Raw genomic sequence first — 112,644 nt, forward strand, 5'->3', positions numbered from 1 at the left:
GGGTTGGGGGTGACGGTGAGGATCATACGAGCGCAACTTCCGTACCGGCGGCCTCGATCGCCGCCTTGTGAGCGGGGGCGAGCCCCGCGTCCGTGTGACCACGATGGCGCCGCTGTGATGTCCGCGTCCAGTAGCCGGCCGGACAAAGATGAAAACCGAACGGGTTGGGCCTTCGACGGTGCGCCTTCCGGCTGCGCCTTCGGGGTGCGCCTTCGGGTGAGCCCCGAAGGCCGGACGCCTCAGGCGCGGCCCATGGCCCGGTCGAGGGTGATCTCCATGACCACCCGGTCGGGATTGGGCGACGGCGTCCGCCCGTACCGCTCCGCGTAGCGCGCCACCGCGTCGGCGACCGACGCCTCGTCCGTACGGATCACCGCGCGGCCCTCCAGGGTGGCCCAGCGGCGCCCTTCCATCTGGCAGACCGCGACCCGCGCCCCGCCGGGCTCCACGGCCTGGGCCGCCAGGATGTTGCGGATCTTCTTGCTGTGCTTGTTGCTGATCACCCGGGCGAGGCCGGCCTGCGGGTCGTAGGTCACGCCCACCGGCACCACGTGGGGCGTGCCGTCGGGGCGCGGGGTGGTCAGCGTGCAGACGTGCCGCTCCCGCCAGAAGGCGAGGTACTCGGGCGTCGGGTTGAGTACGTCATGGGACATGGCCCGAAGGGTACGGCCAGAGGGGTACAGGCTCGCCCTTGAGTGGAATAGACTCAACTTTGCATAGGTTGTCTGTGTCAGAGTTCAGATTTCTGCTCTGCTCTGTTCTGTCCGACCCTCCGGAGAGGAGAAGCCCCCCGTGGACGCCGAGCTGACCAACAAGAGCCGGGACGCGCTGAACGCAGCCACCAGCAGGGCCGTCAAGGACGGCCACGCGGACCTGACCCCCGCGCACCTGCTGCTCGCCCTGCTCGCCGGTGAGGACAACGAGAACATCACCGACCTCCTCGCCGCCGCCGAAGCCGATCAGGCCGCCGTACGGAGTGGCGCGGAGCGGCTGCTCGCCGCCCTGCCCAGCGTCACCGGCTCCACGGTCGCGCCCCCGCAGCCGACCCGCGACCTGCTCGTCGTACTCGCCGAGGCCGACGCGCAGGCCGGCCGGCTCGGCGATGAATACCTGTCCACCGAACACCTGCTCATCGCCATCGCCGCCAAGGGCGGCCCGGCCGGTGAGCTCCTTTCCGCACAGGGCGCGACCGCCGAGAGGCTGTTGGCCGCCTTCGAGCACGCACGAGGAGGACGGCGGGTGACCACCCCCGATCCGGAGGGCCAGTACAAGGCCCTGGAGAAGTTCGGCACCGATTTCACGGCCGCCGCCCGCGAGGGCAAGCTCGACCCGGTGATCGGCCGCGACCACGAGATCCGGCGCGTCGTCCAGGTCCTCTCACGCCGCACGAAGAACAACCCGGTGCTCATCGGCGAGCCCGGCGTCGGCAAGACGGCCGTCGTCGAGGGACTGGCCCAGCGCATCGTCAAGGGCGACGTCCCCGAGTCCCTGAAGAACAAGCGCCTGGTCTCCCTGGACCTCGGCGCGATGGTCGCCGGTGCCAAGTACCGCGGCGAGTTCGAGGAGCGGCTGAAGACCGTCCTCGCCGAGATCAAGTCGAGCGACGGCCAGATCATCACCTTCATCGACGAGCTGCACACGGTCGTCGGCGCGGGCGCCGGCGGCGACTCCTCCATGGACGCCGGCAACATGCTCAAGCCCATGCTGGCCCGCGGCGAGCTGCGCATGGTCGGCGCGACCACCCTCGACGAGTACCGCGAGCGGATCGAGAAGGACGCGGCGCTGGAGCGGCGCTTCCAGCAGGTGCTGGTCGCCGAGCCGAGCGTCGAGGACACCATCGCGATCCTGCGCGGTCTCAAGGGCCGCTACGAGGCCCACCACAAGGTGCAGATCAACGACAGCGCGCTGGTCGCGGCCGCCACCCTCTCCGACCGGTACATCACCTCCCGCTTCCTGCCCGACAAGGCCATCGACCTCGTCGACGAGGCCGCGTCCCGGCTGCGCATGGAGATCGACTCCTCCCCGCTGGAGATCGATGAGCTCCAGCGCTCGGTGGACCGCCTGCGGATGGAGGAGCTGGCGCTGAAGAACGAGTCCGACCCTGCCTCGCGCGAGCGTCTGGACAAGCTCCGCAAGGACCTGGCGGACAAGGAGGAGGACCTGCGGGGCCTGACCGCCCGCTGGGAGAAGGAGAAGCAGTCCCTCAACCGGGTGGGTGAACTCAAGGAGCGTCTGGACGACCTGCGCGGCCAGGCCGAGCGGGCCCAGCGCGACGGCGACTTCGACTCCGCCTCCAAGCTGCTCTACGGGGAGATCCCGGCGCTGGAGCGCGAGCTCGCGGAGGCCACGGAGGCCGAGGCGGAGGTCGCCAAGGACACCATGGTCAAGGACGAGGTCGGCCCGGACGACATCGCGGACGTGGTCGGTGCCTGGACCGGCATCCCGGCGGGCCGCCTCCTCGAAGGGGAGACCCAGAAGCTGCTGCGGATGGAGGCCGAGCTGGGTCGCCGCCTGATCGGCCAGGAGCAGGCCGTACGGGCCGTCTCGGACGCCGTACGCCGCACCCGCGCCGGTATCGCCGACCCGGACCGCCCGACCGGCTCCTTCCTCTTCCTCGGCCCGACGGGCGTCGGCAAGACGGAGCTCGCCAAGGCGCTCGCGGACTTCCTCTTCGACGACGAGCGGGCCATGGTCCGCATCGACATGTCGGAGTACGGCGAGAAGCACACCGTGGCCCGCCTGGTGGGCGCCCCGCCCGGGTACGTGGGCTACGAGGAGGGCGGCCAGCTGACCGAGGCGGTCCGCCGGCGCCCGTACAGCGTGGTCCTGCTGGACGAGGTCGAGAAGGCCCACCCGGAGGTCTTCGACATCCTGCTCCAGGTCCTGGACGACGGCCGCCTCACGGACGGACAGGGCCGGACCGTGGACTTCCGCAACGCCATCCTGGTCCTGACCTCGAACCTGGGCAGCCACTTCCTGGTGGACCCGGTGACCCCGCCCGAGCGCAAGCGGCAGCAGGTCCTCGACCTGGTCAGGAGCTCCTTCAAGCCGGAGTTCCTCAACCGCCTCGACGACCTGGTGGTCTTCTCCGCACTGACCGGCGAAAAGCTGGCGCACATCGCGGAGCTCCAGATCGGCCGCCTGGCCAAGCGCCTGGCCGACCGGCGCCTGACCCTGGACGTCACGCCCGAGGCCCTGGCCTGGCTGGCGGACAAGGGCAACGACCCGGCGTACGGGGCCCGGCCGCTGCGCCGCCTGATCCAGACGGCGATCGGCGACCGCCTGGCCAAGGAGATCCTTTCGGGCGAGGTCAAGGACGGCGACACCGTACGGGTCGAGGTGGTGGGCGAGGACCTGCTGGTCGGCCGGGCCGTGTGAGCTACTCCGGACGCACCCCCTGTCCGCCCGGAGCGGATCGTACCGGCCAGGGGTGGACACGGGACGGGCGCCATGGGGGAGGATGAAGGTATCCGCACGAAGGGAATATCACGGTGAGCATCGACCCGGCCTCGATTCCGAACTTCGGAGGGCAGCAGCCCGAGCCGCAGGGGGCCACAGGACCGGCGGGCCCCGTCGTCCCCGACCAGGATCTGGTCAAGCAGCTGCTGGAGCAGATGGAGCTCAAGTACGTCGTCGACGACGAGGGTGACCTCGCGGCGCCGTGGGAGGAGTTCCGCACGTACTTCATGTTCCGCGGCGAGGACGAGCAGCAGGTCTTCTCCGTGCGGACCTTCTACGATCGTCCGCACAAGATCGACGAGAAGCCCCAGCTCCTCGAGTCGATCGACGACTGGAACCGCCGCACCCTGTGGCCGAAGGTCTACAGCCACACCCACGACGACGGATCCGTCCGTCTGATCGGTGAGGCGCAGATGCTGATCGGCACCGGCGTCAGCCTGGAGCACTTCGTGTCCTCCACGGTCAGCTGGGTCCGCGCCTCCATCGAGTTCGACAAGTGGCTCGTCGAGCAGCTCGGCCTGGAGAAGGACATCGACTCCACCGAGGGCGACGACGACTCCAACTGAGCGTCCCGGCCGTCCCGGCGAGGCGTCATATCGGTGTGCGCGCTATGAGCAGCAGGTACAGCCCGTAGCCGTACGAGAGCCCGGCCAGCACCGCGGTCACCACGACCACGGCGTTCGGCCGGGCTTTCGCGATGACCGCGCGGCCGGCGGCAGCAGCAGCGGGAAGGCCGGGACGAGGAAGCGCGGCTTCGCCGACGACGGTGTGCAGAGCGTCACGGCGCAGACGGCGGCGGCGACGGCGGCGGCGACGGCGGCGTCCGAGACCAGGCGATCAACCGCCGCCCTCGCCCGGTCAGAGCCGCCGCAGGCGGGCCGCGGCCTCCTGGAGGACGTCGGTCTTCTTGCAGAAGGCCCAGCGGACCTGGGTGGCGCCGGCGGCCTTGTCGTCGTAGAAGACCTGGTTGGGGATGGCGACGACGCCGCAGCGCTCGGGCAGGGCGCGGCAGAAGGCGAGGCCGTCCTTCTCGCCGAGCGGGGTGATGCCCGTGGTGATGAAGTACGTGCCCTGCGGGCGGTAGACCTCGAAGCCGGCCGCCGTGAGGCCGTCGGCGAGGATGTCGCGCTTGGCGGCGTGGTCGGCGCGGAAGGCCTCGTAGTACGTATCGGGGAGGGCGAGGGCCTCGGCGATCGCGTACTGGAAGGGGCCGGAGGCGACGTAGGTGAGGAACTGTTTCGCCGAGCGGACCGCCGCGACCAGCTCCGGGGGCGCGGTGACCCAGCCGACCTTCCAGCCGGTGAAGGAAAAGGTCTTGCCCGCCGACGAGCAGGTGACCGTGCGCTCGCGCATGCCCGGCAGGCCCGCCAGGGGGAGGTGCGCGCCCTCGAAGACGAGGTGTTCGTACACCTCGTCGGTGACGACCAGGAGGTCGCGCTCCACAGCGAGGGAGGCGATGGCGGTCAGCTCCTCGCGGGTCAGGACGGTGCCCGTCGGGTTGTGCGGGGTGTTCAGCAGGAGCAGCCGTGTGCGGGGGGTGACCGCGGCGCGCAGTTCGTCCAGGTCGAGGACGAAGGCCCCGGCGTGCGGGCGCAGGGTGACGGGGACGCGGACCGCGCCGGCCATCGCGATGCAGGCCGCGTACGAGTCGTAGAACGGTTCGAGGGCGATCACCTCGTCACCCGGTTCGAGGAGGGCGAGCAGACTGGCGGCGATGGCTTCCGTGGCGCCCGCCGTGACCAGCACCTCGGTGTCGGGGTCGTAGGACAGGCCGTAGAAGCGCTGCTGGTGTTCGGCGATCGCGGTGCGGAGCTCCGGGATGCCGGGGCCGGGCGGGTACTGGTTGCCGAGGCCCGTGAGGACCGCGCGGGAGGCCGCCTCGGCGATCTGCGCGGGGCCGTCCGTGTCGGGGAAGCCCTGGCCGAGGTTGATCGATCCGGTGCGCGCGGCCAGCGCCGACATCTCCGCGAAGATCGTGGTGCCGAAGGCCGCCAGACGGCGGTTCAAGAAGGGGCGGTTACTGCTCGCGGGTGCACTCATGGGCGCCATCCTGCGGGCAACCTCTGGAGTTGCTCAAGTGCGCTTTGGCTCGTGTGGCCGACGGGCATCCCCCCTTCACGCGGGACGCGGGGATCCCGCTCCCCGGGAAGACCGGGGTGTGAGAGAGGGGGCGGACATGCTGTTCGTCTTCATCGTGATCGGGCTGTTCTGCATGGCCTACGTCGTGACCGTGGCGGTCCGTTCGTACAGCGGCGGGTCGTCATCCGGCTCCAGCAGCTGGTGGGCGGGGGGCGGCGACTCGTCCGGGGGTTCGTGTTCGAGTGGCTCCTCGTCCTCCTGCGGGGGCGGCGGGGGGTGCGGCGGTTCCAGCTGACACGGGGCAGCGGGCACCGCGGCAGAGGAGGGCGCCCGGCGGTTTACCTTCCGTCGGGCGTCCTCTCGTTCAACGATGCATGGCGACGCGCGGGACGCAACTTGTTGAACACGTGAACTGCGTAGCCCCCGGGGGGATGTAAACCACTTCAAGTTGGGTAAAAACGATGTGAGTGCCGTGCCTTTCATGATTCCCTCGGTTGAGTAGACCAGTCCTCGGACCTCCCTGGACTTCCTGTGGACCCGTGCCGGAGCCCCCCCACCCGTTGACTACCGCTGGCGGGCCCCGGCCCATCTCCCTCGCGCGTTTGCGGAGCCGACTCATGCTCACGACCCTCCAGACCTCTTACACCGACACGCGTGCCGCCGACCTCGCCTGGGCTCTGGGGCGGGACCGGCTGCCCGCCTTGGCCGTACTGAACCTCGAACTGATGCACGCGAAGGTGGAGTTGCGCCTGCTCGGGGCCTCCCATCAGGTGATCCTGGAGGAGGGCGACGTGCTCTGCTCGGAGACCGTCGCCTGCATGCCCGGCAGCAGCACGCCGCTGCCGCTCGGTGTGGCCAAGCGGGTCGGCGACTGGGAGTACGAGTTCGCCGCGCGGGTCGAGACCCTCTCCCAGGGCTCCTTCGCGGGGCGGGCGCAGGAACTGCTCGCACTGGTGGCCGATCACCCGAACGGCCTCGCCGGTACCTTCCCGGGCAGTCCGCACGCCTTCACCGCCCTGCTCGCGCAGCGCTACGAGGGGCAGGTGCGCTGGCGGACCTGGCACGCGTACCCGCAGGAAGGACGGCTGGTGGCCACCCGTACGCGGGTCGGCGTACGGATGGGCTCCCCCGCCGCGGCGGCCGCGGAATCGGCCGTGCTGCGGTAGCGGGGAGGAGGGGCGGAGCCCGTACCGGCGCGGCCGGTGCCGGGCCTGTCCGGGGCGCCGCCGCAGTGCGGCCGTTACGCCAACTGGCTGGCACCAGAGGCGACTTGCACCCATGTGGGTGACCGGGTGCGGGTGGGCGGTGACGTACGGTTCGCTGCATGATCGACCGTTCCGTCCCCCGCCGGGTGCTTCCGGCTCCGGAGCCGCGGGGCAGGGCGACCGCCCCGGACGCCTTGCCCGTAAGGCCCCGGACCGGCCGACTCCTCGTCCTGGCCACCGTATTCGTCTGCGCCGCCTGCGGGCTCGTATACGAACTGGAGCTGCTCGCCCTCGGCTCCTACCTCATCGGCGATTCCGTCACCCAGGCGTCGGTCGTGCTGTCCGTCATGGTCTTCGCCATGGGCGTCGGCTCCCTGCTCGCGAAACGGCTGCGGCGACGGCCCGCCTTCGGCTTCGGCGCCATCGAGGCCGGGCTGGCGCTGCTCGGCGGCCTCTCGGCCATGGCGCTGTACGCGAGTTTCGCCTGGCTGGGTGAGTCCCGGCTCGCGCTCGTCGCCTTCTCCTTCGCCATCGGGGTGCTCATCGGCGCCGAGATCCCGCTGCTGATGGTCCTCATCCAGCGCATCCGCAGACAGGACCCGGGCGGGGCCGTCGCGGACCTCTTCGCCGCGGACTACGTGGGGGCCCTGGTCGGGGGTCTCGCCTTCCCGTTCCTGCTGCTGCCGGTGCTGGGCCAGCTCTCCGGAGCCCTGCTCACCGGCACCGTCAACGCGGTGGTCGGCGGCGGGCTGGTGCTGTGGCTGTTCCGCCGAGACCTGAGCCGGCGGAGCCGATGGCTGCTGATCGCCGCGAACGCGACCGTACTGGCGGTGCTCGGCTCCGCGACCGTCCTCGCCGACGACTTCGAGCGGATGGCCCGGCGCGCCGTCTACGGTGCGGAAGTGCGGGTCGCCGTCCGGACCGGGGTGCAGGAGCTGGTGCTCACCGGGCCTCCGACCGGCTCGCCGCGTTCCCTGGACCTGTACCTCGACGGGCGGCTGCGGGTCAGCGGGTACGACGAGTACCGCTACCACGAGGCGCTCGTCCACCCGGCGATGACCGGCCCGCACACCCGGGTCCTGGTCCTCGGCGGCGGTGACGGGCTCGCCGCCCGGGAGGTGCTGCGCTACCCGGACGTCGCCTCCGTCACCGTCGTGGAGCTCGATCCCGGCGTGATCCGCCTGGCCCGTACCGATCCGATGCTCTCCGCGCTCAACGCCGGGGTGTACGGGGATCCGCGCCTGGGCGTCGTCGCGCAGGACGCCTTCGCCTGGCTGCGCGGACCGGCCGCGCGGGAACGGTTCGACGTCATCCTCTCCGACCTCCCCGACCCGGGCATCACCCCCAGCACGAAGCTGTACTCGCAGGAGTTCTACGGGCTGGCCGCGCGGGCCCTGCGCCCCGGTGGCCGGATGGCGGTGCACGCCGGGCCCCTGGCCACGCGCCCGCGGACGTACTGGACGGTCGAGTCCACCCTTCGCGCGGCCGGGCTGCGTACCGCCCCCTACAGCGCGGGCGGCCGGCTGTCGGGCTTCGCCGCCGGTCCCGACCGCACCCAGGGCCGGACCGGCGCACCGCCGCAGGACTGGGGCTTCGTCCTGGCGGCCCGCGAACAGGTTCCCCCGCTGCACGTGGACCACGACACGCCGGGGCTGCGCTCGCTGTCGACCCCCTCCCTACAGGACGCCGCGCAGGACGCGGAACGGACCCGGATGCCCGGACTGCCGCCCTCGACCCTGCCGCACCCGCGGTATTCCTGACGGGTGTCCGCGCCGGACCGGGTGCGAAGGGGGTGCGAAGGGGGCTCTCCTCGGTAGGCTCGGCCGCATGGAGCATCAGGTGTTCGTTCCGGTACCGGCAGACGACCTCCGCGCCGTGCTGCGCGATCCCGCCCGGGTGGCCCGGTGTGTGCCGGGGCTCCAGCAGGACGCCGACACCGAGTCGGGGCCGCTCTCGGGCCGGCTGAAGATCCGGGTGGGCGGGCACACCGTGACCTACCGCGGGGCGCTGGCCCTCGCCGAGCGGGGCCCCGATCACTTCACCGTCGACGGTGAGGGCGCGGAGGTGCGGGGCACGGGCACCGTCACCCTCGCGCTCGCGCTGCGGCTGTCCCCGGAGGAAGACGGCACCCGGCTCGACTTCACCGCCGGGGCCACCGCCGACGGGCGGGCCGCCGCCTTCGCTCCCGAGGCCGTCGCCACCTCGGTGCACCGGCTCCTCGACCGGGCCGCCGAGCAGCTCGCCGCGCTGGCCGCCGCCCCGGAGCCGACGGCGGGCGCCGCGGTCGCGCAGGAGCCCGTGACCGACGCGGTCGCGGAGGCCGAGGAAGCCGAGGAGGCCGAGGGCGACGGCGAGGAGGACCTCGACATCGACGAGGTCACCGCGTCCGTGTTCGAGAGCGAGGTGCCGCCCTCGTCCCCGGACCCCTTCCTGGAAGGCGGGTTCGACGACCTCGACGACCTCGGTGGTCTTCCGCGCCCGCCGGCCGAGGCCGCCCACGCCCGCCGCACCATGATCGGCCGCAGCGCCGAGGAGGTGGACCACGCGCCTCCGCGCGGCCGGTACGCCCCGGTGCCCGCGCCCACGTACGGCAGCGCCGGTGACCATCTGCGCTGGATCGCCCCGGTCGCCGCCCTCGCCCTGGCCTCGGCGGTCGTGCTGGGCAGGGCCCTGCGCCGCCGCCGCTGAGCTGCGACCGCCACACCGGGACCGGTGACCCGCATTAGGGTCGACCGTATGAGTACGCAACTGAGCGCCGGCGGCGCCGAGGTGACCGTCGACCAGGAGAACGGCTGCCGGATCAGCAGTCTGCGCATCGACGGGACGGAGCTGCTGCGCGAGGGCCCCACGTACGGGTCCTTCCCCATGGTCCCGTGGTGCGGTCGTATCGCGAACGGCCGGTTCCACGACGGCGCGACCGTCCACCAGCTGCCGGTCGACCACCCGCCGCACGCCCTCCACGGGCTGGGTCGCGACGCGGCCTGGCGTCCGGCCCGTGCCACCGCCACCGAGGCGGCCTTCACCTATGACCTCACCGACCCGTGGCCGTATCCGGGCCGGGTCACCCAGATCGTGGAGCTGGCGGAGAACGCGCTGACCCTGACCCTGGGCATCGAGACGTACGGCGACTCCTTCCCGGCCCAGGCGGGCTGGCACCCGTGGTTCCGGCGCAGTCTCGGGGTCGGCGGCGAGGACGTGAAGATCTCCTTCGACGCCGCCTGGCAGGAGGAGCGCGGCGCCGACCACCTCCCCACCGGCAACCGCGTCGAGCCCCGGCCCGGCCCGTGGGACGACTGCTTCGGCATGCCCGACGGTGTCGACGTCACCCTGACCTGGCCCGGCGCGCTGGAGCTGAGGCTCACCAGCCGCTCGGAGTGGGTGGTCGTCTACGACGAGCAGCCCGAGGCCGTCTGCGTGGAGCCGCAGTCGGGCCCGCCGAACGGACTGAACACCCTGCCGCGTCTGGTCACGCCGGTGGATCCGCTGGAGATCTCCACGACGTGGACCTGGCGGCGGCTCTCCTAGGCCGTCTCTTTCGGATCTTGCCGGGCCCGCGCTGCCCGGCACCGCACCTCGCTGCACTGCGTTCGCTGCGCTCACTGCGTCTCGGCTCCTCTTCGAGGACCTTGGAGGCCGAGCTGTCGGAAGCGCCCGTACGTCCAGTACAAAGACGCTCCTCCGCCTTGCGATGCACGGCACCGGTCAACGCGGGCTCGGCCGACAAGATCCGAAAGAGACGACCTAGCCCGCCCAGGCCGCCTTGAGGGGGTGTCCGACGGACACCCCCTAAGCTCGGGGGCATGAGTGACGTACGCGATGCGCTTCTGCAGCAGATCAAGGACAAGGCCGTCGTGCACGGCAAGGTGATCCTCTCCTCCGGCCGGGAGGCCGACTACTACATCGACCTCCGGCGGATCACCCTCGACGGGGAGGCGGCCCCGCTGGTCGGTCAGGTCATGCTCGACCTCACCGCCGAGCTCGACTTCGACTGCGTCGGCGGCCTGACCCTGGGCGCCGACCCGGTGGCGACCTCCATGCTGCACGCGTCCGCCGCGCGCGGTCAGCGCCTGGACGCCTTCGTCGTCCGCAAGGCGCAGAAGGCGCACGGGATGCAGCGCCGCATCGAGGGCACCGACGTGAAGGGCAAACGCTGTCTGGTGGTCGAGGACACCTCGACCACCGGCGGGTCCCCGCTCACCGCCGTCGAGGCGGTCCGCGAGGCCGGCGGCGAAGTCGTCGCCGTCGCGACGATCGTGGACCGCGGGGCGGCCGACGCCATCGCCGAGGCGGGCCTTCCGTACCTCACCGGCTACCGCCTCGAGGACCTCGGCCTCTCCTGACCGCGACCCGGCCTGACCCCTCGGCCTCTCCTGACCGCGACCTGACGGTGTCCCGACCGGGCCCCGACCGGACCCGACCGGGCTCCGGTCGGGGCCCGACCGCGACCTGTTCGCGGCCTTGACGTGGCCGGGATCCGACCCGGCCCCGCCGCCGGGCAGGCGCCGGACCAAGTCGTGACCAAGGCCCTCGGGAGTCGCTCCGCAGGCGCTGACCTGCTCTTTTCCTAGAGGCCGGGATGTTTCACGTGAAACATCCCGGCCTGTTCGCCCCGCACCCGCCGACCACGGGGTGGAGTGTTGGGCGGAGTCTGGAAAGATAGGCGCGACGGTGACGTCGCCCCCAGGTCAGGGCCCGCAATAAGCACACTCCCCGCACATCCAAGGAGCGGACAGATGCCCATCGCAACCCCCGAGGTCTACAACGAGATGCTCGACCGGGCGAAGGCAGGCAAGTTCGCCTACCCGGCCATCAACGTGACCTCGTCCCAGACCCTGCACGCTGCCCTGCGCGGCTTCGCGGAGGCCGAGAGCGACGGCATCATCCAGATCTCCACCGGTGGTGCGGAGTTCCTGGGTGGCCAGCACAACAAGGACATGGTCACGGGCGCGGTCGCCCTGGCCGAGTTCGCGCACGTCGTGGCCGCCAAGTACGGCATCACGGTCGCGCTGCACACGGACCACTGCCCCAAGGACAAGCTGGACGGCTACGTACGTCCGCTCCTGGACATCTCCGCCGAGCGCGTGGCCCGCGGTCTGAACCCGCTCTTCCAGTCGCACATGTGGGACGGCTCCGCCGAGACCCTGGCCGACAACCTGGCCATCGGCCAGGAGCTGCTCGCCAAGGCCGCCGCCGCGAAGATCATCCTTGAGGTCGAGATCACCCCGACCGGCGGCGAGGAGGACGGCGTCAGCCACGAGATCAACGACGAGCTGTACACCACCGTCGACGACGCGCTGCGCACCGCCGAGGCCCTGGGCCTGGGGGAGAAGGGCCGCTACCTGCTGGCCGCGTCCTTCGGGAACGTCCACGGCGTCTACAAGCCGGGCAACGTCGTCCTGCGCCCCGAGCTCCTCAAGGACCTCCAGGCCGGTGTCGCCGAGAAGTACGGCAAGGCCTCGCCGTTCGACTTCGTCTTCCACGGTGGCTCGGGCTCCTCGGCCGAGGAGATCGCCACCGCGCTGGAGAACGGCGTCGTGAAGATGAACCTCGACACCGACACCCAGTACGCCTTCACCCGCCCGGTCGCGGACCACATGTTCCGCAACTACGACGGGGTCCTGAAGGTCGACGGGGAGGTCGGCACGAAGTCCAAGTACGACCCCCGCACCTGGGGCAAGGCGGCCGAGGCCGGCATGGCGGCGCGTGTCACCGAGGCGTGCGCGAACCTGCGCTCGACCGGCACGAAGCTCAAGTAGGGCTGTTGCGTTAAGCGTGTGAGCGTCTGAGCGCGAGCGGGCAAGAACGTTCGCGCTGCGCCGAAGGGCCCGGTCCACCGTCTCATGACGGTGGACCGGGCCCTTCGGCCGTTCCCGCCCCCTGGTCCCGTCCGTCTCGACGGGACCAGGGGACCCGAGGCGCCCCCCGACGCCCCGGTGTCCCGCGAACCGCACCTGTGGCCCGGCCGCGGGCTTCGTCAGGCCGTCATCCCGTACGGCATCGGCTCGACCAGTTCGGTACCGACGCCGGCCTCGAAGACCTCTTCGCCGTTCTGTACGCCGGTGACCTTGACCGCGGCCGGGCCGGTACGTTCCGCGTGGATCCAGATCGGAGAACCGAACTCCGCGTACCGCTGGTACGTACTCGACACGGACGCGGGCAGTACGGCGGGGGCTGCGGTCAGCGCCACGGCGGCCTGGCGGGCGGCCTCCAGCAGGACCATGCCGGGGAGGTGGTCCCCGAGGTGGTCGAAGAGGACCGGGTGGCGGGTGTCGTACCGCAGCTGCCACGTGGCGGTGGTGCCCGTCTGCTGCGGGGCGGCGGCGAGCACCACGTCGAAGGGCGAGTAGCGGCCGACCTGGGCGGGCTGGAGGGGCGCCGAGGGCAGTGAGGGAGTCGGCCGCCGGGTCAGCTGCTCGGCGCGCAGCCGGCGGTAGACGGCGGGGGAGGCCACGTTGTAGCCCGCGTCCCCGGTGGCCACCACGGCGTCACCGTGGCGCATCGTCACCTGGTAGCGCAGCGCCTGGAGCTGGGAGCCGCGCCGGCGTATCTCGGTGCACACGACGTCGAGGTCCAGGTTGGCGGGGGTGTCGCCGATGACCAGGTTCTCGGGGATGGTGGTGTAGTCGAGGCCCCACAGCAGGAACTGGTGGCCGAGCGGCACGTCGAAGGCCTGGTGGGCGATGTAGGAGCCGACCTGGCGGATGGTCTCGCAGATCAGCATCGGGTCGTAGTGCGTGCCGGCGATGGGCGCGAAGAAGCTGTGCCCGCGCGGGAGTTGGGCGGTCACGTGGAACCTGTCCTCGGCCGGTCGGCACATACCGGTCAGGAAGACCTCGGCGAGGGCGGCACGGTGCACGAGCTGGCGGGGCACGGTGGTGGTCAGCTGCCGCTGCGTCCCCTCGGGACATCCGCAGTCCACGGCGGTAGAGGTCTGCTGGGCAAGGACGTTCGTCGGTTCCAAAGTCGTGATCATAAGTTCCCCGAGATCATGGCCGGAGGTCCAGACCTCGCTTTATGTCGCGAAGTACGTACTCCCGGGTTTGGTTGACCCCTAGAGAAATACCCGATGGCGCCTCGGTCCTGGCTTGAGAGTGACGTAAACCACACCGATAGGTCTAGCGGAGTGACCGCTTCCAATGAATGAACTCCTGGTCGGTACAGCAGGAGGAAATTTTCGTCACGCTGTGTTCATTTTCGGCCCGTTGGCTGCATCTTCGGGGAAGTCGGGTATCTTTTCCTCAGCGTCAACCGCGTACCTGGAAGTATTTTTTGGGGGCTCTTCCAGGTGTCCTGCGGATGTCCCGGCACGTATTCGCCGCACGCCCGTACGCCACGCACGCCCGCTCGGCCGGGGCGCACCGCGCGGCCCGTCACCGTCTCGGCCCCCGCCGATTGGAGACCGATGCACGCCCTCCGGCACGTCAGTCCGCTGGGGCACCTGCGCCTCGCCGCTGTGAACATCGACGGGGTCCTGCTCAACGACACCTTCAGCCCGGTGATCCACCACTTCGTCACCAGCCGCGGCGGGGTCTACGACGCGGACGTCGAGCGCTCGGTCTTCTCTCAGTCCCAGACCGTCGCCGCCCGGGCGCTCGGCGCCGCGGCCGGCGTGGACTGGAGCCCGCGGAAGGTGCTGGACGTCTACTTCGAGGAGCGCGCCGCGTATCTCGCGGACCACCCGCTCCAGGTGATGCCCGGCGCGGAGGAACTGCTGCACCGGCTGCGGGGCCTGGGTCTGCGCACCATCTGTTACGGCGGCCTGGACAAGAGGCACTTCGACACCTACCTCGGCCGCTACGCGCACCTCTTCGACGGGCCGGGCTACATCTGCACGAACGACTTCCGGCCGGGCATCCACGAGATCGCGGCGGACACCTTCGGTCTCGACTACGACCGCGCGCTGTTCATCGACGATGTCGCCAGGGTCTCCGAAGCCGCGCGTGACCTGCGGGTCCCCTTCATCGGGCACCCGAGCGACTTCGAACACGGCTTCCAGGCGCGCCTGATGCGCGACGCCGGCGTGCGGCACGTGGTCGGCTCGCTCGGCGAGATCGACGAGGAGCTGCTGCGCAGGCTCGACGCGGAGGCGGCCGTGGGCCGCGCGTGGGCCGCCGCCTGACGCGGGCTGCCCGTACCGCGTCACCCCGTACCGCAGACCTCGTACGGCACCACCTCGTACGGCACCACCTCGTACCGAACCACCTGGTACCGACTCGGCCCGTGCCGGTTCACCAGGTCGTCCCGAACCTCTTACTCCAACAAGGAGAGTCATGGCAGCGGAGCGCATACTCGACGGCAAGGTCGCGCTGATCACCGGCGCGAGCAGTGGGATAGGGGCCGCCGCAGGGCGGGTCTTCGCCCGTGAAGGTGCCAAACTCGTGCTCGTCGCGCGCCGGGAGGACCGGCTCAAGGAGCTGGCCGCGGAGTTGCGGGCCGGGGGCGCGGAAGTCGAGTACGCCGTGGGGGACGTGACCCGCCGCGCGGACACGACGGCCGCCGTCGAGGTGGCCCTCGGCCGTTTCGGCCGGCTGGACTGCGCCTTCAACAACGCGGGCTGGGGGGCGGGCCGTACCCCGCTGCACGAGATGACCGACGAGCTGTACGACCGGATCATGGACGTGAACCTGCGCGGGGTGTGGAACTGCCTGCGCGACGAGATCGCGGCGATGCTGGCGACCGGTGGCGGCACCATCGTCAACAACAGCAGCGTCGCGGGGATCCTGGCGACGCCCGTGGCCTCGCCGTACATCGCCGCCAAGCACGCGGTGATCGGCCTGACCAAGGCCGCGGCCGCCGAGTACGCGGCTCACGGCATCCGGGTCAACGCGGTTGCTCCGGGCACGACGCGCACCGAAGTGGTCGAGGAATGGTTCGCGGCCGTGCCGGGGATGGAGGAACGGCTGCATGCCGCGACGCCGCAGCCGCGCACCGCGGAGCCGGAGGAGATCGCGGAAGCGGCGGCCTGGCTGTGCAGTTCGCGTGCGTCGTTCGTCACCGGCGCCACGATGCCTGTGGACGGAGGCTTCACCATGGTGTGAAACTGTACTCAGAGGTACGTACCCGGGGGCATGTATTGCCGACCGATCGGGGGCACGGAGAGGGACAGATACGTATGAGGACTGAACGACCCCAGGTCAAGCAGGACCGCGCGGTGCGCACCCGCCAGGCCATCCTGGAAGCGGCAGCCGTGGTGTTCGAGGACCGCGGCTACGACGCGGCGAAGCTGACCGACATCGTCCGGTTGGCCAACGTCACGAAGGGCGCCCTCTACTTCCACTTCGATTCGAAGGAAGACCTGGCGCAGGCGGTCATCGACGCGCAGGTGGGCATGGACCCGGCCTTCACTGCCCAGGAGTTCAAGGCGCAGGAGTTCGTAGACATCGGCATGATCTTCTCGCACCGCCTCCAGCACGACGTGCTCATGCGCGGCAGCGCCCGGCTGACCCTGGAGCAGAACGGCAGGGCGCTGGACCGCGCCGCGCCGTACCAGGGCTGGATCGAGCTGCACACGACGCTGCTGGCGGAGGCGAAGGCGCGCGGCGAGCTGCTCTCGCACGTCGATCCGGCCGGTCCGTCGCGGCTGGTCGTGGGCGCCTTCGCGGGGCTCAACGTCATGTCGCAGACCCTGGGGCTCGACCTGGACCAGGAGGTCTCAGCCCTCTACACGAGCGTGATGCCGAGCCTGGTGGTCTCGGCCGTGGCGATCCGGCTCGACACCGCACCGGGCCGTGGCGGGCGTGCGTTGCACGGGCCGAACGGCGCTCACCTCTGCGATTGCGCGGGTGCGCAGCCGTGGACTGCCGAGGCGGTGCCGGTCGTGCCGGCCGCCGGCTGACCGCCGTGCCCGGCTGAGCACAGCTGCGCCACGCTCACCTCTCTCCCTCGTACAGACGCGATCCCCCGCCCCCTGAGGGCGGGGGATCGCGTGCTTTCCCGCGTCGTGGCGCCAAGCCGCTAGCCAGAAACAAAATCCCGGGTATTATTTTATGAGCGAGGTTCGCGCATGCCGAGCCATGCCCTGCCCTGGGAGAAGACTGTGGACATTGACGTGCTCGGAGGACTCGACGTCCTTGAGAACGGCGTGCCCGTCGCGCCCGCCGCACCGCCCGCGCGACAGGTCCTGGCCGTAATGGCGGGGCACGCTGACCAGATGGTGCCGGTCGCCGTGCTCGCCGAGGAGCTGGAGGCGTACGCACCGCCGGAGCACACCCGGGCGGTGCTGCACTCCTGCGTACGTCAGCTGCGCGAGCGGCTGCTTGCCGCGGTCGGTTCGAGCGGGCCGCGCAACGCTGCCACGATCCTCGTCCAGACCCCCGGCGGATACCTGCTCGACACCGGCGGCGGACGCTCCGACCTGCGTGAATTCGCTCGTGAGGCCGGTGCGGGCTACCGCGCCATGGCGCGTGGCGACTACGAGACCGCCGCCCGCAGGCTGCGTGGGGCGCTGCGGCTGTGGAAGGGCCCGGCCTTCGACGGCGTGAATCCGGGGCCACGGCTCGCCGAGCTGATCGCGGACCTCGAAGCCACCCGGAAGTCGGTCGTGGAGCAGTGGGTGGAAGCCGAGCTGGGCCTCGGCCGTCACCGCGAGCTGCGCTCGGGACTCGCCGAGCTGTCGCGCGCGCGGAGCGGTGCCGGGGACAGCGGCTGGGGGCGTGTTGGGCCGGCTGTCCGGTCGGCGGGATCCGCGGCGCCCTTCCCCTCCTCGGGAACCGGGTCGGATTTCCGGCCTTTCGAGTTCGCCGGTACACAAGAAACATACCGAGCGCTCGCCGATGTGCTGCGAGCGGACTTCGGTGCTGGTTCCGGTGCCGGTTCGGATGCGGGTCCGGATGCCGGTTCCGCGGCCGCCACGACCAGTGCTGTGCGGCGCACCCTGCTGCGCGGAACGCCCTTGCCCTCCATGGCCTGACCTGGCCCGGATCTGACGTGGCCTGGACCTGGCCTGGACCTGACCTGGCCCGGCTCTCCCGATCCCGTGCCGCCCCCTGTGGTCCGGCGCCGCGTCGACCAGCCCGGCCCGTCCCTCCGAACCGACCCCCCGGGAGTCCCCCGCCCCGGGGGGTCTTGCCGTGCCGAGGCGGCCGCAGCAGCTCCCGGGACCACGGCCGCCGTGACCCGTAGTCTCCCCATGCCCGCTTGACCGTGGCCGGACCGGAACCTAGGTTCGGATGGCTTGAAGCCGCCGCCACGGGGAATGGCGCCGGCCACGGGGGGATGAGGGGTTATGGCCTGGGACCACGGGACCGGTGCGCTCGCCGTGCTGGAACTCCTCGCCCAGGAGGCGCCGCCGGCCCGCATCGACGAACTGCTGCACGACGCCCTCCGGTCGGGCGTCGGCGAGGCCGAACTGGCCCAGATGGCCAAGGCGGCCGTCCTGGCCCGTAGGGTCCTGGCCAGCGCCGGCCGCAGCCGTGCCCGGGAGGCTGCCCTCTCCGCGCTCGTGGACACTGCACACGACTTGACCTCGCCCTACGACCTCGACAGCCTGCTGCGCGTCATCACCCGGCGAGCGCGCCGGCTGCTCAACTTCGACATGGCGTACGTGAGTCTCCAGCGCCCGGACGGCACCTCCTACGTGCGTACCTCCGAGGGAGACACCACCGCACTGGGCGTCGGGTTCGAACTGGGCACCGGCCAGAGCCTCGGCAGTCTCGCCCAGGAGCGCCGCGCTCCCGTGTGGAGCGCCGACTACCCCCATGACGACACGGTTCCGCACGGTCCGGCCGTCGACGCGCTGGTGCGCGCCGAGGGCCTGCACGCGGTCATCGCGGTCCCGCTGCGCCACGGTGACTCCACCCTGGGCGCGCTGTACTGCGCCGACCGCAAGGTCCGCTACTTCACCCCGGACGAGATCGGGGTGCTGCTCTCCCTCGCCGACCTGGCGGCGCTCGCCATTCAGAAGGCCAGCCTGCTGGAGCGCACCCGCGACGAGGTCACCGAGCTGGAGCACTTCAGCTCCGCCACCAACACGGCCCTGACCCGGGTCCGCTATCTGTGGGAGTGCCACGCGCGCCTCGTCCGGCTGGTACTCGACGGGGCCCGGCTGTCCACGCTCGCGCGGGCGACCGCGGACGCGCTGGACGGCGTACTCCAGGTACGGGATCCGGGCGGGCGCCCGCTGACCGCCGCCGAGGAACTGCCCGGCCTGGACGAGGAGGCCGTCACCCGTGCCGCGCTCCAGGCGCACACCGGGCGGGCCCCCGTCGCGCTTCCGGGCGAGGTGTGGGTGGCGCCGGTGACGGCCGGGGCCGAGGACCTCGGGGTGCTGGTGCTGCGCGCGTCGGCGCCGCTGACGGACGAGGACGTGCGGTTACTGGAACTGGCGGCGCAGGCGATGGCCGCACTGCTGCTGATCCAGCGGGGCACGGCGGCAGCCGAGGGCCCCGTCCACGACGAGCTGCTGCAGGACCTGCTGGACCGGCCGCACCGCGCCGACCTGGACCTGCGGGAACGGACCCGCCGGCTCGGGCTCGACCTCGACGCGCCGCACGTGGTGGTGGTGGCCCGCCCCGAGGGCGGGGAGCTGGGCAAGGCGGTCGCCTGGGCGAGTTCGTACGCGTACCGCCGCAGCGGCCTCAAAGGGGTGCGCCGGGGCTGCATCGTGCTCCTGCTGCCGGGGGACGATGCCTCGCTGGCGGCCCGCCAGGTGTCGACCGAGCTGTCGCCGTTGCTCGGCCACCCCGTCTCCACGGGCGCGGCCGGCCCCACCGAGGGCGCCTCGGGCGTGGCCGCCGTGTACGAGGAGGCCTCGCGCTGCCTGGACGCCCTGACCGCCCTCGACGGAGTCGGCGGCACGGCCTCCCTGCGCGAACTGGGCTTCCTCGGACTGCTGCTCTCGGCCGACCACGACGTGGACGCCTTCATCGCCTCCACGATCGGGCCGGTCCTGGAGTACGACGAAACCCGGCTCACCGAGCTGACGCGCACCCTGGACGCGTACTACGAATCCGGCGGCAGCCCCACGCACGCCGCCGAAGCGCTCCACGTGCACCCGAACACGGTGTCGCGCCGCCTGGAGCGCATCGCGGAACTCCTGGGCGAGGGCTGGCAGAAACCGGCCCAGGCCCTGGAGATCCAGATGGCTCTGCGCCTGCGCAAGGCGCGCGTGGTCCTTCAGGACCGCCGCGCGTCGCCGGACCGGTCTCCCTAGCGGGAGGCGGGAGGCCTTGAGAGGGCGCTCCCCCCCCCGGGGCCCCGCCGCCAAGGGGACGGCCCTGGCGACGGGGAGTTCAACGGGTCAATGTGTTCGACGGGGTTCAACGGGGGTGCAACGGGGGTTCGGCCGTCGGTCCACGGCCGGTGCCCCCACGGGTCCCGCCTGGCTCAGCGGCCTGCCAGGGCCGCGTGGGCGCGGACCGCCGACGCCGCCGGCCGCCGCACGCCGTGTCCCGCCGCCGCGGCCACCGGCACGCCGAGGTGCGGGGCCGCCACGGGACGGGCCACCGGCGCGGGCGCCGCCGCCGGGAGCTGAAGGCCCCCGCCCAGGGCGAGGGCCGCGTGGGCGATCGACGCGAGCGTGACATGCCGGTGCCAACCGGGCAGCGACCGCCCCGAGAAGTCGCGCAGCCCGACCTCCCGCACGCTCTCCCCGGCCGCCATCGCCACCCGCCGCGCCTGCTTCGTCATTCGCACCAGCGCACCGGGCTGTGTCCGCGTCATGTCCGTCACCCACAGCTGGGTCGGGAGCCTGCGCGCGTCCGGCCACTCCCCGAACAGCAGCACCTCCCGCCGCCGCCCCGGTGCGGGGTCGGGCACCATCACCCGCACCGCCGCCACCAGCGAGCTGCGCCGGACGCCCGGTCGGTCCGGGTCGGCCCATTCGACCGGCATGCGCAGGCCGCGTACGTTCTGCAGGATGTCCCGCGCGGAGAGCGTGCCGGCGCCGAATCCCGGCAGTGCGGGATCCGTCACCAGCAGCCGGGCGGCGGAGCTGACGCGTGCCACCACGGGCACCCGGGCCTCGGCGAATCGGTTCAGCGTGGACCGGGTGGCGATGTCGCGGATGTCGAGGACCACCGGCCGTACGGACATCTGTCCGTCGCGTACGGATTCCAGCACTCCGGTGACGGCGCAGGCCTCGTACGACTCCTCCGGGCGTCGCAGGGACTGCTGCTCGGACTCCGGAGCCGTCGGGTCCTGTCTCTGTTCCCGTTCCTTTTCGTGTTCCCGTGCGAGTTCCCGTTCGTGTTCCCTCAGTCCTCCTCGGAGCCGCTCCGCCTGTTCCCGCTCCCCGCCGCAGCCCTCGGACTCGTCGTCCGGCAGGAACAGCCGCCACCCCACCGGCGTGGTCACACCGGCCGAGGTGAACCAGGTCCCGAAGGCCTGCTGCCCCCGGAACATCTGGCCCTGGTGCGGATCGAAGCGGTGGCCGACGCCCACCGAGTGGTCCCCGCCCTTCGGGATGGCCATCGGCTGCGCGACCCACGCGTTGAGCGGGGTGGTCTGCCCCAGGTACTGCGTGAGCGCGCTCCGGATCGGCTGCCAGTCCCAGGTGGAACCGGCGATGAAGTGGTGCAGGGCCTGTTCGGCGGCCGGACCGCCGGGCCCGATCTGCTGGGCGATGTTGCGGATCGACTTGCGGCCCTGGGCGGCGAGCAGTCCCCGTACGTACTGGCGCCCCCGCTCCCGCTGATCCCGGCGCCGCAGTGACGTGAACACCGCCGCGCACAGTTCCTCGACCGCATCATCCACCGCATCACGCCGGAGCCCGGCGGCCGAACCGCGCCCCGGCTGCTGTCGATCCGAGCCGGGTCTGGTGCTGGTGCTGGTGGTCATGGTGGTGCCGGTAGTGCTGTTGGTGTTCACGACATTCCCCCTTCGTCGATGGCACCTCTACCGTCGTTCCGGGTGACCCCTCGCGGGGAGGTGTGCCGGGCACACGCCTGGGGCGCGGGGTGGTGGGGAGCCCACCACCGCCTCGCGTCCGGGGGTCAGAGCAGCAGGGGTGCGACGAGGGCCGGCCCTACGGCGCCGCCGAGCTGGTAGCAGGTAATGAACAGCCGTATTCCGGTTGATGATTGGGGATCGTCCGGTCCGCCGGTGGCGAACCGCGTCAGCAGTACCCGCCCCACCGGAGCCGCCAGGAGCGCGACGGCGCCGGACGCGAGCGGGAGCACCACCCCGGGGGCCGGACCACCACCGGTCAGGGCGGCCCCGGCGAACGGCAGGGTGAACTGCGCGGCGGCCAGCAGGAAGGCGAGCCCGAGCGCGCTGACCAGCGGGAACGTACGGCACCGTACGGCGGGCGCCGGGCCGCGCCCGCCCGGCCGTACCTGGAGCCAGCCCACCAGCAGCATGCCCGCCACCAGCAACACGGCCCCGGCCACGACCGGCGCCTGCGGCACGCACAGCAGGGAGGTGACCAGGACGGCCAGCAGCCCGGCCCCGAAGCCGTCGAAGGCGTCGAAGCCCGCGTGGGGCCGCCGTCGACGCGGTGGCCGGGTGGCGGGTGCTCCGGTGGCGGGCACTCCGGTGGTCCGTGCTCGGGTGGTCCCTGCTCGGGTGGTGTGGGCTCGGGCGGTCCGTGCTCGGGTGGTGGCGGGCGACCACCCCGCCACCACCGGCACGGCCACGAGACCCACGGCGGTCAGCATCAGCACCAGCCGCCACGGAGCCACCGCCACCAGCAGCCACCCGGCCGTCGGCCCCAGCGCCCCGGCGGCGGCGATCCCGGAGACCAGCACGCCCGTCCGGCGGGGCGTCACGGCCAGGGTGATCGCCACGGCGGTCAGCCCGCCGCCGCCGATGCCTTGCAGGGCGCGCCCCGCGACGGTGGGCGCCAGCACGGGCCAGATGGCCAGGAGGACGGTTCCGGCCAGCATCAGCACCGCGCTCACCACCACGGTGACCCGCGCACCGCGGCGGCTGATCAGCCCCGCCAGCAGCGGCGTCCCGACGGCCACGCCCCACGCGAAGCCCGTGCTGAGCCAGGTGGTGGCCCGGACCGGGACCGCGAGCCCGGCGGCGAGGTCCGCCGTGAGCAGCGCCGGGACGGTCATCCCGAGGCCGAGGGGCGCCACGAGCAGCAGGAGCCATCCGACGGGCACCCGCCGGACGCCTGCGGGCGCGGGCGCCGACGATCCCGATCCCGGTCCCGGTCCCGATCCCGGTCTCGGCCCTGGTTCTGGCCCTGGTCCCGGCCTTGGTCCTGGTCCTGGTCCTGGTCCTGGTTCGGGGGCCGCGCCGCCCAGCGCTTCGTACGCCAAGGCCGTCACCGGGCGGCCAGCAAGCCCCGTATGACCCGGGAGAGTTGGTCGGAGAACAGCTCGCCGCCGTCCTCCTCGGCGGCCGGGCCGCGGCCCTCGTCCCGTTCGTCGCCGAGCGACTCGCACGTCGGTCGGGCGCTGCTTTCGGTGTTTCCGACGGTCACATGTGACATGGGAACGAGGCCCTTCTGCTGGGGTCAGGGAGACGGAGTGGTGACACCGAGTCATATTGCGTATACGGAAGGAGCGGTGTCAGTCGCCCCGGCCCCAGTCCGTCAAACCCCTGGAGCCGAGTCCGCGGAGTTGACGCACTCGCGCTCGTCGGGTGTCGCCCGGTCCGTCGCCGCCATACCCCAGACTGGGCGCATGTCCATTCACCAGAACCTGCTCGGGGGCCCCGCCCCCACCCACCTCCCCGACGAGCCGGGCCGTGCGGCCCTCGCCGCCGGTACGCCCGCCGTCGAGGTGGCGGCCGCGCACCCCACCTCCTCACTCGCCTGGGCGCTGCTCGCCGACGAGGCGTTCGCCGCCGGCAGCACGGTCGAGTCGTACGCCTACGCCCGTACCGGCTACCACCGCGGTCTCGACGCGCTGCGCCGCGCCGGCTGGAAGGGCCACGGCCCGGTGCCGTGGGAGCACGAGCCGAACCGTGGCTTCCTGCGCGCCCTGCACGCCCTGGCCCGCGCGGCCGAGGCGATCGGCGAGAAGGAGGAGTACGAGCGCTGCTCGACCTTCCTGCGCGACTCCTCCCCGACGGCGGCGGACACGCTGAACGCCTGATCCGGGCCTCTCGGCGGGGGGTGGCGCTGTGTCCTGCGTCACTCCCCGCTGGAGCTGCACCGGGGCGGCGTCCTATGATGCGGGCAGGGGACCGGGGCTCCACTCACCTCACGGAAGGAGCGGACCGCTACCCGGAAGCACGTGTCGAGGAGACAGCGATGTCGAACACCCTTGATGCCTCCGGAGCCGGTTCGGACACCCCGAACCTCGACTTCGACGGCACGACCCCCTACGAGGACTACGTCCAGGCGGACGTCCTCACCCACCTCCAGCACCTGCGCTCGGACGACCCGGGCGAGATGGTCTTCCTGGTCACCACCCAGGTCATGGAGCTGTGGTTCACGGTCATCGTCCACGAGTGGGAGACGGCGGCCCGCGCGCTGCGCGAGGACCGGATCCCCGTCGCGATGGACGCGCTGAAACGATCCCTCCGTGAACTGGAGGCGCTCAACGCCTCCTGGCGCCCGCTCGCTCAGCTGACCCCGGGCCAGTTCAACGCGTACCGTGCCGCCCTCGGTGAGGGTTCCGGTTTCCAGTCGGCGATGTACCGCCGGATGGAGTTCCTGCTCGGCGAGAAGTCGGCCTCCATGCTGGTCCCGCACCGGGGCGCCCCGCGCGTCCACGCGGAGCTGGAGAAGGCCCTCCACGAGCCCAGCCTCTACGACGAGGTCCTGCGCCTGCTGGCCCGCCGTGACCTTCCGGTCCCGGCCGCCGTCCTGAACCGCGACCTCTCGCAGCGCTACGAGCCTTCGGCCGAGGTCGAGGCCGTCTGGACGCAGCTCTACACGTCCCCGGACCAGCACCCGGACCTCCACCGCCTGGGCGAGGTCCTCACGGATGTCGCCGAGCTCGTCTGGCGCTGGCGCAACGACCACCTGGTGGCCACCCGCCGTGCGATGGGCGCCAAGACCGGCACGGGCGGCTCGGCCGGGGTGACCTGGCTGGAGAAGCGCGCCCAGAAGAACGTCTTCCCGGAACTGTGGACGGCCCGCAGCTATGTCTGACCCGACCAACCCGATACCGGCCGCCCACCCGGCGCCCCCGCCCTCACCGGCGCAGCCGGTCCCGGCAAAATCAGCCTCGCCGGCGATTGAGGCGCGGGGGTCTGGGGGCAGCGCCCCCAGCAGCTCCCGCCCGGCGGATCACGAGGCGTCGGCCGAAGCCCCGGCCGAAGCCCCGGCCGAAGCCCCGGCCGAAGCCCCCGCCGAAGCCCCCGCCGAAGCCCCCGCCGGGACCCCGCCGACCCCGGGCGGAGCCCACCTCGCGGCCCGCGCCGCACGGCTCGACGCCGCCGACGACCTCGGCAAGCTCCGCGAGCGGTTCACCCTCCCCGACGGAGTCGTCTACCTGGACGGCAACTCCCTCGGCGCCCTCCCGGCGGGCGTCCCCGCCACCACCGCCGACGTCGTCACCCGGCAGTGGGGCGAGCTCCTCATCCGGTCCTGGGACGAGAGCGACTGGTGGACCGCCCCCGAGCGGATCGGCGACAAGATCGCCCCCCTCATCGGCGCGGGCCCTGGCCAGGTCGTGGTCGGCGACTCCACCAGCGTCAACCTGTTCAAGGCCCTGGTCGGCGCTGCCCGGCTCGCCGGGCCGGGCCGTACCCGGATGCTGGTCGACGCCGCCACCTTCCCCACCGACGGCTACATCGCCGAGTCGGCGGCCCGCATGACCGGCCTCACCGTCACCCCGGTGGAGCCCGCGCAGGCCGCGCGAGCGATCGACGCGGACACGGCCGTCGTCCTGCTCAACCACGTCGACTACCGCACCGGCCGCCTCCACGACCTCCCCGCCGTCACCGCGGCCGCGCGCGCCGCCGGGGCGATCACCGTCTGGGACCTGTGCCATTCCGCGGGGGCCCTCCCCGTCGGCCTGGACGCGCACGGCGTCGACCTCGCGGTCGGCTGCACGTACAAGTACCTGAACGGCGGCCCCGGCGCCCCCGCGTACCTCTACATCGCCGACCGCCACCAGGCCGCCTTCGATTCCCCCCTCCCCGGCTGGAACAGCCACGCCGAGCCTTTCGCCATGACCCCGGGCTACCGCCCGGCCGACGGTGCGGCGCGCGGCCGGGTCGGTACGCCGGACATCCTGTCCATGCTGGCCCTGGAGGCGGCGCTCGACGCCTGGGACGGGGTATCGGTCGAGGCCGTACGGGCCAAGTCGCTCGCCCTGACCGATTTCTTCCTCGCATGCGTGGCGGCGTACGTCCCGCCGGGCCGGGTCGAGTCGGTCACCCCGGCCGAGCACGGTCACCGCGGCAGCCAGGTCTCCCTGCGTACGGAGAACGCCCGCGAGGTCATGCGGGAGCTCATCTTCCGGGGCGTCATCGGCGACTTCCGCGCCCCCGACGTCCTGCGCTTCGGCTTCACCCCGCTCTACGTCGGTTTCGCCGACGCGGAGCGTGCCGCACGCACACTGGGTCACATTTTCGGGTGACCCGGTAGCGAAACGTCACCTCTCAGAGCGGGCGGGGCTATGGCTCCGCCCGCTCTGCCACATCCCGGACCCCGCACGGAACGTTCCGTTCCAGACTGATACGGTCCCGCTCTGCCGGTACACCGGAACATCTGTCCCTGCTGTCCCACGCGTTACCGAGAGGTTGAGCCGATGACGGACCCCGCCGCAGTGGAACGGGACGCCGCCGAGGCCGCCTCGGCCTTCTCCCATCCGGCCGTGGCACCGGACGCGAGCGCCGCGTACGGGCAACACCCCGACCACGTCATCGACTTCTACGCCCCGCGCGGCCAGACCCGGACCCCGGCCCCGCTGGTGGTGGTCCTGCACGGCGGCGCCTGGCGCGCCCCGTACGACCGGCAGCACGTCACGCCCTTCGCGGATTTCCTGGCCCGGCAGGGTTTCGCCGTCGCCAATGTCGAGTACCGGCGCGGCAGTTCCCTCCCGCACCAGAACGCCGAGGGTCCCGTGGCCGGACGCTGGCCCGAGACGTTCGACGACGTCGCCGCCGCGATGGACGCCCTCCCGGAGCTGGCCGCCGCAGCTCTCCCGCAGGCCGACGTCCGCCGGACCGTCGTCACCGGCCACTCGGCCGGCGGCCAGCTCGCGCTGTGGGCCGCGGCCCGGCACGTGCTTCCGTCCGGGGCCCCGTGGAGGCTGCCTTCCCCGCCGCTGCTGCGCGGCGTGGTGGCGCTGGCCCCCATCGCGGACTTCACGGTGGCGCAGGAGCTGGAGGTGTGCGGCGGCGCGAGCGCGCAGCTACTGGGCGGTGCGGAGCACTGGTCCGAGCGCCTCCCGTACGCGGATCCGGCCGCCCTGCTCCCGACGAGCATCGCCACGGCGGTGGTGCACGGCCGCGAGGACATCGTGGTCCCGGCGGGGGTGTCCGAGGCGTATGTGGCGGCGGCCGCGCAGGCGGGGGAGATGGTCGGTCTGACGCTGCTGGACGGGGTCGGTCATTTCCCGCTCATCGACCCGGCGGCGGACGCCTGCGCGGTGGTGGCGGAGGAGATCTCGCAGCTGGCCTGGTAGAGCCCGGCGGCGCGGTGCAGGAGCAGGGCGTGCACGAAGCGGTCCTCGCCGGTGGGCGGACACCGCCAGGCGAGCGGCCAGCAGCCGTCGAGCTCCGGGACGGGGATGTAGGTGGCCCGGCGGGGCCCCGAGGTGAGCCGCGTGAATCCGGCCGGCCAGACGCGGTACGCGGCGCTGCCGACCGGGATCAGGAAGTACACCGGGCGGCGGCCGTTGCTCTGTGTGAAGATCGGCCCGGGGTCACCGCCTGTGAGCGTCACCAGCAGGTCGGCGAGGTCCCGTCCCGTGTCACCGTCCACACGTAGCGCGTCAAATAGCACTCCGGCCTTGCGGATTCCGACCCCGGAGGCGGGAACCCAGCTGGGCGTACGGGAGTTGACCCCGTCACTTTCAGTGTTCATGCCTCAACCTTGACGGCTCAGGTCTACCGTTTTCTATGGCTCCGACTGGAGGGGCCAAAACGGTAGGAACTCGGCCTGCGCTGGTTGAGCCTGGTTGAGTCCGGTTGAGTGTGGGGGTGCTCTCCATGGCCAAGGCAGCGAACAAGGAGACGGCGGGCGGGGCGACCCGTCTGGTATCCCATCTGGCGCGCGCGTTGCGAGAGAAGGAGAAGCTGACGCAGAAGGAGCTGGGCAAGAGGCTCGGCTACTCGGCCGCCGCGATCAGCGCGCTGGAGACCTGTGCGCAGCCTGCGAGTGACGAGATGCTGGTCGGGCTGGAGACTGAGATCGGGGGCGGGCTCGGCGTCTTCGAGGCGGCGCGGGAACTGGTCCGGCTGGACAAGTACCCCGCACAGTTCCAGGATTTCATTGCGCTGGAGCAGCGGTGCCTAACTCTGTCTGTGTTCGAGACCCATGTGGTCAACGGACTGTTCCAGACGGAGCCCTATGCCCGTGCTTTGATCGCGGGAGGCTTTCCGGTTCTTTCAGAGCAGCGGGTCAATGAGCTGGTGGAGGCGCGGATGGAACGAACGGTGCTCTTCGACCGGGACCCGGTCGCGCTCATCGAGTTCATCCTGGACGAGTCCGTGCTGAGGCGGGGCATCGGCAGCCCGGCGACCATGCATGCCCAGTACCGACACCTTGCCGAACTGGGTAAGCGTCGTAACGTCACGGTGCAGGTGCTGCCCCTCGACTGCGGCTTCGGGGGTGAACACGGCGGCGTGCGCGGAGGCATGACTCTTGTCGAAACTCCTGGTCATGAACGGCTCGTCTACATGGAGGCGCAGGATGAAAGCCTGTTGATCAGCGATCCGGCCAAGGTGAGTATGTACTCACAGCGGTATGCGAAGATCCGCGCACAGGCCCTTGGTCCACGTGAATCGCTGGGCCTCATCGAGCGGTTGGCGGGAGAGCAGCAATGAGCACCACCCTGCGGTGGTTCAAGTCCAGCTACAGCAACCCGAGCGGCGGAGACTGCGTCGAGGTGGCCTACAACTGGCACAAGTCCAGCTACAGCGACGGCGGCGGCGGTAACTGCGTTGAGGTGGCCTACGACTGGCACAAGTCGAGCTACAGCAGCGACGCGGGCGGACAGTGCGTCGAGGTGGCCACCTGCCCGCACGCCATTCACGTCCGGGACTCCAAGAACCCCGGCCCCACCCTCACTCTGGCCGGCCAGGCCTGGGCCGACTTCGCGGGCTGGGCGGCGAGCGCCTAGGACGTCACAGCTCAGGACAGATACGTGCCAACCCTCCCGGGCCGAGGAGAAACCCGCCTGACCAGCCCCGCGAGGCTGTGTACCCTGAGCGGGATTTGAATCCTGAGCGCGTTCAAAAACAAAAATGGGGGCCGGTGCGCAATCGCCGACTCATAGTTTCCGCTGCCGTCATCGCGGCCGGCGTTGGTCTCACACCCGGCATGGCCCAGGCGGCCGATCCGGCCAATCCGGTCGCGCCCGTCGCGCAGGGGGTGGCCGCGCCCGCCGTGGACCTGGCCAAGGCCGGGGCGTCCAACTTCAAGACCTTCACCAGCCCTGCCGACCGTACGGTCCGCAAGGCTCTGCCGACGGCCAAGGACAAGGCCGCCGCATCCCCGCAGGCGCAGGCGCAGGTCGCCGCCGGGAACCCGGACCTGGCGGTCGTCCTCAACGCCAAGGCCACGTCCGCGCACGGCTTCGAGCTGGACACCACGATCAACAGCGCGGATGCCTCGCTCAACGTCACCATCGACTGGGGCGACGGGACCTTCGACCTGGCCGACCCCTACGGCGCCGCCGTGCTGAAGCACACGCACATCTACCCGGAGCTCGGCGACTACACCGTCAGGGTCACCGTGGCCGACGTCCCGAACCAGACCCACGTCAGCAACGAGCTCACGATCACGACCGCCGGCTCGGACTTCACCCCGTACGGGCCCACCCGCCTGCTGGACACCCGTAACGGCACGGGCGCCACGAAGGGCAAGGTCCCCGGATACGGCACGACCCGTCTGAAGGCCGGCGGAAACGGCAAGATCCCCGCCGGGGTCACCGCCGTGGCCCTCAACGTGACCGCCCCCAACGCCACCAGCGGTGGCCACGTGACCGTCTACGGCTCGGGCGGTGAGCGGCCGACCACGTCGAACGTCAACTTCGAGCCCGGTCAAACCGTCCCGAACCTGGTCATCGTGCCGGTCGGCCAGGACGGGTGCGTGAACCTGTACAACGGCGGCTGGGAGCCGGTCGACCTGATCGCCGACGTCACCGGCTACTTCGGCCGGACGGCGTCCAGCGGCTACACCCCGAGGACCCCGGAGCGCATCGTCGACACCCGGGAGGGCAACGGCCCCCAGCGGGGCCAGGTCGCCGGGCAGGGATCCTTCACCGTCCGGGTGACCGCCGGTGGCCCCCGCACGGCCGTCGCGCTCAACATCACCGTCACCAACCCGCGCGAGGCCGGTCACCTGACCGCCTACCCGGGCGACCAGGCGGCGCCGACCACGTCCAACGTGAACTTCACCGCCGGCCAGACCGTCGCCAACTCGGTGATCGTCCCGGTCGCCGCCGACGGTTCGGTCACGATCCGCAACGGCGCCTGGGCCCCGACCGACGTCATCGTCGAGCTCGTCGGCATGTACAGCAAGGACAGCACGGGTTCCTATATGCCGGTGCAGCCGACCCGGAGTTTCGACACCCGTGACCCGCGCTGGCCGCACGGTCCGTCACCGGCCCGCGGATACACGTACTCGGCCTTCTCTCCCGGGGAGTCGGGCATCGCGGGCTACGTGCTGAACACCACGGTCACCAACACGCGCGGCCCCGGCTTCCTGTCGGTCGCCCCGGACCCGAACACGTGGGAGCAGTACAAGAACAAGACGGCGGTCTTCCCGGACCGGCCCGTCTCCTCGACCCTGAACTGGACGGCGGGCAAGACCGTCCCGAACCTGGTCCAGGCGAGCTCCGGCTACAACGGCATCGTCGACTTCTGGAACCAGGGCTGGGAGGGCGTCGACCTGATCGTCGACATCTTCGGCTACTACGAGACCCAGTGATCTGCGGGTACCCCGGAAACCGTCCCCCCTCTCGCATACGTGAGTATGCTTGACCTGTGTCAGGGACTACACGCATCACCGTGACGCTCCCCACCGAGCAGGTGGAGGAGCTCCGGAAGATGACGGACAACATCTCCGGGTACGTTGCCGAGGCGGTCGCGCGCCGAATTCGCAACGAGCTCCTCGGCCAGTACCTCGACCGCTACGAAGAGGAGCACGGCGCCTTCACCGAGGCTGAGCTCGCCGAGGCCGACGCCAGACTCTTCGGCCCTGATGAGGACAAGGAGCAGACGGTCGCCGCATGAAGCGATACGTGACGGCGGTTCTGGACTCCGAGGGCCTGTCCGCTCTCATTACGCAGGACCGTAAGACGTTTTCGCTGTTCCGTCGGCTCCAGTCGGCAGGCACCGAGCTCGTCGTCTGCGCCAACACCATCGTGGAGGTCAGCCACGCACGCGTGAACCAGTCCAAGCTGAACTGGGCCCTGTCGACCGTGAAGGTGGAGCCCGTGACGGAGGAGGCGGCGAAGGCCGCTGCCCGGCTCCTCAAGGCGGTGGGGCTGCACGGGCACAAGTACGCGATCGACGCGACGGTCGCCGAGATGGCGCTGCGCCAGCCCGGCCCGGTGGTCGTGCTGACCTTGGACGTCGAGGACATGACGGCGCTCTGCGGTGATCGGGTCAGGATCATCGGGCTCTGACGGACACGTCGTGCGTCGTGCCGTAACGGCTCCACACATACGCGCAGGGCCCGGCACGGGTGTGCCGGGCCCTGCGTGCGTGTGGAGCGCGGCGGGGTCAGGCGCCGGTGGTGCCGCTGCGGCGGCGGGCGCCGAACCAGGCGGCCGCGCCGCCGAGGGCGATCAGGGCCGCCGCCAGGGCGGAGTACAGGCCGGTCCGGGAGTCGGCGCCGGTGTTCGCCAGGGAGCCGCCGGCCGAGGTGGTGGTGTGGTTGGTGTCGCCCGAGGCCGCCGGGGTCGCGGAGGCGGACGGGGTGGCGGACGCGGTGGCCGACGGGCTCGCGGACGGCGTCGCGGAGGGCGAGGGGGACTTGCCGGGGGTGGGCCCGGTGGTCCCGGGGGCGGGGGTGGCCGGCTTGGCCGGGGAGAGGCTGAAGGCCGTCTCGGCGCCCGCGAACGCGTAGGTGTTGCCCGTCGCCAGACCGACATCGGCGCGCAGAGCGACCCGCGTGAGCTTCTTGACGTCCGTCTTCGGGCCGAGCCGCACCTGGAGCCGCACCACGCGCTCGCCCGAGGCGGAGCCGAAGCCCTTCGCGATGTCCGGCAGGCGGTAGTTGCCGGGGTCGTCGGTCTTCAGGTCCTTCCAGTGGCCGTCGGCCAGGATGCGCATCTGGAGGTCCGGGGCAGCCTCGCGGCTCCGGCCGCCCTCGGGGGACGCGTTCAGGTAGGTGGCGAGGGCGGAGTTGAACGCGCCGTCACCCGTCTGCTGGTACGCGAGCTTCACTTCCCGGCACTGGGTCGCGTCGCCGCCGGCCTCGCACGGGCCGACGGCCTCCATACGGGTGTTCAGCTTGCCGGGCGTCATCGACGGGTCCGTCTTGAAGGTGAGCGAAGGCTGCGCGTCCTGCGCCACCTCGTTCGCGTAGCTGGTGGCCCGCAGCGAGAAGTCGCCGTCGTTGGTCGGGTAGCTCTTGCCGAGGCCGATCGTCACCTTCCACGACATCTTGCCGCCCGCCGGGACCTCGAATCCGGCGTTGGACCGGCCCGCCGGGTGGAACATGCCCTGCCACTCGCCGTCCTGCTGCCCGATGAAGGACTCGGTCGCCGGCGCGTCCACCGCTTCGACCTTGTAGACCACGTCCTCCTGCTGGAGCGGGCTCGCGCCGAGGGCCCGGCCGATCAGCCACGGGTGGAAGGAGGCCACCTGCGCCGAGGGGTTCTTCACCGTCAGCTCGAACGTCTCCGTGTCACCACCGCGGGTCAGCGGCCCGCTCGGCACCGCCGCGCCCATCTCCAGCTTCAGCACGGGCTGCTTGCGCTCGGCCGGAGCGGCGTACGCCGACAGCGGCATGACGACGGTGCCGGCGACGGCGGCGGCGACAACGGTGGCGGCCGCGGTGCGGAGGTGGTGGCGGCCGGGACCGGTGGTGCGAGTGGACATGGTGGACTCCCCCCAAGGAATCAGAAAGGGCGTACTGCGCGGCGGCAGCGGGCCGGGAACACGGAGAAGAAGGCGGAGGAGAAGAGCGGGCGGGTGCCGGCAGAGCGCGGGTCCCGTGGTGGTGCGAAGTGGGCGGTCCCGGCCGGTTGGCCGATCTTCCCGGTAGCTGCGGTGTGCTTATCCTCGCGCCTGGCCGATCTTGGAACAATCGCTTCCGTGTCACCGCTCTGCAACAGCCGCCATCGGCGGCCACCGGCGGCCATCCACCGCTGTGACCTGCACGGACGCCGGATACGCGCGGAGGCCGGATACGCCGAAGGGGCGGGACGCATCGCGCGTCCCGCCCCCTCGGGTGGCGCCAAGTGGTGCCAGGTGGCGCCGGGTGGCCTCAGGGGCCCTGAACCGCCTAGAGGAACGAGTTGATCTGGATCGTCTCGGTGCGGCCGGGGCCGACGCCGATCGCGGAGATCGGGGCGCCCGACATCTCCTCCAGGGCCCTGACGTACGCCTGGGCGTTCGCCGGGAGGTCGTCGAAGGTCTGGGCCTTGGTGATGTCCTCGGACCAGCCGGGGAGGTATTCGTAGATCGGCTTCGCGTGGTGGAAGTCCGTCTGCGAGTACGGGAGCTCCTCGACGCGCTTGCCGTCGATCTCGTACGCGACGCAGACCGGGATCTGCTCCCAGCCGGTCAGCACGTCCAGCTTGGTGAGGAAGAAGTCGGTCAGGCCGTTCACGCGAGTGGCGTAGCGCGCGATCGGCGCGTCGAACCAGCCGCAGCGTCGGTCACGGCCGGTGGTCACACCGCGCTCGCCACCGATGCGGCGCAGGTCCTCGCCGTCCTTGTCGAACAGCTCGGTGGGGAACGGGCCCGCACCCACACGCGTGGTGTAGGCCTTCAGGATGCCGATCACGCGGCTGATCTTCGTCGGGCCGACACCCGTACCGGTGCAGGCGCCGCCCGCGGTCGGGTTCGAGGAGGTGACGAAGGGGTACGTGCCGTGGTCGACGTCGAGCAGGGTGCCCTGGCCGCCCTCGAAGAGCACGACCTTGTCCTCGTCCAGCGCGTTGTTGAGGATCAGGGTGGTGTCGGCGACGTACGGCTTGATCTGCTCCGCGTACTGGAGCATCTCTTCGACGATCTGCGCCGAGTCGATCGCGCGGCGGTTGTACAGCTTCGCGAGGAGCTGGTTCTTCCCCTCCAGGGCCGCTTCGACCTTCTGGGTGAGGATCGACTCGTCGTAGAGGTCCTGGACGCGGATACCGATGCGGTTGATCTTGTCCGCGTACGTCGGGCCGATGCCGCGACCGGTCGTACCGATCTTGCGCTTGCCGAGGAATCGCTCGCCGACCTTGTCGAGAGTGACGTTGTACGGCGTAATGAGGTGCGCGTTGCCGCTGATGAGCAACTTGGAGGTGTCGATTCCGCGGTCGTTCAGGCCGCGCAGCTCAGAGAGCAGGACGGCCGGGTCGACGACGACGCCGTTACCGATGACCGGGGTGCATCCGGGGGAGAGGATGCCGGAAGGGAGAAGGTGCAGTGCGTACTTCTGGTCGCCTACGACGACCGTGTGGCCGGCGTTGTTGCCGCCCTGGTAGCGCACTACGTAGTCAACTGATCCACCGAGCAGGTCGGTGGCCTTTCCCTTGCCCTCGTCACCCCACTGAGCTCCGAGCAGCACAAGAGCGGGCACAGGCGTACACCTCTTCCGGATGGGGCATGTCCAAGGTCAGGGGGCGTACGACGATGTACACCGCAGGCTGAGCCGTCGGACCGGTACCCCGGAATAGACGAAGGCCCTGGCGCAATAGCGCAAGGGCCTCTTGCACAAAGATGCTACCCGAGGAAGGACCGAGGTGTCGGCTCCAGAGCCCACCATGAGCCATGCGGGCGCGCCGGTAGGCGGCCTCCTTGTGCTCGTCGACCCGGTCGCCCGCCGTCTTGACGGCGAGTCCGTGCGGATCGCGAAGGATGTGTTGTCAGCGGGAGCGGCGGCGAAAATCTGCCTCCCGGATTCGCAGGAGGAATTTGCGCGGGCTCTCGCCCGCCGGGGTCATCGACGGCTGGTGATCGTGGGCGACGACCGGGCCCTGGTGCGGACCGTGGGGCTGCTGCACCGGGAGCGGGGGCTGGGCGAGGGCGCCCTGTCGCTGGTGCCGGTGGGGCATGCGGGGTCCCTGGGGCTGGCGCGCTCGCTCGGCGTGCCGCTGTCGGCGGTGTCGGCGGCGCGGGCCGTGCTCGACGGGTCGGTCCGGACGTGTGACCTGCTGGTCGACGACAGCGACGGGGTGGTGCTGGGCGCGCTGCGGATTCCGCCGGTGCGGACGGTTCCGCGGGCGGCCGGGCCGTCCGTGTGGAGCGCGTACCGCTCGCTGGTGCGGACCCTGGTGGGGCCGGTGACCACGGGCGGTGGCGCGGGGCGCCACCGGCTGCGGGTCGAGGCCGACGGGGTGGTGCTGGCGGATGTGGACCGGGCGGTGGAGGACGTCTCGGTGGCGACGCGGGACGACGGAGGCTTGGCGGAGGTCGTGGTCCGGATCGGCGGTGGCGGCGGTGGTGGTGCCGCTGGTGGTGGTGGCGGTGATGGGTCGGCCGTGCGGGTGCGGGCGAAGACGGTGACGGTGTCGGGCGCGGACTTCCGCTACCGGGCCGACGCGGCGATGACCGGGCCGGTCCGGCGGCGTACGTGGACCCTGCTCGCGGGGGCCTGGGCGCTCACGCTGCCGCGGTGACCGGGCGGCCGTGCGGGCCGCCCGCCGAGGTCGCGGTTCGCGGTGCGCTGGGCGACTGGCGGCGCGACGGGCTGCTGCTGTGCCTGCTGCCGGTGTTCTGCTGGCCGGCGGTGGTGGCGAGCCTGCTCACCCGGCCGCTGCTGCTGGTGGTGCTGCTGAGCCCGGTGGTGCTCGGGGTGCGGGAGCTGTACGCCGTCCGGCGCGCGCGCCGCGCCCTGCGGGACCCGGCGGTGCGCTGGACCTCGTACGAGGCGGTGGTGGTCCGCGCCGGGTGGCTTCCGCCGGTGGTGGTGCTGGACGGGGGGCCCGTACTGACCCTGGGCCTGCTGGGCCGGCGAGCGCTGCCCCCGCGGCCGTGGCCGCGTAGGGCCGTTGTTGCCGGGTCTGCCGGGTCTGCCGGGTCTGCCGGGCCTGCCGGACCTGCTGGGTCTGCCGGACCTGCTGGGTCTGCCGCGCCTGCCGGGCGTGCCGCGCCTGTCGGGCGCGGCCTGCCCGGGACGGGTCCTCGCCGCACTGCGTGGCATGCGCTCGCTGCGTGTCGGCTCGTCTTCAGAAGGAGGCTGGGAGGTCGGGCTGTCGAAGCGCACACGTACGGCAGGCCGCGAGCGGCCTTTCCCGGGCGGCCGGACCCGATCGACGAGACGGGCCGCCCCGGGGTGGTGGCCGCGGGTGCGTGTGACAGGATCGAGATCCGCCTGTCAGCCGCCCCGGCGACGGCCGCGATCCTCTGGTCCCCCTCGACCGGCCGCCTGGGCGCGGCCCGCCCCCTACGCCGAGCCCGGCTCGACCGCCGCGCCTCCCGCCGGTGAGCCACACCCCGCTGCCCGGCGGTCTTCGCGGCCTGGCGTGCTCTGGCCCGCGCCGACGGCGCCGGTGTAACGCGCGGCGTCCGGCACGCAGGCCTGCTGCGGTGGCGCCGACCGCCCGAAGGGCTGGCGTTTCGCGGACACTCCCCAGACCTAGAACGTCACGAGCAGCTCCTCCAGGCCCCGGATGACATACCCGTCCCGCCACCGAGGCTCCGCCACGAGCCGCATGGGCGGGACTCCCTCCGCGAGCAGCGCCCCGAACGAGGCCTCCAGCTCCCGCCGCGCCAGCGGCGCGCCCAGGCAGTAGTGGATCCCGGCACCGAAGCTCAGGTGCGGATTGTCGGCCCGTACGAGGTCCAGTACGTCGGGTCGCTCGAACCGCGCGGGATCCCGGTTCGCGGACCCGAAGAGCAGCGCGACCTCGGCTCCGCGCGGGATGGTGGTGTCCCCGATCCGGATGTCGTCGAGCACCCAGCGCTCGAACATCTGGAGGGGTGTGTCGTACCGCATGAGTTCATCCACAGCTGTGGACAAGTTTTTGGATGTCGCGGCCGCGGGCTGGGCGCGGAGGGCCGCGAGCTGTCCGGGATTGCGGAACAGCGCCCACCATCCGTTGACCGTGGTGTTGACGGTGGCCTCGTGTCCGGCGTTCAGCAGGAGCACGCAGGTGGAGATCATCTCCTGCTCGCTGAGACGGCCGTCCTCATCGTGAGCGGCGATCAGCCCGGAGATCAAATCCTCCCCGGGGCGGGAGCGCCGCTCGGCGATCAGCCCGCGCAGGTAGGCGCTGAACTCGACGCTCGCCCGCACCGCGCGCCGAGCCGTGTCCTGATCCGGCCGGAGCTCGTACATCGCGCACATGTCCGCCGACCAGGGCCGCAGCAGTCCCCGGTCCGCCTCCGGCACCCCCAGCAGCTCGGCGATCACGGCCACCGGCAGCGGCTCGGCGACCGCCGTCAGCAGGTCCCCGCCCCCGTCCGCGAGCAGTTGCCCGACGAGTTTTCGGGCTAGCCGCTCCACGGCGGGCACGAGCCGCTCCACGGTCCGCGGGGTGAACGCCTTCGCCACGAGCCTGCGCACGCGCGCGTGCGCGGGGTCCTCCAGGTCCAACAGGCCGTTGCCGTTGAGCACATGGAAGGGCTCCTGCTCCGGTGGCGGGGCCTCGCGCCCAAACTCCTCGTGCGTGAACCGGTGGAGGTAGGTCCGCCCGAGCCGCCGGTCCCGCAGCAGCGCGCTCACATCCGCGTAGTGCGGCACGAGCCACTGACCGGTGTCCTGCGACCACACGGCCCGCCCCTGCTCGCGCAACTCCCCGTAGGCGGGGTACGGATCGGCGACGAACGCGGCATCCCACGGATCAAATCCCATCCCCGCACCCTAGGTCGCGTCACTCCTCCCACCGGGAGCCGCGGATCACCTCCACGAAATCCCCCGGTACGAACCCGGGCACGAAGTGCCGCAGTACATCCGCCTTCACATTGCCGAAGGCCGTCTCCGGCTTGCCCTCGATCCCCTCGGTGAAGGCCGCGAGGATGCGCCGCTTGAAGTCCGGCCGCGGGTGCAGCGCGGTGATCTCGGCGCGGGCGGCCGCGTCGATGTCGTCGAAGCCGAGGCCCAGGACGTCGTACTCCACCCCCGCCGTCACCAGCGCCACCTCCGGTTCCATGAACTCCGGAATCCCGGGGGTGGTGTGCAGCGCGATCGCCGTCCACACCCGGCGGATGCCGTCCTGCGGCACCCCGTGGCGCTCCAGGAAGCGCCGGGCCTCGTCCGCGCCGTCGACCTCGAACCGCCTCCCGCTGCCGCGGAACCGCTCCCCGAGGCCCAGATCGTGGAACATCGCCCCGATGTAGAGCAGTTCCGGATCGAAAGCGAGCTTCCGGCGCTGCCCCTGAAGGCTCCCGAACCAGTACACCCGCCGCGAGTGGTGGTAGATCAACTCGCTCATGGTGTCCCGTACCAGCTCGGTCGCCTCCGCGGCGAGTTTGCCGTCCGGCACCGCCACTCCGGCGGCGCTGTTCCCCTGCCCGCCCCCGTGCTCGCTCATCCTGTGCTCCTCTCGACGTGTCCCCAGCCTCCTCCGTGCCGCACTCCGCTCGCCATGTCCGTACAGCCACGGACCTCACACATTCGGACACGCCCCGCGCGGCTACCGTGCACGCATGGGCACCCACACGATCACGGTTCTGGCCTTCGACGGCGTCCGGCTCTTGGACGTCGCAGCCCCGTTGGAGGTCTTCACCACCGCCGGCCGCCCCTACGCCGTGCGGGTCTGCACCCCGGACGGCGCTCCCGTCCGCACCTCCACCGGCCTGCGGATCGACGCCGACCTCCCGGCGGACGCGGTCGTCCGCACCGCCACCTTGGTGGTCCCCGGGCCCGCCGACCTGGCCACCCTGCACCGCGACCCGTCCCTGGTCGAGCTCGTCGGCCGGCTGGCCGCCCGGGCCGACCGGGTCGCCGCCGTCTGCACCGGCGCCTTCGCTCTGGCCGCGGCCGGGCTGCTGGACGGCCGCCGGGCCACCACCCACTGGGAGCACGCCGCCGACCTGGCCCGCGCCTACCCCCGCACCACCGTCACCCCGGACGCGATCTACGTCCAGGACGGGCCCGTCCTGACCTCCGCCGGAGTCACCGCCGGCATCGACGTCTGCCTGGCCCTCGTCGAACAGGACCTCGGCCCCGACACCGCCCGCCGGGTCGCCCGCGACCTGGTGGTCTTCCTTCAACGCCCGGGCGGTCAGTCACAGTTCTCCGCGGCCTCCCGCACCTCGCCCACCCGCGACCCGGTGCTGCGCCCGCTCCTGGACGCCATGGCCGCCGACCCGGCGGCCGATCACCGGCTCCCGGCTCTCGCCCGCCGCGCGGGCCTCAGCCCCCGCCACCTCTCCCGCCTCTTCAAGGCCCACACCGGCACCACCCCGGCCGTCCACCTGGAGGCCCTGCGCCTGGAGGCCGCCCGGATCCTGCTGGAGCAGGGGGAGCCGGTCACCGTCGCCGCCCGCCGCAGCGGCCTCGGCAGCGACGAATCCCTTCGCCGCGCCTTCGCCCGCCACCTCGGCACCACCCCCTCCGCCTACGCCTCCCGCTTCCGCACCGCCCAGCCGCCGTCACAGTCCCCGTTGCAGCCCCCGTCCCAGTCCCAGCCGCAGTCACAGGTGTAGTCACAGGTGTAGTCACAGGTGTAGTCACAGGTGTAGTCACAAGCTCAGCCGCAGGCGCCGTCACGGGCCCCGGCCGGCCTACCCGGGTGTCACCAGCCGGGTCTCGTACGCGAAGACCGCAGCCTGCGTGCGGTCCCGCAGGCCCAGCTTCACCAGGATCCGGCTCACATGGGTCTTGATCGTGGACTCCGCGATGATCAGCCGGGCGGCTATCTCCGCATTGGACAACCCCTGGGCGATCAGCACCAGCACCTCCGTCTCCCGCTCGGTCAATTCCCCCACCCCCGCCGGGTCCGCCGGCCTCGGCGTCTCCGAGAGCTTCGAGAACTCCACGATCAGCCGCTTGGTCACCGAAGGCGCCAGCAGCGCCTCCCCGGCCGCCACCACCCGTACGCCGTCGGCCAGCTGACGGGCCGACGCGTCCTTCAGCAGGAACCCGGAGGCCCCGGCCCGCAGCGCCTGGTACACGTACTCGTCGAGGTCGAAGGTCGTCAGGACCAGCACCTTCGCGTCCGTGTCGGCGGCCACGATCTCCCGCGTCGCCTCCAACCCGTTCATCACCGGCATCCGGATGTCCATGAGCACCACATCCGGGGTGAGCGCCGCCACCTGCGCGATGGCCTCGCGGCCGTCTACCGCCTCGCCCACCACCTCGATGCCGTCCATGGCGTTGAGCAGGACCGAGAAGCCCTCGCGGACCATCATCTGGTCATCGACGATCAGCACCCGGATCGTCATACCGGCTCCTCCGCGGCCGCCGGCTCCGGACGGCTGCGCACCGGTATGAACACCGCCACCTCATACCCGCCCGTCGCCGTCTCCCCGGCCGTCATCTCCCCCTCCAGCATGGCCACCCGCTCCCGCATCCCCGTGATCCCGTGTCCCGCCCCCGGCGAGGGCCGAACATCCCCGGTCGCCGCCTCATTGACGATCCGTATCCCGAGGCCGCCCAGCACATACGACACCTCCACCCCGGCCACGGCGCCCGGCGCGTGCCGCAGCGTGTTGCTCAGGGCTTCCTGGATGATCCGGTACGCCGACAGCTCCACCCCCTGCGGCAACTCCCGCACCGCGCCCGTGACCGTCTTCTCCACACTCAGCCCAGCTTCGCGCACATTGGCCAGCAGCCCGTCCAGCGAGTCCAGCGTCGGCTGCGGGGCGTCCGGGGCCTCGTAGTCCGCGGAGCGCACGACACCCAGCACGCGCCGCAGCTCGGTCAGGGCCGCCACCGCGTTCTCCCGGATGGTGACGAACGCCGCCTCCAGCTCCGGCGGCGGATTCTTCACCCGGTACGGCGCGGCCTCCGCCTGGATCGCCACCACCGACATGTGGTGCGCCACCACGTCGTGCAGTTCTCGGGCGATGGTGGTCCGCTCCTCCAACAGGGTCCGCTTGTCCCGCTCGACGGCGGTGACCTCCTGCTGTGCGGTGACCTCCGCCTGCGCGTGGCGGCGTATCTGGATACTGCTCGCGATCGCCAGGGCGATGGCCGAGGTCACTACCATCTGCACCAGGGTCGGCCCGTATCCGCCGCCCAGCAGCACCGACAGTCCGACTCCGAGCACCGAGGTCGACACCCACATCCACGCCGCCACCCGGGGCCCGGTCCGCAAGGTGACGAGAACCAGGACCGAGAGGTAGGCGAGGAAACTACCGGGGGTCCAAGGCCAGTTGTCGGATCCGCTCAGCGCGGCCACCACCAGCGTCATCACCGCGGCCGCCCACCACGCGGCGATCGGACGGGTCAGCGTCATCAGGACCGGGGCCGCGGCCATGAGACCCGTGGCGAGCAGGCCCGCATCCCCCAGGTAGCCCACCCGCGAGACGAGGGTGAAGAGCACGATGAGGGCGGCCAGCGCGGCCACCGCCATGTGACGGCTCCAGGCGGCATACGGGCGTATCCCCTCGGGCAGCCGCCGGGCGAACCGCCCGTCGGTGCCCGTCAGCGGAAGCGGGCGGTAGGTGAAGGCATCGGTGATGAGGTCTTGGCGCAAGGTCTGGAACAACCCTGAGGCCATTCTGAATTCCGGTGTCCGGGCTGTGCCCCCGGTGGTCGTCTGGCTCACATACAGAACCGTAGGTCCGGCCGGCTGTCGTCCGCGTCGCCGCCGATGGGGATTTCCCGGGGTCCCTCTCAGGTACTACCCGGTCCCTTCAGTAGCCCGTCGGACGGATCAGACCCGTCTCGTACGCGAACACCGCGGCCTGCGTGCGGTCCCGTAGGCCCAGCTTCACCAGGATCCGGCTCACATGCGTTTTGACGGTCTGCTCGGCCAGGATCAGGTGCTCGGAGATCTCCGCATTCGACATTCCCTGGGCGATCAAGGACAGCACTTCGGTCTCCCGCTCGGTCAGCTCCTCGATCCTCGCCCGCGACGGCGCTCGCGGCGCCCCCATCCGGGAGAACTCAGTGATCAGCCGCTTCGTGATGTTCGGCGAGAGCAGCGCCTCCCCGGCGGCCACCACCCGCACCGCCTCCGCGAGCTGGTCGGCCGACGCGTCCTTGAGCAGGAACCCAGAGGCTCCGGCCCGCAGCGCCTCATACACGTACTCGTCGAGGTCGAAGGTGGTCAGCACCAGCACCTTCACGGTGGCGCCGGGGACTCCGGTGATGACGGAGGTGGCCTCGATGCCTCCCATCCCCGGCATGCGGATGTCCATCAGGACGACATCGGGGCCGAACTCGGCGACCTTCTGCACGGCGTCGGCCCCGTCCACGGCCTGGCCGACGACTTCGATGTCGGGCTGGGCGTTGAGGAGCACGGTGAAGCCCTGCCGGACCATCATCTGGTCGTCGGCGATCATCACCTTGATCGGGGTCGCGCTGGTGCTCATGCGTCCTACTTCGGGTCGGGCTTCGATGCGGGCTTCGTCTGGAGCTTCGCCTCGGGGGAGGAGCCACCGGGCGGATCCATCGGGAGCACGGCGCTCACCTCGTACCCGCCGTCGGGGCGCGGCCCGGCGGCCAGCTCGCCCCCCAGCATGCCTGCCCGCTCCCGCATCCCCAGCAGCCCGTGCCCCGCCCCGTGCGAGGGCTGGGCGGGCCGGGTCGGCACGGAGTTGGCGACGCACAGGTGCAGATCGCGCGGCCCGTACGCGATGCCGACCTCCACCCGCGAACCGGGCGCATGGCGAAGGCAGTTGCTCAACGCCTCCTGCACGATCCGGTACGCGGTGAGTTCGACGCCGGGGGTCAGCGGCCGGCGGATGCCCGCGATCTCGGTGGTGACATCCAGCCCCGCCCCCCTCACGTTGTCCACGAGGCCGTCCAGGTCTGCCAGGGTGGGCTGTGGATGGTGCGGGTCGGCGGGATCGTCCGGCTGCTCGGAGCGCAGTACCCCCAGCACCCGGCGCAGCTCCGTCAGCGCCTCCAGCGCGTTCTGCCGGATGCCCGCCAGGTTCTCCTTGAGCTCCTCCGACGGATTCTCCACCAGGTGCGGTGCGACCTGTGCCTGGATGGAGATCACCGACATGTGGTGCGCGACCACGTCGTGCAGCTCGCGGGCGATGCGGCTGCGCTCCTCCAACAGGGTGCGCCGGGCCCGCTCCTCCTCGGTGAGCGTCTCCTGCTGGACCAGCTCACCGCGGGCCAGGCGCAGGGCGCGCAGGGCGTATCCGAGGAGCCCCACGAAGCCGAAGAGAAGCAGGGCCATGAAGATGCTGGCCCCGCTGTGCTCCGGCTTGAACAACCCCTCGGCCAGGCCGGTGAAGGCGATCGGTACGCCGACGGCCGTGATGGTCACGCGCGGAGGCACTCGCAGCGCGAGCAGCAGCAGCACGGCCGCGAACGCGAAGATCCCCCCGGGCATCCAGGGCCAGGCCTGGCCATGTCCGACGTTGTTGTGGACGGCCCACGCGATGAGTCCCGCCGTGAGCAGCCCGAGCCACCAGGCGGCGATCGGCCGGAACATCCCGAGCGCGATGGACACGCCGGTCAGGACCGACAGCAGGAACAGGTTGAGGCCGCCGATCTTGTAGTGATCGCCGAGCTGCTCGGCGTTGAGGGCGCTGAAGAAGACCGCGGCATAGAGGACCAGTACATGCGGCAGCCAGGCCAGCCAGCGCGGCCGGGACATTCTGGGGAGAGGGTCCGGGCGCAGGGTGAACAGCTCCCGCACCAGCGGCCGGCTCGGGACGGCGCCCTTCGCGGGGGCGGCGGGCGGGGGTTCGGCCAGGGGCGCGGGCTGCTCGGTCACGTCGGTCAGCCTAGGCATGGGAAACCTCCTCGGCGGACGCCAGCCGGGGCAGGACGGCGTGCGGTGTCGGCGCGGGCCGGCCTGCGCCCGGGACGCGGCGGGCAGGGGTCACCCGGGCTGGCGGGGCTGGCTGGACTGGCTGGGCGGACCGGGTGCCTCGGCTGCGCTGGCCCTGTTCGTACGTGCGGAAGGCGGCCCAGCAGACCGCCAGCGCGACGGCGAACACCGGCAGCCACAGCAGGCGGGCCGCTATCCAGTCCACCGAGCCGGGCACGGTGTGCAGCCCGGGCAGGTCGGCCGAGACCAGCAGCCCGAGGGCGGTGACGGCCATCATGGCGGTCTGGTGCCAGAGGAAGATGGTCATCGCGGACAGGTTCACCAGTGCCACCTTCGCCCAGGCTCCCGGCCGCCGCATGGCTCGGGCCAGCGGCTCGCGCACCAGCAGGGCCAGCCCGCACTGCGCCAGACCGAACGTGACAGCGGCGAGCGTCGGCGGGTTGAGATTCGACAGCGCGGCGCCCGGGACACCCACCATCGAGGCCGGGTACCCGCCCCAGAGGACCAGCGCGGCGGTGGCGGCGGTCCCGGCACCGAGCAGGACGAGCGCAGATCCGCGCGGGGCGAACGCCCCCCGGGACCAGGCGGCGCCCAGCGTGTAGGGGACGAGCCAGCCGGCGGCCAGATTGACCCAGCCGGTCCACTCCGGACCACCGAAACTGAAGCGCCACAGGTCGACACCCGCCACCACGGCCAGCGGCCACAGCGGATCGAGCCGGGCGACGAGCGGGGTGGCGGCGGTGAGCACGGCGAACACCAGCAGGAACCACAGGGGCGAGAGCACCAGCTTGACCAGCGTCTGGATCGTGGTCAGCTCCACCCCGCCGAGCAGCATCCCGCCCGCCGCGACCGCCCAGAGGGCGAGCACGGCGGCGACCGGACGAAAGAGCCGGATCAACCGCTGCCCGACCCAGGCGCGATACGGGACTCCGCGGGCCCGTGCCGACGCATACCCGCGGGCGGCGACATGGCCGCCGACCAGGAAGAAGACGGCCAGTGTCTGGAACACCCAGGACACCGGAGCCAGCCAGCCCATGTGCACCAGCGGGCTGGTCCCGCTCAAGCCGCCCTCTGCGGTGGTCAGGGCGGTGACCAGCCAGTGGCCGAGCACCACGCCGAGGATCGCCAAGGCCCGCAGCGCGTCCACGGCCCGGTCCCGGCCGGCCGGCGTGGCGGCGTCCACGCGGTCCGCGAGAACAGACCAGCGGGCGAGGAGCCTACGCATGGCTGGCCTCCTGGATGGGCGCGGGCGCGGGCACGGACTCGGGCACGGACTCGGGCGCGGAGTTGGGCGTGGAGGCGGCGGTGGAGTCGGGGGTGGAGTCGGGGGTGGCGGTCGAAGCGGAGGGGGACGGGGCGGCGGATGCGGAGGGGGCGGCGGTGCCGAGGACGATGGCGGCCAAGCTGTCCAGGGACTCGGTGCCGGGCTTGAGGTAGTCGCTGTGCCCGGCGGTACCGGCGGCGAAGGCCCGTGCGCCGAAGGCCGGGTCGACGGGGTCGGTGGCGAAACCGACCCCGCCGAGCCGGCCATGCGGCGCGTTCGCGATCCAGTCGCCGCTGCCCCGCCCCGCCCAGACCCGGGCTCCGGTCGGCAGATTCCCGGCGGAAGCCGCCCCCGTTCCCGGGCTGCCGAACAGGGCCATGTCGGTGACCTCGGGGCCGGTCGCGGTCCGGGCGCAGACCACGGAACCGTAGGAGTGGCAGAGGAGGGAGAGGCGGGCATCCGGCCCGGCCATGCCCCGCAACCTGCCGAGGAACGGCGCTAGTTCGGCGGCGGCCTCGTCCGCCCGATCGGCGGTGAGGACGGTCGTGCTGACCGTGACGGGGGTGTCGTACCCGAGCCAGGCGACCACGGCGGAGCGCGGGTGCTCGGCCTGGAGGCGCTGGTGCAGGGCGACAGCCCCGGCACGGAACCTCTGGTAGGTGTCCAGTGTCGTGTCGGACCCGGGCACCAGGACGGTGACCCGATCGGCGCTCGCCAGATCACCGAACACTTCGACGGCCCGGCCCCTTCCGCGGCCGTCGAAGGAGAGGAACTGCGCCGTCCCACCCGCCTCCATGGCGTGGAGCCTGGCGGCGCGGCCCGTGCGGCCGGCGTCCTGCGCCATGCGGGCCGCCTCGGCGAGCTGGACGCGGTTGGCGGCGTACCGGGCGTGGGGGGCGGTGGAATCGGCGAACGTCGCGGGCGTGGGGGCGGGGACGCCGGGAGAGGCAGCGGCGGAAACGGGAACCACGACGGCCGCGGCGACCAGGCCGGCCAGCAGGGTTCGGCGCAGTCGGCCAGTGGTGGTCATGGTGGGTTCCTTCGGTCCGGAGAAGGCGTCGGCGCTCTTCTCTGTTCCGAAGTTAGAAATCAGCGGGCCTGGTCGGCGTCCCGCGAGAGAGCTCTCTTTCCCAGTAGCTCTCAGGTATTACGGGCCCTACTTGAGCGGGAGGGCAGGGGCCTGAGGCCGTTAGGGTCCCGGGATGACCGACATCGACTGGCGCCACGACCGCATCGGCAGCGCGCACCGGGGAGAGAACCCCACCGTCATGCGCCGCCTCGACGCCGGCTTCGCCGCGATCGGGGACCGGCAGTTCCTTCCCGGCTACTCGGTACTCCTGACCGACGATCCCGCGGTGACCCGGCTCTCTGACCTGCCCCGGACCCGCAGAACCGCGTACCTCTCCGACATGGAGCGCCTCGCCGAGGCCGTCGAGAGGGCCTGCCGACGGCTCGACCCGGCCTTCCGCCGCGTGAACATCGAGATCCTGGGCAACACCGACCCGTACCTCCACGCGCACATCTGGCCCCGCTACGACTGGGAGCCTGCCGAACTCGTCCGGATGCCCGTCTGGTTGTACGAACAGGAGGAGTACTGGCGCGGTGACCGGCACGCGCTGACACCCCGCCACGACGGCCTGCGAGCCGCGATCGGGGAGGAGTTGGACAGCCTCCCCTCCTAGGGAGGTCACGCCTCCTCCCCTCGGGAGGACGCGCCCTCGCCCCCAGGGAGGTGGGAGAGCGCGCCGCTCAGTCCGCCGATGGGGCGGTCGGCGGAGTGAGGGAGTCCAGCGCGGTCGACAGACGTTCCAGGACGCGGACGGTCTCGGCGAAACCCTCCTCGCCCAGCTCCTCCGCGAGACGGTTGGCCAGCGACGCGTGCCCAGGGCCGATACGGGCGATCGCGGCGTGCCCGGCCTCCGTAGGGCGCAGCAGCTTCGCCCGCCGGTGAGCGGGGTTGGGGATGTACTCCGCGAGCCCCTTGGCTGCCAGCAGGTCGGCGATGCGCTGCACGCTCTGCCGGGTGATGCCCATGGCCCGGGCGATGCCCGCGACGGGCAGCGGCTCGCGCAGGACCGCGCCCAGCACCTGCCACCAGGCCGCGGTCAGCCCGGCCGGGCGGGCCAGTTCCTCGGAGACGGAGAGGAACTGGCCGTTCAGCCGGAACACCCCGAGCGCGGTACGGCTCAGCAGATCCTGGCGGGCCCGGAGGGGGAGCCCGCCCGGCTCCGACTCCGTCCCCGCTCCCGACTCCGTGGTCGTCCCCGTCCCCGACTCCGTCCCCGTCCCCGACTCCATCCCCGCTCCCGGCTCCGCTCGTTGCTCCGACCCCGACCCTGCCCCCCGCGCCAGTGGCTCAGGCATCACCCGACTCCGCCGCCGCCATGAGGACCGGGTACGCGCTCTCGTCCGAGTCGTGGAAGAGGCGGTACCACGCGTCCAGCACATCCGGCTTGTACACGTCGAGGCGCGCGAAGACCTCGCGGGCGAAGGCCACCGGTTCCGTCGGGCCCGCCGTGATCAGGTCGCCGTCCGTCACCGCGTCGGCCTCGACGTAACGCTCGGCACCCGCGTAGCCCGGCTGCTCCGCCAGGTAGAAGGAGGCGGCGCTGGTGTGGCTACGGCCGTCCAGCAGCCCCTCCCGGGCCAGGCCGGCCGTGGCTCCGCAGATCGCTGCCACCGGGACCCCGGCGGCCAGGAACTCGCGGGCCTTCGCCGCGAACGGCGCGAGGTCGTCGCTCGTGTCCCACAGCCCGGCTCCGGTGAGGATGAGCATGCCGGAGTCCTGCGGCCGCAGGTCGGCCAGTGCCAGGTCGGGCTGGATGCGGACGCCGCCCATGGTGGTGACCGTGCGCTCGGGGGCGAGGCCGACCGTACGGACCTGGTGGCCGCGCTGTGTCAGGTGCGCGGTGGTGTGGCCGGTCTCCCAGTCCGCGTACGTGTCGTAGACCGCGAGATGGACGGGCTTGCGGGGGGTTTCGCTCATGGTGCTCGCCTCCGGCATTCAGTAGGTCTGGGTCTGGGTCTGGGGCTGCGTCTGGCTCTAGGTCCTGGGCCCTGGGTCCAGCGGCTCCCGGGGTGCCTTATGACCGGAGACTGTCATTTGGACAGGAAGCTGTCAATGCCTTCCTGTCGTGTGCCGTCCGACCGGAACCGGCACGGCCGCGCCCGGACAGGCACAGACAGATTGCCGAGACCCGCCCGCCACCCGCATACAGTCCGCCGATATCCCTCCCCACCTGCGCACTTTTAGCGTGACCGCATGACCCCTCATGCCACCCCGCAGACCCTCGCCACCGCGCACGATGCCGTGAAAGACATCGCGCAGGATGCCGCGAAAGACGCCGTCAGGGACGCCGTCGGGTACGCCACCAAAGACGCCGTCAAGGACGCCGACCGCAAACACGTCTTCCACTCCTGGTCCGCCCAGGCCCTGATCGATCCCCCGGCCATCGCCGGCGCCGAGGGCTCGTACTTCTGGGACTACGACGGCAAGCGCTTCCTCGACTTCTCCTCCCAGCTGGTGAACACCAACATCGGCCACCAGCACCCCAAGGTCGTCGCCGCCGTCCAGGCCCAGGCCGCCCGGCTCTGCACCCTCGCGCCCGGCTTTGCCGTCGACGTGCGCTCCGAGGCCGCACGCCTCATCGCCGAGCGCACCCCCGGCGACCTCGACAAGATCTTCTTCACCAACGGCGGCGCCGAGGCAGTCGAGAACGCCGTCCGCATGGCCCGGCTGCACACCGGCCGGCCCAAGGTGCTGTCCACCTACCGCTCCTACCACGGAGCCACCGCCGCCGCGATCAACCTGACCGGCGACCCCCGCCGCTGGCCCTCGGACACGGCTGCGGCCGGAGTGGTGCACTTCTGGGGCCCGTACCTCTACCGCTCCGCCTTCCACGCCGCCACCGAGGCCGAGGAGTGCGCCCGCGCCCTCGCCCACCTCGCCGACACGATCGCCTTCGAGGGCCCGCAGACCATCGCCGCGATCATCCTGGAGAGCGTGCCGGGCACCGCCGGGATCATGACCCCGCCGCCCGGCTACCTCGCGGGCGTACGCGAGCTCTGCGACCGCCACGGCATCGTCTTCATCCTGGACGAGGTGATGTCGGGCTTCGGCCGCACCGGCGCCTGGTTCGCCGCCGACCACTGGGGCGTCACCCCCGACTTGATCACCTTCGCCAAGGGCGTGAACAGCGGATACGTGCCGCTGGGCGGCGTCGCCATCTCGGCCGCCATCGCCGAGACCTTCGCCACGCGCCCCTATCCGGGCGGACTCACGTACTCCGGCCACCCCCTGGCCTGCGCCGCCGCCGTCGCGACGATCAACGCGATGGAGGAGGAGGGCATCGTCGAGCACGCCGCCCACCTCGGCGAGAACGTGATCGGCCCGGCCCTCGCCGAGATGGCCGACCGGCATGCCTCGGTCGGGGAGGTCCGGGGTCTGGGCACCTTCTGGGCGCTGGAACTCGTACGGGACAAGGAGACGCGCGAGCCGCTCGTCCCGTACAACGCGGCCGGCGCCGCCAACGCGCCCATGGCCGAATTCGCGGCGGCCTGCAAGGCGTCCGGGCTGTGGCCCTTCGTCAACATGAACCGCACGCATGTCGTCCCGCCGTGCACCATCACCGAGGCGGAGGCGAAAGAGGGCCTGGCGCTGCTCGACCAGGCGCTGACCGTCGCGGACCGCCACACCGTGGCTGGATAGATATGCAGGCCGGTGGCTGGTTTCCGTCCGGATAACGGGCGGTAAATCCGCATACCGACCGCATACCGACCGCGAACCGCTCGGTTTCGGCCTTGCTGCCTGGCCTAAGGTGTCCGGAGTCCTACAGAGGAGACGGACCCTTATGCCAGGCAGCGGAGCTGTCACCCGCAACACCCTTCGCCAGCAGATCGCGGACGCGCTGCGTGACGAGGTGCTTGCGGGACGCATGCCTCCGGGGACCGAGTTCACCGTCAAGCAGATCGCCGAGCAGTACGAGGTCTCCGCGACCCCCGTACGCGAGGCACTCGTGGACCTCTCCGCGCAGGGGCTGCTCGAACTGATCCAGCACCGGGGCTTCCGCGTCCGCGCCTACTCCGTCGACGACTTCCGGGGCATGATCGAAGCCCGCTCGCTGGTCGTGGACGGGATCTTCCGCAGGCTCGCCGAACGCGGCACCGCCCCCGGCGCCGGCGAGAAGCTGGTGTCGGTGCGCCGCCGGGCCGAGGAGGCGCGGCGAGCCGCCCAGAGCGGTTCGCTCGAAGTGCTGATCGGCTACGACCTCCGCTTCTGGCGGGAGCTGGGCGGGCTGGTCGGCAATGCGTACATCTCCGAGTTCCTCCACCGCATCCGGGTGCAGTGCTGGGTCTTCGCCGTACCCCACCTCCAGCGCGACCCGCAGCTGCGGGCGGCCCTGTGGGACGGGCACGGCGCACTGGTGGACGCGGTGACGCTCGCGGACGCCGACGAGGTACGGCGCATCGTCCAGGAGTACAACCAGCACGGGCTGGACTGGGCGGCGGGGCTGTAGGCCGTCAACCGGCGGCCGCCGGTGGTGGACCGGGTTCTGCGCACCCCTTCGCGGAGCGTGTCCGGCGCACTACGCTGGCCCGAACGGCGGCAACGACTGATCGGAGGCCGCGTGGCCTGTGACCTGTGGCTGGTCCCCCTTGTCGACGTGCTGTGCCACAGCCCCGACAACCCCTTCGCGGAAGAGATCGCCTCGTACGACAAGGCACTGGGCGAGGCCGGGCTGCCGTCCGTGCCCGTCTTCGCCTACATGCCGGGCCTGAGCGGGGACGTGGCCCCGGTCGCCGGCTTCGACTACGACGCCCTGCATTTCCTGAGGCGGGCGTACCTGCTGCAGATCTGCGGGCTGCCGGTGACCCCCGTGGACGAGCTGGGCGGGGACTACGAGCAACTGCTGGAGATGTTCGAGCCCACGGCGCAGCAGTCGCACCTGGTGTGGCACTACGACCACGCGGGAGCCTACGTGCCGGTGGACTTCCCGGCTCCGCTGGCGAACGAGGAGCTGCTGGCCGGAGGCGGCCCGCTGGGGTCCGCGCAGGGGCTGTTGCGGGAGCTGACCTTCGTGGCTCCCGCGATCGGGATAGACGCGGAGAACCCGCCGACGGCGCCCGCGCCGCCGGGGCGTCCGACGTCGCTGGAGGAGCCGGCGGGGCCGATTCCGTACGACGACAGTCCTTTCGCGCGGGAGCGGCACGTGTGGCTGGGGCTGCATGCGGCGGCTACGCGGAGTCTGGGGCAGGGATCGATGATCATCTTCAGCTGACCGGGTCCCTGGCGGGTTGCCTGACCAGGCCCCTGGCGGGCGTGGGTACGGGGTGTGGGCTCGTGCCGGGCATGGGTACGGGTTGCGGGTGCGGGCTCGTGCCGGGCGTGGGTGCGGGGTACGGGGTACGGGGTGCGCGTGCCGAGTTGGGCGGGCGGGTGCGGTGCGGGTGCCGCTGCGCGGGGCTGGTTCCCCGCCCCGCCCTTTCTCCGTTTCCCGGAGCTCCGCCCCGGACCCCGCGCCTCAGACTCCCCCAGCTACCTCCCCCCACTCCGGGGCGGAAGACGCCCCGCCAGGCGGAAGACGCCCCGCCAGGCTGAAGGCGCCGGGGCGGGGCGGGCGGTGGTGGGGGCTGGGTGGGGCAGCGGTCAGCGGGGTTGTTCCGGGGGGCGTTGGCGGGGCATGTTCGGGCGGGTGCCCGGGGGGAGGGGGAAGCGGGTCGGCGCGGTGCCCACGTCCGCGCGGGCCGTGGAGGCGCCCAGGGACTGCATCACCAGCGGCGCGGGCCCGGCGCGGAATTCCACCATCCAGTCCGCCGTCTCCGAGCGCACCAGCTCCGTGATGTCTTCGGAGAAGCGCCGCAGCACGGTCAGGCACCGCTCGGCGGCCTCGCTCGCGGTGCCCTCCGTAGGTCCGAGGACCTCCCGTACGTTCTCCGACGCCCAGTCGAACTGCAGCGTCTGCAGCCGCCGCTGCACCGCCTGCGCGGTCGCCACGTCCCGCATCCACCCGGACGTCATCCCGAAGAACCGGTCGCACATCAGGCAGGCGGCGGCCAGCAGCAGCGCGAGGTACCCGTACGCCGAACCGCCCGGCGCCGAGCCCGTCAGTTCCAGCAGCGGCATCGCCGCGCCCGTGACGGCGCCCACGGCAGCGCCGACCCGCAGCAGTCGCGCCCCGCGGCGCTTCCACGCCCGGTCCGACATGTACCACGCGGCCGTGCGCAGGGCATCGGCCTCGACACGCCGGTAGAGCTCGTCGAGCCGCTCGGCGGGCTCGCCCCAGTCCCCGAGAGGGAAGGGCCGGCCGGTCAGATCGCCCGCCGCCATCGGCCCGCCGCCCTCCTCCCGGGGATCCCGGGGTGGCCCCTCGGGCTGCATCTCCGGCTGGCTCACCCGGCACTCCCTCTGCCTGCGCTGACGTGTGGTGGTGCGCGTGTGCGCAATGGTGCGCATGCACTTCCTACCTTCGAATGACGACCGATGGACGACGAATCCCCGGATTTCCGCTCGCAAGGCGGGCTCCAGCAGGTACGCGTAGGCCCCATCTCTCACTCGAAAGAGTTGGTCCTCACGGCGTAGGGCGTAGCGCGCGGGGAGCACGTAGGCTCAGATTGACCAAGCGTTCCGAAGGTATGGAGTGAGTGACCTGTGATTCCCGGTGGTGGCCAGCCCAACATGCAGCAGCTGCTCCAGCAGGCCCAGAAGATGCAGCAGGATCTCGCAGCGGCCCAGGAGGAGCTGGCGCAGGCCGAGGTCGAGGGTCAGGCCGGCGGCGGCCTCGTCACGGCGACCGTGACCGGTTCCGGTGAGCTGCGCGCTCTGGTGATCGACCCGAGGGCCGTGGACCCGGAGGACACCGAGACGCTCGCCGACCTGGTCGTCGCGGCGGTCCAGGCGGCCAATGAGAACGCGCAGGCGCTCCAGCAGCAGAAGCTGGGACCCCTCGCCCAGGGCCTGGGCGGCGGCAGCGGCATTCCCGGCCTTCCGTTCTAGTTCCCTTCCCGACCCCGACCCCGACCCCCATCCCGATTTCCTGCCCCTTCCCCTCTCGCACCAGAACCGAAAGAAGGCAGTCCGTTGTACGAAGGCGTGGTCCAGGACCTGATCGACGAACTGGGCAGGCTGCCCGGCGTCGGGCCCAAGAGCGCGCAGCGGATCGCCTTCCACATCCTGCAGGCCGAGCCCACCGACGTCCGCCGCCTCGCGCACGCGCTGCTGGAGGTCAAGGACAAGGTCCGGTTCTGCGCGGTGTGCGGGAATGTGGCGCAGCAGGAGCGGTGCGGGATCTGCCGTGACCCGCGGCGCGATCCGACGGTCATCTGTGTCGTCGAGGAGCCGAAGGACGTTGTCGCGGTCGAGCGGACCCGTGAGTTCCGCGGCAAGTACCACGTCCTCGGCGGCGCGATCAGCCCGATCGAGGGCGTCGGTCCGGACGACCTGCGCATCCGCGAGCTGCTGGCGCGCCTCGCGGACGGTGAGGTGACCGAGTTGATCCTGGCCACCGACCCGAACCTGGAGGGCGAGGCGACCGCCACCTACCTCGCCCGCATGATCAAGCCCATGGGCCTGAAGGTCACCCGCCTGGCCAGCGGACTCCCCGTCGGGGGAGATCTGGAGTACGCGGACGAGGTCACGCTCGGGCGGGCCTTTGAAGGAAGGCGACTTCTCGATGTCTGACGCAACCCTGCACGCTGTGGGCCAGGACCCGGACGACTTCGCCGTCCAGATCTCCGACCAGATCGAATCCTTCATCGTCGCGGTCACCGAGGTCGCCAAGGGCGAGGACCCGGACAGCGCGGTGCCGTTCCTCCTCCTGGAGGTCTCCCAGCTGCTGCTCGCGGGCGGCCGGCTGGGCGCGTACCAGGACGTGCTGCCCGACGAGCGGTACGAGCCCGACGTCGGCCCGGAGCCGGACGTGGACGACCTGCGCGAGCGGTTCGCGCTCATGCTGGAACCGGTCGACGTCTACTCCGAGGTCTTCGACCCGTACGAGCCGCGCAAGACCCCGGTCGCCCACCGGATCTCCGACGACCTCGCCGAGGTGGTGGCGGACCTGCGCCACGGGCTCGCGCACTACAGGGCGGGCCGGACGACCGAGGCGCTGTGGTGGTGGCAGTTCTCGTACTTCACCAACTGGGGCCCGACGGCCTCGGCCACGCTGCGCGCCCTGCAGTCGCTGGTCGCCCACGTACGCCTGGACCAGCCGCTGGCCGCCCTGGACGGCCTGGACACGGACGAGGACCTGGCCGAGGACGATCTCGCCGAGCAGGCCGGACAGGTGATGGCGCGGGAGCTGGGCGGCCTGGGCCGGGCGTAGGTCCACAGGTGGGGGGCGGACGCGCAGGTCCGGCCGCCCGTCATACGGACCCGGACTCCAGATCCGGAAGGCTTAAGTCCGCAGCCCCGCGAGGGAACGCGCGCGCTGATCCTTTCGTCTCACGATGTGGTACGAAGCGGTCGGATCGCGGCCGCTCGTTACACTGCACCAGCAATGAGACGGACTGAGCGAGGAGCGCACGTGGGCCTTGTCGTGCAGAAGTACGGAGGCTCCTCCGTAGCGGATGCCGAGGGCATCAAGCGCGTCGCCAAGAGGATCGTGGATGCCAAGAAGAACGGCCACCAAGTGGTCGTCGTGGTTTCCGCGATGGGCGACACGACGGACGAGCTGATCGATCTCGCCGAGCAGGTGTCCCCTATGCCTGCCGGACGCGAATTCGACATGCTGCTGACCGCCGGAGAACGGATCTCCATGGCCCTGCTGGCCATGGCGATCAAAAACCTGGGCCACGAGGCCCAGTCGTTCACCGGTAGCCAGGCAGGCGTGATCACCGACTCGGTCCACAACAAAGCGCGCATCATCGATGTCACGCCGGGCCGTATCCGCACCGCGCTGGACGAGGGCAACATCGCCATCGTCGCCGGCTTCCAGGGCGTGTCCGCGGACTCCAAGGACATCACCACCCTCGGCCGCGGCGGCTCGGACACCACGGCCGTGGCGCTCGCCGCGGCGCTGGACGCCGAGGTCTGCGAGATCTACACCGACGTCGACGGCGTCTTCACCGCGGACCCCCGCGTCGTGAAGAAGGCGAAGAAGATCGACTGGATCTCCTCCGAGGACATGCTGGAGCTGGCCGCCTCCGGTTCCAAGGTGCTGCTGCACCGCTGTGTCGAGTACGCACGTCGATACAACATCCCGATCCACGTCCGCTCGTCCTTCTCGGGACTGCCGGGCACGTGGGTCAGCAACGAGAATCCGCAAGGGGACGAGCAGGTGGAGCACGCCATCATCTCCGGAGTCGCTCACGACGTCTCCGAAGCCAAGATCACGGTCGTCGGCGTTCCGGACAAGCCGGGTGAGGCCGCGGCGATCTTCCGCGCCATCGCGGACGCCGAGATCAACATCGACATGATCGTGCAGAATGTCTCGGCGGCCTCCACGGGCCTCACCGACATCTCCTTCACCCTCCCCAAGACCGAGGGCCACAAGGCCATCGACGCCCTGGAGAAGGCGAAGTCCGCGATCGGCTTCGACTCCCTGCGCTACGACGACCAGATCGGCAAGATCTCGCTGGTCGGCGCGGGCATGAAGACGAATCCGGGCGTCACCGCCTCCTTCTTCCAGGCGCTGTCGGACGCGGGTGTGAACATCGAGCTGATCTCCACCTCCGAGATCCGCATCTCCGTCGTGACCCGCCAGGACGACGTCAACGAAGCCGTCCGCGCCGTGCACACCGCCTTCGGCCTCGACTCCGACAGCGACGAGGCCGTCGTCTACGGAGGCACCGGACGATGACCGCGCCCCGGTCCTCCGGCCCGGCGCTCGCCGTGGTCGGGGCGACCGGAGCAGTCGGTTCGGTCCTGCTCCAGATCCTGTCCCAGCGGGCGGACGTCTGGGGCGGCATCCGCCTGATCGCCTCCGCGCGCTCGGCCGGCCGCGTGCTGGCCGTCCGCGCGGAGGACAGCGAGGTGATCGCCCTCACCGAAGACGCCTTCGACGGTTTCGGCGCGGGCGATGTCGCGATCTTCCTGACCCCGGCCGAGGTCTCGGCCCGATGGGTTCCCGTCGTCACCGCGCGCGGCGCCGTCGTCGTGGACCAGTCCGCCGCCTTCCGGGAAGACCCCGAGGTGCCCTTGGTGGTGCCCGAGGTCAACGGGTACGCGGCGCGGAACCGGCCCCGCGGGATCGTCGCCGGCCCGGACTGCGTCACCGTCGCGATGATCGCCGCGCTGGGCGCCCTGCACGCCGAGTACGCACTGGCCGAGCTGGCCGTCTCCTCGTACCAGGCGGCGGGCGCCGCGGGCCGGGCCGGCTCCGAGGCGCTGCGCCGCCAGCTGTCGCTGGTCGCAGGAACCTCCCTGGGGGAGCAGCCCGGGGACGTACGCCGCGCCGTGGGCGAGGACACCGGCCCCTTCGCGGCTCCGCTGGCCCTCAATGTCGTGCCGTGGTCCGGTGAGCTGCGTGAGGGCGGCTGGTCCTCGCACGAGCTGGCCGTACGGGCGCAGACGCGCCGGATCCTCCAGCTGGAGCGGCTCCCGGTGGCGGTGACCTGCGTACAGGTGCCGGTGGTGACCGGGCGTTCGCTGACCGTGCGGGCCCGGTTCGACAAGAAGGTGGACGCTTCGCACGCCCGGGAGATCCTGAGGACCGCGCCCGGCGTGGTCCTCGTGGACGACCCGGCGGCGGGCGAGTTCCCGACTCCTGCGGACGCCGCCGGGACGGATCCGGCCTGGGTGGGACGGGTGCGGGCCTCGCTCGACGACCCGTACGCGCTGGAGTTCTTCGTCTGCGCCGACAATCTGCGCAAAGGCGCCGCCTTGAATGCGACGCAGATCGCGGAACTGATCGCAGGTGAATCTGCGTAATTCGCTTTGTAGGATCGGTGCTGATCCCTTGATCAAGGTGATGGCCCGACTGCCGTCTCGATGGACGGGGCAATCGGGAAGAGCGGGTACGCATGAGGGCAAGAGGGATTTCGCTGGTGACGCTGCCTCGCGCGTACAACCCTGACGGGGGGACGCGTGTCCTACAGGCGTGGCAGAGGCACTGCTCGACTTCGTCGTCGCACCGGCGCGCACCGGGACCACTCCGTCGCGCCGGCGCTCCCGTACGCCCGGCGGCGGTCTTCCGGTGATCCTGCCCATCCCGCCCGCAGGGCCCTCCGAGGCGCAGATGGGGGCGACCGCAGCCGTACCGATCCTGGGCGGCCGCGTGCCCTCGCCGCGCGATAGCGCGGACAGCGGCGCAGGCGGCGCCGTCCGCGCAGGCGTAACGGGCGGCGCGAAGGACGGTGGTGCGAGCGGCGGTGGTGCGAGCGGCGGTGGTGCGAGCTGCGCGGAAGCGGGCGGTGCGGAAGCGGGCGGTGCGGAAGCGGCCGGTGCGGAAGCGGCCGGTGCCGGCGTCGTCGCCGACACGGCGGCCGTCGCTGTCGTGGCCGGCACCACCGTCGACCACCTCACCCAGACCTACCAGGCCCACTACCGCTCCCTCCTGGGGCTGGCGGCCCTCCTCCTCGACGACACCGCCTCCTGCGAGGACGTGGTCCAGGAGGCGTTCATCCGCGTCCACTCGGCTCGCAACCGGGTCCGTGACCGGGACAAGACGCTGGCGTACCTGCGCCAGACCGTCGTCAACCTCTCCCGTTCCGCCCTGCGCCGCCGCATCCTCGGCCTCAAGCTCCTGTCCAAACCGATGCCGGACATGGCGAGCGCCGAGGAGGGCGCGTACGACCAGCTGGAGCGGGACGACCTGATCAAGGCGATGCGCGGACTCCAGCGACGCCAGCGCGAGGTGCTGGTGCTGCGCTACTTCGCCGACATGACCGAGTCCCAGGTCGCCGAAACGCTCGGCATATCCCTTGGTTCGGTGAAGGCGTACGGATCGCGGGGTATTGCCGCGCTGCGGGTGGCGATGGAGGCTGCGCAGTCATGATGGACGACCACACTCCGCCGGGCGGGACGAGCGAGGAACAGGTCCTGCGGGGCCTGCTGCGCGGGGCCGTCGAGGGCCTGGAGCCCTCGGAGGGCGCGCTGGAGCGACTGCGATACGCCGTCCCCGTACGCCGGACCCTCAAGCGCCAGGCCTTCGTCGGCGCCGCGGCGGTCGCCCTGCTGGCCGGCACCGCGATTCCGGCCGCCCTGCACCTGACGGGGGGCGAGGGCACCACCACCGACCACTCGGCCATCGCCGGGCACGGTGCGCATCCGGGGGGCAAGGGCGGCGGCGTCGGCTCCTCCGACCCGCACCAGAACGGCTCCGGAACGCCGCCGCAGTCCACCAGGCCCACCGGCAGCACCCCGGACGCGGGCGGTACCACCGGTGAGCAGCCCGCCCCCGCGGCCAGTGGTTCCCCGGACGGCGGCGTGACGGCCGGCCCGTCGGGCGCCGCCTCGGCCGGCTCGGTCGCGGGCTCGGGCCCGCTGCCGCCGGTGGCGGCGCCGGGTGCGCCCGGATGTGGCGCCGAGCAGCTGGGGGTGGTGGGCTCGGCCCGCGCCCCGCAGCCCGACGGCAAGGTCTTGGGGACGTTCAAGGTCACCAACGTCTCGGCGCGCGGCTGTACGGTCACCGGCCCGGACACCGTGACGGCGGTGACCGCGACGGGTACGGCGCCGAGCCAGGGCCCCGGCGTCACGGTGGTCGGCCACACGGCGGGGGACCCGGCGAGCGGGCTGCTGCCCGACCCGTCGGCGGAGACCCCGCAGCTGACGCTCCAGCCGAACACGGCGTACGAGGTCCGCTTCGCCTGGGTGCCGCCGGCGGAGCCGTGTCCGGCGGCGAGCACGGGCCCGAGCCCGGAGCCCACGCGGGGCGGCACCCCGGACGCCTCGGCGCGTACGGCGGCCGACACGGAGGGGACGGCGCGTACGGAGCCGGGTACGGGTGGCGCGACCCCGGATCCGGCCGGTGTGGCGGTGTCCCACACGCCGTCGACGGGGGCCCCGACCACGCAGGCGACGATTCCCGCGGCCTGCGGCGGGACGGTCTACCGCACGGGCGTCATTCCACTGGACGCGCCGGAGCCGTAGCCCTCCCGGGCGGGGAGGCGGTCCTGGTGCGGCCGCGTCCTGCGCCTTCGGGCGGTTCCGGTCCGGCGGGCGCGATGCGGGCCGGGCGCGATGCGGGCCGGGCGGGATGCGGGCCGGGCGCGATGCGGGCCGGGCGGGCCCGGAGGCCGGACAGGTTCCCGCCCGCCGACCCCGGACGCTCAGCGCCCCGCGGGCTCCGGCGTGGTGTCGGCCGCCTCCGCCGGCACGAGGCTCGCCTCCGCCGGCACGAGGCCCGCCTCCGCGTCGCGCAGGGTCTCCACCTCGCGCCGGTAGAGCCGGAACCACATGAAGAGCACGAAGGCGGCGAAGACGAACCACTCGCCGGTGTAGCCCAGGTTCTGGAAGGCCTTCAGGTCGAGCCCGGTGTTGGTCGGCGCCCGCGCGGGCACCGGAACCATCCCGTCCGCCGGGGTCTGCACCGTCAGCCAGGCGTCGTACAGGTCGTAGGGGACGATGTTGACCAGCGAGGCCGCTCCGATCACCCCGAGCTGCCCGGCCGGAAGACCGCCCTGCGCGTGCACACCCTTGGTGCCGGAGTTCTCCGAGGCCTGCAAAACCCCGGTGACCTCGACCCGCCCGGCCGGCGCGGCCGGCGCCCTGGCGGCGTCCGCGGCCCCCGGCAGCCAGCCCCGGACCACGGGCACGACCTTGCCGGAGTCGGTCTTCAGCAGGGTCAGGACGTAGAAGCCCGACGCGCCGTCGAGCCGGCGCTCGGGGACGAGCAGCTGTTCGGCGTACTCCCCAGAGGCGGAAGCGAGCCGTCCGGAGGTGTTCTTGTCCACCGGAAGGAGTGAGTCCAGCGACGCGGCCGTCTGGTCGGCGGGCCGCGCGGCGGCCGCCTCCCGGTGACTGTCGACGCGGTCCTCGAAACGGCCGAGCTGCCAGGACCCCATGAACAGGCAGACCGGAACGGCGAGCGCGACGAAGACGTTGATCCCCCACCAGCGCGGGGTCAGGAGAAACCGGTGCACCCCACCACCGTACGGGGGGTGCACCGGTCGTCGTCCCGCAGGGTCAGCCCCCCAGCCGCGCGGGCAGGTGCTTCAGCGCGAACTCCAGCTCCATCCGGACCTGCTTGATCCGCTCCTCCACGACCAGCGAGCCGTGCCCGGCGTCGTACCGGTACACCTCGTGCACCGCCCCCCGCGCCGCCAGCCGGTCCACGTAGTTGTCGATCTGCCGGATCGGGCAGCGCGGATCGTTGACGCCCGCCGCGATGTGGACGGGGGCCTTCACCGCGTCCACGTACGTCAGGGGCGAGGACGCCTCGAAGCGCTCCGGGACCTCCTCGGGCGTACCGCCGAAGAGGGTGCGGTCCAGGGACTTCAGCGCCTCCATCTCGTCGTGGTACGCCGTCACGTAGTCGGCGACCGGTACGGCGGCCAGCCCCACCGCCCAGGCCCCGGGCTGGGTGCCCAGGCCCAGGAGCGTGAGGTACCCGCCCCAGGAGCCGCCCGACAGCACCAGCCGCGCCGGGTCCGCGAGACCGCTGGTGACCGCCCATTCCCGGACCGCCTCGATGTCCTCCAGCTCGATCAGGCCGACCCGGTGCTTGAGGGCGTCCGTCCACTCCCGGCCGTAGCCCGTCGAGCCGCGGTAGTTGACCCGGACGACCGCGAAGCCGTGGTCCAGCCAGGCCGCCGGGGTGGCCGCGAAGGCGTCGCTGTCGTGCCAGGTCGGTCCCCCGTGGATCTCGAAGATCGTCGGGAAGGGGCCGTCGCCGTGGCCGGTGGGCCGCTGCGCGAGTGCGTGGATCCGCCCGCCCGGGCCCTGCACCCACACGTCCTCCACCGGCACCGAGCCGGGGGCCCGGAAGCCGGGAGGGTCCAGGACGGTCGCGCCCGCGGTGGACCGTACCGTCGAGGGGTCGGCGGCCGAGGACCACAGGTACTCCACGGTTCCGTCGGGCCGCGCCGTCGCACCCGAGACCGACCCCGGGGGAGTGTCCACGCGTACGAGCTCCTGCGCGGCCAGGTCGTACCGCCACAGCTCGCTGCGCGCCTCGAAGCTGTGCACGACCAGCAGCGCGGAGCCGTCGGGATACCACTCGGCGCTGACATCGCCCGGCAGATCGATCGCGAGCTCCTCCTCGGCGCCCGTGGCCACGTCCCACACCATCGGTTCCCAGCGGCCGCGCCGCTGGTGGCCGATCAGCAGCCGGGTGTCGCCCACGACCGGCGCGAAGCCGAGCACCTCCAGGCCCAGCTCCTCGGCTCCGCCGCGCGAGTCGTCCAGCTCGGCGACGGTGGCGCCGTCGAGGGTCAGCACGCGCAGGGCGGAGTGCATCGCGTCACCGTGCTCGGTGTGCTCGATGGCGACCAGGGTCCCGTCGCGGGACAGGTCGCCGACGCCGGCCGACTCCCGGTGCCGGTAGATCACGCAGGGCGCGGAGCCGTCCGGCCGGACCACGTGGACGGTCGAGCCGTCCTCGTCGGTGGAGCGCCCGACCACGGCCGTCCCGTCGCGGCCGATGGCCAGCCCGGCGGGGTAGGACGGCTCCAGGCCCGGGGTGGCCGGCTCGTCGGGGCCGCCCGCGAAGGGCTGGCGCACCCACGTGCCGAACTCGTCGCCGTCGGTGTCGGAGAACCACCAGATCCACTCGCCGTCGGGGGAGAGGGTGCCGTCGGTGGTGCCGTTGGGGCGGTCGGTGGCCTGCCGCTGGGCGCCGGTGGCGCGGTCCCACGCGTAGAGCTCGAAGGTGCCGGTCGCGTTGGAGACGAAGAGCGAGCGGTCCGGGGCGTCCTCGGCCCATTCGGGCAGCCCGACGCGCGGGGCCCGGAACCGCTTCTCCCAGACGGGCATCTCGGGGGTCTCGCCGGAGGTCACATCGCTGTCGCTGGTCATGCCCCCCATTCTTGCCGCAAGCGGTGCCGGGGTGAGTCCGGGTGGGTGGGCCGGGGGTGGGCCGGGGGCGGGCCGGGGGCGGGCCGGGGTGCCGACCGCTCCGAACGGGCGCACAGTGGAATGCGTACGCCTGCTTCGTGCTTGGTGCTGCGCGCATCGTGCATTGTGCATCGTGCCCCGAGGAGGAGTGATCATGGCCAGGAAACCTCGTACCGGTCACGGTCACCACGACGGCCACCAGGACTCCGAACGTGCGCTGGCGAAGAACACGGCCGCCGAGGCGCGCGCCAAGGCCGCGGCCAGAGACGTGCAGTCCGTCGCGGCGAAGACGCGCGGCATGCAGCAAAAAACCCAGTCCAAGCGGGGCTGAGAAACCGGTCCGCAGCCGTACGCTGACGCCATGCGGATGATCGTCCGGGGCGCCCGGCTCCTGCACACCCCTGGTCTCGTCGACGTGGAGGTCGGTGAGGACGGCCGCATCGCGCGGCTCGTCCCGTACGACGACCAGAAGGAACCGCCCGCGACCGGCACCCTCATCGAGGCGCACGGCGCCCTGCTCACCGCGCCCTTCGTCGAACCGCACATCCACCTCGACACGGCCCTGACCGCCGGCGAACCGCGCCCGAACGCCTCCGGCACCCTCTGGGAGGGCATCGCCTGCTGGAGCGAGCGCAAGCGGACCCTGACCCGCGAGGACGTGATCGCCCGGGCCACCGAGGTGCTGCGCTGGCAGGCGGCGCACGGCGTGCTGCACGTGCGGACCCACTGCGACACCACCGACCCGGCCCTCACCGCGCTCGACGCGCTGCTCGAAGTGCGCGACCGGGTACGGGACTTCATGACCCTCCAGATCGTCGCCTTCCCGCAGGAGGGCATCGTCTCCTTCCCCGGAGGCGAGGCGCTGCTGCGCGAGGCGGTGTCGCGTGGGGCGGACGTCGTCGGCGCGATCCCGCACTTCGAGGACACCCGGGAGGACGGGATCGCGTCGCTGCGGACCGCCTTCGCCGTGGCCGAGGAGCACGGGCTGCGCGTGGACGCCCACTGCGACGAGATCGACGACGAGCAGTCGCGCTTCGTGGAAGTACTGGCCACCCTCGCCCTGCGCTCGGGCCTGCGCGAGCGCGCGACCGCCTCGCACACGACGGCGATGGGCTCCTACAACGGCGCGTACAGCTTCAAACTCCAGCGCCTGCTGGCCCGTTCCGGAATCAACCTGGTCAGCAACCCCTTCGCCAACCTCAACCTCCAGGGCCGCTTCGACGCCTACCCCAAGCGGCGCGGCCTCACCCAGGTCAAGGAGATGCTGGCGGCCGGTGTCAACGTGGCCTTCGGCCACGACGACGTGATGGACCCCTGGAACGCGCTCGGCACCGCCAACCCGCTGCAGACCGCCCTCGTCGGGCTGTACGCCGCCCAGCTCACCGGCGCGGACGACATCCCGATGGCCTTCTCGATGGTGACGGACCGTGCGGCGCGCGTCCTCGGCCTCGACGCCTCGGAGTACGGGCTTGCGGAGGGCGCCCCCGCCTCCTTCGTCCTCCTCCCGGCGCCCTCGCCGCAGGAGGCGATCCGCCGCCAGGTCCGCCCCCGGTACGTCGTCTCGCGCGGCGTCGTCCTCGCCGAGACCCCGCCCGCCCCGACCCGCCTGTCCTGGCCGGGGGAACCCCCTTCGGAGATCGACTTCACCCGACGCCCGGGCCCCGGTGGAGCTGCCGGAGGCGGCCCGGCACCGCACCCTGGCGGGACGGAGCCACGGCCCGGCCGCCCCGGCCCCTCCCGCTGAGGGAGTTCTGCCCATGAGCGCGGTATTCGCATCGATCGGGACGTCCCTGGACGGTTCCATCGCCGGCCCGAACGCCCGCCCCGGCACCCCGCTCGCCGACGACGGCCTGGAGATCCGCCTCGCCCCCGTCCTCCTGGGCTCCGGCAAGCGCCTCCTCGACGGCGTCGACCCGGCCCCGCGCCTCACCCCGGACCGTACGGTCGCCACCCCGGAAGTCACCCCTATCCGCTACCGCGTCGCCCGCGGAGCGGACCCGGCCCGGCGGTAGCCTGCGCGCATGTCGTGGGACGAGGACGGAACACCGCACCCGCTCGCACTGCGCCGCACCGGCCGCAGCGAACTAGAACCGGACCGGCTGCCCGAGATCCGGGAGTTGGAGGTGCTCGGCTGGGAGCCCGCGCCCGAGGATCTGCGGTGGGTGTTCCTGCCGTACGTCTGGCCCCCTGCGGCCCGGACCTGGATCCCGGACCGCTCCACCCGCTGGGCGGTGGAAACCCGCCTGGACGGCCACGGCCACATCACCGGCGTCGAGTGCGCCCCGCTCCCCGAGCCGGACGTCCACGACCTCGACCGCGAGGCCGAGGCGATCCTCACCGGGCTCGGCCTTCCGCCCCGCCCCGAAGGCCGCCTGTGGCTGCTGCGCCCGGTCGGGTCCTTCCCCACCGTCGAGCCGGTCCTCGACCACCTTCGTACGGTGGCCGCCGCGAACGCGGTGGAGGACCGCCCGTCCATTGAGTTCCTCACCCTGGTCCGGACCGAACTCGCCGCCCTCCACGAAGGCGAGCGCGCGGGCGGCTCGTAGGCGGAGGCCGGCGGCGGGGTCGCCGAGCCGGTGGGCCCGATGCGTCCGATCGAGAGGACGGCCGGGGGCCGAATAATTCCAGGTGCAACGGCAGTTCAGACGCACTGAGGGAATTGATTCATGAACGACTCGGACCGAACCCCCATCGAGGACACGCGCTTCGGCGGGATCACCATCCGGCAGGACGGCCAGGACCGCATAGAGGTCGAAGGCGAGGGGATTCCCCACGTGGTCCTGGAGCGCGACCCCGAGTCGGAAGTGGACCCGCGGACCGCCATCGGCACCCGCGACCCGGCCCGCCTCACCATGAGGATCGACGGCCTGGAAGTCGGCCTGATACCGGGGAAGGGCGGGCTGAGCAGGCGTTCGTACCGGGTGGACGTGGAGTACGACGGAGCGCGGTACCGCCTGGTCCCGGACTCCGTCCCCACCAGCCGTCTGACCCGCGACGGCGCGCACATAGGTGACTTCTCCTCCGACGGTGACGAGGTGGTCATCGCCGAATGGAAGGAGGGCGCCGAGCTCCGGCCGGTGGACGCCTCGATCGGATACGCCCTGGCCTCGGCCTTCGGCACGGGCGGTCAACCCATGTGGATGATGATCGTCGACGGCGTGAGCAGCGCCCTCCCGTAGGCCCTCCGCCAACAGACGGAAGGCGGCCCACCGACTCACCCCCGGTGCCGCCGCCTCCCGCTCCGTCCCGGCATCGGCGACCACCGGAGCACCACCGAAAACGCAGGAAGGGCCCGACCCGCGATGCGGATCAAGCCCTTGACCTGGTCTTACGAAGTCGGGGTGGCGGGATTTGAACCCACGACCTCTTCGTCCCGAATGAGGTCGGAGCTGCAGGTTGACTTGCCCCGCACTCTATAGTCGCAGTTCAGAGGCTTGGGCTGCGTCGGTCTCGAAGGGTGTCAGGAGCCCTCCCGCACAGCATTTTCTCCCAATTTTCTCCCAGCACAGCGGCGCGGCCTTCTTGTCGGCAGGGGTGCGCGGAGGCAACCCCCTCAAGGAGGGCCAGGCGAGGGCGCCCATAGGAAGCCCGGGACCCGTGGCGTGGGAGCGGACGCTGTGCTCAGGCTGGGGGGAGTTCTTTGAAGGTGTGCGTGCGGTGCCACTGGTAGTACGGCTCGCGCTGGGGAGTCCACCACGTCACGGTGCGGTCTGTCAGCCGTTCCTGGACGTGTTTGGCGATCTCGGGGATGTCTGCGGCGAAAGGGCTGATCTGGATGACTCCCTCTTCCGCGACGGTGACGTATCCGTGTTCGTAGAGGGCGTCACAGCCGAGGGTGCAGGCGAGCATAGCGATGTTGGCCAGGTCGCGCTTCTCGTCGTCTGTGCACATCGCCCTCTTCTTGATGTGCGCCCCTATCAGGAATGTGCCGGGAAGTTCCCGGCCGCACAGGGCGCACTGCCCGGTCAGGCCAGGGAGGAGACGGCGCTTGAGAGCTGCCTGCTCTCCTCGCTGGGCACGGGTGGCCTTGCGCTCCAGATCGCCGCCGAAGGCCGCGACGGCTTCTTCGTCCTGCTGGGCATGGTCGGGCTGGAGGGCGGCGGGTGCGGGGTCGAGGGTGAGGTAGGTCTGGAGGGTGTCGCTCTCCTCCTCGCCCAGGACGGTGATGCCCATGATGTTGCGGTTCGGGTTCCAGCTGAGCAGGCTGCGGATCTCGTCGACAGGAATGTCGAAGCCGCGGGTCCCGGACAGGGCGTACATGTACTCCCAGGTCTGGCCCTCGCCGTTCGTCTGCCACAGCTCTTCGGCCAAGTCCTGGCTGCGCCACATCAGGGCTATGGTGCCGCCGAAGTAGAGCTTCTTGTCGCCGGTGAAGAACACCCAGTCGCCGGGGCTCATCTTCTTCACCTGGGCGACGTTGACGTCTTTCTTCCCGGGTACGACGCCCCACATCTGCGCCTGCCCGGAGGGGAACAGCTGCTTGAGCTGCTCGACGACTTCGGGCTCCAGGAGGTGGGCATGGGCGTCGATGCCGACCGGGCTGGCGATGGTGTCCTGGTAGTGCTTGTTGACGACCTTCTCGGACCGGCGTGCCGGCTGCATGACGATACGCATCGTTGCTTAGTCCCCCAGCTGTGTGTACTTGTCTGCCCTGCCGCGAGCCCGATCGGCGGGATACTTAAGGCCGTTGACCTCGATCTTCTCAACCAGGGCCTGCTCCAGGTCGATCCCGAGGACGTCGGCCATCCGCAGGAGATAGGCGAAGACATCCGCGATCTCCTCCCGGACCCGGGCCGCGTTCTGCGGGTCGTGCATCACCGTGGCTGACTCCTCGGGCGTCAGCCACTGGAAGAGCTCAAGCAGCTCACCGGTCTCGCCAGTCAAGGCCATGGCCAGATTCTTGGCTGTATGGAACTGCTCCCACTCCCGTTCCGCGGCGAACTCCGCCAAAGCCTGCTGCAGCGATCGGATCCTCATGATCAAGGAGTACCAGACCGCAACGACAGCAGACAGGGCCCAGGACCCGGCGGCAGTGCCACCTGGTATAGCTCTGGCCATGCATGTGTATCAGGGCACCGTCCAGACACTGGCCGCGGAGTTAGCGGACCCGTCGTTCATCCAGACGACCGAGCGCCGGTTCACAACCCTGCTCGGAGCAGCCCCCGCCGAGCAGGAGGTTGCGAGCTGGCGGCGGAGCTGGCCCCGCCTGGTGGACGTTCTCCTTACGGCCGGCATGGGCGAGCTGCACGTCCTGCTGGAGTACCTGCTGCCCGCCACCGGAGAACGAGTCGACGCCCTCCTGCTCGGCCAGGCACCGGGCGGCAGGCTTTGCACGGTCGTCATCGAACTCAAGCAGTGGACAAGGGTGCAGACCACGGCCGCCCGGCCGGGCATGGTCAAGGCCGGAGAGCGGGTCGTTCAGAACCCAGCCCGCCAGGTCGGCGGATACGTCACCTACCTCCAGGATTGGGTATCCCAGGACACCAGCCCCATCGACGTGCGGGGCACCGCGGTCCTCCACGACGCCCCAAGCGCGCTGGTGGAAACCCTGCGCTCCCTCACGGGGCAAGGCCCTTCCTCGAAGTTCCCGATCCTGGGCCGCGAAGATCTCACCCCGACCCCCACGCCAGGCGCGCTCGCCAGCCGCCTCGGCTGCGCAGGCCTGCGCGCACCAGACAATGACCAGCTACGCGGGTTTCTGCAGGCTCGCCACCGTCCCTCCGCCGGCCTCCTGAAACGGGCAGGAGGCATGATCGAGGGCAACGACGCCCTCACCCTAATCGGCGACCAAGACCTGGCCCGGCAGGAAGTACTCCACACCGTCACCGAGGCCCGCAGCCAGTCCCGTACGGGCATCGTCGTCGTGACCGGCGGCCCTGGAACGGGCAAGACTGTCATCGCCTGCCGCCTCCTTGGCGACCTGTGCGCGCAGCCTCAGGCCAACCCCCGCCTGGCCACACCCAGCGGCACCCTGACCCGCCAGCTCCAGCGCACCGTGGGGATTGCGTCGCGCGGCCTCATCACCACCCTTGTCGACCGGGTTCCTGCAGGCCTGCAGTCCAACAGCGTTGTCCTCCTGGATGAAGCGCACCGGGCACGGACCTATCCCGACCACCGCCGGGATGCCTTCCCCACGGTCCTGGGCCAGATAATCGAACGCGCCGGTGTGAGCGTCCTGTTCCTGGACGAGCAGCAGACCGTACGCCCCTCCGAGGGCGTCACCCTTCAGGAGCTAAGCCAGTACGCACACAGCAGGGGCCACACGTTCCGGCACATCAACCTCACCACCCAGTTCCGGTGCAACGGCTCACGCGCCTACCTCGACTGGGTCAACCAGCTCCTCCAGCCCGCCGGCCCCGCACCCGCATGGACCGGCACCGACTACGACCTCGACGCCGCCCAGAATCCCCAGGACTTCGAGGACTGGGTCACGGGACATATCGCTGCCGGCCGGAGCGCACGCATCACCGCTGGGTTCTGTTGGCCCTGGGACTCACCCCCCACCCCGCCGCTCCTGCCCGAGGTCAGCATCCCCTGGACAGGGCCCGACGGTCCCGCCACATGGACCCGCCCGTGGAACGCACGCGCTGACGAGACCAGCATGGACGTCCCGGACGTCCCCGGACGCCCTTACTGGGCCACCGATACCGGCGGACACCAGCAAGTCGGCTGCATCTACACGGCCCAAGGCATGGAGTACGACTACAACGTCGTCATCATGGGCCACGACATCGTCCGCCGAGGCAACCGCTGGATCGCCAACCCGGGAGCCAGCCAGGACAAGCCCCTCAAAGTCCTCCCCGCCCACCGCTACCTCACCTACGCGCTGAACGCCTACCGAGTACTTGCAAGCCGAGGTTCCAAGGGCACCCGCTTGTACTCCACAGACCCCAAGACACAGGCCTACCTCCAGAGCCTCCTGCCGGGCGGAGCCAGGAACCAAGCAGGTGGTTAGAAGAGGCTTGGCTTGACCGGTGGCCACGGGTCGCTGATTCACCGCTCCGCTTCTCCCGGGGCCCTTGGCGTTGCCAACTGACCTTCGATGTTCCGGCGCGGCCTGAGCCGCGAGTCCGCGGAAGCTGCCATACGGTTGCGCACGGCGGTAGTTGGCTGCGCATACGTGAAGGCTCTGTCTCGGCGAACTCGCCGATGGCGGGATCTTTGGGACTCTTCCCCTGCGAAGTGCCCCCGGCCGGATTCGAATCTCCGCACACGGCTCCGGAGGGCGTGATCAGCAACTGTCCGATTGTGCGGTCTACCTGCGCAAACGCCAGTCACCCCCCTCGCGTGCTGTCCTTCTCGCGCGCCCCCTCACACGTTGTGCCGCCTCAGCCCTTGGTAGCTGTGCACGCCCCGAGGCATCCCGCTTGGGTGGGAATCAGCCTTGCGGCTGATTTATGTCTCTATCTGAGATAGCGGGTTCTCGTCACACTCTGGTTGGAGTGAGCGAGACATCCATTGGCTGGTGCTGAGTGCGCTGGGGGAAGCCGTTGGCATACGTTCCGATACTCAAGGGCAAGGCGGGGGAGTTCTCGGCCCTTGAGCACGCCGCGCCGACGGTGCGTTCATCAGTCCGTCCCGTCATGGAGCTGGTCCCTGACCCAGACGTGCGGGACGTTCTGGAGACCTTCTGCGACCGCGCGATGGACGCAGTGCCCAAAGGCGGCGTCCTGACGGTCGACAGCGGCGCCTTGCCAACGATACGAGTCCTCAAGGGTGATGCTGGTGGCCCTGTGGCCCGCCTCAGCGAGTCTCTCGGGCTCCGTGGCGTCGCGATGTGTCCAGTAGTCCGATACACAGATTCACGCGACGTTTTGGCTGAGGCCTCACACGCGATCGCACTGCACCACAGCGGCGCCTGCTTACGTGTGTCCGTTGCCGCCGACATACCGGAGTGCCTTCCTGACCACGGACAGATCCGGGGGCTACTTAGGGTGCTTCGGCTGGATCCGGAAGAGGTCGACCTGCTCATTGATGCCGGGCCGGTGGACTCCGGCGTCGCAAGAGATCACTTGGCTGACCGCGCTCTGGCCGCGCTGGTAGCACTCTCTCCGTGGCGCTGGCGGCGTGAGTGTGTTGCCGCCGGAGCGTTCCCTGCCAACCTGACGGGGTTCCCGAGGGGGCAGGCCACACCAATAGCTAGACGCGATGAACAGCTCTGGCGGCAAGTCTTGAGCAGATGGCACGGGAGGTCGCCAGACTTCGGTGACTTCGGGGTGACGCACCCTCGGATGCCGAAGAAGTCCCGTGGGACGCCTGATCCCAACATGCGCTACACGACACCGGATGCTTGGCAGGTCTTCGTCTATCCGCGAGTCCGCTCCGGCAATGATGACTTCTTCACCCTGAGCGCTGATTTGGTTGCGTCTGCGTACTGGCCTGCCACAGGGGCGCGAACTTCATGGGGCGATGCACGTCTAAATGAGTGCGCCATGCGGCAGAGGTCTAAAGCCGGCGGTGGCACGGAGTGGCGGGCGTGGGCAACCTCGCACCACTTGGCAGTGGTTACGGCCAACCTCAACATGCTGGGGCACCCGTGAGACCTATGATGACAGCGGTCCCCTTGGTGGGGGGACCGCTTCGTCCCGAATGAGGTTCGATCAAGGCTGAACGCTCCGGACCAGGCCGTCTGCGCTGGTCAGAGACGCGGTTCCAGTTGGTCCTGGCAGGGCACTGAAGGCGGGTGGGAGAAGATTTTCTCCCAGAATTCTCCCAGCCCTGTAGAGCTACCAACAACAGGCGGGACCGCGGTTCGGTCAGCCCGCCTCGCCGGTGCGCTCGGCCAGATGCCCGATCACTCGTGCACGGTCCGGTCCGGCCAGTCGGCGCGCGCGGTCGTACGCCTGGTCGACCCTTGACCGGGGACGCTCTCCCTTACGCATCCAGTCGAGCAGTTCACCTGCTTCCTTGGCGGTGAGCCGCTTCAGTCCTGCCAGGACTTCGTCCAGCTGCTCCGGGTCGGGAATCTCATCACGCACCGTCTCGTTGCAGCGGGAGCACTCGATGCGCCAGTTGTTCAGGTCATCCCTGGCCCCTCTGGACTTGAGCCGCTCCTGCGGAACGAGATGACCGATGGTGAGGCGGACCTGCTCACCATCCTCGTAGTACGTGTCGTCGGCGCCCAGCCCGCAGATCCTGCACCTCGATCCGTCCTGGTCCATGACCAGCCGCCGGGTGCGAGCGCTGGGGGCGAACTTCTTGTACTTTGCCCTCTCGCCGTCAATCCAGATCCGGCCGCCCTTGGCCTTAAGCCGGTACTCATCCTGCGCCAGTGTGCCGTCGGTGCGCTGGGACGGAATGCTCCAGTCGCACTTGCGCAGTTCGCGCAGGCGACGGTTCAAGTGCTCGGCGTTCTTGGCGATATCTGACCCGAGAGCATCGCGTAGTTCACGCATCGTGAACGTGTCGCCCACGCTCTTGTTGAACCACAACCAGGCCGCGAGGCGCTTCTCCTGGCCGAAGGCCTGCGCCTTCATGCCGGGCTGGATGATGAGATCCCACCACAGCGTGCCGTCTGGCGCTCGGGACTCGTCGTTCTCGCTGATCTCCGCATGCATATGCTGATTATCTTGGAAGTGAACGATCTTGCACAGGGGCTGGAATTACGGTCGGCCTCTGGCCTGGCTGCGCTTCAGGGAAGCTCTGCTGCAGCCAGCCCCTCACTGTAGAGGCCGCGTTGGGGCCGCAGCCAGGATCGTGCATCACGAAATGTCCGATCGCAGTCCGCAGGCGCACGCCTTCCACTGCTGCTCAGCGCGACCCCCGTACGCGTGCGGACACTGGCGCACGATCGCAGATTTAGGCTCAACTGAACCCGCAAGCGAGACCCTGGCTCCCGGGATAGTCACCCCTGATTCCCTTCGCAAGCCCCGGGCTCTACGGCTTGGGGAAGCTCTCCTCCAGCCACTGCCGGACAGCGCCGACGGTGGTCCGGCCGTCATGGCGCAGAGCGTCGATGATGTCCCCGCCGGAGACGAGAACGATGGGGTGACCGTCCTCGTGAATTTCTTCCTGTACCTGCTTGTGAAAGTAGGACGTCGTCACGAGTACGCCGAAGTTCCGGTGCCGGATCCTGGAGATCAGGCGTGAGACTTCTCGGACGCCGACGGAGCTGGCAGCTCCGTAGCACTTTGCTTCCAGGGCGAAGTCGATCGCGATGCGGCTCGCCGCGGGCCCGAGCCCGTAGGTGCCTACGGCGTCACGGCCGCCGTCCCGGCTCGGCCGGGTCAGGTCCACCGGCCCGGTGTTCCGCGCGATCAGTCGCCAGACGGCCACGGCGCAGGCTTCGAAGTCGTGCTCCCGGCCGCGGAAATACTCCCGGATTTCCTCCAGCATCGCCGTGCCCGCCGCATCCTCCGGAAGCTGGTCCGCCCGCGACCGGATCACAGTCGTGACTGGCGCCATCAGGGGGCGGTAGACACGGCCCTCGACCCACGTACGCCACACATCTGGGCACCCGCCGCCGAGAGGATCGCCGCCAGCCAGCAGGTGCTGGATCCAGGCCCGGGGAACCAGGTCGTGATCGAGCACGGTGAAGTGCGAGCGGTAGTTCTGGAATCGCAGTCCCGCCGTTGCCCGCCAGATGGCTGCCAGCTCATCGTCTGAGGTCAGGGTCGGGCCGCCTGGGGCGAGGAGTCCGCGGAAGAGGACGGAGCGGCCTGTCGGCCCGGCCTTCTCGAACAAGAAGAAGGGAGGTACCTGAGCCCGGTCTGATGCGGTGCCGTGGGAAGCCGCGAAGACATCGCGCAGCAAGACGTTTCCCGCCCGTGGCGTGCCGTGGAGACTCTGGCCTGGCTTTCGGTTGTCACCGTAGTAGGTGAACGTTCCGGTCTCCACGTCCAGGTGATCGGGCCAGTCCACTTCTCCGCCGCTCGTGTAGAGAACGGCCAGCTTCACCGTCCCCTTGGCAGGTGAGCCGGCGTACCGGAAGCCCCCCTGATTGCCGACTCCCTTTATCAGCTTGGACATCGGGTCGTCGCTGGTGTTGCCGCTCGTCCCGCCAGCGTAGAGCGCATCGACTTGCAGGTCGGAAGTCTCCAGGTCGGAGAACGCAACGTGAGGCGCAGGAGCGACAGGAAGGGTCATGCTCCAAGATCTACCAGGCGCCTCTGACAACCCTCGCTGCCCGCCCGGCCGTTCGAACTGGACTGTCAGAGCTCCCGCTGTAGACAGCGTGGTGCAGCCGAAGGTCTCCGTTCGGGATGAGGCCAGAGCGAGTCTTCGCCCTGCCGCCCATCGCATACGTGCAGGTCAGGAGCTGGGTAGCGTTAGTTTGGGTGGCTCGTAGGAGTCCTGGGCCACTCGATTTTCTCCCAATCTTCTCCCAGGCGGCGGGGAGCTGTCCCGTTCGCCGACAGGGCGAGAAGGCTGATCAGTCCAGAAGACTGAGGTGTGCTTGGACCTGATCGCCCGACCTACCCTTCCCTAGGTCGCTGAGGGCGGCTGCCTACCCAGTCAGCGCAGCCTCATGCGCAAGGTTGTAGTGGCGGGGTCGGGGATGCTGGCACTTAAGCGGTTCACCAGATCGTGAGCTTGCTGCCCAAGGTCGTCGGCCGCGTGGGACCCACTACCCACCGTCCGGAGACAGTCGCAGCGGTGGGTAGCACGTCATCGTTCTGGCGGCTGATCGGGGTTGGTTCTCTTTAGCATTGCTCTCCCGGGGAACGGCGTGGCGCCGCTACGATCAATTCTGCCGGGCGAGGTACGAGGGGGGATCGTCCGATGAGTCACCTGCCAGCGCTGGACCCAGACACGGGCCTTCTGCCTCCGGGACGATACGCGGCGAGCCTTGAAGAGCTGTATGCCGAGTTCGTGGAAGCCCTTGATTCACCCAGGCGCCGGGAGCTCTGGTCTGAGTGGGAGCGGCACCGCGCGGCCATCGAGGCTTGGACGGGAGAGATCACCCGCTTGTGGGTGGGGGGAAGCTTCATCAGTGGCAAGCAAGAGCCGAGCGATGTTGATGTCACCTACTTGCTGAGGTCGGAGGTGTACGACCGCCTCGACCAGGAGTCACTCGTCTCCCTCGGTGAGCTGACGGATCAGCCCTGGTGCACCGAGCATTCCATGCGAATAGACGCATATGTCGTCCGATTGCCAGAAGCGATGCCCTTTTGGCAGATGATGCCAAGCCTCTTCTCAAGCGCTACTAGCGAGTCATTTAGGGACATCGGGCTCTACGATGAAGTTTGGCAGCGAACTCGAGCGTCTTCGGATCCAGCGGGGCGTCTGGGAGAGCTGCGCCGAGGATACGTGGAGGTGCTGCTATGACGGCCCCCGCCCCATTCCCCGACCCGGCTGACAAGGAAGCTGTGCGCCGGTGGATGCGGGAGAACAGGCGGACCGGTACGGGAACCCCCGTCCCGACCACGCCGGAGGAGTTCGCTGCTGTTCAGCGCCGCCGGCTCCTTCGGTCTGTCGACGTACCTGAAGAGGGGGCGGCGCTGCGGTCCCGCCTCGACTTGGCCCTCACTGGCGAGGCCACCAGCGAGCACACGGTGCGTGTGTCGGTCCTGGGACCCTTCCTTGCTAATTTTCAGGAGTCGGTCTCTGCGGTTGCGCAAGCCCTGACGGGACGGCCGACCAGTAGCGCGTCGATCCCGCGGAGCATCCGCGAGGCGACCGCGCTCAGTGCGTCAGCTGTGTTCCCATCGTCCTTCGGCATTGCTGTCTACGGTCCGCAAGGTGATGGGGCTGACGGGCTCTTCCCCGAGCCTGCTGGTGAGACGCGCCCCATTCTCGACAACGCGTTGGACGCTGTCCTTGACGTTGTGGATCTCTCTGAGGGTGCAGGCCAAGCCAACGAGCTGTTGGCGGAGAAGCTTGTTCCTCTCGGGCAACGCGCGATGAAGCATCTCGGAGCGCTGACTACGGGACTCACTGAGGCGAGGCTGGGGCTACGGGTCGCCTGGCACGCACCGAATCAGGAGCCGAGGCACAGCCAGTGGAGTCCAGCCGGAGCCGAACGGGTGCGCTATCTCTGCGAGCACAGCGAGTTCGACAACGCTGAAATCATTCGTCTTGTCGGCTGGCTCGGAAGCGCAAGCGCCCTCCGAGGGACTGTTGAGATTAGGACGGACAACGGGCAGGTCATCCAGGCAAGCACTGATGAATCGCTGACCCCCCGCCTTGCGCAGTACTTCGGCAACAGGGTGGAGGCTGAGGTAGAAGTGACGCGAGTAACGTCAGCCGGGGGGCGCGAACGGCGTATTTTCGCGATCCTCGGGTTGAGTAATCTGTAGTTCTTGCGTGTCGAGACGTTCCTTGCGGCCAGGGTGACTAGGCCGTGCCAGATTCGGCCTAGTCACTCGCCCGAGGAAAGACCGAGGGTCAGGCCCTGTTAGCTCGGAGTGACCTCCAGGCCGTGCTCCAGGTAGCTGACCCGTCCCTCAGCGCGGGCTACTGCCGCAGCCCTGATGCGTCGCGCCAGACGGGGGATCGTCAGCTCGTCCACCTCGGCGATGGAGTGGTAGGCGTACGCCTTGATCTCGGCGGTCTCCAGAGTGATCGCATCCTCGAGCTCCGCGCTCAGGGTGCCGCCGTCGAAGATGTAGAGCACCTTGTCGCCCTCCGCAGGGCTCGGGGCCCAGTCCACGGCGAGCAGGCGGCCGATGGCCGGCGCGATGCCCAGCTCTTCTCGCACCTCCCGTGCGCACGCCTGGAGCGGTGACTCGCCGGTCTCGACGTAGCCACCTGGGATGTCCCGGTAGTCCTTGTACGTCGTCTCAAGGAGAAGGACCCGGTCGCGGTCATCGAAGAAAAGCGCACCCGAGGCCATCCTCGGGTGCGCCATCTTTGCTTCGTGCTCGTTCTGGCTCACGGGGCCGAGCCTACCCAGGTCACACGACGTGCAGCCTGTCGGCCAGATCGGCGACCGGCTGGGTAGGCCTCCCCCGAGTCCCACGAACCCACCCCAGGACGAGTTCGCGGCTCATGTAGTGGTGGCGGACCTGCTCGGGGGCGATCTGCTCGGCTTCCAGCACCATGGCGAGCGCGTCGTCCGTACGGTTCCAGGCGCTGAGGGCGCGGGCCACTTCCAGGTTGTGCCGAACCCGCCGCTCCACCGGCAGGCCGCTCGTGTCCACGGTCGGGCCCAGTTCCGCGGCTACCTGCATGTCGCCGAGTTCGCCGGCCGTCGCCACGCGGTGGATGGCGACGTTGGTCGGGCCAAAGGCGGTCCACATGTGGTTCGCGTCCGCGCCCAGCCGAGTGGCCATCGACTCGGCCGCCCGCAGGAAGGTCTGGGCAGTGGCCCGGTCCTCAGCCCTTGCCGCTGCCATGGACCCGGTGAGGAAGAGCGTGCCGTACACGGACAGGTAGGCCGGAGTGGCGTCGCCTAGGCCCGGCTCCAGATACCCCGCTGCATCGTTCACGAGCTGGACGGCTGTCTCGAAGCGCCCTGTGGACAGCAGGCAGTGCGTGACGGACCGGAACAACGATGCCGTGATCACGTTGTCGCCGCTCTGCTGCGCAGCGGCAAGGCCACGGTCCGCCGCGATCCAGGCGAGTTCGTTCTCTCCCAGCTTCCCGAGCACCATGGCGGCGCCCTGGTAGGTCAGGGCCAGCAGGCCGTTCGCTTCCTCCCGCTCAGTTCCCGAGTAGGCCCGGACCGCGAGCAGCGCATCGGCGAGAAGCAGTGGGATCTGCCGCGCCGCGAATCCGTAGCGGGATCCCTGGTAGGCATCCCAAACCTCCCCCACGTCGGATCGGAGCGCTCCGAGCGTGGGCGGCTGGCCGTCGGCCTGGGCGCCGATGAGCGGGGTGAGGAGCCGGTAGTCCATCAGCGCTTCACGCAGCGCGGGGACCGTGCCGCGGCCCGACTCCTTCGACCACTCCATCAGCATCGGCTCCCCGATGAGGTCACCGATGGACACGTCGAGGGCGTGGGCGAGCGCTCGGATCACGGACAGGCGGTCGAGTTCGATGCGGTTGTTTTCGGCTTTACCGAGCCAGTCGGCGGTACGGCCGACCAGGCCGGCAAGGACTTCTTGGGACAGGCCTCGGCGGTGGCGGTACCAAGCAACGCGTTCGCCGGTCGTCAGGTGCTGCGTCATTCCTCGCATGTCTTCAGCCTCACCTCGGTTCGCGAAGAGACCCCGGAAGGATTTTCCGGGGTCCTGCTGCGTGGGCGCCATAGCGTCGTGAACGTCCGATGCCGAACGTCCTGAGTGTGAACGGGGATGCAGCGTAATGGCCCTGAGTGTTCGTCAGCGAAGCCAGATCAAGGCGGCTCTTCACCAGCTGTCCGGCGATGTGCACGATCTGACCCAGAGGGTGGAGCGAGTTGCTGGAACGGTCAGTCCGACTTCCGCGTCCGCTCGACCTGCTGGAGCCGCTCGTCGAGACCTGACAGGTGAGTTCGAATCGCTTCGATCTCCCGCATGATCGCGGTGAACTCTGCGCTGGGCTCGTCCACCGCCTGCCCCTCCGGCTGGGCGCGAACAAAGTAGCCACGCGTCGAGTCTGGGCGGACAACCCCCCGCTGGGCGAGTAGCTGCAGTGCCTTGGTTGCCGTACCTGCGGCTACGCCGTAGCGCTCGGCGATCGTTCGGACCGCCGGCAGCTTCGTTCCGGGCTCGTACTTGCCCACCTCGATGTCCCGTTGCAGGTCATCCGCGATCTTCTCGTTCACGCGGCGGGCGGCATCAGAAGTCGGCGTCATGTCATCGATGGTAGCCGGATTCCCGCCAGCTCAACCGGCACAACTGACACAACCTCTTGTATCGGTTGTACTAGTTGTGCTAGAACGGTCTCGTTGGCCCAGCCAACACGCATCACCGAACAACCAGGAGCCCCGAAAGGGCCAACTCCACATGCTGCAGTACCTCTTGGCGTCCGGCGTGTCCCGTTCTTACGGGATCCCTTCGGGGTTACCGCGCTCGTCGGAAGAGCCACCGGCTTCATCTTGAGAACTGAAGAGTGATCGTGCGGGGCTGACGCGAGTCGGCGGTCGCGGTAGGTGCCTAGGGCGAGGGTCCGGGGGCAAACCGCCGTGATGGACACCGGCTCCCCCTATGCGCTTGGCAGGCGCCACCCGAACTTGGGTGTGGGGAGGTACAGCGTGGCCCCAACGCACGTGGCGGCAAGAGTGAGACCGCCCCCGTGACGACCGGGAGATGTCGTCGGCGGCACGCCACCCTGCACCGATTCGCGCAGGCCGCCTGCTGGCGTCAGAGCAGTGACGATGACGCACCGATCAAGGCTCGGGACCCCCGCTGCAGCAACGGCGGTGGCGAAGCCTTCCCTCACCCGCATCCTTCACGGAGGCAGCAGTGATCCGCTTAAGACCCTGGGCCCTGCCCGCACTGGACCGGTGCGGGCAGGAGCGCCCTTCGCGTCGTTCGACCCTCCGCCGCACTGATGGTGCGGCGGCCGGTTGCCTCCTCTGCCCGGCCGGCGCCCATTCGGGGTGTCGCCCGAGCGGGGTTGAGGGGAGCCGAACAGCCCGGAACCGTGACCCAAGGGAGAGCTTGATGCAGGAGTTCAGCTTCACCGTCAAAGAGGTCGCCGACACCCTGACCCCCGGGGTGACCACGAGCGTGCGCGGCACGTTGAGCGCACCCTCGGCGGAGGCCGCTAGGAAGACGGTCGAGAAGAGCCTTCGCTCCAGGGGATACGAGGCGACCGGAAGCATCACGGTCACTCCGAAGTAGCCCTGCCTGACCCTCCACACCCAACGACGTGCGGCCCCGGTGCTGGAACACCGGGGCCGCTTCGAGCCGTCCACCTGCTAGGGAGAACACGACTCATGAAGCACATCGCTGCACTTCAGGACGTTGTTACGCCGTGGTCCGACGGTCTGGAGCCGTCGGATGCGGAGCTGGACGCGATCGAGGCCGAGATGGACGTGGTCTTGGCCGAGGTCGAGTTGCTGGACGCGCTGATCGTCCTGCTGGACCGGCCGGCGTCGGAGTTCGACGGCCGCCGGATCCGCCGGGCCCACAACCGTGTGCTGACCGCCCGCCGGGACGCGGCCAACCGCGCCGCCGGTACGCAGGTCTCGGGGGACGCGGCATGAACGAGCGCACCGAAGCGGCCCACGCCGCCCTGCTGGACGCGATCGTGGAAGCGCTGAACCTGCCGCTGCCCTCGATCCTGCAGGCGGATGAGCGGCTGTACTACGGGCTGCTGGAACGCCGGGCCCTCGCCGTACGGATCACCCTCCAGGCGAACCGGACCGTCAGCCGGGACCCGCGGCTCGCCGCGGCCGCGATCCGCACCCGGACTGCCGAGGAACCCGTCACCTACACCCCGTATGAGTTCGATAAGGACGGGGGAGACCGGTGACCGGCCGCCCGCTGACGGGAGCCCAGAAGTTCGTCCTCGGCGTCGCGTTCGCCCCAATGCTCGCCACGGGCGCGGCCGGCGGTTACGGCACCTATTCCAACATCAAGGGCGCCTACAACTCCGGTACCGCCCTCGGCGCGGTCGCGGCCGGTGAGGGCGCGACCGCTGTCCTGGCGCTCGTGTTGCTGGGGCTGACGATGCTGGGGCAGTCCTCCCCGGCGGTGGTCCGTGCCGGTCTGTGGGCGCTGCCGACGGCCGCGTCGGTCATGTCCGCCGTCTCCGCACCGGACGGGCCCCGCACGATCATCTACGCGATTACCCCGCTGGGGATGTCGGTGTCGGCGGAGGGCATGGCGTTCCTGGCCCGCCGGATCGTGGTCCACGTCGACGGCCGGGATGCTGAGGCAGAGGCGCGGGCGGCGGCCGTGGTGCAGGCCCTTGCCTATCACCGCGCCCGTGCCGCCAACCACCCCGACGCGAAGGTCCGGGAGCGGTCGGACCGGACGTCGTGGCGTCTGGCCCGCAAGGTCGGCACCGCAGACGTCACGCTCGGCGCGCGGCTGCTGGACGTCCAGCGGGAGCGGATCGCAACCGGCGCGGACGTCGCGCTCGGCGACATGTTCGCGATCACCGTCACACCCCCTACCGGACCCGTCACGGGTGGGCGTGACGCCGTCACGGCGGCCGTGACTCCCGCCCTCCCCGCAGCACCCGAACCGGGTGCTGGGGAGGGGGCCGTCACGGGTGGGTGTGACGGGGAAGGCACGCAGGTCAACGGCTTGCTGGCCGGTCTGGACGGGGAGGGCGTCACGCCTACCGTCACGCCCGTGACGCTCGACGAGGTCGCCGCCATCGCCGGAGTCTCCACCCCGTTGATCGGGGAGGCCCTGACCGACGAGCAGATCGTGGTCGTCCTTAGGTTCCTGCGGTACTCCGCCGACCCGCCGCTGTCCTACCGGCAGACCGTCACCGCGTTCCGCGAGTCCGGATTCACCGGCGGCGAAGCACGTATCCGCGGCGCCTGGGCCACCCTCATGGCTCAGGAAGAGAGCCCCCGATGACCATCCGCTACTCCTGGCGCCTGGCCCCTGACGGACTCGCCACCCGCCGCCAGCTCCGCGCGGCCGGCCTCCGCCCCGGCGGGCAGGACGTTGTGGCTCAGGTGGAGCGACCCCGCTACCGGCGCGGGCCGCTGGTTGCCTTCCTCTACCGGATAGAGCTGGCCTGCCCGGTCCGCCCGATGACGCCGGCCAAGGCCGCGGCGCTGGCGAAGGCGAACACGGCCCGCCGTACCTGCCCCACCTGTCGCGCCGATGTCGGGTACGTGATCCCGGCCTCGCTCGGCATGTGCGTCCCCTGCGCCTACCCCGATGAACAGCACGCCGCCTGAATCGCCCCCGGCCTACCGGGGGCGGGCTTCACCGACCGCACCCACACAGCACTGGAAGGAGGAACCACCGTGTCCGCAATCGACTGGGACGAGGAATTCACCCGCATGAACCCCGCAGCCCCGGAGAAGCCCAGCACGTCGTCCAAGTTCTCCGTCAAGCTCGGCGGGGTCCGCCGCAACACCGCCGCTCTCGCCGTCTGCGGCACGATCGCCGTCCTCGCCGTGTGCGGCACGGTCGTGGCCGTCACCAGCATGCAGAGCGACCAGGCCGCCCAGGACCGTGCTCGGGCCCAGGAAAAGGCCGCGAACGCCCTGGTCGAGGTCGAGGCCGACAAGCAGCGGGCCCAGACCGAGGAAACGGCGGCCAAGACCCTCTACGAGCGGGAGATGGCCGTCTACCTGGAGTGCATGAAGATCCGGTCGGCGGCGGTGGCCAAGGCGGCCTCGTACGACGTCGCGAAGATCCCCTCCTGCGCCGCCCCGACCCTCGGCGGGACGGCTCCCAAGGCCAAGGAGTCCACCGGGGCCGACGGGGGCATCACGGCCAGCCCCTGGCTGTGGGTGGCTCTCGTCGGGGGCGGCGGCCTCCTCGCCTACAAGAAGCTCTCCACGCCCTCCGGTTCCAGTGCAGTCACCCCCGCGAACAACAAGGGATTCACCTTCGAGAAGGGTGCCTGAAATGACGCTCCAGTTCTTCGCCCTGGCCCTGTTCTGCTGGGCACTGTTCTTCACCTTCAAGAAGACCAAGGGAAAGCAGATGGTGATCTGCATCATGCTGATCGTCTCCGGGATCTTCCTCCCGTACACGCCGTTCAGCAATGAGATCCGGGGCACCCTCGAATCCGTCTTCAACACGGCGAACAACACGGTCAACGACATCGGAACGTCACGCTAGGCCACCAGTCGAACGGTTACCGGTTACCGGTTACAGGCCGCAGGCAACTGCCTCGCACCGCCCTGGGTGGCCCGAACCGGCGTCCACAAGGGTCTGTAACCGGTAACCGGTAACCCCAGACAACTACACAGCGTCACGGAATGAGGCCCGTGGAACTCCTCCTACTCCTCGCCATCACCTACCTCGTCGGCGTCGACAACACGCACGGCAAATACGAGCAGGCGGGAATCAAGAAACCCCCGCCGAAAGCGAAAGACAAATGGGAGCCGACCAGGGCGCCGGACACCTTCAGAAACGCCCCCTACAACGCAGCAGCAAAAGCGCACTACGGGCTGCTCGCTGGCGCGCATTGGGCCGGGGGCCTGCGTGACGGATGGCGCTCTGCCTACCTGAAGAACCCGCGAACTGCACCTTCCGTTTCTTCCTCCGCCACACCTCCCGCGGGGGCGGCAGGGTCTGCCGCACCTGCCTCAGGGGCCACCGTGCCGCCGAGGCCCTCCACACCCCCGAACCCGAGCTCGCCTCCGACGGCCCCGCCGCCGAGGCCCACCACCCCGCCGGCCACTCCGCCTCCACCGCCTACCGCCGCGCCGCCTCCCACGCCTGCGCCAGTACCGGCCCCGACGGTCCCGCCACCCGGCACCGTCCCCCCGCCCCCGGCCGTCACGCTCCCCGACCACATCAGGAAGGACCCCGCGATGCAGCCCGATCCGCCCGTTCCCCACACCGCGACCGTCGACGACAAGGGCATCCACGTCACTACCGCCGCCGGGAAGTCCCGCACTTACAGCGGCGGTGAGGTCATCACCCTCACGCAGGTCATCGACCTCGCTGAGGGCGCCGCCTTCCTGTGCCAGTCCAGCGCCGAGACCTGCCTGGACCTCGTGGACGAGTCCGCGCACCTCGCCGCGGACTGCGACGTCCTGATCGCCGAGATCACGGAGAAGGGCGTCGGCGAGAACCTCATCGGCAAGTGCGAGCACCTCAAAGAGCAGCTCGACCTCCAGGCCGCCGCCGCGGAGAAGCTCCACGACCAGATCGAGGGCGGTGAGGAGGCATGCCGCGCCGCGTCCGCGAGCGCCGAGGTCCGGCACGGCGTGATCTTCCAGGCCGTCGCTGACTCCCCGCTGACCAAGCCCGCCGAACGCGACTTCTACAACGCCCGATAGGAAGAGGAGCAGCCTGCATGTCTGTCACCGAATCCCTCAAGGACGCCGCGACCTACGCGGCCCTGCGCGCCAAGCTGGCCTGGCTCACCCACCAGGTCCACGTCCACGCCGAGACCGTCACCAAGCTCGCCACCGACGTCGACGACACGACCGAGCAGATGCAGGACGCCTCCGAAACGATGAAGGCGCTGGCCGTGGATGCGGCCACCACCGCCGAGTTCGCGGACGCCGCCCTGGTCATGACCGGCGCCAAGGAAGCGGCCGGCGCCTACACGGCCGCGGCGGACAGTGCGTCCGCCGCCGCTGACGACGCGAAGACGACCGTCGAGAGCGAGCACGGGGGCATCGCCGACGCCGTGGACACCTCGCCCGTCGAGATGGCCGAAGCCACCTTCTACACCCAGCAGTAAGGAGAGCCAGGACCATGGGGCCGACCCGAGCACAGTTCATCCAGTACGCGCCCGCCGCTCTCGCCGTGGCAGCAGCCGCCGCCGGCCCCTGGTCCGCCCTCGCCGCCGGAGCGGCCGGAGCGGGGGCGTGGGCCATCAACGCCTCCGTCCCCGCCCTGCGCTCCCTGATCGGCTGCGGGATCACCGCCACCGGCTGCGGCATCGCAGCCCACCAGGCCCTCGCCAGCGGCATGGACCCCCTCTTCGCCCTCGGGCTCGCCATCCCGGCCGGAGCAGCAGCTCTCGCCCACCACCGCAACACCTCCGGCGAAGCCCCCGCACTCCCCGCCACAGCCACTGTGGCGGGGCAGAGTTCGCAAGCGCAGCTCATCACCGCCTGGTGGGCCGAGTTCATCTCCGGTCCCACGCAGACCGAAGGCCGCAAGCTGATCCAGCCCGGGGCAGAGCTCGCGCAGCTCGACCTGGACGTCGGGGACGACCACCTGTCGTTCACGGGGATCATCACGCTGCCTCAGGGGCAGCAGGTCCGCGTGAAGGCCGCCGACATCGCGGCCGTCTACCAGATCCCCGTCTCCCAGGTGGAGATGGGCGATCCCAAGCACTACGCGCCGAACGCGCTGCCCGTCACCGTCCACCTCAAGAAGGCGGCCGAGCAGCCGCAGATCGCGGCCAACGGCGCCCCCACGACTCCTGAGCAGGTGTGGGCCGCGTACGTGGCCGTCCCGGAAGGGGCGATGCCCGGCACCACGCTGGCCCTGACCCGCTATGACGGGCCCCTGGACTGGGAGGGGATCGCCACCCGCGACCGCAAGGCGATCGGGACCGTCAACATCCAGGACCTTGCAGGGAACCTCGACCTGGAGACGATCCAGATCGCTCTCGCCCCAACCGACAAGCCCTCGCAGATGGGGGTGCGCGTGATGAAGGAGCACGCGCTGATGCACGGCACGATGCTCTCCTCCGTCGTGGACGAACTGTCCATGGACTCCCGCGGATACGTCCGCCTGGGCACCTACGTCGACGCCCGCGCCGCCCTGGTCCCCCTCGCCCAGCCCGGTTCCGGCGCCCGCCACCTGTACCTGGTGGGCGGCTCCCGCTCCGGAAAGTCCGGAATCCTGGAACAGATCCTGCTCTCCGCCCACAAGTCACGCATCGCCGTGATCCTGGCCTCCCCGCAGGCCGGAACCATCGCCGGAGCCCGCTTGGCCGCGTACTGCGGTGACGGCCTGGACGAGGCGATGGGCGCCCTGCGCCTGGCCTACGCGATGATGCTCGACCGCGAAGCCCGCTACCGCAGCCCTGCTTTCCCGTTCACCGACCCGCTGATCCTGATCGTCATCGACGAAGCCCACATGCTGCTGTCGGTCTCCTCGCCTTACCACGCGGAGGCCAAAGCGATCGTCGAGCAGATGACCCGCCGATCTCTCAAGCGGGGTATCGGCGTCGTCCTGGCCACCCAGACCCCGCTCGCCGAGGACCTCGGCAACTCCACCGTCATCCGCTCGCAGCTCCTGATCGGCGGCGGCGCGGTGTTCCTGCGCTGCGCCAAGGGCCAGGGCTCCCTGGTCGGCGCGAACGCGGTCGAGGGCGCGGAGGGCATCGACCTGTCGAGGATCCCCTCCTCGTGGCCCGGCCAGTACGACAAGGTCGCGGACCGGAACATGACCGGCCTGGCCACCACGGCCGCCGCCAACCCCGAAGACGGCACCTTCGGCCTCGGCTACCTCCTCACCCCCGGATCCCAGGCCGTCCAGTTCCGCTCGCTGCACCTGGACATCCCGCCCGTCGCCCTTGCCAGAGACCTGACTCCCGTCGCCATCGAGGACTGCGACGCCTGGCGCCACCAGGAAGTGATCGCGCATACGCCGGTGGTCGACCAGCGCGGCAAGAACCTGGTCGGCAGCCTCGCCGACCTGCTGACCACAGCCCAGCAGGGACCGCCTGTTCCGCACCAGCGGAACCAGACCGACCCCGCCGGCCCCGCAGGGCCCGCGGACGGACAGGAGCTGATCAAGCCGCGAATCCTCGAACTCCTGCGAGACGAGTCCATCCCCATGACCGCCGAAACCATCGCCCGAAAGCTCGGCACGACCGCCAAGAACATCAAGCCGCGCCTCTCCGAACTGAAGCGGCGCGACGAGGTCACCAACGAGAACGGCCTGTGGAGGGCAGCATGAACACCCGAACCCAGACCCCTTTCACCCACGTCGACCAGGACCTGTACGCCAAGGCCTTCCAGCTCCTCGACCCCACCCCGGAACCCGTCGCCCCCGCGGCTCCCGCCACGTCCGCACCGGTTGCCGCGACCCTGGCCGCCACCCCGCCCGCGCACCGGCCCGGCGCCGTCGAGAAGACCCTCACCGACGCCCTCGCCTTCCTCGACAACCACGGCTGGGCCAAGCACAGGCTCATCCACCCCGAAGGCGCCCGCTGCTCCATCGGCGCGCTGCGAGCAGCGGCCGGAGCCCGCAACGTCGCCTACCGGGATGCCGGGAACCTCCTCCTCGACGAGGCCCGCCGCCAGCACGGCAAGCAGTGGGAGTCCATCCCCACCTGGAACGACTCCCACACCGGCCCCCAGGTGCGCGCCGTGTGGGAGGCCGCCATCCAGCGCGCACACCACCTCAACATCTGACCCCAGGGAGCTGCCCGTGTCGTTCTCGTTCACCGACCCCAGACCGAACAACGAACCGTCCTTCTCCTTCACCGGGCCGAACCCGGCGGAGGTCGAAGAGCGGCTGCAGGCGATCGCCGACATGACGCACGAGATCCTCCGCCTGGTCATGGAGGTGCGCAGGCAGATCAGCAACTGAGCACCTCGCCCAGAGAACACAACGAGGGCGGCCCCGTCTCGCCAAAGTCCGGGCCGCCCTCATCCAGATGCGATTGAACTGGAGGACTCCAGCATGACTCAACTCGCCCCCTCCGCGCAGCTCCGCGCGGCCCTCGACCTCGCCGAGCGGACCGTTCCCGTACTGCCCTTACGGAAGGGCAAGGGCCCCATGGGCAACTGCCGCACCTGCCAGAAGAACGCCTGTGGTGGCCGACCGAACATGAAGACCCCCGGCCCCTGCACGTGCCCGGCGCCTTGCCACGGCTGGGCCGCCGCCACCACCGACCCCCACGTTCTCACCTCCGCAGCCTGGGCCCCGGCCTGGCGGCAGGCCGCGGCCGTCGCCTACCACCCCGGCGGTGCCGGGCTCACGGTCCTCGACCTGGACAACGCCAACGCGATCGCCTGGGCCCGCCAGACCCTCCCTGCGACCAAGACCGTGCCCACGACGCGCGGGGAGCACTGGATCTACCTGGGCACCATGACCTCCCCCAACGCCGTGCGCCCTGGTGCGGACATCAAGTCCCTAATGTCCTACGCCCGGTGGCTGGGCTCCGGCACCGGCACCATGGCGTCCCTCCCGGCCGCTGTGCGGGCGCTCGCCGTGAAGGAGCCCGCGGTGGTCCGGCCGGCGTCTCGCCCCATGACTGCGGCTGCGCCGGTCGGGGGCGGGGAGTGCCGGCACCGTTCGCCCGTCTATCTGGAGCGGGGTATCGCCATGGCGGAGCAGCGCATCAGCGGGGCGCCGGACGGCATCCACAAGACCGTGTACCGGACGTTCCTCGCGGTGCTGTCGACGCACGGCCGGTGCGGCTGCCTCACCGAGACGCACATCAAGCGCCTGTTCACCGCAGCGCAGGGCAGGGGCGAGTCCTTGCGGCACTGCGAGGACGCGTGGTCCAACGCCGTTGCTGCTCTGGGGATGTGACATGCCTGAGGACGAGAAGAACCCGGCACGCGAGGTCATCACCGACTATGCGCAGGCCCACTTCCGGTACTTCCGCACTGTCGACGGCACCGTCTACGCCCAGCACAACGGCCATCCCGTGGCCCGCCCGATCCGCTCCCAGGGCACGACCGGCAGCCACCGGCAGGAACTCATGGTCGGCCTGTTCCGCGACGGGGTCGGCGTCTTCAACGGAACCGCCTTGAAGGAGGCACTCGACTTGATCGAAGCACTCGCGCTCACCGAGGACGTCCAGCCCGTCCATATCCGAGTAGCTCCGGGGTTCGACGGGGCGACTTGGCTGGACCTGGGCCGCGACGATGGCCAGTCCGTTCGCATTCACCCCAACGGCTGGGACATCCGCACCCCCGACCCCCGTGAGGTCTGCTGGCGCCGCACCCAGCTCACCGGCGAGCTCCCACTCCCGGCCAAGGACACCGATGGCAAAGGCATCGATCTGCTGATGCGCCTAGTCAACTTCTCCAGCGCCCAGAGCGAGGGCCTGGCCCTGGCCTGGCTCGTCGGCTGCCTCGGCCCCGACGTTCCCGTCCCCGCCCCGTTCCTCACCGGCCCCCAGGGCGCGGGCAAGTCCACTGCCGGCAAGATGCTCGTACGGATCATCGAGGGCATGAGCGGCGACCTGCGCCGCCCGCCCAAGGACGAAGAGAACCTGATCACCGCTGTTGCCGCCGGGTGGATCACCGGCCTGGACAACCTCTCCCACCTCACCCCGGACCTCTCCGACCTCATGTGCTGCATCGTCACCGGCGCTGAGAACGTCAAGCGGGCCCTGTTCACCGACGGCGACGTCGTCCGCTCCCGCTACCGCCGCCCGCTCCTGCTGACCGGCATCGACGTGGGCGTAATCCGTCCCGACCTCGCCGAACGCCTCCTGCCTCTCCGCCTGGAACGCCCCCGCGTACGGCGGACCGAGGCGGAGCTGTGGACCGAGTTCGCACGCAACTTGCCCATCATCCTCGGGTCCGTCCTCGACCTGGCCGTCAGCGTCCGCGCCGCCCAAGCGGACATCCCGACCGACCTGCGCATGGCCGACTTCGCGCACCTGTGCGCGCAGCTCGACGCTGCCCGCAGCTTCGGTGCGCTGGATGCCTACCGGGCCAGCCTCGACGACCTCAACGACGACGTCATCGAAGGCGACCTCCTCGCCCAGACCGTCCTCAAGCACGCTGCCGACACCGAACCCGGCAGCGAAGTTCGGATGACGTCAGCAGAGTGGCTGCACGCGCTCACCCAGCTCTACACCGGGGAGGACTTCCGGCCCCAGCCCAAGGGCTGGCCCACCACCGGAAAGGTCCTCTCCGACCGCCTCAAGCGCCTCCAGCCCGTCCTCGCCGCCCGCGGCGTCCTCGTCGACTGGGGCCGCACCAACACCGCCCGCTATATCGCCATGGCCCGGCCCCAGCCCCCGCAGGACGAGCAGCCGGACCTCTTCTAGACCCCGCCCCGGCGGTCCCAGCCGCACAAGCAAGAGGAGCACCCCCCGGCCCGGCGCGGTGGTGCTCTTCTTGTTCTTCGGCGGCGGCCGCCGCCGCCCAACGGGCGTGCCGCTCTGCGGCTCCGCATTTATGTCCGAAGGCGCGCACAACAACAGAGCCAAGCCCTTCCTTTTTCCTAAGTAGGAAGACGCTGCGTCACCTGCGTCACGACGGCCCCCAAAACCAGGGCTGACCTGTACCAACACCGGTGACGCAGAGCCCCAATCTCTGCGTCACCCTTCGTCACCTGCGTCACCCCGTGACGGATGGCTGTGTCACCGGTGACATAGCCCCCGACCCCCTGCGTCACGCAAACCCGCAGTTCAGCGCCACGAATGACGCAAGTGACGCGATGACGCAGAAATCCGAGCTTCGGACAGCACCGCCGCCCGGTGATGGCTCACGATCAACCCGCAGCACCCCGCCGAGAGGACAGGACCAGCCTGTGAAGCGAGACCCGCTGCCCCACCTCTACTACCCGGCCGATGTCGCCAGAGCCCTCGGTAAGTCCGAGTGGTGGGTCAAGGAGCAAGCACGCAACAACCGGATCCCGTACACGAAGCCAGGCCGCGCCTACCGGTTCACGGCCGAGCAGTTCGCGGAGATTCTCCGTCTCTTCAGTGAGGGACCCACCGGCCCGCGAGCCCCCCGTCAGTCTCAGCCGGCCGTGGCTCGCACGCCGGGGTCGCCGAATTCTCCGAGGCCCCTGCCCGCGGCCCGGCTGCGGGCACGCCCTCCGCGCCGCACCGCCCGACTGGAGCATCAGCAAAAGGCCGCCTGACCACCGCCCCGCCCGGGTCCCGGGCGGGGCTCACTCATAGAGAGAGCACTTTGGGATTCGCAGAAGAGCGCGGGGACTACTGGCGCGGCCGATACAAGATCGAGCCCGGCAAGTACGGCACCGTCAAAGACGAGTACGGCAAGACGATTCGCTTCCGGACCAAGCGTGCCGCCGAGAAGGCCGCGGCGGTAGAGGAGGAGAAGGCCCTTGCTGCCAGCCGTGTCGCTCCGGCCGGCGTGGCTGAGCGGATCACGTTCGGCGACTACGCGAGCCGCTGGTACGACGCCCAGGACCTTGCAGCCTCCACCATGCAGAACTACCGGCGACACATCGAGGAGCACCTCCTCCCGCAGTTTGAGGAAGCGGTCGTCAGCGAGATCACGAAGGGAGAGATCGATGCTTGGGAGCGCAGTGAGCGAGACCGTGGATACGCAGCCAGCAGCATCAAGACGTGGCGGGGCACGCTGCACCTGATCCTCGCCGACGCAGTGGATGAGGAGCTGCGGGATTCGAATCCCGCGACCCGCCGCCGGGGGCGCGGCAAGCGGGCCGGCCGGTCCCGGAACCGAGGCCCAGAGAAGGTGGTGACGTCCGCTCTCGGCGTGTTGCTGATCGCCGAGAGGGCAGCTCTGCTGTCAGGGCGGGATGACGAGTTTGTTGGCGTCGTCCTCAAGGGCTACACCGGCATGCGGTGGGGCGAGATCGTCGGCCTGGAGGCGAAGTTCGTCCGGCCGTCGGCTGTGCGCGTCGAGCACCAGCTCTACGAGTTGGACTCCGGAGAGATGCATCGCTGTCCCCCCAAGGATGACTCCTACCGCACGATCGACGTGCCCCACTGGCTCGCCCGGCTGCTGCGTGGCCAGGTCTCCAGGGCAGGGGAGAAGCCGTGTGACTGCCACGAGCTGCGCTATCTGTTCAGCGGACATTCCGCAGCGAACGGTGCCGCCCGTCGGCCTGGAGCGAAGCTGGTGGACGTGGCGCGCGTGGCCGGAGTCTCGACCGGCACAGTCTCCAACGTGCTGAACCGCCCGACTGCTGTGGCCGACAGTACGCGGGCCGCGGTCGAGCAGGCCATAGCCGATCTCGGGTACATCCGGTACTGGCCGTCAGTGGAGAACGCTGCGCACTGGCGGCGGAACGGATTCGCGACGTGGCTCTTCCAGCCGGCCGCGACCGGCTGGTATCCGAAGAAGGCGCCACAGGAGGCGCACCCCGTGCCGCTGGTGGCGGAACCCTGGCCGGGCATCCCGGCCCGCGGCCGAGGCGCCGCCCGCCGGGCCGAGGCGTCGTGGGTGCCGATCGCGCGGGGTCTGACGCCGCACGGGCTGCGGCACAGCCACAAGACGATGATGGACGAGCTGCGTACCCCGCCGAAGCTGAAGGACGAGCGGATGGGGCACGAGGACGGTTCGGTCCAGGCCCGGTACTCCCACATCACCCCGGAGATGCGCCGCGAACTTCTGGCCGGCCTGACTGGCATGTGGGAGGAGTCGCTCGACGCGCGTCGGCGGATGGCTCCGGGGTCGCCCGTGGCCGTGCTCGACGCTCTGTTGAGGGGCCGCCCGTAGGAGCGAGCGGGAAGCCGTTTCGGCGGAGGTTTCTCCCAGGATTCTCCCGAGAGGGTGGGGAGAAACAAGCAGAGCCGGTGTCTTTTACAAGACACCGGCTCTGACCTGGTATTACAGCGTCGGGGTGGCGGGATTTGAACCCACGACCTCTTCGTCCCGAACGAAGCGCGCTGCCAAGCTGCGCTACACCCCGATCGCCGCCTTTGCAGCGATTGCTGCCCTGGCGACATCGATTACTTTAGCGGACCCTCGGCCGGAGACGAAATCCGGTTTTCGGAGAGGGGGCGCGGCGGCACCGGCGGGCGGGCCGGGTGCGGGGCCCGGCAGCGTGCTGGGTGACGACGCGCCGGTGGTCAGGCCTTCGGCGTCAGCGTCAGGAGCGTCGCCTCCGGCGGGCACGCGAAGCGCACCGGGGTGAAACGGTTGGTGCCGCAGCCCGCCGAGACGTGGAGGAACGCGCGATGGCCGCCCGCCTCGTGCGTGGAGAGGCCCTTGACCCGCTTCGTGTCAAGGTCGCAGTTGGTGACCAGCGCGCCGTAGAAGGGGATGCACAGCTGCCCGCCGTGCGTGTGGCCCGCGAGGATCAGCGGGTAGCCGTCGGCGGTGAAGGATTCCAGCGTGCGCAGGTACGGGGCGTGCACCACGGCCATCGAGAAGTCCGCGTCCGCCTCCGGCCCGCCCGCCACCTGCTCGTAGCGGTCCCGCTTGATGTGCGGGTCGTCGAGCCCGGTGAAGGCCAGCTCCAGGCCGTCCAGCTTGAGGCGCGCCCGGGTGTTGGTGAGGTTCAGCCAGCCCGCCGTGTCGAAGGCGTCCCGCAGTTCCTCCCAGGGGTTGTGGACGGCGCCGACGACCGGCTTGTTGCCGTTCAGCCCGTGCCGGCCCTGGGTCTTCTCGATCAGGTAGCGCCCGGGATTGCGCAGCCGCGGCCCGTAGTAGTCGTTCGACCCGAAGACGTACACGCCGGGGAAGTCCATGAGCGGACCGAGCGCGTCCAGCACCTCCGGCACGCCCTCCGTGTCGGAGAGGTTGTCGCCGGTGTTCACCACGAAGTCCGGGCGCAGGCCGGCGAGGGACTGGAGCCAGGCCCGCTTCTTGCGCTGCCCGCGCACCATGTGGATGTCCGAGACCTGGAGTATGCGCAGTGGGCGCATCCCCCGGGGCAGGACGGGCACCGTGATCCGGCGCAGGCGGAAGGACCGCGCCTCGAAACCGGCGGCATAGGCGACTCCCGCGACCCCCACTGCCGCGATGCCGGCAGCCGCCTTCAGGGGAACTCCGTAACGCGCACGCATGGCCCCATCGTCGCAGACCCGCAAAACCTGCGGGCGCCAGCGCCCCCGTACCTGGCAGACTCAGGTCCATGACCACGCTCAAGGCCAAGCTCCAGGAAGACCTCACGACCGCCATCAGGGCGCGCGACGAGCTGCATTCGTCCACGCTGCGACTGACCCTCTCCGCCATCACCAAGGAGGAGGTCGCGGGCAAGGAAGCGCGCGTGCTCTCCGACGAGGAAGTCCTCAAGGTGATCGCCAAGGAGGCGAAGAAGCGCCGGGAGGCCGCGGAGGCCTTCGCCCAGGGCGGCCGTCCCGAGCAGGCCGCGCGGGAGACCGCGGAGGGCGAGTTCCTCGACACGTACCTGCCCAAGCAGCTCAGCGACGACGAGCTCGCCGCGATCGTGGCGCAGGCCGTCGAGGAGGCGAAGGCGGCGGGGGCCGAGGGACCGCGGGCCATGGGCGCCGTCATGAAGATCGTGAACCCGAAGGTGGCCGGACTGGCGGAGGGCGGCCGCGTCGCCGCCGCCGTCAAGCAGCACCTCTCCTAGGCTCCGGTTCGCCCCGGTGCGGTGTGCCGGTGTGCCGGTGTGCCAGTGCGCCGTGAAGTCGCAGGGTCGCGGTGAAGACGACCACGCGACCACGCGAGAAGCCAGAACCCGAGAGGGGCACCCGCCGAATCGGCAGGTGCCCCTCTCGCGTTCCTCTTCCCCCTACTCCTCCTCCTCGCGGCCGCCGGTCATTCCCGGCTCCAGCGTGATCCCGGGGAACGGGTTCTCCGGACCGCCGCCCGTGCCGCCGGTGGTCCCGGCGATCGTCTGTCCGCCCGGTCGCCCGCCGGGCTTGCCGTCCCCCGGCTTGCCGGGCTTCACGGGCTTCCCCGGATTGGCCGGGGGCGTGGCCGGCCTCCCGCCGACCGGGCCGGCGCCGACCGAAGCCTCCGGGATGCCGACCGTGGTGAAGCCGGGGGCCTCGCGCCCGGACAGCGCGCCGGTGACGGCGTCCTTCCAGATCGGACCGGGCAGGCCGCCACCGAAGACCTTGTCGTAGGACCTGCCGCCGATCTCGATGTCCTCCATCGTGATCTTCCTGGCGCCGCCGGAGCCGACCCACACCGCGCCGGAGATGTTCGGGGTGTAGCCGACGAACCAGGCGTTGTAGCGGTGGTCCGTCGTACCCGTCTTGCCCGCGCTGTCGCGGTCGGTCAGACCGGCCCGCTCACCGGTACCGGCGTCGACCACACCCCGCAGCAGGGTGTTGATGGTGTCGGCCGTGTTCTGCGACATCGCCCGCTCGCACTTCGTCTTCGGCACCGCGAGCGCCTTGCCGTGCGCGTCGGTGATCGACTCGATGGCGATCGGCGTGCAGTGGACACCGCGGTTGGCGAAGGCCGCGTACGCGTTGGCCATCGTCAGCGGGGACATCTCCTCGGAGCCGAGCGCGATGGCCGGACCGTCCGCGAGCTTCGCGCCGCTCGCCGGGACCACGCCCAGCTTCTGCGTCATCTGGGCGACCGGGCAGAGGCCGATCTCGGAGATCATCTCGACGAAGTAGGTGTTGATCGACTTCTCCATGGCCGTCTTCAGCGCATAGGGGCCGATCTCGTCCTCGGTCTCGTTCTTCGCCGTCTCCTTCGTGACGTTGACGTACTGCGAGCCGTCACAGCGGGAGATCGGGCTCGGGTAGTCCATCCTGTTCGGCGCCGCGTACACCTTCGTCGGGGGCATCCCCTGCTCCAGGGCGGCGGCCGCGATGAAGGGCTTGAACGTCGAGCCGACCTGGAAGCCGAAGTTGGAGCCGCCCATCCGCTTGTCGACGGAGTAGTTGATCTGCGTCTCGTTCTTCCCGAAGCCGTACGGCTTGGACTGACCCATCGCCAGCACCCGGCCGGTGCCCGGCTGGACCAGCGTCACGGCCGTCGCGATCGCGTCTTCCTGGTAGACGTGTTCCTTGATCGACTCGTTGGCGGAGTCCTGCGACTGCGGGTCCAGGGTCGTCCGTACGGTCAGACCGCCCTGGTTCCAGACCTTCGCCCGCTCCTCGCGCGTCTTGCCGAAGACGGGGTCGGTCAGGAACGAGTTGCGCACGTAGTCGCAGAAGAAGCCCGCGCCCTTGACCGCGGTGATGCAGCCGTTCTTCGGCCGTGTCACCTTCAGCGTGACCGGCTTCGCCTTCGCCGCGTCCGCCTCCGCCTGCGAGATGTCCTTGATGTCGGCCATCCGCTGGAGGACGATGTTGCGGCGCTTCATCGCCTCCTGCGTGTCGTTCACCGGGTCGTACCGGCTCGGCGACTGCACGACGCCCGCCAGGAGCGCCGACTCCTCCAGTGTCAGGTCTTTGGCGGGCTTGCTGAAGTAGCGCTGGGCGGCGGATTCGATTCCGTAGGCCTGCTGGCCAAAGTAGGTGATGTTGAGGTAGTTCTCGAGGATCTTGTTCTTCCCCAGCTCCTCTTCCACCTGGATCGAGTACTTCAGCTCGCGGATCTTGCGGCCGAGGCTCTTCTCCTGGGCCTCGCGCACCTTGGTCTCGTCGTCGCCGGCCTCTTCGACGAACACGTTCTTCACATACTGCTGAGTAAGGGTGGAGGCGCCCTGTGCGGCGCCGCCTTCCTGCGCGTTGCGGTTGACCGCGCGCAGGATGCCCTTGAGGTCGACCGCTCCGTGCTCGTAGAAACGAGAGTCCTCGATCGCGACGATTGCCTTCTGCATGTACGGGGAGATGGCCGTGAGCGGGACCACCTGCCGGTCGCGCGAATAGACCGTGGCGATCAAGCCACCTTCGGCGTCCAGAATCGTGGTCCGCTGGCTCAGTGGCGGAGTCTTGAGATTGGCCGGGATCTCATCGAATCCCTCGACCGTGCCCTTGGCCGCCAGGCCCAGGGCACCTGCGCCCGGGATCGCGATGCCGGCCAGTACAACTCCGGAGAGAACGGACACTCCGAGGAACTTGGCGGCCTGCTGGCTCCCCGTGAGCCCGCCGCCCGAGCGCTTCTTTCCCATGGAGGGCAGCCTACGTTCTGATTCGCCGGACACGCGCGAATGCCTTGGCCTAAGCTGTCCCCAACTGTCACAGCGGTGCGGTGCGACATCAACCCCGCGGCTTGATTTTCACCCTTCCCGAATGGGGTGGACTGATGTCTGATTCCCGCCCTTCGCTCTGGCCGTACGGTGCCGACCCTCTGCCGATTCCACCCGAATCGCCGGAATGGTCGGGCATGTCGCCGCATCACTCCGTCGGGTGATCTGCCGCTTACCCATAGTCCGTTCGGACCATTCAAGATTGGGCCCGTCGGGGGTGTTGCACTCTGCCCACCTTCCGTAACGTCCTCAACTGGCAGCGGTGAATATGCCGCTGCCGCCGTGGGGGAGCCTCGATTCGGGAGAGGACGGCGCCGGGATGGGCTGGGTTACCGACTGGAGTGCGCAGGCAGCCTGCCGCACTACCGATCCGGATGAACTGTTCGTACAAGGAGCGGCACAGAACAGGGCCAAGGCGGTGTGCACCGGATGTCCGGTGCGGACCGAGTGCCTGGCCGACGCGCTCGACAATCGTGTCGAGTTCGGCGTGTGGGGCGGAATGACCGAGCGGGAACGACGCGCACTGCTGCGCCGGCGTCCCACCGTCACCTCGTGGCGACGGCTGCTCGAAACCGCACGCACGGAGTACGAGCGCAGTACAGGCATCCTCACCATGGATGCAGACGCGGAGACCGACGTTCCGTACGAGGCGTACGCGGCAGCCGGGTAGAACACCCTCACGCCACGTCCGCACCACCTCGTACGAACGCTCATGCTCCGGCCGGAACCCCGGCCGCGAGTCGCTCTCCGATGGCCCGCAGCCCGGCGAGGTCGTGCACATCGCCGGGCAGGGCGGCCACTTCGGCCACCGCCACCTCGGGGTGCAGTGAGGTGAAGCGATCGCGCGTGCGCTGCTCGCGTGCGATCACCTGCATCCGCTCGGCGTGCAGACGCAGCAGGCCCGCCGTGACCTCGTCCACCGTGATCCCGTCCACGTCCTCCCCCTCGCCCGCGGTGCCCACGTCGTCCGTGAGGCTTTCGGCGCCGGGCGAGTCGGTCCCGGGGGTCCTCGCGGTTTCCGCGGCCGAGTCACGAAGTCCAGCTTTCCCGGACTCCTGATCGACAATGCCGCCCTCTTCAAGATTCTCCGCGGCGGCCAACGCCCGCGCCGCGGACAGGTGGTCGGCCTCGCTGCCGTGCACCCTGTTCAACACCAGCCCGGCCAGCGGCATGTGCTCCGCGGCCAGCCGCTCCACGAAGTACGCGGCTTCGCGCAGGGCGTCAGGTTCGGGTGCGGCAACCACCAGGAAGGCCGTACCGGGAGCCTGCAGAAGCCGGAAGGTCGCGTCCGCGCGGGTGCGGAAACCGCCGAACATCGTGTCCATCGCGGCCACGAAGGTCTGCACGTCCTTCAGCAGCGAGGCGCCCATCAGCTTGCTGAGGGTGCCCGTCATCATCGACATGCCGACATTCAGGAACTTCATCCCGGCCCGGCCGCCCACCTTCGCCGGCGCCATCAGCACCCGGATGAACCTCCCGTCCAGGAACGACCCCAGACGCTTCGGCGCGTCCAGGAAGTCCAGCGCCGACCGGCTCGGCGGGGTGTCCACGACGATCAGGTCCCAGTCGTCCCGCGCCCGCAGCTGCCCCAGCTTCTCCATCGCCATGTACTCCTGCGTGCCCGCGAAGCCGGCCGACAGGGACTGGTAGAAGGGGTTGGCGAGGATCGCCCGGGCCCGCTCGCCGTCCGCGTGCGCCTCGACGATCTCGTCGAAGGTGCGCTTCATGTCCAGCATCATGGCGTGCAGTTCACCGCCGTCGGCGCCCACCGACGCGACCTTGCGCGGAGTGTTGTCCAGAGAGTCGATCCCCATCGACTGCGCGAGCCGCCGCGCCGGGTCGATCGTGAGCACGACCACCTTCCGCCCGCGCTCGGCCGCCCGTACGCCCAGCGCCGCGGCCGTGGTCGTCTTGCCGACCCCGCCCGCCCCGCAGCACACGATGATCCGGGTCTTCGGGTCGTCCAGCAGCCGGTCGACCGCCAGCCGCGGCGGTGTGTCCAGGCCCACGGTCTCCACCCTCTCGCTCATTCGGTTCCGGCCTCCGTCTGCTTGCGGAGCTCCATCGCCAGCTCGTACAGCCCGGCCAGGTCCATCCCCGCGCCGAGCAGGGGGAGTTCGTACGTCGGCACGCGCAGGTCGGCCAGTACGGCGCGCTGCGCGCGCTCCAGCTCCACCCGGCTCGCGTGCTCGGCCGCCTGCGCGAGCAGCGGGTCCACCAGCCGCTCGGCCAGCCCCCCGCGGCGCGCCCCTCCGAGGCCCGCCCGGGAGAGGGCCTTGGCGACGTCGGCGCGGCGCTCACCGGCCGCCGCGCGCAGGGTGTCCTCGTCCAGGTGGTGCGGCCGAACCATGTTGACGACGACCCGTCCGACGGGCAGCCCGGCCCCGCGCAGTTCCGCGATGCCGTCCGCGGTCTCCTGGACGGGCATCTCCTCCAGGAGGGTGACCAGGTGGACGGCCGTCTCGGGGGACTTGAGCACCTTCATGACGGCCTGCGCCTGGTTGTGGATCGGCCCGAACCGGGCCAGGCCCGCCACCTCGTCGTTGACGTTCAGGAAGCGGGTGATCCGCCCGGTCGGCGGCGCGTCCATGATCACGTGGTCGTAGACGAACCGGCCGGCCTTGTCCTTGCGCCGCACCGCCTCACAGGCCTTGCCCGTCAGCAGCACGTCCCGTAGCCCGGGCGCGATGGTCGTCGCGAAGTCGATGGCGCCGAGCTTCTTGAGCGCGCGGCCGGCCGAACCCAGCTTGTAGAACATCTGGAGGTAGTCGAGCAGCGCCCGTTCCGCGTCGATGGCCAGCGCGAAGACCTCACCGCCCCCGCCGGGCGCCACGGCGATCTTCCGCTCCTCGTACGGGAGCGCCTCGGCACCGAAGAGCTGCGCGAGCCCCTGCCTGCCCTCGACCTCCACGAGAAGAGTCCGCCTGCCCTCGCGTGCGAGGGCGAGCGCGAGTGCCGCGGCGACCGTGGTCTTGCCGGTGCCGCCCTTGCCGCTGACCACCTGGAGCCTGCTCACAGCGTCCGAGCCTAACCACTCGCCTCCCGGGCCGCGCATGAGCCCCGTACGACAGGCACTACGCTCGCCCCCATGACCAAGAAGTTCGAATACGCGACCGTCCCGCTGCTGGTCCACGCCACCAAGCAGATCCTGGACACCTGGGGCGAGGACGGCTGGGAGCTCGTCCAGGTCGTGCCCGGGCCGAACAACCCCGAGCAGCTCGTGGCCTACCTCAAGCGGGAGAAGGCATGACCGGCGTCGTCGAGGCGAAGCTCGCCGAGCTCGGCCTGACCCTGCCCGAGGTCGTCCCGCCGCTGGCCGCGTACCAGCCGGCCGTGCGGACGGGCGTGTACGTGTACACCGCGGGCCAGCTCCCGATGATCAAGGGCAGCCTGCCGGTCACCGGCAAGGTCGGCGCCGAGGTCTCGGCTGAGCAGGCCAAGGAGCTCGCCGCGACCTGCGCGCTGAACGCCCTGGCCGCCGTCAAGTCGGTCGTGGGCGACCTCGACAAGATCGCGCGTGTCGTCAAGGTCGTCGGCTTCGTCGCCTCGGCCCCGGACTTCACGGGTCAGCCGGGCGTGCTGAACGGTGCGAGTGAGCTCCTGGGCGCGGTGCTCGGTGAGAAGGGCGTCCACGCGCGCAGCGCGGTGGGCGTGGCGGTCCTCCCGCTGGACGCGCCGGTCGAGATCGAGATCCAGGTCGAGCTGGACCCCTCTGCCTGACGCGGTGCCCGCACGCCTCGGCCCGGCCTGCCTTCACGGCTTCCGCCGCGGCACCGGGCCCGTCCGGCGGTTGGGGAGCAGGGCCGGGCGCTGCGCGTCCACGCCGCTGCGTCCCCGTGGCGCCCGAAGCTCCGCTTTCGGCGCGTCGCTCGCGCGATGCCCGGCAGGGCTGCGGCCGGCGGGTCGTGCGGCCGCAGCGGGCCGGGTGGTGCGGCGGAAGCCGCGGTAGTGCGGGTACGGCCCGGGGCGCGCGGGGCGTGGTCCCAGCCCGTACCCGCGTGACGGGCCGACCCGGCCGGAGCGACCGGCGGCGCACCCGCCGGCCCCCGGTGCGGCGAGGCGCCAGGCGGGGCATGCACGGCTCGGGCCGTCCCGTCGCGGGCGGCGGGACGGCCTCGTACGGTCCCGTCCCCGTCCTAAGCACCCCGAGGCGGCCAGCGCGGCCCCCGGCGGCGGCGAAGAGCAGGGTTCCAGTCCCGTCCCCGTCCTGAGCACCGCGAGGCGGCCACGCGGCCCCCGGCCGCGGCGAAGGGCAGGGTTCCGCGCGGGCAGGTGGCGCGGGGGGACCTCGAACATCGGGACGGATGGCCGTAGCATCCCGCCATGCCGAATGGTCAGCACAGCCAGCCGCCCCAGGCCACCCCCGGCGGCCAGTGGTACCCGCCGGAGTGGCCCGACCGCATCCGCGCGCTCGCGGACGGCTCGCTCACACCGGTGCGGCCGAGGCGCGCCGCCACCGTGATGCTGCTGCGCGACACCCCCGCCGGTCCCGCCGTGCACATGCTGCGCAGACGGGCCTCCATGGCCTTCGCGGGGGGCGCGTACGCCTATCCCGGCGGAGGCGTCGACCCCCGCGACGAGGACCACCTCGTGGGCTGGTCCGGGCCGGGACGGGACGTGTGGGCCTCGCGGCTCGGGACCGGACCCGCCGTCGCCCAGGCCATCGTGTGCGGCGCCGTACGGGAGACCTTCGAGGAGTCGGGCGTTCTGCTCGCCGGAGAGACCCCGGACACCGTCGTCGGGGACACCACCGGCGACGACTGGGAGGCCGACCGGCAGGCCCTCGTGGCGCGGGAGCTGTCCTTCGCCGAGTTCCTCGACCGCCGCGGCCTGCGGCTGCGCTCCGACCTCCTCGGGGCGTGGGCGCGCTGGATCACCCCGGAGTTCGAGCCCCGCCGCTACGACACCTGGTTCTTCGTCGCCGCCCTCCCGGAGGGACAGCGCACCCGCAACGCCTCCACCGAGGCCGACCGGACCGTCTGGATCCGCCCGGCCGACGCGGCCGCCGGCTACGACAAGGGCGAGCTGCTGATGATGCCGCCCACCATCTCGACCCTGCGTTCCCTGGAGCCGTACGGGAGCGCCGCCGAAGCGCTCGCGGCGGCCACGGGCCAGGACCTGGCCCCGGTCCTCGCCCGGGCCGTACTGGAGGACGGCGAGCTGGTGCTCAGCTGGCCGGGCCACGACGAGTTCACCAAGCGAGTCCGCCCCGGAGGCACCGCATGACGGAAGCCGCCGCACTGCCCGGCCAGCCCCGCGGAGTGGTCGCCTCCGGCCCCGCCACCGCCCGTACGATCAACGTCCTGGCTCCGAACGCCTCCGCGATGACCCTGGACGGCACCAACACCTGGCTCGTCTCCGAGCCCGATTCCGCCCTGGCCGTCGTCATCGACCCCGGCCCGCTGGACGACGCACATCTGCGCGCGGTCATCGCCGCCGCCGAGCGGGCGGGCAAGCGGGTCGCGCTCACCCTGCTCACCCACGGCCACCCGGACCACGCCGAGGGCGCCGGCCGCTTCGCCGAGCTCACCGGTACCAAGGTCCGCGCGCTGGACCCGGCGCTGCGCCTCGGTGACGAGGGCCTCGCCGCCGGGGACGTGATCCGGACCGGCGGGCTGGAGCTGCGCGTCGTCCCGACCCCCGGCCACACCGCCGACTCGCTCTGCTTCCACCTGCCCGCCGACCGGGCCGTCCTGACCGGCGACACCGTGCTCGGCCGCGGCACCACCGTCGTCGCCCACCCCGACGGCCGCCTCGGCGATTACCTGGACTCCCTGCGCCGCCTGCGCTCCCTGACCGTCGACGACGGCGTCCACACGGTGCTGCCGGGCCACGGACCGGTCCTAGACGACGCGCAGGGCGCCGTGGAGTACTACCTGGCCCATCGGGCGCACCGCCTCGCCCAGATCGAGACCGCGGTCGAGGACGGCTTCACCACGCCCGAGGCGATCGTCGCCCACGTCTACGCGGACGTGGACCGCTCGCTGTGGCCGGCCGCGGAATGGTCCGTGCGGGCGCAGCTGGAGTACCTCCAAGATCACGGACTGATCCCCGGGGGCCCGGAATGACATGTGTGTGTTCCTGCTGCCGGCCCTCGTCACCACGGCCGGCTGGATCACCTCTGCGGTCACCCTGCGGATGAAGGCCCTGGATGGCCTGATCTGCCGCGCCCTTCCGCCCTACCCGCGCTCCTTTGACGGCAGAGGCAGGGGCAGGGCCTGGTGTGACGGCAGGACCGGGCGAGGCGTCTTCGTGCCGTGGCGGGCCGTGTACTCCTCCGCCAGCCACGGTCCGAGGTCCTCGGTGTAGCCGCGGAGGACGGCCGGGTCGGCGACCGGGTCCATGGCCACGGCGGCCGCGGCCCGCACCTGCGCCGCGCGCTGCGGGTAGTACCGGCCGAAGATCTCCGCGGACTCGGCGAGGTCGCTGGTCCAGCCGCCCCACCGCGGCATGACCAGCGTGAAGGCGGTGCGCACCAGATGCCGCGCGAAGAACCGGCTCAGCCCGCGGTACTCGTCCGGCGTGGACGCCGCCCGCACCCTCGCCCGCCACCGGGGCAGTACGTCGGCCAGGTCGCCGTTGGTCTCGCGGGCGAGCCGGCCGTCCGGACGGTAGCGGGGCAGGTGCTCGGCCAGGTCCGCGCCGAGCAGGGGGGTGCACAGGCAGGCGAGGAACCAGCCCAGGTCGTAACGTTCCCGCTCGCTCAGCAGGGTCTCCTTGCCGTACAGCAGGAGGCCGACCCCGTCGATCTCCGGGAAGTCCTGGTCGAGTCCGCGCGCCAGTACCTCGGCGGTGTCCCGGTCCTCGTCGGCGGGCTCGTGGTGCAGGGCGAGCAGCAGGTCGAGGTCGGACCGCCCGGGCCGGGCCGTCCCCCGCGGCACGGACCCGTACAGGTACGCGCTGTGCAGCCGCGGCCCGTACGCCTCACTGGTGCGCTCCCGCGCGGCCGCGACGACGCCCGCGAAGTCCGCCTGCACCCGCCCGAGAGACCCTTCCCGCTCGAAGTACCCGTCCGCGTCCAGCCCTCTGTGCTCCATGCCTCTACTGTGCCGGGGTGCGCGGGCACGCCCCCGGCAACGGCGCAGCGCCCGGACGCGCGAAAGGGCCCCGCCCGACGTACGGGCAGGACCCTCTCACGGAGACTGGCGGCGTCAGCGGGACCGCTTCGCGAGGCGCTCCACGTCCAGCAGGATGACCGCGCGGGCCTCCAGGCGCAGCCAGCCGCGGCCCGCGAAGTCGGCCAGTGCCTTGTTCACGGTCTCGCGCGACGCGCCGACGAGCTGGGCGAGCTCCTCCTGCGTCAGGTCGTGCACGACGTGGATGCCCTCCTCCGACTGCACGCCGAAGCGGCGCGACAGGTCGAGGAGCGCCCGCGCCACACGGCCGGGAACGTCGGAGAAGACCAGGTCGGACATCTGGTCGTTGGTCTTGCGCAGGCGCCGGGCGACGGCGCGCAGCAGCGCGGTCGCGACCTCGGGCCGGGCGTTCAGCCACGGCTGGAGGTCGCCGTGCCCGAGACCGAGCAGCTTGACCTCGGTGAGCGCGGTGGCGGTGGCGGTGCGCGGGCCGGGGTCGAAGAGCGACAGCTCGCCGATCAGCTCGCCGGGGCCGAGGACGGCCAGCATGTTCTCGCGGCCGTCCGGCGAAGTGCGGTGCAGTTTCACCTTGCCCTCGGTGACGACATACAGCCGGTCACCGGGGTCGCCCTCGTGGAACAGGGCGTCACCGCGTGCGAGGGTCACCTCGCCCATGGAGGCGCGGAGCTCCGCGGCCTGCTCGTCATCGAGCGCCGCGAAGAGCGGGGCGCGCCGCAGAACGTCGTCCACGAATCTCTCTCCTATGTCGACCGGCTCAGGGGACCGATCCCCATTTTGCCGGACGGCTCAAAAACAGTGCGATCAGTCACAAGGATGCCGGACGTACGCGTGTGCTGTGCGGCGAGAGACCAATCGGGGCGGTGTTACCTGAGGTCCGGGCGGGTGTCGGCGACCGGCCTTAGGCTGGCCGGGTGTCCAATAAGCCGGTGAGAGCACAGGCCAAGGGGTCCGCCGGAGTGACGGCTACCCATAATTCAGCCGTGGGCGAACATACCCCCACGACGGAGTCCGGGGAAGCTTTGCCGAGCCCTCCGGGCAAAGCTTCGGCCAAGAAACCGAAGGCGGCCAGGGCGGAATCGCGTCTGGCCATGGTGCGCAGGGCCCGCCGCATCAACCGCGAGCTGGCCGAAATCTATCCGTACGCCCATCCGGAGCTCGACTTCCGCAATCCGTTCGAGCTGCTGGTCGCGACCGTGCTGTCCGCGCAGACCACCGACCTGCGGGTGAACCAGACGACCCCGGCCCTCTTCGCCGCCTATCCGACCCCCGAGGACATGGCCGCGGCCGCTCCCGAGGACCTGGAGGAGATCATCCGGCCGACCGGGTTCTTCCGGGCCAAGTCCAAAGCCCTGCTCGGCCTCTCCCAGGCCCTGCGGGACGACTTCGGGGGCGAGGTCCCGGGCCGGCTCGAAGACCTGGTGACCCTGCCGGGAGTGGGCCGCAAAACGGCCAACGTGGTCCTCGGCAATGCGTTCGGGTTCGCCACTTAGGTACGACGGTTTACCCACACGCTCTCCGCCTAGGGAGACGGGCCCGAGGGGTCCACTACGAGACCCCTAGGAGTAGGCGTGTTGGACACGTCCCCCGCTGGCATTCCGGCTAGCTTCCTGGCCCGGCCGGTCGCCGAGGCCGTAGCCGTCAGCTACGTACGGCAGTCGTCGGCCAAGACCAACAAGACCGAGGCATCCCCCCTCACACAGCGCGCAACCAACGAGACCCGTTCCACCGAACTCAACGCGCGATTCGTCCGGCACTACCAGGACATCGGCGTTTCTGGGTGGGACCCGGACGCGCACCGCGAAGGCTTTGAGGAAATGCTCACGGCTGCCCGCGCTGGAGCGTTCAACGTCCTCATCGTCTACGACGTAAGCCGGTTCTCTCGGCGCGAATTGCGGGACGCTGGCCCGGTCGTGTTCGAACTTCACCGGCTCGGAATCACGATCGTCAGCGTCAGCGAAGGCGTATTCCCGCCTAACGACACGATGACGCTGATCTACCTGCTTATGCGGCTCGATGCCGTCAATAAGGAGTCGGCCGTCAAGTCGCAGAAAGTCCGCGACGTAAAGGCAGCGCAGCGCGCTAAGGGTTCGTGGCTCGGGGGACAGACCCCGTACGGTCTTGACGGCGAGAAGTACGCCGAAGGCAAGCTCGATCTTATGCGTCTCGTCCACAACAAGGCCGAGGCTGCAAACCTCCGTCGAATCGGCGCGCTGATCCTCAAGCACATGCACGACCCGGTCACCCGAAAGCCCGGCCAGCGGAACCCCGGCACCCTTTCCGCGCTGTGCGACGACATGAACGCCAAGCGAATCAAGACGCGCGGGCAGCGCAAGGGCAAAGAGTCCAAGAATTCCGTTTGGCAGGTCAAGACCCTGAAATGGATTCTGCTCAACCCCGCCATTGCGGGAATCCGAGCCGAACCGATCTACAAGGTTCGCGAGAACGGCACCAGGACCAACACCCTGATCGGGTACCGGATCATCCGGGATGAGGACGGACGACCGGAGATGATCTGTGAGCCGATCATTCCCCCGGCGCAATGGTTCGTCATCCGGGAATGGCTCTTGGGGCGGGGCCAGGGTGAAGGCGTGACGCGGGGAACGACGCTTCTAAGCGGGCTCCGCAGCGCGCCCGGTACGCCCGTCCTCACGTGCGAATGCGGACGGCCCGGAAAGGCGCAGAACAGCGGACCAAAGCCGGTATACCTCTGCACTCGGGGGACGACCGTCCCGAGCAAGGCCGGTGAACACACGGGCCTGAACCGGGTCATGCAAAGCCACCTTGATGACTACGTGGCCCGGCGCATCTTCGCTCTGATCGCCAGCGTGGAAAGCGGAGCGGCCAGCGCCGACGAGCTGGAAACCGTGGCCGAGGCAACGCGGATTTTCTCGCGGTCCATCGAACGACCCGAGACAGCCGCTGAGCGAACCGAGGTGGTAACCGAGCGAGCCGACGCAAACAACGCGCTGAGCGACCTTTACGACGACCTAGACGCCGGTCTCTACGAGGGGAAGATGGGGCGCGACCGGTTCAAGGTAAAGAAAGCGCGGATTGAGGCTCGACTCAGGGCGGCGGACACCCGCCTAGAGGAACTGGCCGACCCGGAAACCACCGAACTCCCGCTGTCTGTTTGGTTGGACTGGGGCGAGGACGGCGACCCGTTGGGCAAGGGCTCATGGTGGGCGACTGCGGAACTGGCCGACCGGCGCAAGTTCGTTGAACTGTTCGCCCGGTGCATCACGGTCAAGGCGACCGACAACCCGCACGCTGGCCGAGTGCGCGGCGGGTACGACGTGAGCGAGCGAATCGAGATCGAGTTTGTACGGCCCTCGGACGAGAACGACGAGACGGAGGACTGAAACGGCCTGTAGGGCACGCTGAGAGGCTTTCAGGGGCTCGGTGGGGTAACTCCCGCCGGGCCCCTCTCTCATGCCCGCAGACGGCCGCACAGGGACCCGGGCAGAAACGGCCGGCTGGCGTATCTGACGGTCCATCAGAAACGGTCTGTTGGGTCGCTTTACAGGCACCCTCTCTGGACGTTGAAACCGCCATGGAGAGACAGCGAGGAGGTAGCGCGGTGCCCATCACGAACACGCTCGACCTGGAAACGCTCAGTGCGCGAATGGATAAGTGGGCGGCTGAGCCACGAACCAAGCGGGGCCGACTCGTCCGCGTGTTCCGCGCGAACCTCGGTAACTCGCCGGACCTACAGGCGGCCCGGCTCGCGCTGCTGATCGGATACGCCGAAAAGGTCGCCTAGACACTTCCCCTCCCTTCGGAGTAACCCCCGTCTCTCGCTGGCGGGGGTTGTCTCTGGCCCACTTTCGCGGACTTACGCGGAATCACCTCTTAACCGCTGTCTCTTACGCGGACTTACGCGGAACCACCATCCCCCTTTAGCGGACTTGAGAGGAATCACGACATGACTGCACCGACTTACGACGGACTTACGCGGAACCGACCGACCATGAAGCGGAGTTACGACGCAATACGCGGAGCAATCCAGCGGGCCGAGTCGCTGGCATACGACGCAATGCCGACCGGCCACCCGACAGCGCATGAGGTACACGCGGCACTCGTGGAAGCGTTGGACCTAGTGAACCTGGTTCTGTTCCCGGCCGGTGGCTGCGCTGGCCCCGAATGCACAAAGCCCGTGCCAGACAAGGGAATGGGCCGCCCGGCCCTCTACTGCTCGCGCCGCTGCAAGGACCGCGCTGCATACCGCGCACGTAAGGAACGGGTACAGCGGGAGGGCTGATCCGGTCTCTCTATTTCTTCTTAGTTTTCTATATCTGTTACGTAATGAAGAGTGTATGTACCTAGTTCCTTGTCCAAGTAAGAGAAACCAGTGTCGGAGAAGGAACTAGGTACAGCAGCAGCACTCTTCGTAACACCGCGAGGAGCAACAACGAATGCTGACTTTCTGTCTATCCTGCGAGGTCTGCGGCGCTGCGCTGTCCGGCCGTCAGACCGCCGTCTGTTCCAACGCTTGCCGACAGGCCCGCAAGCGAATGCGCAAGCTAACCAACGCTGAGCATGAGGCGCTGCTATGGGGCCGTGACTGCGCCTACCCCAAGTGCCGGGAGGCTTTCGACCCTCGTACGCTCACGCAGCGGTACTGCGATGAGAACTGCGCTGCGGCCCATAAGCAGGATATCGAGGATGCCCGCTGGGAGGCGGTGTGTGAACTCGACGGCTGCGACATAAACGCCGGTTGGGACGGTGCCGGACGACCCCGCCAGTATTGCTCTCCCGCCCATAAGCAAAAGGCGTACCGGCTCCGTAAGGCCGCTGAAGGCGCGTCTGAGGGCCGCTAAGCGGTTGGACCGTACCGAGTGCCAACGAGGCGGAGATAGGCGCTCAGAGGGGCGTCTGCGCCTTTCACGGACCCCCAGCCGGCCGTCACGGCTCGGTAACGATCTCGGCGGGTGGTCGTATTCCGAGCACCTTTCCGCCGTTGCGCTTTACGAAAACCCTCTCTGGCTAGTGAGGGTGTTACCTCTCGTCTCTGGGAACTTCTGCGTTCTCCTTTCGGTGGTGTGTGTGGCCGGTCCCCTCTCCTGGGCCGGTCCATCCATCGGCACACCTAAACGTTTAGGTGTGGTAGACGACCCCTCACGCTGCGGCTGTCACCCGCAATCCCTGTAAATCTTCGGCGAGTCGTAGTCACGCGCGCATAGTCGGCGTACTCCTCCCCGATGGGCCCCCTTGCCCGCTGTGGTCTGTGACAGAGACCCGGTGAGTAAGGGGGCCTTTTTGTATATCTGAAAGGACATTCCATGACCACATGGAATGGGGCCGAGGTAAGCGGCGGCGGCTCCGACTACTCCGACCATTACGCGGAAAAGGCAGCAGCGCGCGAGGCAGAGCGGCGAGAGGTCGAGGAGTATCGGCAGGCTCTCGCTGACTCCCGTGAATGGGAAACCGAGTATCAGGCAAATCTCAAGTACCAGCGGGAAAACCCGCGCCCGCATGTCCCAGACGCGGACGATCCCGAGTTCTATGCACGTATCGCGGAAGACCTGAACTGGGCCGCGAGTCGTGAGAAATACGTAACGCGCGCCGAGGGTGAGGAACTAGCGGCCCGCATTTTCCGCCGACGATAACCACACCACCCGAGAGGAAACCCCGATGGAACTCGCAAGCAATGAACTACGAAAGGCGCTCTCTTACTCTGACGCGTCCAAGACGCGGATTTCTAAGCTAGAGCAGGTAGTTCACAACGCTACGCCTCCGCATGACATTTGGACTGCGGAGCTACAGATACTCGGTACCGATCCTTGGCACTGCGACCTAGCCCCGGTCGTGGCCGCTGAGCGTTGGGAAAAGGTGAAGGAGCTAAACGACCTCTGCTACGTATTGGAGGAGCGCTGGCCCGAGCTGGAAAGCGAAGCTGAGGACACCCGAAAGAACGCTACAAAGGCGCACGCCGAGGCGGTGCGTAGGGGCGTTAAGGCTCCCTCTACGGCTGCTGAGACCCTAGAGGCATACGCGCGCCTAGAGGGTTGCTCCATGGCGCTTAGCGAGGCTGTGACCGATCTCAAGCGTGCCCGTGCCGCATATGAGGCACTGCTAAATGATCGCGCCTTCCTCAATAAGTACCGTAAGGCTGTTATCGCTGAATTCAATGCACAGCGGAAGCGTGCCGCCGATGCATTCGCCGCTGCGGCCGGTGCCATTGGCGAAACTCGTCGCCGCTACAACACGCTTCACTCGCTGACCATGGGCGGGCTGCTTGATATTCCCGAGGACGCGCGGGGTTACCTAGTCCTGAGTGGAAAGGGATGGGGGCAGGCTGATCTATCGTCCGCCCTGGATGTGATTTCCCGGCAGGTGGGGGAAACCGACCCATTCCTTTCGGGTGAGTTCCTGACTGCGCCCATGGAGGACGTCAACGCGACGGCGATTGAGACGGCCGAGAGGGTCAAGGGCGAGCTTGATAAGCGTCGGCAGAACCATTACTCGAAGGACGGGATTGTCAGTACGCGGATGATTTGATTTCTTGCTGGGTGGGGTCGGTCAGGCATTTGCCATCGGCCCCGCTCGCTGGCTTGGTGATGCTTTCTCGCGCTGCGAATCGTCTCCAATCGCACGGAACGTAACGGCCAGCTGGGGCCACGGAAAGTGACCACCCCCCTGGGGGATACCCCAAAAACGATCCCTTTCCGGACCGCATGCGTATAGCACCCCGGATTCTCCGTCCGGAGCACCAGAACCAGTTAACCCACTGTGACCAGCGCAGATACCAAATCCCCGGAAGGGGGCACGATGAGTAACCAGAAGATCAGCGCGGAATTCCGCCGGGCCGTGGTCGAGGAGTTCGACCTAGAGGCATACGAGGTGACCACCCTTGACCGGGTCTGCGCTGTGCTCGATCAGATCGAGGGACTAGAGCGGGACGTGAAGGATCGCGGCGTAATCGTCCGGGGAATTCGGGGCGGCCTGTACCCGAATCCCTCGCTAAAGGAACTGCGCGCGGCCGAGGCATCTTTCCTTTCGCTGGTGCGCTCCCTCGGACTCAGCGATACCGACAGCGGGAGCGGCAAGGGGTCTGCGTCCGCTGCTGCCCGCGCAATGAATCGGGCACGTTGGGGGGTGCGTGGTGGCAAGGCGGCGTAAGGCTGCACCGGTCGCTGATACCGGGCCAACTGATTTCGAGATTGAGTGTGCGCGCCGTTGGGTTGGCGCTGACTATCCGGACCTGTTTGCCGACTACATCAGGCCCTTTCCGGATCCCGAAATGGAGGCTAGGGCAATGCTGATCGCCCGCAAGTTGCATGAAATGGCCGAGGCGTTTTGACCACACCTAAACGTTAAGGGGTGCTCAAGGGGAAATATGAAGAACGTAAAGACTCTCAGTGTCCGTCACACGGATAGTTCCCGCGCGAACCTCGCTGTCATACAGCAGCTATCCGGTTGTGAGACAGCGAGCGAGGCTGTCATACAAGCGCTCGACCTCTACGCCGACTATCTGAAATTCCCGCCCGGAACTGTCATGCGTGCGACCGGAAACACGCGACGCGCTGAGGTTCCGAGTGTTTGAGATCCCGATATGTATTCGTCTCGGTTGCGCGAATCCGCGTCAACCCCGGAGCGGTAGGCAGTCATTCAAGCCATGGTGCAGCACTCATTGCCGCAAGTGGCACCGCGCCTATACCGCATTCAGCGAGGGCGGCGCCGCGTACGGACGGAATACCGAAACAGACGCCGCGCTGTTCTCTGAAATCCTCGCGCGGCTGAACGACCCTCGGACCCTGCCCGTGCTCGATGAGCTTTTCGACGTGTACGGCCGGGCGTGACGCCGATGAAACCGACCCGCGTAGTCCTCGGTCCGAATGGTTGGGAGCCGTCCGACGAACCGGCCCCGCCCGGCAAGGTGGCGTGGCGCTTCCCTCGCTCCCGCGCTGTCCGGCAACCGGCCCCGCCCCGACTCATGCCCGGCCGACCCGCACGCCGCGAGGGACGGCCCCGGAACTGCGGCTCCCGATGACCACACCTAAACGTCAAGGTGTGCTTAGCCCCCGATGACTGGCCCCGCTGCGGGTTGGTCGTCGGGGGCTTCTGCGTTCCTGGTGACACCTTCGAAAGAAAGGCGGGAAGTCTGGCCGGCTGCGGGGTGGCGGGTAGGGTCTGCCCAGTGATCCCAAGGATTTTCGGGACCATGGATTCCTAGGCCGCAGCGTCGAGAACGGCCCGCACTTCGGGTACGTCGGCGTACTCAGCGAGTCGAGCCAGCACCACCCGGACCCGCTCCGCTGTCCTCTCGCTGGCTACGTCGGCTGACAGTGAGAGCACCCGTTCGGCAGTCGCCGCCGCTTCCTCGGGTTCGTTCGCGTCGGCGTAGGCCACGGCGAGCCACGACAGGTACAGCGCCATTTCCCGCGTGTGGGTCGCGTCGTACCGGCCGAGCACATCGCGCAGCAGGGGAACGGCGCGGAGAGGGCGGCGCAGCTCGGTGAAGACGCGGGATTCCATGACCTGGAGTTCGCCAGCGTCCACCCAGTACAGGTAGGCCGGTGACTCGGCTCCCTCGCTGTCCTCGGTCAGTGCCTCGCTGGCTTCACCGAGGGCCCGCATTGCGTGCTGTGCGTTCTCGGTTCCCCCGGCTTTCGTGTGTGCCCAAGCCACCCGATCGAGGTACAGCGCACGGGCCTTTGGGGGAGCGTCCGGCCCGGCTCCGTCGAGTGCTGCGCGGGCAAGGTCCAGCCCCTCAACTGGCCTGCCAGTGTTACTAAGTTGGTAGGCCAGCGATCCGGCCAGGTTTCCGGCTAGCGTCCGGTCCTCTGCCTGTGTCGCTGCGCTGAGACCGAGCCGGTAGATGCGCTCTGCTTCCTCGTGCTGTCCGGCGTCGCTGGCAATCCATCCGGCGATCTGTGCCAACTCCCCGATCTGCACGAGTAACTGACGGCCCGTCAGGTCGGCGTAGCTGTTCTCTCGGTACATTCGAACAGCTTTTCGAAGCTCTCGCAGCGCGGGCCGCATGAGGTCCCCACCGGCTAGGAAGTCGTCCGCCAGCCGTAGGCCGTGCACCCGCTGTTGCAGGTCGCCCACCTGGCCCATGCCGAGGCGGCCCCCTGTATGGCCCCTCAGAGGCTCTAGCGGGTCGTCCTCGGGGAGGAAGTCCGCCAGCGTCGGCAAAGGCGGTTCAGCGGGCGTCTGTGGCGTGTGGAGTGCATCCGGGGACACCCCGAGGGCGGCAGCGAGGAAGGGCAACCATTCACGCGGCGTGCGCTTCCCGATCTCCCATCGGCTGATCTCCTGACGGCCGACCGGCTCGCCCTGGACGCCAGCGACCCGGCAGACCTCCCGCGCTAGTCGCGCTTGGCTCCACCCGAGGCGTTCGCGCTCTCGTCTGATGTTGGCCCCAACGCTGTTCCCCATAGGCCAAGTCTGGCCGACAGGTGGCCTACACGTGGCCGCTAGTGCGGACATTGGCTCGGGGCGACGATCTTCCGGACCGAGACGAGGGGACGGCGGACGATGGCGAGCCAGACCGAACCGGGCACGGAAACGAAATCGGAGTACCTGACCTACGCCCCGAAGGGTGAGAAGTGCTCGAACTGTGACAGCCCGATTGGCGGTCTGGAGCGGGTACACCGGGACATCGTGGCTCGGGTCGGCGCTCCGCCCGCTGTGGTCTACCGGCACGCTTCCGGAGGGTGCCCGAGATGATCACGAGTCGGGACGTGGGAAAGCTGGTTGAGGACAGCGCGGGACGCGTCGGAATTCTTCGTGATGTGATCAAGGATTACGAGGACCCGGCCGCCCTTCCCTGGGAGCGCCGGAAGCGTCCCACGGCTTTCATTTGGCCCGAGTGCGGGGGCCGCGAATGGCTGGTCCCGCCGGACAAAGTGAAGCGCGTCTAGTCTCGCCTCTCCCGCTGTTCCTCTCGAATTCCAGCGGAAAGGCAGTGCTCGTGAATTTCGACCCGGAAGACAAGTCCGGCGACGGCCGCCAGGGTGGAGACCAGTTCCCGCCCCCGCCCGCCGCGTAGAAGACTCCCGCCCGCATCGGGTGGGTATCCATGCAAGTCCTACAACGGAGGTACGACATGCGCGCTTGGTGGCTGACTATGGCCGACGGCAACCCGCAGGACGACAGCGACAGCGGGAACAAGCACGGGGGCGGCGGCTCCGACGAGGGCGGCAACACGAACGACGGCCAGGGCCCGGCGGACGGTAAGTGAGTCCGTGCCGATGATCGACCGCGAAGAGGGGGCGGGTCCTTCGGGGCTCGCCTCTGCGCTCATGAAAAAGGGAGCGCTCAAAAGCGACTGGTTGCCCGCATTCAATGCGGTGCCCCGGCATCTGTTCCTGCCTGACATGATCTGGCCCGGCCGAGCCGGTATGAATCGGCAGGATGACCGCGTGATCCGCAGCGAGGAACCCGACGTTTGGTGGTCGGCGGTTTACCGCGATGCGCCGATCACGACGCAATGGGATGACGGCGCGTACACCGGGCCCGGAAAGGGCAAG

The 112,644-nt window shown here is 70.2% G+C and carries 109 protein-coding genes, 1 tRNA gene and 1 pseudogene (1 of these 111 only partly in view); 73 read left to right on the plus strand and 38 right to left on the minus strand.

Features of this window, described 5'->3' with window-relative positions; all coding sequences use genetic code 11:
- Positions 1–239: 239 nt before the first annotated feature.
- Positions 240–653 carry a TIGR03618 family F420-dependent PPOX class oxidoreductase gene (locus ABZX75_RS10990; protein ID WP_355409855.1) on the minus strand — a complete coding sequence of 138 codons (414 nt, stop codon included), beginning with the start codon at positions 651–653 and terminating at the stop codon, positions 240–242.
- A gap of 139 nt (positions 654–792) precedes the next feature.
- Between ABZX75_RS10990 and clpB the strand changes: the two genes are divergently transcribed.
- Together clpB and ABZX75_RS11000 are read left to right on the plus strand one after the other, a co-directional pair.
- Complete coding sequence (gene clpB, locus ABZX75_RS10995; protein WP_355409856.1) at positions 793–3,378, plus strand: ATP-dependent chaperone ClpB; 2,586 nt, start codon at positions 793–795, stop codon at positions 3,376–3,378.
- Between the two features lie 113 nt (positions 3,379–3,491).
- The gene (locus tag ABZX75_RS11000; RefSeq protein WP_355409857.1) at positions 3,492–4,025 is read left to right on the plus strand and encodes a YbjN domain-containing protein; all 534 of its coding nucleotides are present in this window, start codon (positions 3,492–3,494) and stop codon (positions 4,023–4,025) included.
- Between the two features lie 292 nt (positions 4,026–4,317).
- Here ABZX75_RS11000 and ABZX75_RS11005 read toward each other — a convergent pair whose 3' ends face one another.
- Positions 4,318–5,499, minus strand: coding sequence for a pyridoxal phosphate-dependent aminotransferase (locus ABZX75_RS11005; RefSeq protein ID WP_355409858.1), 1,182 nt, complete (start codon positions 5,497–5,499; stop codon positions 4,318–4,320).
- A gap of 177 nt (positions 5,500–5,676) precedes the next feature.
- Positions 5,677–5,850: a hypothetical protein gene (locus tag ABZX75_RS11010; protein WP_355409859.1), complete on the minus strand. Its 174-nt coding sequence runs from the start codon at positions 5,848–5,850 to the stop codon at positions 5,677–5,679.
- Positions 5,851–6,155: 305 nt separating this feature from the next.
- Between ABZX75_RS11010 and ABZX75_RS11015 the strand changes: the two genes are divergently transcribed.
- From ABZX75_RS11015 to fbaA, 6 genes are all read left to right on the plus strand, one after another.
- On the plus strand, positions 6,156–6,704 hold the full coding sequence (locus ABZX75_RS11015; RefSeq protein ID WP_355409860.1) for a DUF2617 family protein: 549 nt from the start codon (positions 6,156–6,158) through the stop codon (positions 6,702–6,704).
- Positions 6,705–6,862: 158 nt separating this feature from the next.
- The gene (locus ABZX75_RS11020) at positions 6,863–8,503 is read left to right on the plus strand and encodes a polyamine aminopropyltransferase (protein ID WP_355409861.1); all 1,641 of its coding nucleotides are present in this window, start codon (positions 6,863–6,865) and stop codon (positions 8,501–8,503) included.
- Between the two features lie 67 nt (positions 8,504–8,570).
- Complete coding sequence (locus ABZX75_RS11025) at positions 8,571–9,431, plus strand: SRPBCC domain-containing protein (protein WP_355409862.1); 861 nt, start codon at positions 8,571–8,573, stop codon at positions 9,429–9,431.
- 48 nt (positions 9,432–9,479) lie between these two features.
- Positions 9,480–10,268, plus strand: a complete 789-nt coding sequence (locus ABZX75_RS11030; protein ID WP_355409863.1) for an aldose 1-epimerase — start codon at positions 9,480–9,482, stop codon at positions 10,266–10,268.
- Positions 10,269–10,543: 275 nt separating this feature from the next.
- Complete coding sequence (pyrE, locus tag ABZX75_RS11035; protein ID WP_030817422.1) at positions 10,544–11,083, plus strand: orotate phosphoribosyltransferase; 540 nt, start codon at positions 10,544–10,546, stop codon at positions 11,081–11,083.
- A 393-nt stretch (positions 11,084–11,476) separates the two neighbouring features.
- A complete protein-coding gene (fbaA, locus tag ABZX75_RS11040; protein ID WP_355409864.1) occupies positions 11,477–12,499 on the plus strand; it encodes a class II fructose-bisphosphate aldolase in 1,023 nt (340 codons plus the stop codon).
- Between the two features lie 218 nt (positions 12,500–12,717).
- On the opposite strand, the gene ABZX75_RS11045 is transcribed toward fbaA, so the two are convergent.
- Positions 12,718–13,704, minus strand: a complete 987-nt coding sequence (locus ABZX75_RS11045; RefSeq protein WP_355409865.1) for a ScbA/BarX family gamma-butyrolactone biosynthesis protein — start codon at positions 13,702–13,704, stop codon at positions 12,718–12,720.
- 441 nt (positions 13,705–14,145) lie between these two features.
- Between ABZX75_RS11045 and ABZX75_RS11050 the strand changes: the two genes are divergently transcribed.
- The 5 genes from ABZX75_RS11050 to ABZX75_RS11070 all read left to right on the plus strand — a co-directional run bounded on the left by ABZX75_RS11050 (position 14,146) and on the right by ABZX75_RS11070 (position 19,893).
- On the plus strand, positions 14,146–14,862 hold the full coding sequence (locus ABZX75_RS11050; protein ID WP_355409866.1) for an HAD family phosphatase: 717 nt from the start codon (positions 14,146–14,148) through the stop codon (positions 14,860–14,862).
- A gap of 151 nt (positions 14,863–15,013) precedes the next feature.
- Positions 15,014–15,781, plus strand: coding sequence for a glucose 1-dehydrogenase (locus tag ABZX75_RS11055; RefSeq protein WP_355409867.1), 768 nt, complete (start codon positions 15,014–15,016; stop codon positions 15,779–15,781).
- A 74-nt stretch (positions 15,782–15,855) separates the two neighbouring features.
- Positions 15,856–16,578 (plus strand): ScbR family autoregulator-binding transcription factor, encoded by a 723-nt coding sequence (locus ABZX75_RS11060; protein ID WP_355409868.1) that lies wholly within the window; start codon positions 15,856–15,858, stop codon positions 16,576–16,578.
- 168 nt (positions 16,579–16,746) lie between these two features.
- On the plus strand, positions 16,747–17,652 hold the full coding sequence (locus ABZX75_RS11065) for a BTAD domain-containing putative transcriptional regulator (RefSeq protein ID WP_355409869.1): 906 nt from the start codon (positions 16,747–16,749) through the stop codon (positions 17,650–17,652).
- Positions 17,653–17,967: 315 nt separating this feature from the next.
- A complete protein-coding gene (locus ABZX75_RS11070) occupies positions 17,968–19,893 on the plus strand; it encodes a GAF domain-containing protein (protein ID WP_355409870.1) in 1,926 nt (641 codons plus the stop codon).
- 173 nt (positions 19,894–20,066) lie between these two features.
- On the opposite strand, the gene ABZX75_RS11075 is transcribed toward ABZX75_RS11070, so the two are convergent.
- From ABZX75_RS11075 to ABZX75_RS11085, 3 genes are all read right to left on the minus strand, one after another.
- A complete protein-coding gene (locus ABZX75_RS11075; RefSeq protein ID WP_355409871.1) occupies positions 20,067–21,548 on the minus strand; it encodes a transposase in 1,482 nt (493 codons plus the stop codon).
- A gap of 125 nt (positions 21,549–21,673) precedes the next feature.
- Complete coding sequence (locus ABZX75_RS11080; RefSeq protein ID WP_355409872.1) at positions 21,674–22,789, minus strand: MFS transporter; 1,116 nt, start codon at positions 22,787–22,789, stop codon at positions 21,674–21,676.
- Positions 22,790–22,953: 164 nt separating this feature from the next.
- The gene (locus ABZX75_RS11085; RefSeq protein WP_355409873.1) at positions 22,954–23,112 is read right to left on the minus strand and encodes a hypothetical protein; all 159 of its coding nucleotides are present in this window, start codon (positions 23,110–23,112) and stop codon (positions 22,954–22,956) included.
- Between the two features lie 202 nt (positions 23,113–23,314).
- Here ABZX75_RS11085 and ABZX75_RS11090 point away from each other — a divergent pair, with 202 nt between their 5' ends.
- The 4 genes from ABZX75_RS11090 (at position 23,315) to ABZX75_RS11105 (ending at position 27,217) form a co-directional block, all read left to right on the plus strand.
- Positions 23,315–23,728 carry a DUF3151 domain-containing protein gene (locus ABZX75_RS11090; protein WP_355409874.1) on the plus strand — a complete coding sequence of 138 codons (414 nt, stop codon included), beginning with the start codon at positions 23,315–23,317 and terminating at the stop codon, positions 23,726–23,728.
- A 158-nt stretch (positions 23,729–23,886) separates the two neighbouring features.
- A complete protein-coding gene (locus ABZX75_RS11095) occupies positions 23,887–24,732 on the plus strand; it encodes a tryptophan 2,3-dioxygenase family protein (protein ID WP_355409875.1) in 846 nt (281 codons plus the stop codon).
- On the plus strand, positions 24,725–26,167 hold the full coding sequence (gene kynU / locus ABZX75_RS11100) for a kynureninase (protein ID WP_355409876.1): 1,443 nt from the start codon (positions 24,725–24,727) through the stop codon (positions 26,165–26,167). Before ABZX75_RS11095 ends, kynU begins: the two co-directional genes overlap by 8 nt.
- Before the next feature lie 171 nt (positions 26,168–26,338).
- A complete protein-coding gene (locus ABZX75_RS11105; RefSeq protein ID WP_355409877.1) occupies positions 26,339–27,217 on the plus strand; it encodes an alpha/beta hydrolase in 879 nt (292 codons plus the stop codon).
- On the opposite strand, the gene ABZX75_RS11110 is transcribed toward ABZX75_RS11105, so the two are convergent.
- Complete coding sequence (locus ABZX75_RS11110; RefSeq protein ID WP_355409878.1) at positions 27,142–27,618, minus strand: hypothetical protein; 477 nt, start codon at positions 27,616–27,618, stop codon at positions 27,142–27,144. The two genes, ABZX75_RS11105 and ABZX75_RS11110, sit on opposite strands and share 76 nt — an antisense overlap.
- Before the next feature lie 125 nt (positions 27,619–27,743).
- On the opposite strand from ABZX75_RS11110, the gene ABZX75_RS11115 reads away from it, so the two are divergent.
- The 5 genes from ABZX75_RS11115 to ABZX75_RS11135 all read left to right on the plus strand — a co-directional run bounded on the left by ABZX75_RS11115 (position 27,744) and on the right by ABZX75_RS11135 (position 31,387).
- Positions 27,744–28,580 carry a helix-turn-helix transcriptional regulator gene (locus ABZX75_RS11115; protein WP_355409879.1) on the plus strand — a complete coding sequence of 279 codons (837 nt, stop codon included), beginning with the start codon at positions 27,744–27,746 and terminating at the stop codon, positions 28,578–28,580.
- Positions 28,577–28,876 carry a DUF397 domain-containing protein gene (locus ABZX75_RS11120; RefSeq protein WP_355409880.1) on the plus strand — a complete coding sequence of 100 codons (300 nt, stop codon included), beginning with the start codon at positions 28,577–28,579 and terminating at the stop codon, positions 28,874–28,876. The genes ABZX75_RS11115 and ABZX75_RS11120 overlap by 4 nt, the downstream gene beginning before the upstream one ends.
- Positions 28,877–29,010: 134 nt before the next feature.
- On the plus strand, positions 29,011–30,687 hold the full coding sequence (locus ABZX75_RS11125) for a hypothetical protein (protein WP_355409881.1): 1,677 nt from the start codon (positions 29,011–29,013) through the stop codon (positions 30,685–30,687).
- A 56-nt stretch (positions 30,688–30,743) separates the two neighbouring features.
- Entirely contained in the window at positions 30,744–30,992 is a 249-nt protein-coding gene (locus tag ABZX75_RS11130; protein ID WP_355409882.1) for a hypothetical protein, read from the plus strand.
- Positions 30,989–31,387: a PIN domain-containing protein gene (locus ABZX75_RS11135; RefSeq protein ID WP_355409883.1), complete on the plus strand. Its 399-nt coding sequence runs from the start codon at positions 30,989–30,991 to the stop codon at positions 31,385–31,387. The genes ABZX75_RS11130 and ABZX75_RS11135 overlap by 4 nt, the downstream gene beginning before the upstream one ends.
- A gap of 97 nt (positions 31,388–31,484) precedes the next feature.
- On the opposite strand, the gene ABZX75_RS11140 is transcribed toward ABZX75_RS11135, so the two are convergent.
- Together ABZX75_RS11140 and ABZX75_RS11145 are read right to left on the minus strand one after the other, a co-directional pair.
- The gene (locus ABZX75_RS11140; protein ID WP_355409884.1) at positions 31,485–32,807 is read right to left on the minus strand and encodes a hypothetical protein; all 1,323 of its coding nucleotides are present in this window, start codon (positions 32,805–32,807) and stop codon (positions 31,485–31,487) included.
- Between the two features lie 406 nt (positions 32,808–33,213).
- Complete coding sequence (locus ABZX75_RS11145; RefSeq protein ID WP_355409885.1) at positions 33,214–34,497, minus strand: adenylosuccinate synthase; 1,284 nt, start codon at positions 34,495–34,497, stop codon at positions 33,214–33,216.
- A 184-nt stretch (positions 34,498–34,681) separates the two neighbouring features.
- Between ABZX75_RS11145 and ABZX75_RS11150 the strand changes: the two genes are divergently transcribed.
- Positions 34,682–35,536 carry a diacylglycerol kinase gene (locus ABZX75_RS11150; protein WP_355410122.1) on the plus strand — a complete coding sequence of 285 codons (855 nt, stop codon included), beginning with the start codon at positions 34,682–34,684 and terminating at the stop codon, positions 35,534–35,536.
- Positions 35,533–36,345, plus strand: coding sequence for a hypothetical protein (locus ABZX75_RS11155; RefSeq protein WP_355409886.1), 813 nt, complete (start codon positions 35,533–35,535; stop codon positions 36,343–36,345). Before ABZX75_RS11150 ends, ABZX75_RS11155 begins: the two co-directional genes overlap by 4 nt.
- A 150-nt stretch (positions 36,346–36,495) precedes the next feature.
- Here ABZX75_RS11155 and ABZX75_RS11160 read toward each other — a convergent pair whose 3' ends face one another.
- Both ABZX75_RS11160 and ABZX75_RS11165 read right to left on the minus strand, forming a co-directional pair.
- Positions 36,496–37,713 (minus strand): cytochrome P450, encoded by a 1,218-nt coding sequence (locus ABZX75_RS11160; protein WP_355409887.1) that lies wholly within the window; start codon positions 37,711–37,713, stop codon positions 36,496–36,498.
- A gap of 19 nt (positions 37,714–37,732) precedes the next feature.
- Entirely contained in the window at positions 37,733–38,392 is a 660-nt protein-coding gene (locus tag ABZX75_RS11165) for an HD domain-containing protein (protein WP_355409888.1), read from the minus strand.
- A 115-nt stretch (positions 38,393–38,507) separates the two neighbouring features.
- On the opposite strand from ABZX75_RS11165, the gene ABZX75_RS11170 reads away from it, so the two are divergent.
- Entirely contained in the window at positions 38,508–39,509 is a 1,002-nt protein-coding gene (locus ABZX75_RS11170; protein WP_355409889.1) for a DJ-1/PfpI family protein, read from the plus strand.
- A 78-nt stretch (positions 39,510–39,587) separates the two neighbouring features.
- Here ABZX75_RS11170 and ABZX75_RS11175 read toward each other — a convergent pair whose 3' ends face one another.
- The 6 genes from ABZX75_RS11175 to ABZX75_RS11200 form a co-directional block, all read right to left on the minus strand.
- On the minus strand, positions 39,588–40,247 hold the full coding sequence (locus ABZX75_RS11175; RefSeq protein WP_355409890.1) for a response regulator transcription factor: 660 nt from the start codon (positions 40,245–40,247) through the stop codon (positions 39,588–39,590).
- Positions 40,244–41,527: a histidine kinase gene (locus ABZX75_RS11180; RefSeq protein WP_355409891.1), complete on the minus strand. Its 1,284-nt coding sequence runs from the start codon at positions 41,525–41,527 to the stop codon at positions 40,244–40,246. Before ABZX75_RS11180 ends, ABZX75_RS11175 begins: the two co-directional genes overlap by 4 nt.
- A 136-nt stretch (positions 41,528–41,663) precedes the next feature.
- Positions 41,664–42,344 (minus strand): response regulator transcription factor, encoded by a 681-nt coding sequence (locus ABZX75_RS11185; protein WP_355409892.1) that lies wholly within the window; start codon positions 42,342–42,344, stop codon positions 41,664–41,666.
- Positions 42,345–42,349: 5 nt separating this feature from the next.
- Positions 42,350–43,723, minus strand: a complete 1,374-nt coding sequence (locus ABZX75_RS11190; RefSeq protein ID WP_355409893.1) for a sensor histidine kinase — start codon at positions 43,721–43,723, stop codon at positions 42,350–42,352.
- Positions 43,716–44,987: an acyltransferase gene (locus ABZX75_RS11195; protein ID WP_355409894.1), complete on the minus strand. Its 1,272-nt coding sequence runs from the start codon at positions 44,985–44,987 to the stop codon at positions 43,716–43,718. The genes ABZX75_RS11190 and ABZX75_RS11195 overlap by 8 nt, the downstream gene beginning before the upstream one ends.
- Complete coding sequence (locus ABZX75_RS11200; protein ID WP_355409895.1) at positions 44,980–46,056, minus strand: alpha/beta hydrolase; 1,077 nt, start codon at positions 46,054–46,056, stop codon at positions 44,980–44,982. The genes ABZX75_RS11195 and ABZX75_RS11200 overlap by 8 nt, the downstream gene beginning before the upstream one ends.
- Positions 46,057–46,228: 172 nt before the next feature.
- Here ABZX75_RS11200 and ABZX75_RS11205 point away from each other — a divergent pair, with 172 nt between their 5' ends.
- On the plus strand, positions 46,229–46,708 hold the full coding sequence (locus ABZX75_RS11205; protein WP_355409896.1) for a diadenosine tetraphosphate hydrolase: 480 nt from the start codon (positions 46,229–46,231) through the stop codon (positions 46,706–46,708).
- 67 nt (positions 46,709–46,775) lie between these two features.
- Here the strand turns inward: ABZX75_RS11205 and ABZX75_RS11210 are convergent, their stop codons facing one another.
- Entirely contained in the window at positions 46,776–47,324 is a 549-nt protein-coding gene (locus ABZX75_RS11210) for a helix-turn-helix domain-containing protein (RefSeq protein WP_355409897.1), read from the minus strand.
- A gap of 58 nt (positions 47,325–47,382) precedes the next feature.
- On the minus strand, positions 47,383–48,012 hold the full coding sequence (locus ABZX75_RS11215; RefSeq protein WP_355409898.1) for a DJ-1/PfpI family protein: 630 nt from the start codon (positions 48,010–48,012) through the stop codon (positions 47,383–47,385).
- A 276-nt stretch (positions 48,013–48,288) separates the two neighbouring features.
- Here ABZX75_RS11215 and ABZX75_RS11220 point away from each other — a divergent pair, with 276 nt between their 5' ends.
- The 3 genes from ABZX75_RS11220 (at position 48,289) to ABZX75_RS11230 (ending at position 51,304) form a co-directional block, all read left to right on the plus strand.
- Positions 48,289–49,734: an aspartate aminotransferase family protein gene (locus ABZX75_RS11220; protein ID WP_355409899.1), complete on the plus strand. Its 1,446-nt coding sequence runs from the start codon at positions 48,289–48,291 to the stop codon at positions 49,732–49,734.
- Between the two features lie 142 nt (positions 49,735–49,876).
- Positions 49,877–50,542 carry a GntR family transcriptional regulator gene (locus ABZX75_RS11225; RefSeq protein WP_355409900.1) on the plus strand — a complete coding sequence of 222 codons (666 nt, stop codon included), beginning with the start codon at positions 49,877–49,879 and terminating at the stop codon, positions 50,540–50,542.
- A 111-nt stretch (positions 50,543–50,653) separates the two neighbouring features.
- Positions 50,654–51,304 (plus strand): hypothetical protein, encoded by a 651-nt coding sequence (locus tag ABZX75_RS11230; RefSeq protein WP_355409901.1) that lies wholly within the window; start codon positions 50,654–50,656, stop codon positions 51,302–51,304.
- A gap of 368 nt (positions 51,305–51,672) precedes the next feature.
- Here the strand turns inward: ABZX75_RS11230 and ABZX75_RS11235 are convergent, their stop codons facing one another.
- Positions 51,673–52,419 (minus strand): SLATT domain-containing protein, encoded by a 747-nt coding sequence (locus tag ABZX75_RS11235; RefSeq protein ID WP_355409902.1) that lies wholly within the window; start codon positions 52,417–52,419, stop codon positions 51,673–51,675.
- Between the two features lie 255 nt (positions 52,420–52,674).
- Here ABZX75_RS11235 and ABZX75_RS11240 point away from each other — a divergent pair, with 255 nt between their 5' ends.
- From ABZX75_RS11240 to ABZX75_RS11270, 7 genes are all read left to right on the plus strand, one after another.
- Positions 52,675–53,019 (plus strand): YbaB/EbfC family nucleoid-associated protein, encoded by a 345-nt coding sequence (locus ABZX75_RS11240; RefSeq protein ID WP_355409903.1) that lies wholly within the window; start codon positions 52,675–52,677, stop codon positions 53,017–53,019.
- 84 nt (positions 53,020–53,103) lie between these two features.
- Positions 53,104–53,703, plus strand: a complete 600-nt coding sequence (gene recR, locus ABZX75_RS11245; protein WP_355409904.1) for a recombination mediator RecR — start codon at positions 53,104–53,106, stop codon at positions 53,701–53,703.
- The gene (locus tag ABZX75_RS11250) at positions 53,696–54,343 is read left to right on the plus strand and encodes a DUF5063 domain-containing protein (protein WP_355409905.1); all 648 of its coding nucleotides are present in this window, start codon (positions 53,696–53,698) and stop codon (positions 54,341–54,343) included. Before recR ends, ABZX75_RS11250 begins: the two co-directional genes overlap by 8 nt.
- A 201-nt stretch (positions 54,344–54,544) precedes the next feature.
- Complete coding sequence (locus tag ABZX75_RS11255) at positions 54,545–55,819, plus strand: aspartate kinase (RefSeq protein ID WP_355409906.1); 1,275 nt, start codon at positions 54,545–54,547, stop codon at positions 55,817–55,819.
- The gene (locus ABZX75_RS11260; protein ID WP_355409907.1) at positions 55,816–56,889 is read left to right on the plus strand and encodes an aspartate-semialdehyde dehydrogenase; all 1,074 of its coding nucleotides are present in this window, start codon (positions 55,816–55,818) and stop codon (positions 56,887–56,889) included. The genes ABZX75_RS11255 and ABZX75_RS11260 overlap by 4 nt, the downstream gene beginning before the upstream one ends.
- Before the next feature lie 169 nt (positions 56,890–57,058).
- The gene (locus ABZX75_RS11265; protein ID WP_355409908.1) at positions 57,059–57,955 is read left to right on the plus strand and encodes a SigE family RNA polymerase sigma factor; all 897 of its coding nucleotides are present in this window, start codon (positions 57,059–57,061) and stop codon (positions 57,953–57,955) included.
- A complete protein-coding gene (locus tag ABZX75_RS11270) occupies positions 57,952–59,049 on the plus strand; it encodes a hypothetical protein (protein ID WP_355409909.1) in 1,098 nt (365 codons plus the stop codon). Before ABZX75_RS11265 ends, ABZX75_RS11270 begins: the two co-directional genes overlap by 4 nt.
- Before the next feature lie 179 nt (positions 59,050–59,228).
- Here the strand turns inward: ABZX75_RS11270 and ABZX75_RS11275 are convergent, their stop codons facing one another.
- Positions 59,229–60,041: an SURF1 family protein gene (locus tag ABZX75_RS11275; RefSeq protein ID WP_355409910.1), complete on the minus strand. Its 813-nt coding sequence runs from the start codon at positions 60,039–60,041 to the stop codon at positions 59,229–59,231.
- Positions 60,042–60,084: 43 nt separating this feature from the next.
- Entirely contained in the window at positions 60,085–61,923 is a 1,839-nt protein-coding gene (locus tag ABZX75_RS11280) for a prolyl oligopeptidase family serine peptidase (protein WP_355409911.1), read from the minus strand.
- A 184-nt stretch (positions 61,924–62,107) separates the two neighbouring features.
- Here ABZX75_RS11280 and ABZX75_RS11285 point away from each other — a divergent pair, with 184 nt between their 5' ends.
- The 5 genes from ABZX75_RS11285 (at position 62,108) to ABZX75_RS11305 (ending at position 65,132) form a co-directional block, all read left to right on the plus strand.
- The gene (locus ABZX75_RS11285) at positions 62,108–62,284 is read left to right on the plus strand and encodes a hypothetical protein (RefSeq protein ID WP_355409912.1); all 177 of its coding nucleotides are present in this window, start codon (positions 62,108–62,110) and stop codon (positions 62,282–62,284) included.
- 30 nt (positions 62,285–62,314) lie between these two features.
- On the plus strand, positions 62,315–63,697 hold the full coding sequence (codA, locus tag ABZX75_RS11290) for a cytosine deaminase (protein ID WP_355409913.1): 1,383 nt from the start codon (positions 62,315–62,317) through the stop codon (positions 63,695–63,697).
- A 13-nt stretch (positions 63,698–63,710) separates the two neighbouring features.
- Positions 63,711–63,965 carry a hypothetical protein gene (locus ABZX75_RS11295; RefSeq protein WP_355409914.1) on the plus strand — a complete coding sequence of 85 codons (255 nt, stop codon included), beginning with the start codon at positions 63,711–63,713 and terminating at the stop codon, positions 63,963–63,965.
- A 9-nt stretch (positions 63,966–63,974) separates the two neighbouring features.
- A complete protein-coding gene (locus ABZX75_RS11300; RefSeq protein WP_355409915.1) occupies positions 63,975–64,499 on the plus strand; it encodes a DUF5956 family protein in 525 nt (174 codons plus the stop codon).
- 120 nt (positions 64,500–64,619) lie between these two features.
- Entirely contained in the window at positions 64,620–65,132 is a 513-nt protein-coding gene (locus ABZX75_RS11305) for a hypothetical protein (protein WP_355409916.1), read from the plus strand.
- A 442-nt stretch (positions 65,133–65,574) separates the two neighbouring features.
- Here the strand turns inward: ABZX75_RS11305 and ABZX75_RS11310 are convergent, their stop codons facing one another.
- Together ABZX75_RS11310 and ABZX75_RS11315 are read right to left on the minus strand one after the other, a co-directional pair.
- Positions 65,575–66,555 carry a hypothetical protein gene (locus tag ABZX75_RS11310; RefSeq protein WP_355409917.1) on the minus strand — a complete coding sequence of 327 codons (981 nt, stop codon included), beginning with the start codon at positions 66,553–66,555 and terminating at the stop codon, positions 65,575–65,577.
- Between the two features lie 18 nt (positions 66,556–66,573).
- On the minus strand, positions 66,574–66,930 hold the full coding sequence (locus tag ABZX75_RS11315; protein WP_355409918.1) for a nucleotide pyrophosphohydrolase: 357 nt from the start codon (positions 66,928–66,930) through the stop codon (positions 66,574–66,576).
- A 79-nt stretch (positions 66,931–67,009) separates the two neighbouring features.
- Here ABZX75_RS11315 and ABZX75_RS11320 point away from each other — a divergent pair, with 79 nt between their 5' ends.
- Positions 67,010–68,908 carry a DNA/RNA helicase domain-containing protein gene (locus ABZX75_RS11320; RefSeq protein ID WP_355409919.1) on the plus strand — a complete coding sequence of 633 codons (1,899 nt, stop codon included), beginning with the start codon at positions 67,010–67,012 and terminating at the stop codon, positions 68,906–68,908.
- A 517-nt stretch (positions 68,909–69,425) separates the two neighbouring features.
- A complete protein-coding gene (locus ABZX75_RS11325; RefSeq protein WP_355409920.1) occupies positions 69,426–70,493 on the plus strand; it encodes a hypothetical protein in 1,068 nt (355 codons plus the stop codon).
- Between the two features lie 216 nt (positions 70,494–70,709).
- Here the strand turns inward: ABZX75_RS11325 and ABZX75_RS11330 are convergent, their stop codons facing one another.
- Positions 70,710–71,510 carry an HNH endonuclease gene (locus ABZX75_RS11330; RefSeq protein WP_355409921.1) on the minus strand — a complete coding sequence of 267 codons (801 nt, stop codon included), beginning with the start codon at positions 71,508–71,510 and terminating at the stop codon, positions 70,710–70,712.
- A gap of 319 nt (positions 71,511–71,829) precedes the next feature.
- Positions 71,830–73,038: a restriction endonuclease gene (locus ABZX75_RS11335; protein ID WP_355409922.1), complete on the minus strand. Its 1,209-nt coding sequence runs from the start codon at positions 73,036–73,038 to the stop codon at positions 71,830–71,832.
- 1,178 nt (positions 73,039–74,216) lie between these two features.
- Here ABZX75_RS11335 and ABZX75_RS11340 point away from each other — a divergent pair.
- Positions 74,217–75,191 carry a hypothetical protein gene (locus ABZX75_RS11340; protein WP_355409923.1) on the plus strand — a complete coding sequence of 325 codons (975 nt, stop codon included), beginning with the start codon at positions 74,217–74,219 and terminating at the stop codon, positions 75,189–75,191.
- A gap of 98 nt (positions 75,192–75,289) precedes the next feature.
- Here ABZX75_RS11340 and ABZX75_RS11345 read toward each other — a convergent pair whose 3' ends face one another.
- The 3 genes from ABZX75_RS11345 to ABZX75_RS11355 form a co-directional block, all read right to left on the minus strand.
- The gene (locus ABZX75_RS11345; protein WP_355409924.1) at positions 75,290–75,769 is read right to left on the minus strand and encodes an NUDIX hydrolase; all 480 of its coding nucleotides are present in this window, start codon (positions 75,767–75,769) and stop codon (positions 75,290–75,292) included.
- A 19-nt stretch (positions 75,770–75,788) separates the two neighbouring features.
- Positions 75,789–77,012, minus strand: a complete 1,224-nt coding sequence (locus ABZX75_RS11350) for a helix-turn-helix transcriptional regulator (protein WP_355409925.1) — start codon at positions 77,010–77,012, stop codon at positions 75,789–75,791.
- A 233-nt stretch (positions 77,013–77,245) separates the two neighbouring features.
- Positions 77,246–77,611 (minus strand): winged helix-turn-helix domain-containing protein, encoded by a 366-nt coding sequence (locus ABZX75_RS11355; RefSeq protein ID WP_355409926.1) that lies wholly within the window; start codon positions 77,609–77,611, stop codon positions 77,246–77,248.
- Positions 77,612–78,422: 811 nt separating this feature from the next.
- Between ABZX75_RS11355 and ABZX75_RS11360 the strand changes: the two genes are divergently transcribed.
- The 15 genes from ABZX75_RS11360 to ABZX75_RS11430 all read left to right on the plus strand — a co-directional run bounded on the left by ABZX75_RS11360 (position 78,423) and on the right by ABZX75_RS11430 (position 90,724).
- Positions 78,423–78,602: a hypothetical protein gene (locus tag ABZX75_RS11360; RefSeq protein ID WP_355409927.1), complete on the plus strand. Its 180-nt coding sequence runs from the start codon at positions 78,423–78,425 to the stop codon at positions 78,600–78,602.
- A 95-nt stretch (positions 78,603–78,697) separates the two neighbouring features.
- Positions 78,698–78,967, plus strand: coding sequence for a DUF6284 family protein (locus tag ABZX75_RS11365; RefSeq protein ID WP_355409928.1), 270 nt, complete (start codon positions 78,698–78,700; stop codon positions 78,965–78,967).
- Positions 78,964–79,236 carry a hypothetical protein gene (locus ABZX75_RS11370; protein ID WP_355409929.1) on the plus strand — a complete coding sequence of 91 codons (273 nt, stop codon included), beginning with the start codon at positions 78,964–78,966 and terminating at the stop codon, positions 79,234–79,236. The genes ABZX75_RS11365 and ABZX75_RS11370 overlap by 4 nt, the downstream gene beginning before the upstream one ends.
- 56 nt (positions 79,237–79,292) lie before the next feature.
- Positions 79,293–80,297 (plus strand): hypothetical protein, encoded by a 1,005-nt coding sequence (locus ABZX75_RS11375; RefSeq protein ID WP_355410123.1) that lies wholly within the window; start codon positions 79,293–79,295, stop codon positions 80,295–80,297.
- Complete coding sequence (locus ABZX75_RS11380) at positions 80,294–80,626, plus strand: RRQRL motif-containing zinc-binding protein (protein WP_355409930.1); 333 nt, start codon at positions 80,294–80,296, stop codon at positions 80,624–80,626. Before ABZX75_RS11375 ends, ABZX75_RS11380 begins: the two co-directional genes overlap by 4 nt.
- 69 nt (positions 80,627–80,695) lie before the next feature.
- On the plus strand, positions 80,696–81,304 hold the full coding sequence (locus ABZX75_RS11385; protein ID WP_355409931.1) for a hypothetical protein: 609 nt from the start codon (positions 80,696–80,698) through the stop codon (positions 81,302–81,304).
- Position 81,305: 1 nt separating this feature from the next.
- Entirely contained in the window at positions 81,306–81,521 is a 216-nt protein-coding gene (locus ABZX75_RS11390) for a hypothetical protein (protein ID WP_355409932.1), read from the plus strand.
- 698 nt (positions 81,522–82,219) lie between these two features.
- The gene (locus tag ABZX75_RS11395; RefSeq protein WP_355409933.1) at positions 82,220–82,690 is read left to right on the plus strand and encodes a hypothetical protein; all 471 of its coding nucleotides are present in this window, start codon (positions 82,220–82,222) and stop codon (positions 82,688–82,690) included.
- A gap of 17 nt (positions 82,691–82,707) precedes the next feature.
- Positions 82,708–83,100 carry a hypothetical protein gene (locus ABZX75_RS11400; protein ID WP_355409934.1) on the plus strand — a complete coding sequence of 131 codons (393 nt, stop codon included), beginning with the start codon at positions 82,708–82,710 and terminating at the stop codon, positions 83,098–83,100.
- 14 nt (positions 83,101–83,114) lie between these two features.
- Complete coding sequence (locus ABZX75_RS11405) at positions 83,115–85,277, plus strand: type IV secretory system conjugative DNA transfer family protein (RefSeq protein ID WP_355409935.1); 2,163 nt, start codon at positions 83,115–83,117, stop codon at positions 85,275–85,277.
- Positions 85,274–85,735 (plus strand): hypothetical protein, encoded by a 462-nt coding sequence (locus tag ABZX75_RS11410; RefSeq protein WP_355409936.1) that lies wholly within the window; start codon positions 85,274–85,276, stop codon positions 85,733–85,735. The genes ABZX75_RS11405 and ABZX75_RS11410 overlap by 4 nt, the downstream gene beginning before the upstream one ends.
- Before the next feature lie 16 nt (positions 85,736–85,751).
- Positions 85,752–85,913 carry a hypothetical protein gene (locus ABZX75_RS11415; protein WP_355409937.1) on the plus strand — a complete coding sequence of 54 codons (162 nt, stop codon included), beginning with the start codon at positions 85,752–85,754 and terminating at the stop codon, positions 85,911–85,913.
- A 93-nt stretch (positions 85,914–86,006) separates the two neighbouring features.
- Positions 86,007–86,861, plus strand: coding sequence for a bifunctional DNA primase/polymerase (locus tag ABZX75_RS11420; protein WP_355409938.1), 855 nt, complete (start codon positions 86,007–86,009; stop codon positions 86,859–86,861).
- 1 nt (position 86,862) lies between these two features.
- Entirely contained in the window at positions 86,863–88,335 is a 1,473-nt protein-coding gene (locus tag ABZX75_RS11425; RefSeq protein WP_355409939.1) for an ATP-binding protein, read from the plus strand.
- Positions 88,336–89,206: 871 nt separating this feature from the next.
- Entirely contained in the window at positions 89,207–90,724 is a 1,518-nt protein-coding gene (locus ABZX75_RS11430; protein ID WP_355409940.1) for a LacI family DNA-binding transcriptional regulator, read from the plus strand.
- Between the two features lie 119 nt (positions 90,725–90,843).
- Here ABZX75_RS11430 and ABZX75_RS11435 read toward each other — a convergent pair.
- Together ABZX75_RS11435 and ABZX75_RS11440 are read right to left on the minus strand one after the other, a co-directional pair.
- Positions 90,844–90,917: transfer RNA gene (locus tag ABZX75_RS11435), tRNA-Pro, on the minus strand.
- A 160-nt stretch (positions 90,918–91,077) separates the two neighbouring features.
- A complete protein-coding gene (locus tag ABZX75_RS11440) occupies positions 91,078–92,016 on the minus strand; it encodes a metallophosphoesterase (protein ID WP_355409941.1) in 939 nt (312 codons plus the stop codon).
- 68 nt (positions 92,017–92,084) lie between these two features.
- On the opposite strand from ABZX75_RS11440, the gene ABZX75_RS11445 reads away from it, so the two are divergent.
- A complete protein-coding gene (locus ABZX75_RS11445) occupies positions 92,085–92,546 on the plus strand; it encodes a GatB/YqeY domain-containing protein (RefSeq protein ID WP_355409942.1) in 462 nt (153 codons plus the stop codon).
- A 162-nt stretch (positions 92,547–92,708) separates the two neighbouring features.
- Here the strand turns inward: ABZX75_RS11445 and ABZX75_RS11450 are convergent, their stop codons facing one another.
- Positions 92,709–94,994: a transglycosylase domain-containing protein gene (locus tag ABZX75_RS11450; protein WP_355409943.1), complete on the minus strand. Its 2,286-nt coding sequence runs from the start codon at positions 94,992–94,994 to the stop codon at positions 92,709–92,711.
- Between the two features lie 397 nt (positions 94,995–95,391).
- Between ABZX75_RS11450 and ABZX75_RS11455 the strand changes: the two genes are divergently transcribed.
- On the plus strand, positions 95,392–95,742 hold the full coding sequence (locus tag ABZX75_RS11455; protein ID WP_355409944.1) for a WhiB family transcriptional regulator: 351 nt from the start codon (positions 95,392–95,394) through the stop codon (positions 95,740–95,742).
- A gap of 40 nt (positions 95,743–95,782) precedes the next feature.
- Here ABZX75_RS11455 and ABZX75_RS11460 read toward each other — a convergent pair whose 3' ends face one another.
- Entirely contained in the window at positions 95,783–97,102 is a 1,320-nt protein-coding gene (locus ABZX75_RS11460) for an ArsA family ATPase (RefSeq protein WP_355409945.1), read from the minus strand.
- Entirely contained in the window at positions 97,099–98,088 is a 990-nt protein-coding gene (locus ABZX75_RS11465) for an ArsA-related P-loop ATPase (protein ID WP_355409946.1), read from the minus strand. The genes ABZX75_RS11460 and ABZX75_RS11465 overlap by 4 nt, the downstream gene beginning before the upstream one ends.
- 72 nt (positions 98,089–98,160) lie before the next feature.
- On the opposite strand from ABZX75_RS11465, the gene ABZX75_RS11470 reads away from it, so the two are divergent.
- The 4 genes from ABZX75_RS11470 (at position 98,161) to ABZX75_RS11485 (ending at position 101,140) form a co-directional block, all read left to right on the plus strand.
- The gene (locus ABZX75_RS11470) at positions 98,161–98,322 is read left to right on the plus strand and encodes a DUF4177 domain-containing protein (RefSeq protein WP_007264966.1); all 162 of its coding nucleotides are present in this window, start codon (positions 98,161–98,163) and stop codon (positions 98,320–98,322) included.
- A complete protein-coding gene (locus tag ABZX75_RS11475) occupies positions 98,319–98,792 on the plus strand; it encodes a RidA family protein (protein ID WP_355409947.1) in 474 nt (157 codons plus the stop codon). Before ABZX75_RS11470 ends, ABZX75_RS11475 begins: the two co-directional genes overlap by 4 nt.
- A 603-nt stretch (positions 98,793–99,395) precedes the next feature.
- Positions 99,396–100,298, plus strand: a complete 903-nt coding sequence (locus tag ABZX75_RS11480; protein WP_355409948.1) for an NUDIX hydrolase — start codon at positions 99,396–99,398, stop codon at positions 100,296–100,298.
- Positions 100,295–101,140 carry an MBL fold metallo-hydrolase gene (locus ABZX75_RS11485; protein WP_355409949.1) on the plus strand — a complete coding sequence of 282 codons (846 nt, stop codon included), beginning with the start codon at positions 100,295–100,297 and terminating at the stop codon, positions 101,138–101,140. Before ABZX75_RS11480 ends, ABZX75_RS11485 begins: the two co-directional genes overlap by 4 nt.
- Before the next feature lie 111 nt (positions 101,141–101,251).
- Here the strand turns inward: ABZX75_RS11485 and ABZX75_RS11490 are convergent, their stop codons facing one another.
- Together ABZX75_RS11490 and ABZX75_RS11495 are read right to left on the minus strand one after the other, a co-directional pair.
- Entirely contained in the window at positions 101,252–102,109 is an 858-nt protein-coding gene (locus tag ABZX75_RS11490) for a nucleotidyltransferase domain-containing protein (RefSeq protein WP_355409950.1), read from the minus strand.
- A 114-nt stretch (positions 102,110–102,223) separates the two neighbouring features.
- Positions 102,224–102,898, minus strand: a complete 675-nt coding sequence (locus tag ABZX75_RS11495) for a Crp/Fnr family transcriptional regulator (protein ID WP_003981529.1) — start codon at positions 102,896–102,898, stop codon at positions 102,224–102,226.
- Positions 102,899–103,188: 290 nt separating this feature from the next.
- Between ABZX75_RS11495 and nth the strand changes: the two are divergent.
- The 6 genes and pseudogenes from nth to ABZX75_RS11525 form a co-directional block, all read left to right on the plus strand.
- Positions 103,189–103,647, plus strand: a pseudogene (nth, locus tag ABZX75_RS11500) (endonuclease III); the annotation flags it as partial.
- Between the two features lie 90 nt (positions 103,648–103,737).
- Entirely contained in the window at positions 103,738–105,528 is a 1,791-nt protein-coding gene (locus tag ABZX75_RS11505; RefSeq protein ID WP_355409951.1) for a recombinase family protein, read from the plus strand.
- A gap of 218 nt (positions 105,529–105,746) precedes the next feature.
- Entirely contained in the window at positions 105,747–105,929 is a 183-nt protein-coding gene (locus ABZX75_RS11510; protein ID WP_355409952.1) for a hypothetical protein, read from the plus strand.
- A gap of 1,519 nt (positions 105,930–107,448) precedes the next feature.
- Complete coding sequence (locus ABZX75_RS11515) at positions 107,449–107,775, plus strand: hypothetical protein (protein WP_355409953.1); 327 nt, start codon at positions 107,449–107,451, stop codon at positions 107,773–107,775.
- Positions 107,776–107,800: 25 nt separating this feature from the next.
- Positions 107,801–108,667, plus strand: a complete 867-nt coding sequence (locus ABZX75_RS11520; RefSeq protein ID WP_355409954.1) for a hypothetical protein — start codon at positions 107,801–107,803, stop codon at positions 108,665–108,667.
- A 270-nt stretch (positions 108,668–108,937) separates the two neighbouring features.
- On the plus strand, positions 108,938–109,288 hold the full coding sequence (locus tag ABZX75_RS11525) for a P27 family phage terminase small subunit (protein WP_355409955.1): 351 nt from the start codon (positions 108,938–108,940) through the stop codon (positions 109,286–109,288).
- 1,050 nt (positions 109,289–110,338) lie between these two features.
- On the opposite strand, the gene ABZX75_RS11530 is transcribed toward ABZX75_RS11525, so the two are convergent.
- Positions 110,339–111,550, minus strand: a complete 1,212-nt coding sequence (locus tag ABZX75_RS11530) for a helix-turn-helix transcriptional regulator (protein WP_355409956.1) — start codon at positions 111,548–111,550, stop codon at positions 110,339–110,341.
- Positions 111,551–112,220: 670 nt separating this feature from the next.
- On the opposite strand from ABZX75_RS11530, the gene ABZX75_RS11535 reads away from it, so the two are divergent.
- Together ABZX75_RS11535 and ABZX75_RS11540 are read left to right on the plus strand one after the other, a co-directional pair.
- Positions 112,221–112,355, plus strand: coding sequence for a hypothetical protein (locus ABZX75_RS11535; protein WP_301184494.1), 135 nt, complete (start codon positions 112,221–112,223; stop codon positions 112,353–112,355).
- Positions 112,356–112,365: 10 nt separating this feature from the next.
- Positions 112,366–112,644: the start of a methyltransferase domain-containing protein gene (locus ABZX75_RS11540; protein ID WP_355410124.1), read on the plus strand. Its footprint extends 900 nt past the window's final position; only the first 279 of its 1,179 coding nucleotides appear in the window; it begins with the start codon at positions 112,366–112,368; the stop codon falls past the right edge of the window.

The organism is Streptomyces sp. NPDC003038 (assembly GCF_040611115.1).
Classification (GTDB): Bacteria; Actinomycetota; Actinomycetes; order Streptomycetales; family Streptomycetaceae; genus Streptomyces.

Coding starts and splice junctions, on each gene's coding strand:
- ABZX75_RS10990 (WP_355409855.1), bottom strand. CDS start 653: ATGTCCCATGACGTACTCAACCCGACGCCCGAGTACCTCGCCTTCTGG.
- ABZX75_RS11005 (WP_355409858.1), bottom strand. CDS start 5,499: ATGAGTGCACCCGCGAGCAGTAACCGCCCCTTCTTGAACCGCCGTCTG.
- ABZX75_RS11015 (WP_355409860.1), top strand. CDS start 6,156: ATGCTCACGACCCTCCAGACCTCTTACACCGACACGCGTGCCGCCGAC.
- ABZX75_RS11020 (WP_355409861.1), top strand. CDS start 6,863: ATGATCGACCGTTCCGTCCCCCGCCGGGTGCTTCCGGCTCCGGAGCCG.
- ABZX75_RS11025 (WP_355409862.1), top strand. CDS start 8,571: ATGGAGCATCAGGTGTTCGTTCCGGTACCGGCAGACGACCTCCGCGCC.
- ABZX75_RS11030 (WP_355409863.1), top strand. CDS start 9,480: ATGAGTACGCAACTGAGCGCCGGCGGCGCCGAGGTGACCGTCGACCAG.
- pyrE (WP_030817422.1), top strand. CDS start 10,544: ATGAGTGACGTACGCGATGCGCTTCTGCAGCAGATCAAGGACAAGGCC.
- fbaA (WP_355409864.1), top strand. CDS start 11,477: ATGCCCATCGCAACCCCCGAGGTCTACAACGAGATGCTCGACCGGGCG.
- ABZX75_RS11050 (WP_355409866.1), top strand. CDS start 14,146: ATGCACGCCCTCCGGCACGTCAGTCCGCTGGGGCACCTGCGCCTCGCC.
- ABZX75_RS11055 (WP_355409867.1), top strand. CDS start 15,014: ATGGCAGCGGAGCGCATACTCGACGGCAAGGTCGCGCTGATCACCGGC.
- ABZX75_RS11060 (WP_355409868.1), top strand. CDS start 15,856: ATGAGGACTGAACGACCCCAGGTCAAGCAGGACCGCGCGGTGCGCACC.
- ABZX75_RS11065 (WP_355409869.1), top strand. CDS start 16,747: ATGCCGAGCCATGCCCTGCCCTGGGAGAAGACTGTGGACATTGACGTG.
- ABZX75_RS11070 (WP_355409870.1), top strand. CDS start 17,968: ATGGCCTGGGACCACGGGACCGGTGCGCTCGCCGTGCTGGAACTCCTC.
- ABZX75_RS11090 (WP_355409874.1), top strand. CDS start 23,315: ATGTCCATTCACCAGAACCTGCTCGGGGGCCCCGCCCCCACCCACCTC.
- ABZX75_RS11095 (WP_355409875.1), top strand. CDS start 23,887: ATGTCGAACACCCTTGATGCCTCCGGAGCCGGTTCGGACACCCCGAAC.
- kynU (WP_355409876.1), top strand. CDS start 24,725: ATGTCTGACCCGACCAACCCGATACCGGCCGCCCACCCGGCGCCCCCG.
- ABZX75_RS11105 (WP_355409877.1), top strand. CDS start 26,339: ATGACGGACCCCGCCGCAGTGGAACGGGACGCCGCCGAGGCCGCCTCG.
- ABZX75_RS11110 (WP_355409878.1), bottom strand. CDS start 27,618: ATGAACACTGAAAGTGACGGGGTCAACTCCCGTACGCCCAGCTGGGTT.
- ABZX75_RS11115 (WP_355409879.1), top strand. CDS start 27,744: ATGGCCAAGGCAGCGAACAAGGAGACGGCGGGCGGGGCGACCCGTCTG.
- ABZX75_RS11120 (WP_355409880.1), top strand. CDS start 28,577: ATGAGCACCACCCTGCGGTGGTTCAAGTCCAGCTACAGCAACCCGAGC.
- ABZX75_RS11135 (WP_355409883.1), top strand. CDS start 30,989: ATGAAGCGATACGTGACGGCGGTTCTGGACTCCGAGGGCCTGTCCGCT.
- ABZX75_RS11140 (WP_355409884.1), bottom strand. CDS start 32,807: ATGTCCACTCGCACCACCGGTCCCGGCCGCCACCACCTCCGCACCGCG.
- ABZX75_RS11150 (WP_355410122.1), top strand. CDS start 34,682: ATGAGCCATGCGGGCGCGCCGGTAGGCGGCCTCCTTGTGCTCGTCGAC.
- ABZX75_RS11160 (WP_355409887.1), bottom strand. CDS start 37,713: ATGGGATTTGATCCGTGGGATGCCGCGTTCGTCGCCGATCCGTACCCC.
- ABZX75_RS11165 (WP_355409888.1), bottom strand. CDS start 38,392: ATGAGCGAGCACGGGGGCGGGCAGGGGAACAGCGCCGCCGGAGTGGCG.
- ABZX75_RS11170 (WP_355409889.1), top strand. CDS start 38,508: ATGGGCACCCACACGATCACGGTTCTGGCCTTCGACGGCGTCCGGCTC.
- ABZX75_RS11175 (WP_355409890.1), bottom strand. CDS start 40,247: ATGACGATCCGGGTGCTGATCGTCGATGACCAGATGATGGTCCGCGAG.
- ABZX75_RS11180 (WP_355409891.1), bottom strand. CDS start 41,527: ATGGCCTCAGGGTTGTTCCAGACCTTGCGCCAAGACCTCATCACCGAT.
- ABZX75_RS11185 (WP_355409892.1), bottom strand. CDS start 42,344: ATGAGCACCAGCGCGACCCCGATCAAGGTGATGATCGCCGACGACCAG.
- ABZX75_RS11190 (WP_355409893.1), bottom strand. CDS start 43,723: ATGCCTAGGCTGACCGACGTGACCGAGCAGCCCGCGCCCCTGGCCGAA.
- ABZX75_RS11195 (WP_355409894.1), bottom strand. CDS start 44,987: ATGCGTAGGCTCCTCGCCCGCTGGTCTGTTCTCGCGGACCGCGTGGAC.
- ABZX75_RS11200 (WP_355409895.1), bottom strand. CDS start 46,056: ATGACCACCACTGGCCGACTGCGCCGAACCCTGCTGGCCGGCCTGGTC.
- ABZX75_RS11205 (WP_355409896.1), top strand. CDS start 46,229: ATGACCGACATCGACTGGCGCCACGACCGCATCGGCAGCGCGCACCGG.
- ABZX75_RS11210 (WP_355409897.1), bottom strand. CDS start 47,324: ATGGAGTCGGGGACGGGGACGGAGTCGGGGACGGGGACGACCACGGAG.
- ABZX75_RS11215 (WP_355409898.1), bottom strand. CDS start 48,012: ATGAGCGAAACCCCCCGCAAGCCCGTCCATCTCGCGGTCTACGACACG.
- ABZX75_RS11220 (WP_355409899.1), top strand. CDS start 48,289: ATGACCCCTCATGCCACCCCGCAGACCCTCGCCACCGCGCACGATGCC.
- ABZX75_RS11225 (WP_355409900.1), top strand. CDS start 49,877: ATGCCAGGCAGCGGAGCTGTCACCCGCAACACCCTTCGCCAGCAGATC.
- ABZX75_RS11250 (WP_355409905.1), top strand. CDS start 53,696: ATGTCTGACGCAACCCTGCACGCTGTGGGCCAGGACCCGGACGACTTC.
- ABZX75_RS11260 (WP_355409907.1), top strand. CDS start 55,816: ATGACCGCGCCCCGGTCCTCCGGCCCGGCGCTCGCCGTGGTCGGGGCG.
- ABZX75_RS11270 (WP_355409909.1), top strand. CDS start 57,952: ATGATGGACGACCACACTCCGCCGGGCGGGACGAGCGAGGAACAGGTC.
- ABZX75_RS11280 (WP_355409911.1), bottom strand. CDS start 61,923: ATGGGGGGCATGACCAGCGACAGCGATGTGACCTCCGGCGAGACCCCC.
- ABZX75_RS11285 (WP_355409912.1), top strand. CDS start 62,108: ATGGCCAGGAAACCTCGTACCGGTCACGGTCACCACGACGGCCACCAG.
- codA (WP_355409913.1), top strand. CDS start 62,315: ATGCGGATGATCGTCCGGGGCGCCCGGCTCCTGCACACCCCTGGTCTC.
- ABZX75_RS11295 (WP_355409914.1), top strand. CDS start 63,711: ATGAGCGCGGTATTCGCATCGATCGGGACGTCCCTGGACGGTTCCATC.
- ABZX75_RS11300 (WP_355409915.1), top strand. CDS start 63,975: ATGTCGTGGGACGAGGACGGAACACCGCACCCGCTCGCACTGCGCCGC.
- ABZX75_RS11305 (WP_355409916.1), top strand. CDS start 64,620: ATGAACGACTCGGACCGAACCCCCATCGAGGACACGCGCTTCGGCGGG.
- ABZX75_RS11310 (WP_355409917.1), bottom strand. CDS start 66,555: ATGCAGCCGGCACGCCGGTCCGAGAAGGTCGTCAACAAGCACTACCAG.
- ABZX75_RS11315 (WP_355409918.1), bottom strand. CDS start 66,930: ATGAGGATCCGATCGCTGCAGCAGGCTTTGGCGGAGTTCGCCGCGGAA.
- ABZX75_RS11320 (WP_355409919.1), top strand. CDS start 67,010: ATGCATGTGTATCAGGGCACCGTCCAGACACTGGCCGCGGAGTTAGCG.
- ABZX75_RS11330 (WP_355409921.1), bottom strand. CDS start 71,510: ATGCATGCGGAGATCAGCGAGAACGACGAGTCCCGAGCGCCAGACGGC.
- ABZX75_RS11335 (WP_355409922.1), bottom strand. CDS start 73,038: ATGACCCTTCCTGTCGCTCCTGCGCCTCACGTTGCGTTCTCCGACCTG.
- ABZX75_RS11340 (WP_355409923.1), top strand. CDS start 74,217: ATGACGGCCCCCGCCCCATTCCCCGACCCGGCTGACAAGGAAGCTGTG.
- ABZX75_RS11350 (WP_355409925.1), bottom strand. CDS start 77,012: ATGCGAGGAATGACGCAGCACCTGACGACCGGCGAACGCGTTGCTTGG.
- ABZX75_RS11355 (WP_355409926.1), bottom strand. CDS start 77,611: ATGACGCCGACTTCTGATGCCGCCCGCCGCGTGAACGAGAAGATCGCG.
- ABZX75_RS11360 (WP_355409927.1), top strand. CDS start 78,423: ATGCAGGAGTTCAGCTTCACCGTCAAAGAGGTCGCCGACACCCTGACC.
- ABZX75_RS11365 (WP_355409928.1), top strand. CDS start 78,698: ATGAAGCACATCGCTGCACTTCAGGACGTTGTTACGCCGTGGTCCGAC.
- ABZX75_RS11370 (WP_355409929.1), top strand. CDS start 78,964: ATGAACGAGCGCACCGAAGCGGCCCACGCCGCCCTGCTGGACGCGATC.
- ABZX75_RS11375 (WP_355410123.1), top strand. CDS start 79,293: ATGCTCGCCACGGGCGCGGCCGGCGGTTACGGCACCTATTCCAACATC.
- ABZX75_RS11380 (WP_355409930.1), top strand. CDS start 80,294: ATGACCATCCGCTACTCCTGGCGCCTGGCCCCTGACGGACTCGCCACC.
- ABZX75_RS11390 (WP_355409932.1), top strand. CDS start 81,306: ATGACGCTCCAGTTCTTCGCCCTGGCCCTGTTCTGCTGGGCACTGTTC.
- ABZX75_RS11395 (WP_355409933.1), top strand. CDS start 82,220: ATGCAGCCCGATCCGCCCGTTCCCCACACCGCGACCGTCGACGACAAG.
- ABZX75_RS11400 (WP_355409934.1), top strand. CDS start 82,708: ATGTCTGTCACCGAATCCCTCAAGGACGCCGCGACCTACGCGGCCCTG.
- ABZX75_RS11405 (WP_355409935.1), top strand. CDS start 83,115: ATGGGGCCGACCCGAGCACAGTTCATCCAGTACGCGCCCGCCGCTCTC.
- ABZX75_RS11410 (WP_355409936.1), top strand. CDS start 85,274: ATGAACACCCGAACCCAGACCCCTTTCACCCACGTCGACCAGGACCTG.
- ABZX75_RS11420 (WP_355409938.1), top strand. CDS start 86,007: ATGACTCAACTCGCCCCCTCCGCGCAGCTCCGCGCGGCCCTCGACCTC.
- ABZX75_RS11425 (WP_355409939.1), top strand. CDS start 86,863: ATGCCTGAGGACGAGAAGAACCCGGCACGCGAGGTCATCACCGACTAT.
- ABZX75_RS11440 (WP_355409941.1), bottom strand. CDS start 92,016: ATGCGTGCGCGTTACGGAGTTCCCCTGAAGGCGGCTGCCGGCATCGCG.
- ABZX75_RS11445 (WP_355409942.1), top strand. CDS start 92,085: ATGACCACGCTCAAGGCCAAGCTCCAGGAAGACCTCACGACCGCCATC.
- ABZX75_RS11450 (WP_355409943.1), bottom strand. CDS start 94,994: ATGGGAAAGAAGCGCTCGGGCGGCGGGCTCACGGGGAGCCAGCAGGCC.
- ABZX75_RS11455 (WP_355409944.1), top strand. CDS start 95,392: ATGGGCTGGGTTACCGACTGGAGTGCGCAGGCAGCCTGCCGCACTACC.
- ABZX75_RS11460 (WP_355409945.1), bottom strand. CDS start 97,102: ATGAGCGAGAGGGTGGAGACCGTGGGCCTGGACACACCGCCGCGGCTG.
- ABZX75_RS11470 (WP_007264966.1), top strand. CDS start 98,161: ATGACCAAGAAGTTCGAATACGCGACCGTCCCGCTGCTGGTCCACGCC.
- ABZX75_RS11475 (WP_355409947.1), top strand. CDS start 98,319: ATGACCGGCGTCGTCGAGGCGAAGCTCGCCGAGCTCGGCCTGACCCTG.
- ABZX75_RS11480 (WP_355409948.1), top strand. CDS start 99,396: ATGCCGAATGGTCAGCACAGCCAGCCGCCCCAGGCCACCCCCGGCGGC.
- ABZX75_RS11485 (WP_355409949.1), top strand. CDS start 100,295: ATGACGGAAGCCGCCGCACTGCCCGGCCAGCCCCGCGGAGTGGTCGCC.
- ABZX75_RS11490 (WP_355409950.1), bottom strand. CDS start 102,109: ATGGAGCACAGAGGGCTGGACGCGGACGGGTACTTCGAGCGGGAAGGG.
- ABZX75_RS11515 (WP_355409953.1), top strand. CDS start 107,449: ATGACCACATGGAATGGGGCCGAGGTAAGCGGCGGCGGCTCCGACTAC.
- ABZX75_RS11520 (WP_355409954.1), top strand. CDS start 107,801: ATGGAACTCGCAAGCAATGAACTACGAAAGGCGCTCTCTTACTCTGAC.
- ABZX75_RS11525 (WP_355409955.1), top strand. CDS start 108,938: ATGAGTAACCAGAAGATCAGCGCGGAATTCCGCCGGGCCGTGGTCGAG.
- ABZX75_RS11530 (WP_355409956.1), bottom strand. CDS start 111,550: ATGGGGAACAGCGTTGGGGCCAACATCAGACGAGAGCGCGAACGCCTC.
- ABZX75_RS11535 (WP_301184494.1), top strand. CDS start 112,221: ATGCGCGCTTGGTGGCTGACTATGGCCGACGGCAACCCGCAGGACGAC.